Here is a 115,343-nt window from a genome sequence, read left to right as displayed (position 1 = left end):
TACTGTAGCAATGACTGCATCAATTCTTTTAATTAAATCTATATAAATACTTTTAGCATCATCATATTTTGGTGTCAGAATCTCATTAGGCTTAAAAGCTTCGGAATAAGGCACATCACCAAAAGTATTAACCAAGTTTTCCCAAATGAAAATCTCTTCAATTTCTAATGTTGCTAATTTGTTTGTACGAACATCATTAGTTTCCACTTCTGCTTTAAGATTTTCTTTTGCCTGTCTGATATTATTGATGCTATATACATACATCCTGTTAAAATGATTTCTAGGCTGATTTCTGGTTACCAAATCATACTGTGTTTCCTGAGGATATTGCCCTTCTGCCCATTGCTGAGTAAAAAAACGATAATTATTAAAATTCACACTAGGATTGTCCATATAATAAGAAGACTGGAATAATGCCGTAGCTAGTAAATTTTCTGAAGGTAAAATCGATGGATGCTTAGGATCTTCATTCAAAGAAGTCAGATCACTTTGACATGATACCAAACTTGCAGATATAAATATGCCAAATAAGGCAGTTTTTAATATATTTTTCATTGTTGATTTTTTAAAATTTAAATGTAACATTTACTCCAATATCTCTTGTTGTTGGCATAGATCCAATTGACCATCCATAAGAATTAATTCCTCCACCAATCATAGCCTCCGGATCAGCATATGGAAGATTTTTGTGAATGATCCATAAATTTCTACCTACAATAGATATTTTCGCATCATAAATTTTAGTTCCAGCCAATAAAGATTTAGGAAGCATATAACCAATGCTAGCCTCTCTTAGCTTAATAAAAGATCCATCATATACAAATTCTTTTGCCGGCTGGGTTTCATACCCATAGTTACTTCCAGTTGAAAACTGTGACAATGCTATATTATTAGGAGTTCCATCTGGCAAGACTCCAGGAAGTATAACATCCTTATCTCTGTAATCGCCAATAGCAGTTTCTTTATAAAGCCCTGTATCCATACCATAATACATATCCGTTGAGAAAATATCTCCACCTTTACGCATATCAATTAAGAAACTTAAAGAGAAGCCTTTATAGCTAAAGGTATTTCTAATGCCTCCAATCCAATCAGGAGTAGTATTACCTATAATTTGATTTGAATTAGTTTGATAAATTCCTGTGTCAGGATCAATAACTCTCTGTCCATTCAAATAGACATAATCACTTCCGATTAGAGTTCCCCAAGCTTCTCCTACTCTTGCATTCAGAGAAACTCCTCCCTGGAAGCTGTTCAGAAGAAGGTTCGTAATTCCAGGATATAGACTCACAACTTCGTTTTTATTTTTAGACCAGTTGGCATCAATATTCCATGTAAAATCTTTCGTTTTTATTGGCACCAATCCTAACTGAACTTCAAACCCTGTATTATCAATTCTCCCTGCATTAATAACTTTACCAGTATAGCCTGTTCCTGAAGAAACAGGAAGTGTGATAATCTGATCTATGGTTTTCGTTTTATAATAAGCAAAATCAACTGTTATTCTATCCTTTAGGAAATGTGCTTCTGTACCTACTTCAAATTCTTTAGACCTTTGAGGTTTTAGATCTGGATTGGCTTGATTCAAAATTGAACTATATATTCCTACACCTGATAAAATCCCCGCAGATCTATAATTATTTGTCAGCATATAAGGATCTGCAGTACCTCCTACTTCTGCGTAGTTTGCTCTTAATTTCCAGAAATTCATCCAACTCTTAGTATCTAAAATTTCCGACATGATTAGAGATCCAGTTACTGATGGATAGTTATATACATTATTACCAGCCGGCAGCGTTGAACTTTGGTCAACTCTCCATGTTCCATCTATATAAAACTTTTTGAAAAAATCAAATGATGCTGTGATATACCCTGAATTAGTTTGTGTGGTATACTCACTCTCATCTGATGCCAATGGAGCTTTTTTAGAATTTGATAGTGCATAAATTCCAGGAACAACTAATCCTCCTTCAGTTGAGCCATATACAGAATTAAAATAATTCCTTCTAATATTTCCACCTAAAACTCCTGAAACATTAATGTCATCAGTAATGTCAAATTTATAATTCACCATTAAATCATAATTTGTCTCAGTTCTCAGCACATCACGTCTTGCATAACCAGAAGATACGTCATTTCCTGATTGTCCAAAAGGCTGAGCTATAGATCCAACAGCTACTCTATTCTCTGCAAAAAGATTTGATCTGTCATAAGATACCTTACCTGTTACAGAAATATTATCTAATAAATCATAAGTTAATTGAGCATAGGTAAAATTTCTATGTCTTTTATCACTTGTATAATTTTGGTATGCTTGGAAGTATGGGTTATTCCAATATGCCGGAGCCCCATTAGAAGCAGACTTTCTGTTCCATGTAACATTCCCATAATTATTCGCTGCACTAGCAATACTAGGATTAACGTTAGCAAAATAAGCCCTTTCAAGATCCTTTACATCTACGTTAGTTTGCCACCATTGTCTGAAACCTGTAACTGTATTATCGCTATATCCAGTTATACTACGTCCTTTTGTATCCTGTAATGTCATTGTAGAATAGAAAGAAGAATGTAATTTAGAAGTCAGATCATAATTTACTTTTAGGGAAAAAGTATTTTTATTAATATGGGAGTTAGGCATAAGACCATCTGACATCATATTGTCATATGTAAAACTGATATTTTTACCCTTTTCACCCTTTTCTAATGTTACAGTATTCGTATATGTAGCAGGGTTATTAAAGAATTCAATCGGCCCATTTTTAGCTGCAACCCAAGGAGTAGCTTTGCCATAATTAGGAGATGTTGGATCAAAAGAATCCCATTGATATACCAACAAATTAGGGTCAAATTTTGGTCCCCAAGAAGCATCTGCTCCAAAATTGGCATTATTTAAGCCTCCAGGGCCTTTAGAACCAAATTTTTGAGAATATCCAGCTCCATATCTAGTCTGATATTCCGGAAATGTTGATTTATCAATAAAGCCAACATTTACTGAAGATGATAAAGTAACACCCCATGAACCATCATCTTTTCCTTTACCATTTTTAGTCGTGATAACAATAACACCATTTAGACCTCTTTCTCCATATAAAGCCGATGCTGCGGCACCCTTTAATACGTTAATTGATTCTATGTCTTCCTGATTAATATCAGATAAGGCGTTACCGTAATCAATTGATTTCTCTTGTGTATACGTATTATTAACTGGTGATCCATCAATTACAATCAATGGATTCCCTCCTCCTAATGTTTTAACACCCCTGATAAGCAAATTTGCTGATCCACCAAAGTTATTGTTGGTAGTAACATTAAGACCGGCTACCTTACCAGATAATTGAGCTCCAATGTTACCTGTGTTTGTTGTTCCATCAGAAAGAGCACTTGCTTTAATCTCCTGTGAGGCATATCCCAAAGATTTCTTTTCTCTCTTAATACCAAGAGCGGTTACGACCACGCCCTCGATCTCTTTTGTTTTAATAGTATCATTCTTTTGCTGGGCATTTGCAACAGCTATAGAAGAAGATAATACCAAAACAAGAAGACTTGCTGTTAGTTTCTTCATATCAAATTAATTTTGTACCCTACAAATTTGTAAAACTTTCTTAATACCACAAAGCAAAAATTAAAAAAAATATATTTATTTTAATTTTTTTAAATAAAAACAGCAAAGTAAGTATTAAAATTAGTTAAAAATTAAATATTTAACAAAAAGCAATTAATTAAACGTTAATTACCTTTAAGAAATAATAACAATCATTTAAATTGATATTATCTATAGTAATAAAAACCGAACAATTTGAATATCAATAGCTTGTAAAATATAAAAATAAAAACAACCTTTAACTTAACACTTATACTATGCTAAGCATATTTTTATATATACAGAAAAAATAGACCTAAAAATAAAAAAAACCGCCCGAAGGCGGTAAAATATATTAAAAATTTGTAAGATTAGTTTTGATTCCAAAAAGGTGTATATTGATTTTTACTAAATACAACATCACTAGCAATGTTTGGTACATTTGCTGAGTTTGTTGCAAATTCAGAATTAGGATAAACCAATCTATATGGTCTTCTTGATTTTACAGCATTTACAGCCAAAGGATTATAAGGAAGTTCTGTTCTGTTATACTCAATATACATTTCAGTAGGATTCACATTAGTAAGAGCCAACCATTTTTGAGTCATAATTGCTTCCATTTTTTGTGCATCAGTACCTACCCACCCTAAACCAGGCCTTGTAGAAATATTCGTAATATAGGTACCCATATTTACTGGGGTAACTCCTATCCAAAGACCTGAAGCAATAACCCCATCATTGAAGGCAGTCTGACCGCCAGTAAATAATGCAGGATATTTTAACGAAGCTTCTGCCAGCAATAGTTTTGCTTCAGCTAAAGACATAATAACTCCCCCTCTCGCATTAGATGCATTCAGAACACCTGTAACATTACTAACCGGAGTACCACCTGAAAAATTTCCAGCAGCAAGTTTTGACACATTTTGGTTATCCGTTGGAGCACCAGGCTGGCCCGAAGTTGCACCCTGCCTTACACCTTTTACTTGTCCTACACCATTATACGTTATACTAGTAAACAATCTAAATCTACGAGGATCGACAAGCCCATTAAATTTCTGATATTGTGGTGCAGAATTCCCTAAGTTATTACCATTTAAAGCAATCGCCAAGTGTTCTGAAGCTGTAATTACAATATGGTTCTGAACCTCGGTAGGAGTAGAATTATAATAATAATTAAAAGCAAATGGATTTAACTTATCATTATTGGCAGTAGAATAACCAGGTTTTTCAATCACATCAGAGCTTATTAGATCTGCTCCCATATGAGAACTAGCACTTAATGCAGCAAGATGTCCATCACGATAAGCAGCAAGATCACCTGTTACTTTTGACATTCTTAATAAAAATCTGAGTTTCAAAGTCTGAGCAAAAGCTTTCCACTTATCCATATCGCCACCAAAAACAATATCCTTTTCCGCCGGATTTACAGCATTATCTTCTTCTGCATCGATAAGAGCTACCGCTTCATCAAGATTACCAATAAGGGATTTATAAATATCTACATCCTTATCATATTTAGGAGCAAGGTTATTTTGTCCTTTAAATGCTTCTGTATAAGGGGCGTTACCGTAAAGATCAACGATATACTGCATATAGAAAGCTTTCATTACTTTCGCCATAGCAATATAATTATCTTGAGAATGATTACCGTTCGGATATCTTTCTATTACCACAAAGTTATTGACATTCTGATAGATATTATCCCAGATACCATCATAAAATTGGCTATTAACTGCTGATAAAGAAAATTCGTTTGGATACAAACCACCATAATGATATACATCTCCCGCCCAGGAGTTCATCATTAAATTACCAAACTGCATCATATCACCTGCCTGCGCTCTGTAAGACTGAGCGACAGCACCCGGAAAGATCAATTCTGGGGTTATATTCTCAGCGTGGATAGAATTGGGATCTTCATTAATATCCAGATAATTATTACAAGATGTTAATGATGCTACCACAATAAGTGATGAGATTATATATTTAATTTTATTCATTTTTAGAATTTTAGAAAGTTATGTTAAAGTTAAAACCAAAGTTTCTGGCTGTAGGATACTGGCTTACAGCTAAGCTTGCTCCTGTTTGCATTTCTGGGTCGCCGAAGTTTCTATTGTCTTTTGCATATACTACAAATGGATTTCTGGCATAAACACCAATGCTCATACTATTAATAAAAGTGCTTGCTAATACTGATTTCGGAATAGCATAGCTTAAGGCAATCTCTCTAATTTTTAAAGCAGTACCATCGATTACGAATTCTTCAGCAATATCACTTCCATAGTTGGTTGTAAAGTAGTTTACTGTACCTGCATAACTAGCATCATCCCCTACCGGCGTAGTATTTGGAACATACACAGGGTTAGAAGCTGTACCTGTATTCTGAACAGAATTAGGAATAATATAGCCGTTAGAACGGTTAAAATCAGCTTGTTTCTCCAAAGTACCAACATAAGACATAAGGTTTTTAGCTTCAGAAACAAAGCTGTTTCCAGTTCTGTAATCAGCCACTGCACTGATGGTAAATCCTTTAATTCTGATAGATGTACTGAAGGCTAGGATATAATCAGGATCCAATTTACCCAACACTTTATATTGGCTACTTACTACAGGAATACCAAGATCATCCACAATGATTCTTCCTTCCGGATCTCTCTGATATGCAGTTCCCATGATAGTGTTTGCACTTCCTCCTAAAACAGCATAAAGACCAGCAGGTATTCCCTGACCTGAAGCTCCTCTAGGCACACTTAAAGCACCGTTATCTAAACTTGTTACAATAGATTTATATTTTGAATATGAGCCTTTCAAATTCCATTCAAAATCTTTAGACTTAAACGGAGTTACACCCAATTCTAATTCAAAACCTCTGTTTCTCATAGATCCAGCGTTATCTAATACATTACTGAATCCTGTTGCATTTGACACACCACTATTGGTAATCAAACCATCTGTTTTAGTCTGGTAAACAGACCCATCAAAAGTAATTCTGTCTTTCAAGAAACCTAAACTCAGGTTAGCCTCTAGAGTATTGTTAAATTCTGGTTTAATATCCTGTGACACTGGCGTTCTATTGATAATATAAGATGAAAGGGTTCCGAATGGGAATCCTGTTGGGAAAGTTCCAATCTCATCCACAGCATAGGCATCGAGTACAGAGTTACCTGTTCTGGTAAAACCTCCACTTACTTTTGCATAAGTAAGAATATCTCCGTTTGATAAATTTTTAAAAGCTTTTGTCGGAATGAATGATACCCCAGCAGAATAATACGAATATCCATCATTTCTCAAAGGCCTTTTTGCTTCTCCTACTGCAGGTGTCTCATGAATACTTAACGCAGATGATTGTTCATATCTATAAGTTGCATTTAGGAAAAGGTAATCCTTATATCCTAAATCCAGGTTAGAAAACCATGCTACACTTCTCTTCCTCATTTTACCATTTTCAAGGTCATACCAAGGAGTAGCATTCAGTACATTCTGAATATTATACCATCCTGGAATTTGCAGATTTGTTCCACCAACCTGAGAATAATCTTCTTTTGTGTCCTGAATGTTATTACCTAAGTTAAATTTAAGATTTAAATCATCAGTTAAATCATAATTAAAATTTAACATCAAGTCTCCATAATATCTCCAGATTTTATTAACCGTCTTATTGTAAGCAGAAGTAATAGCTGTCGCACCATAATCAAGATAATTTGTACCATCATAAGCTGTACCTGTACCATTATATGTTTTGGCTTCGTTAGGTCCATATGCATCAGTATGAGTCTCAATTACATTAGATATTGTTGACATATTACCAGTATAGGTTAAACTGATATTTTTGTTAAACTCATATCCTAAAGATACAATACCATTAAAAGTAGTCGTATTATTATCATTACGTAAATGATCTCTTAACCAATATGGGCTACGGGCAAATGCTGTCCAGTGGCCATCCATTCCCCCTGCCTCATATGCTCTAACATCAATATTCGTTGGGGTCTGAATAAGCTGTCCGAAAAGGTTTCCACCAGTTTGAGAAGTATTTTGATCAATAAAATTAAAAGTAGCATCAATTCTTAATTTCCCAAGTTGCTTACCTCCTTTATAGAATACAGTATTCCTTTTCAGATTATCTCCCTTAATCATAAACTCATTTTCAACTCTGTTGAATGACAGGAAAGAATAAGAGTCTCTTCCTCCGACATTCATTGAAATCCCATTCTGAATCAAAACCCCATTTCTGAAGAATTTATCAGCATTGTTTTTTCTAGGTGCATATGGACTATAGATTAGACTACCATCAGCTTGTGGAAGACCAGCGATTAATGACTGACCTCCAATTTGAGGATCATTATAAGCAGGTCCCCAACTTCCGTTTTCATAAGGCACCCAGTTTGTTCCTCCATATTCAACATCACTGAATTCAGTTGGTTCACCTGTCCATCCCTGTCCGTAAAGCTGCTGACGGATAGGAGTTTTATAAATTGTGGATACATCTATAGAAGATGTTAGCGTAAACTGTATTTTTTCAGACTTAGACCCTTTTTTAGTAGTTACTACTATAACTCCATTACTTCCTTTTTCTCCATAAAGTGCAGACCCTTGCTGGCCTTTAATAACGTTTACACTTTCAACTACTTCAGGTGGTAACTGTTGAAAAATACTCAGTGTTGATATTGCACCATCTATAACAATCAATGCTTCATTATTACCTGAAATAGATCTCGGCCCTCTAATAGTTACCTTTGCTTGACTATTAACAGAGTTACTAGTTGTATTAATCTGTAGTCCTGGCACTTTACCTGTCAAAGCCTGAGCTGCATTAGGGTTCACTGCCTGATTGAGTTCTTTAGTATCAATAACTTTATTACTCGTAACAATTGCATCCTGTCTTTTTTTAAGACCGAGAGCACCCGTAACAACAACCTCACGGATATCAGTAACTTTTAAAGTATCACCTTGCGTATTTTGCGCACTCACTACTCCAAAGGAGGCAGTTAAAGCTATCGCTAAAATACTTGTAGTTAATTTCTTCATGTCTAAAATGATTATTTTTATTGCCTACAAATATGTGAAACTTTCTTAAAATCAGCAAGTAAAAATGTTAATTTCTCATAATCCACATAATTAAAACCAATAAAAATTAATTATAACACAAAAACAAACAATAAATAAGCATAAAATTTAAGAATCACAAAACATATATAACCTCGATGTAGATAATATATCACGGAATTATTCTTACTAAATAAGATCATAAAATACTTTCCTGTAAAATTTTATATTTTTGCAGTATACATACAATTCATGGAGCTAATAAAAAACTGGTCAAACCTTTACATCGAGGCAGGATGTGATGAAGTAGGAAGAGGATGTTTAAGTGGTCCGGTGGTAGCGGCAGCAGTAATTTTGGATGATGATTTTAAACAAAATCTGGTTAATGATTCAAAGAAATTAACGTTCAAAACCCGTATGGAACTGGATAGTTATATTAAAGATAATGTGAAAAACTACGCCATTGCAGAGCTTCCACCGTCCTTCATTGACGAACATAATATTCTCAATGCAAGCATCCATGCAATGCATCGTGCACTGGACAAACTAACGATAACTCCTGAACTTATTCTGGTAGACGGAAATAAATTTCATCCTTATAACTACATCCCTCATCAATGTATTATCAAGGGAGATTCTAAAGTATTATCGATTGCTGCAGCGTCTATTCTTGCCAAAAATTATAGGGATAAGTTAATGATTCAGCTTCATGAAGAACATCCTGAATATGGCTGGGACACCAATTTTGGCTATGCTACTAAAAAACATCAGGATGCGCTTATTAAACATGGACCGACCCGATATCACAGACAGTCTTTCAGACTGAAATATGATTAAAGTAACTGATTTTCAATTATTAAATTCTCATCCTCTGATTGAAAATTTAAAATCATTCTAAATAAATTACAGATAAAAAAAAGAGAAGCAACTGAACAATTGCTTCTCTTTTTTAACGTATTATTAAGAATTTATTTCTTTTTATTTCTTTGTTGTTCCTGAGCTTTTTGCTGCTCCTGAGCCTTCTCCATCATTTCTCTCATTCTCTTCTGGAATTTACCTTCTGCTTTCGGTTTTTCCTTATTAGACTGAATCTGGGCATGGATTTTCTTTTCATCCAGGATCAAATACTTGATAACAAGGATGATCAGGATGTTAATCGCATTCGATACAAAATAATACCATGAAAGACCTGAAGCCGAAGTATTAAGGAAGAACAGGAATGTAATAGGGAAGATATACATTAACACCTTCATATTTGGCATTCCTTCCTGCTGAGGCTGCTGCATATTTCCTGAAGTCATAACAGTATAGATTAAAATAACCACTGTACAGGCTAAAGCGAAAATACTTAAATGGTCTCCAAGGAAAGGAACTTTAAACGGAAGCTTGATCAAATCATCATACGCTGTCAAATCTTTGGCAAACCAGAACCCTTGACCTCTAAGATCAATAAAGTTCGGAAAGAAACGGAACAAAGCATAGAAGATAGGAATCTGAACTAATGCCGGTAAACATCCCGCCATCTGATTTACTCCTGCTTTTCTGTACACTTCCATCGTAGCCTGCTGCTTCTTCATCGGATCTGCATCCTTGAACTTCGCATTTACCTCGTCAATTTCCGGACGGATCACCTTCATCATTGCACTTAGTTTGTGCTGCTTATACATAATTGGCGACAGGATCAGCTTTACGATGATCGTCATTACAAAAATCACCCAACCTGCTGACAATCCCCACGCAGCAATAATACTGTATAACCACATGAAGAAATAACGGTTCATTGCCCCGATGAATGACCAGCCTAACGGAAGGATTTCATCAAAATTCTTATCGTAAGATTTAAGCAATGGCAAATCCAATGGCATAAAATACCATGTGAAATCCTGGTTCAGCTCACTTCCGGTCATTTGAACGAAACCTTCGTAATTGAATTTCTTCAGATACTCTCCTTCTTCAACATTCTCCTGATTACCTTTACTTTGTGTAAATCCGTTTTTAGCTTCAATGACTGAAGAGAAAAACTGCTGCTTTACACCAATCCAGTTAAGGGTTTCTTTTTCTTCCTCCATGGTAGTTCTTCCATCATAATCATAGTCTTTATAATTATTGAAGGCATAAGAAAATTCTGAGTGAGACTGTTCCTGAGCTCTACCTTTTTCAAGGTTTCTTACGTTATAATCCCAGATAAAATCTGCTTTGTTATCAGAAGTAATTTTAGAAAGCCCCTGAGTTCTTACTTTAAAATCAAGGGTATATTTTGGTAATAATGTGTAAATGAATTGAATGACAGCACCATTATAATCTGCAGTTAAGGTTACAGCATTTCCATTAACAGCTGGTGAGAAAACTAAATCTTTAGTATTAACGATTTTCCCTGTTTTATCTTTAAACTGAAAACCGTAGTTTGAGTTATTCTTAGTGATAAGATAAAGCGGCTGATCTGCATTATCTGTTTTGTGGTTGTAGGCTTTATATTTTAAAAGTTCTACTTTGGAAACCTGTCCTCCTAAGCTTGAAAATTCAAGTTTCAATTCATTATTCCCAAGACTTGCTGTCTGAATGGCGTTAGGAGTTACATTTGGATTGATATTGCTTGCCTGAGTTTGCTTTACGGCATTTTTTGCCTGTTCCGTTTTCTGCTCCTGAGCTTTCAACTCCGCTTCTTTCGTTTGTTTGTTCTGGAAATAGAACATAAAACCGAAGAGAACAAGGCATAAAACCGCGAAACTAATCATTTGCTTCTTATCGATTCCGTTGTTTTGTTGCATTTTATTTTATATTAAAATTTTAAATTTAAAATGTACATACTGGTGTACGTAATTTGAGCTGACAAAAATACTGTTTTTTTATCAAAACTCTATGCTTTACGTTGTTACTATATAATAAACTCAAGCTGAGAATAATCAGCCTGAGTTTATGGGTAGACGTTTATGATAAAATTTTACCTTATTTCTTTTCGCAAGCTTTGATGAAAGCTCTGAATAGCGGATGCGGTGTCGCTACCGTACTTTTATATTCCGGGTGATACTGAACCCCTACATAGAACGGGTGATCAGGAAGTTCCAGCGCTTCTACCAAACCTGTTTCAGGGTTGGTACCTGTAGCAAGGAAACCATTCTTTTCAAATTCCTGAAGATAATCACTGTTGAATTCATAACGGTGACGGTGTCTTTCAGAGATATTTTTGTTTCCGTAGATATCGTATAATTTAGAACCGTTTTTCAATGAGCACTTCCATGCCCCAAGACGCATTGTTCCTCCTTTATCTACTACATTTTTCTGTTCTTCCATCAAAGAAATTACAGGATCTGGAGTAGCGGTATCAAATTCCATAGAGTTGGCTTTGGTATGTCCTAAAACATTTCTTGCAAATTCAATCGTCATAATCTGCATTCCTAAACAGATTCCCAACATTGGAATTTTATTTTCTCTTGCATATTTTGCGGTAAGAACTTTCCCTTCAATTCCTCTGTCTCCAAAACCTGGAGCTACAAGGATACCATTCACACCTTTCAGTGTATCTTTGATATTTTCTTCCGTAATATCCCCACTATATACCCATCTTACTTTTACTTCAGTTTCAAGGTCAGCACCTGCATGTTTGAATGCTTCAGCAATAGAGATATAAGAATCCTGAAGGGAAACATATTTTCCAACCAATGCAATCTCAACAGTTTTCTTAGGGTTCTGGAATTTTTTAAGGAAACTCTTCCAGTCTTTAAGATCAGCATCTTTATCACTTTTCAGATCCAGCTCTTTCAAAACTACATCATCGAAATTTTGCTTCTGAAGATACATTGGAACTTCATAGATCGTTTCAAGATCTTTACATTCGATAACATTATCCAAAGGAACGTTACAGAACTGAGCCAATTTTGCTCTCTGATCTTTAGGAATTTTATGTTCCGTTCTGCATACCAAAACATCAGCCATAATTCCGCTTTCCATCAGCTGACGAACGGAGTGCTGGGATGGTTTTGTTTTCAATTCTCCACTTGAAGCCAGATAAGGCAATAAAGTAAGGTGAATCACCATAGAATTGCTCTCTCCCAATTCCCATTTCAACTGGCGAACAGTTTCAATGTAGGGTAAAGATTCAATATCCCCTACAGTTCCTCCGATCTCAGTAATGATGATATCGTAGTTCTGTTTTGAAAGAATTTTAATTCTACGTTTGATTTCGTTAGTAATATGAGGAATTACCTGAACTGTTTTTCCAAGGAAGTCTCCTTTTCTTTCTTTTTCAATTACAGTCTGGTAGATTTTTCCTGTAGTAACGTTGTTGTTTTGGGATGTAGGAGCATCAAGATAACGCTCGTAGTGGCCTAAATCCAGATCCGTCTCTGCACCATCTTCAGTCACATAACACTCTCCGTGCTCATAAGGATTCAAAGTTCCTGGGTCGATATTGATATAAGGATCTAATTTTTGGATCGTTACATTAAAGCCGCGTGATTTTAGTAGAAGTCCCAGAGAAGCAGAAACGATTCCCTTTCCCAAAGATGAAGTTACACCTCCTGTCACAAAGATGTACTTTGTATTCTTTTTACTCATTAGATTAGGTTTGTGCAAAGTTAGGGGAAAAAGAAATACAAAGCAATCTTTTACATTTTGAAAATGATAAAACACCCCTCAAACAACTATAAAACCAGATAAAATTTTTTATTAATATTAATCTAAACAAATGAAACAAAGCTGCAACCAAAAAGATTTTCGCCTATCAACAAAAAAGGTTTTCCATTTGAGCGGAAAACCTTTTTATATTTTATATTCTGAATATTATTGTTTAGTCAGTTCAAAGTAAGCTGTTACTTCAACATCTTTCGCGATTCCGGCTCCTGACGGATCATATTTGATTCCATAATCCAGGCGATTTACGGTAAATTTGGTCTGGATCCCCATAATCTCTTTTCCGTCCTTATTTTTTGTAATTCCTCCAAACGTAAGCTGAGCAGTGATTTCTTTTTCCACGCCCTTCATCGTCAGTTTCCCTTTTACGATGTAATTATTGTTCTTATCTTTTGTAACGGAAGAACTCTTAAATTCAATCGTAGGATATTTGGTAACTTCGAAAAACTCTTCGCTGATAAGATGTCTGTCTCTCATGTCCACTCCTGTATTAATGGAAGGGACACTGATAGAAAAGCTCAAATCGGCATTATCCAGATTAGCACCACCAGTGGCTGCTTTTCCGTCAAATTTATCAAACCTTCCCTGCACAAAACTGATTCCCATGTGCTTGATATTAAAATTGATTGATGAATGCATCTGGTCTACCTGCCAGCTTCCCTGTGCAAAAGCAACAATACTTACAAGCGTAAATACGAAAGATAAAAATACTTTTTTCATTGTAATGATATTTTACATTAATATATTTTAATTGAATAAAGCTAAGATATGAAAGATATTCCTATCACAGACGTATTAGTTTTTTTATATTAACCCCATTTACATTCTGAAAAAAAAATGCTTTTTTATAACTTCGCAGTATGTCAAAACTGAAAACAGCATATTTCTGTCAAAACTGCGGAACCCAGTACCCTCAATGGCTGGGGCAATGTAAAAACTGTGGAGAGTGGAATACATTAGTGGAAGAGGTTGTGGAAAAACCTTCTCACAAAACGCCTCCCTTTTCGAAAACCAAACAACATGTTATCAATATTGTTGAAGTGGAAACGAGCGAAGAGCCTAGAATAAAAACACCTTCCGAAGAGCTGAACCGTGTTTTAGGAGGCGGCATCGTTTTGGGTTCTGTAACTTTGATTGGCGGTGAACCGGGAATCGGGAAATCTACCCTTCTGCTTCAGCTTGCTTTAAAAATGAAGAAAAAAATCTTCTATGTTTCCGGGGAAGAAAGTGCGTCTCAGATCAAAATGAGAGCAGACAGGCTTACAGATATTCAGAATCCGAACTGTTTTCTTTTTACTGAAACTTCACTGGAAAAAATCCTTCATGAAGCCAAAAAACTGGAGCCGGATTTCATGATCATCGATTCTATACAGACCCTGCAGTCTCAATTGATAGAAAGTTCTCCGGGAACAGTATCCCAAATCCGGGAATGCTCCAATGAGATCATCAAATATGCTAAAGAAAATAATACTCCGGTATTTCTTGTAGGCCACATCACCAAAGACGGACAGATTGCCGGACCAAAGGTTCTTGAGCACATGGTGGATGTCGTTCTGAATTTTGATGGGGACCGAAATCACCTGTTCAGATTACTAAGAGCTAATAAAAACCGTTTCGGGTCCACTTCAGAAATCGGAATTTATGAAATGATATCACAGGGATTAAAAGAGATTAAAAACCCTTCGGAAATACTGATTACCAAGAAGTTTGAGGAACTTTCAGGGAACTCCGTTGCAGTAACTCTGGAAGGAAACCGACCGATGCTTCTTGAAATACAGGCATTGGTAAGTACCGCCGTTTATGGTACTCCTCAAAGAAGCAGCACCGGTTTTGATTCCAAAAGACTGAATATGCTTTTGGCCGTACTGGAAAAAAGAGCAGGTTTTCAATTGGGAGCAAAAGACGTCTTCCTGAATATTACCGGAGGAATAAAGACAGACGATCCGGCACTGGATCTGGCGGTGATCGCTTCTGTTCTTTCGTCTAATGAAGACATTGCGATTTCCGAACATTACTGTTTTGCCGGAGAAATTGGTCTGAGTGGAGAAATACGTCCGGTAGCCCAGATTGAACAGAGAATTACTGAAGCGGAAAAATTGGGTTATGAAAAAATATTTGTTTCCAACCTTAATAAAATCCCGAAAAGAAAATTTGGAATCAAGATTGAAGAAGTGAGTAAAATTGAGGATTTTCACGAGAGGCTTTTTTAGGGTGAATGGTCAATTTTGCTGCGCAAGTCAATCGTCAATTGGAATGAAGATAAAAAAATTCACAAGCAAAGCGGATTTACTATAGGTAAAATTGTGAATGGTCAATTCTGCTTAGCAAGTCAATCGTCAATTGGAATAAGGATAAAAAATTCACAAGCGAAGCGGATTCACTATAAGTAAAATTGTGAATGGTTAATTTTGCTTCGCAAGTCAATAGTCAATTAATATCACGATAAAAATTCACAAGCGAAGCGAATTCACTTTTCACCTTTCACTATCCACATTTAATTCATACCTTTAAATTATGAATTATCTGGCTCATTCTTTTCTTTCTTTTACCGACGGGCAGATCGTGGGGCAATTTCTCGAAGATTTCATCCGCAACAGAGATCGTTTTTCTTTCCCGAAGGAAATTCAGGACGGAATTACCCTGCACAGAGCGATTGATACATTTACAGATTCTCATCCTGCTATTCACGAAGCCAAAAAAGTATTTGCTCCTTTGGTAAGACTATACGCCGGTGCATTTGTGGATGTGTCAATGGACCATTTTGTAGCCAGAGATCTTTCCCTGAATTCCCTGGCAGAATGGAAAGCACATTCTCTTCATGTTTACAGTGTTTTGAATGCCCATGAACAGTGGCTCCCTGAAAATTTTAAAAAGATGCTGGTTAAAATGGAACAGGATGACTGGCTTTATAATTACCGTGAAGACTGGGGGATTAAATTCAGTATTCAGAATGTACTGAATAAAGCCAAATATCTGGATAAGAATATTCCTGTTTTTGAAGCTTTTTTAAAAAATAAAGATCATCTTCAGCAGTGTTATGACGATTTTTTTCCTGATCTTCTTGCTCATGCAAAAGGGATCAGCACATTACTCCAGCTGGAAAATTAATAAACTTTAAATTTGTCTTATTGTTTAAAACGCAAAGATTAAATTAAGTTTTGTTATTATTAAGTGAGCTAAGAAGGCGACAAAGCCGCTGAAAAAGCTGCATGGATTTGGTACCGCTTAGAAAAAATCAACAAAGTTGATTCCTCCTTTGCTTCCTCAAAAATATAATATTATACGCTGAAATCTTTGCGTGAAATTACAATATATATTCTTAGAACTGTTTATAGAGATAACGGTTGGGATAGGTAAGTTTTTCACTGTTTCTTTGCCCGTTTACAATGATATGAACAATATTGATCTGATCATCAAAAAGGTTATACAAAAAACTGACTGCTGTTTCTACTTTTTTCGGAGTGGCCACCGGTTCTGATTCAAGAAAGATATCTACAGATTCCTGATCTTCTTCATAACCAATATAATTTACTTTTAAAAATTTGTTATCAGCCTTTAACCTGAAATATTCTGAACAATATTTTTGCAGGGCATCATTCAGTTTCGCCTTATATTTTTGGTCATTAAAATGAAAAGCACCTCCATATTTTTTACCCAGGCCATTTTCCATATCATCAAGAAAGAATCTTCCGGTCACTTCAAAGGTTCTGGATTTTGAATTATAATTGATTTCAACAGATCCTACATGGTATGGATGAACCGCATCACTGCTCATAAAGCTCTGAGAAATAATCGTCATCAAAAAAAGAAATCCCAAAAAAAACTTACCCGACATGAATTTTATTTTACAGCAAATATAAAAAAAGCAGCAGTTATACAACCGCTGCTTTTGATTATAATGGATTGATGAATTTATTGTTTCATTACTTTTTTCGTAATTTTTGTGTTATCATCCAATGCAATGGTAAACAGATACATTCCTCTCACCAGTTCTGAAACATCAATTTTACCGGAATTTTTATCTACATTGACCGTTTTAACCAATTTTCCTGAAGCATCATAAATAGTTACTGCTCCTTTAGAATATCTGCCTAACGATACATTTACAAAATCTTTTGCAGGATTCGGGGTGATGTTCACTTCTGAATTTATTTTAACATCTGCTGTTCCCAATGTTGTTCCTGTTTTTACAAAATATCCGCCAAAACCTGTTGTCTGGAAGCTCACTTCCCAATATTGGTAAGTATCATTCCAGATAATATCTGCAATATTTGGGGTAATTATTGTGGCAGTTCCTCCAAAAGAAGCTACGGTACCTGTAGTACTTGTTCCTGTATATTTTTCGATAAGAAGATTTGCTTTATTTGCAACATCAGCAGGTGAAGTAGGCAATTTCACTGCATTGCTCAGATTATAGGCATCGAAATCACTCTGTTTGAAATATAAGGTTACTTTACCGGTTGCTGTGGTAGTGTTTGCATCCGAATTGATTTCATATCTTCTTGCCACATAGTTGGGCTGTGCATTATCAACCCACACTTTGGCTGTTACATTTCCTGTTACGGTACTGGCTGTTTCTTTTTCTATTCTTGAGATAAGCTGGCAGGAATTTGTAAAATAATTGTAACCATTTGTCACCGTACCGGCTTTCGTCTGGTTGGAAGTTGCCAAATTCTTTACTTCGGCAACATTTTCGTAGACCACCGCTCTCATTTTAAGATCAAATGTTCTTGAGGTCCAGGTAGTACCGTCTGTAGAAGTCTTAGATCTGTTATTCACTACTGCATTTTCAGCTTTCATGGCAATCCTTCCTCCTAGTCCGTTTACGACAATATAAAATTCTTTTCCGGTTACCATTTGAATATTCAGATCTGAAAGGTTCACATAATTCCAGGTAAATCTTTGAACGTTATTAAGCCATGAAGTAATGGTTTTAGTCGCTATAATATCTCCGGGGTTTCCATTGGCATCCACTTTTCTGATTTGAATATCAACCGGAATATCCGAAGGAAGAGAAGTACCTGTTAAGAATGAAAAACCGCCCAGTTTTCCTGTCAATGTCGGCGTATATCTTACTGCCAGGGCAATATTATCAAAGTAATAATTTGATTCTGTATTGGCGATAATATAAGGTTCATCGTATCCTACAGTTTCAAAATTAGATTTTACACATCCTAATTCATCCGTAACTGCTTTGTAAATATCTAATTTCCCATATCCCCATCTCATATTGGGAACAGTTCCTGTTGCCCCATCCATTCTTGCATTGGAAGTAAGACGTGCTTTCACCTGGGCTGCTGTTAATGAAGGATTGGCCTGAAGCAGTAAGCCGACAGCTCCTGCTACCCCCGGTGAAGACATACTTGTTCCCTGGTTTTTTACATAATAATTGGTTCCGGCAATGATATCTGTTGAGCCAGGAGCAGAATCGGCTGATCGGGAAGAAATCACGTTCTGTCCTGAGCCTGCAATATCCGGTTTCTGGACACCATCTACTCTTGGTCCCTGTGCACTGAATGAAGATATAGATTCTTGCGGAGTAAGTGTAAAGTAGCCGCTTGCTCCACTGTACCAACTGGCTCTTCCCATATAAGAAGCTACCGTGATGGCGTTGGAAGCATTCCCCGGTGATCCTACAATATATTCATTATCCCCGTTTTGTAAGGTGGTTTGCACTCCCTGACTATACAGCCAGCCGTGGGCTGTGATCTGCTGGGATCCGTTGTTGGTAATTTCCAATGAATAATTCCCCTGAACATTGGTGGTTCCGGAGGTTCTGGTCACTACCAACTGTACATATCTTTTATTGTTGTCGTTACTCCAATAGTTGTACATGGTTGCGGTAAGACCTCCTCCTAATATAGTATGAGCGGTGTTTGTACTGATATTCTGTGTATACTGCTGTCCGTCCGGAGTGGTTAATTTTGCAGTAACGGGAGTATTGTCATTGGCATACATAATGAATGAGAATACTGAAGCTGCGGAAGTGTTGCTTGCTACGGTAAAGTTATAGGTCTGTGCCGCACCGGCTGCAATATCTACTTTTCTGTGAAGATTAGCTCCGTAATCGTTTCCAGCTGAAATCACAACAACTCTTCCCGCTCCTGAAGTGGTAAAACTATTCACTGCTACTTCATGGCTGGAGGTTCCGTCGTGGGCACTACTCTGACCACCGATACTCATATTAACGACAATGGGCTTATTAAGAGCCGTTGCTACGTTCTTGAAATACGTTAAAGCATTAATGGTATTGGTTGTGGGAAAAGACCCGTTACCACCTTTTACAAAAACAATATCTGCATCAGATGAGAATCCCTTATGTCTTTTATCGGCAAAGGCTGCACCATTCCCGGCTGCTGTACCTGAAACGTGGGTTCCGTGACCATTAATATCATTTTCACGAACAAAACCTGTTGGTGTTCCGTCCAGTTCATCTTCAATCTGCGCTCGGGTATATTCTACACCAGTAGAAAACCCTACCGGGGCGGTTTCTCCCGCCTGTGCAGTTAATGTCTGATCCCAAATGGAAACAATTCTGCTTTTGGTCTGATCATTGGCCTTTCTGAAATCCGGATGTTTCCAGTCGATTCCGCTGTCATAAATTCCTACCAGAACACCTGTTCCGTTATAAGCGGTGTTATTGAAAACTCCATCCTGCAAAAGGCTTGCTCCGGACTGAGCTCTGCTCACATCATTATGAAGCTCATCAAATTCCGGCGCCATTACAGAGGTTACATAAGGAAGCTGCATCAGTCTTTCAATATCTTCAATGGTAACCAAAGCTGTGGAGAAAGCCGGCAGCTGGCTCTGAATAATAAAACCGTCTGCTTTCAGTTTTTCCGGTTCCTTGGTATAAATAATACATGAATACATGGTTTGTGCTCCCTTTGAAGTCACTACCAGATGCTTGTCAAGTTTCATATCAGGACGTTCCAAATCCCTAACAGATCTTCCATTGGCAATATTTTCCTTATTTTTCAATAAAATATCAAACCGGGAGTCCAGTTTTTGTACCTGTCCGTAAAATGCATAGGAATATAATCCTAAAAAGGCTGCTGCAGCATTTCTGAGAAGCTTCGCTCCTCCGGGTGAAATGTTTACATTTGTAGAAAATAATTTTTTAATATCCATAATTCATTTTTAAGCAATACAATTATACAATTTTTATTCAACATATCAATAAGCCAAGGTATTAACAACAATCAAGCTTAAAAATTAAACCAAACAATAAAATCAACCATATTTTAACAATATATTCAAAATATAAATTTTTTTTAACCAAAATGCAGGATTTTCTTTTTTATTTAAACCTTGGATGGGAACACATTATTTCACTGGATGCCCTTGATCATCAGCTTTTTGTTCTGGCTTTAATTGCTGTTTATTCTTACAGTGACTGGAAAAAAATTCTGATTCTTGTTACGGCATTCACCATTGGACATTCCATTACATTAGCACTGAGTATTCTGGATATTTTCAGAGTTCCTTCTGACTGGGTGGAATTTTTAATTCCTTTAACCATTGTTCTGACCTCTCTGGATAATATTATCATGAAAAACCAGAAACAAACTCTGATGCGGGCCAATTATTATCTTGCACTGATCTTCGGCCTTGTTCATGGGATGGGATTTGCCAACACCGCAAGAGTAATGATTGCCAAAAGCCAGAGTATAGCCTTACCTTTGCTTGGCTTCAATATCGGGCTGGAACTTGGCCAGATTGTAATTGTTTTTGCTATTTTGATCGTCCTTTTCATTCTGCTCAATCTTTTTAAAGTGAATAAAAAAGACTGGATTTTATTTGTCTCTTCCGGTGTATTTGCTTTATCCCTAAAAATGACTTTGGAAAGAATTCCTTTTTAAAATTTAAATATTCATATTAATTCAACAGGTAATTACTATATTTGATCATCAAAAAATTATTTCGGTTATGAAACTAAAAGTCATTACACTTTCACTTTCTGTATTTGCATATACAGGTTTCACCGCACAAAATATTCAGAATAACCCAGGCAGCAATCATGGCAACAAATTTGAGCAGCTGGGCACTATTCTGCCAACACCCAACATTTACAGAACGGCATCAGGAGCTCCCGGTCACGGATACTGGCAGAACAGGGCCGACTACAATATCACCGCTTATCTGGATGAGGATAAAAGAAATCTGAAAGGTTCAGAAACGGTGACTTATTACAACAATTCTCCTGATGATCTGGATTATATCTGGCTTCAACTTGATGAAAATGAACATTCCAGCATTAGAAATGCCGGGTATGATACTTCATCTGTTCTTCACCCTTCAACAACAGACCAGCAGCTTAAAGTAACGGAACTTCCTGTTAAGGATAACGGGTATGGTGTAAGTCTTGAGAAAGTGACTGATGCTTCGGGTAGTCCTTTGAAATATACAGTCAACAAGACTATGATGCGTATTGATCTGCCCAAGGTTTTGAAAAAGGGCGAGAAATTCGTTTTCAAAGTAGACTGGAACTATAATATTCCCAACAGAATCAAAATGGGCGGCCGGGGCGGTTATGAAAATTTCCCAGAAGACGGCAACGACCTGTATACCATGGCACAATGGTATCCGAGAATGTGTGTGTATAGTGATTTCCAGGGCTGGCAGAACCACCAGTTTACCGGAAGAGGTGAATTTGCGCTGGTTTTCGGAGACTTTAAAGTTTCAATGAATGTTCCTTCCGATCATATTGTTGGCGGAACCGGAGAGTGTAAAAATTATGATCAGGTATTAACGTCTGATCAGCTGTCAAGATACAGAAAAGCTGAAAATGCTTCTGAACCTATTGAAATTGTAACTTTGGATGAAGCTAAGAAGGCGGAAAAAAATCATTCAAAACAAAGAAAAACATGGGTTTTTGAAGCGAAGGATGTACGTGACTTTGCCTGGACTTCTTCCCGAAAATTTGTATGGGACGGAATGCGTGTAACCATTCCTGAAAACAATAATAAAGTAATGGCCATGAGCTTTTATCCAAAGGAATCTTACGGTCTTTACAGAAAGTTTTCCACAAAAGCGGTTGCTCATACCATTAAAACCTATTCGGAATTTACAATTCCTTATCCATACCCTGTAGCCCAATCTGTAGAAGCATCCAGCGGAATGGAATATCCGATGATCTGTTTCAACTTCGGAAGAACCGAAAAGGACGGAACCTATTCTGAAGGAACCAAAAACGGAATGATTGGGGTGATTATTCATGAAGTAGGGCACAACTTTTTCCCAATGATTATCAATTCTGATGAAAGACAGTGGGCATGGATGGATGAAGGTCTGAACACCTTTACAGAATACCTTACAGAAGAAAAATGGGATAATAAGTTTCCTTCCAAAAGAGGACCGGCATGGACCATCGTAGATTATATGAAACTGCCGAAAGATCAGCTGGAGCCTATCATGAGCAACTCTGAAAATATTGTTCAGTATGGACCGAACGCGTATTCAAAACCTGCTACAGGATTGAATATTCTTCGTGAAACAATTATGGGAAGAGAGCTTTTCGACAAAGCTTTTAAAACGTATGCCAAAAGATGGGCTTTCAAACACCCTGAACCTGCAGATTTATTCCGTACCATGGAAGATGCCAGCGGTGAAGACCTGGACTGGTTCTGGAGAGGATGGTTTTACGGTACAGACCCTGTAGATATCGCTATTGATAAAGTAACGGTAGCCGTTCCTAATCTTGAGAGTAATCCTAAAGCTGCTGCTGAAATAAAATATCAGGTAGAAAAACCATTGGTCAACAATTTTGAAGATCTTTCAAAAATCAGAAACAGAGAAGATAAGAATATTAAATTCTATGTAGACGGCGATAAGGATGTTCAGGATTTCTATTACAAATATGACAGAGGCCAGGAAAAGGTAGATAATAATAAGCAATATAGCATCAAAACCGAAGCTGGTCTTCCTTTAGATGCTAAGGATAAAGAGAAATTCAAAAATATTACAGGATATCAGATCGATTTTGTCAACAAGGGCGGATTGGTAATGCCTATCATTCTTGAGTTCACGTTTGAAGACGGTTCAAAAGTATATGATAAATCTGCTGCACAGATCTGGAGGCTGAATGAACAAAAAGTTTCCAAGACCTATTATTTTGATAAGAAAGTGAAATCTATTCAGCTTGATCCCATGAGAGAAACTGCTGATATTGATACCACCAATAATTTCTGGAGCAGCACCGGAACAGGTACTGAAACTTCTAAATTCCAGCTTTTCAAACAAAAACAGGAAGGCGGGAATGTAAGAGGAGGCTCAACCGGAAAGGTTAATCCAATGCAGGCTGCAGGAAAAAGTTAAAACCAGGAAGTTGTAAACTTTAACAAATACAGCACTACTTCGTATTAAAAGATGATAAGAATTATTCTTTTTTTAATATGAAGTAGTGTTTTTTTTGCTTAAATGTGCCTATCCAAAAGTTCAGGAATCAATTGAACTTCTATACAATACCAACACCTGTTTTCCGTCTATAAAAAAATATAACAACCTGACTTAAAAAGCTTTATATTTGAACAAATATCAACATCAATGTCAAAAACCTGATTGACAATAAATGTTCAGGGTTCAAAAAAACAAAATATTACTTATGAAAAATGCCAAATTACTAAGCAGAGATGCTCAGAAAACCATCAATGGCGGGCTTGCTGCCAGACTCGTATGCTGCGAACGCGACGACAACGGAAAATGTACTTTATGGATCGGACCGGGACAAAATTGTCCTTAATCTGTAACCTGATAACAATTAAAATAAAGCCGGAGTTTTCCGGCTTTTCCTTTTTATATTCTCAAGCTCCGGATTTCGGATAAAAAAACATTAATAACTGATAATCAAAATTTTATTATAAAAATAATCAGCAAAAATATATCACATTATAAGGAAAAACAGTATCTTTGATGTACTTCTTTTACACCAAATGTCAAAATCCTGATTGACTTTAAATGCTCAGGATGTACAAACCAAAATATTTTTAACTATGAAAAATGCCAAAGTATTAAGCAGAGATGCTCAGAAATCTATCAATGGCGGAGCTGCAGGACGTTTTTGCTGCGAGTACAATTACAAAGGACAATGTATCCTGTGGATCGGTCCGGGGCAGTATTGTCCGTAAACCCGTTACCTGATAACAATTGAAGATAAAGCCGGAAATTTCCGGCTTTACTTTTTTAACTTAAATGTTCTTTTATATTCTTTTTATAGGTTCTCCCCAAAGGAAGCTCATCACCATTTTTCAGAAAAACATGACTGGAATTATACGAATTAATATGTTCGGACAATACAATATAAGACTTATGGATCCGGATAAATCCCAAATGCTGAAATTTCTCTTCAAAATTGGACATTCTCTCCAGGATCATATATTTTTTCAAAGGCGTCACCAAAACAATATATTCACCGAATCCCTGTATCCACAGAATATCTTTAAGGAAAACCTTGTTCATCACATAATTGGATTTGAACATAATAAAGTCTTCCTGCTGCCGGCTGCCGGCCGAACTTTTAAACTGAACAAAATCCCTTGCTTTATGGACTGCTTTTTTAAAGGTATCAAAATCCACAGGCTTGATAAGGTAATGAACGACATCCAGCTCAAAGGCTTTCACGGCATACTTTGTTTCCAGGGTAAGAAAAATACACAACGGCGGATCAGGAAGCTGCTGCAAAAGCTCTACTCCATTGATTCCAGGCATATTGATATCAAAAACAACCAGATCTGCTTTATGGGTCTTCAGAAATGCAAGCGCTTCCTCCGGTTTCTGAAATGAAGCCAGCAGATCCACTCCTTCAAGCTGATCACAATATTGTTTTACAAGCTGTAATGCAGGATATTCATCATCTACATTAACGATAGTCAGGTTAGCCATTGATAATAATTGTTAAAGCAATTTTATACTGATCATTTTCTTTCGGGCCGGAATAAAATTCATACTGATCAGGATAAAATTTTTCCAATATATGAATAATGGCTTCATTTCCCAACCCGTGATAATCAGATTCAGCGACAAGAGTTCTATCTTTCCCGACAGAATTTATAATTTCAAAATACAGTTCAAAGCGCTCAATATGACAGAATAATTTTATAAAAGCGTGAGCATCTTCCCCTATTGCTGAATGTTTTAAAGCATTTTCAAATAATGTAAGAAGTATAGCGGACGGAATTTCAGCAATTTCAAATTCTTCCTGATCTTCAATATCCATGACAATATCCAGCTGATCATTATATTTAAGCTGATACAAAGCAGCAAGTGCCTTCAGGGAAGAAAATTCCTGAGAAACGGTTACTTTTTCTTTTCCGCTGTCATAAATAATATATTTCAAAAGCTTGCTCAACTGCAAAATAGAATCCGATGTCTTCTCCGAATGGGTAACACTGTTGGCATAGATATTATTGAGGGTATTCAGCAAAAAATGAGGGTTCAGTTTAGACTTCAGCAAATCAAGATAAAGCTGGTCTTTTTCTTCTCCAAGGCTGATCACATCCTGTTCTATTAAAAATTTGTCTTTGGTAATTCCCAAAAAAGAACCCACCAGAATGATGATTCCCTGTGAGATGTACACGTTATACAAAAACCCGACGTGATAGCCTTTTCCACTGAAATCCATCTGAAAAACGGCAGGTTCCCAAAGAATTCTGAAAAGACTGGACCCCAGAAAGAGGATCAAAGCATAGAGGATAAACTCCGGGTATTTATTGGACAAATAGAACCGGGGAACCAGATAATAGTACACCAGATAGTAAATTCCCACATTGAAAATGGTGTTCAAAATAATGCTTATTACCAACTGAGTTGAGTCCAGGAAGTAGTTTTCGGTGAAATAAGTCATCAAAATGAAGATAAAAAGGAAAAAAATGTGCTGAAACCTCAACAAAAATTTCCAACGGTATTTCATAAGGCTTTCCAGAATCTTACCACTAAATAAAATCCTGATAATCAATAATATAAAAATAAAATTAATGATTAAAAACATAGTCCATACCTTATTTTGAAACGCCTCAAATATAAATATCTTTTTGTCTCAAAATGCAGTTCGTTGAGAAAAACTGTCATTGATTGAAAAATTCCAGAGCCGCTCTTTCTAATAAATATATTTGAAAAAGTACAATATTAACCCAATATTATATGAAAATCAATATAAAATTAACCCTTATTTTATCATTATGCTTATTCAACGGACTTTATAGCCAGAGTAAAGATAATTACAATATGTGGTTTCAGTACCTGATGTCGGCAAAACTTACCGATAAAAGTACTTTAACTGCACTTACCCAGTACCGTTCCTTCGATCTGGCTTATGACACAAGACTTTTTCTGGTAAATGCTTATGTAGATTATGAAGTAGCTGAAAATATAAGACCTGCAGCAGGAGCTATGTTTCTGATCCTCGAATCTTACAATGCCGACGATTCTAAAAAGATAAGATATGAAAAAAGACCTTTCCAACAGGTAACTGCGGAGTATTTCATCGGCAGAACCTCCATCTCCAACCGTCTCAGAGTGGAAGAGCGTTTTCTCAGCAACCCCGATGAATTTGAGGTAAGACTCCGGTATCTGATCTCTGTCCGCATTCCTTTCAACAAAAAAGGAGAAAAAGAAAAACTCTACGGTATTCTTAAAAATGAAATAAGAATGAATATGGATAAAGCAGAACCTTTCGACAGCAATCGTATTACCGCAGGCCTTGGAATAAAAGTGGGTAAAAATTCTGCTCTGGAACTGGCCTTTATCAATCAGATGGAAACCGGAAAAACAAGCAATTACGGATTTATAGGCTTCAGAAACAGTTTTGACTGGAGAAAAAAGAAACAACAATAACCTCATTAATATTTATAGATAACTATGCTTACATTTCTTGGTTTTTTAATGATTTTCATCTTCATGATCCTGATCATGAACAAAAAGATGACCCCGCTTACGGCCTTGGTCATTGTGCCGGTAACTATAGCCCTTTTTGCAGGCTTTGGTCCTCAGTTGGGAGACATGATGAAAAACGGTGTCAAAGAAATAGCTCTGACCGGTGTTATGCTGATCTTTGCGATCCTTTATTTCAGTTTAATGATAGACACGGGACTTTTTGAACCGTTAGTGAATATAATTTTAAAAGCAGTTGGAGACAATCCCATCAAAACAACAATAGGAACTGCTGTTCTTACAGCATTGGTTTCATTGGATGGTGATGGCTCATCCACCTACTTAATTGTCGTGGCCGCTATGCTTCCGTTGTATAAAAAACAAGGGATGAATCCGCTGATTCTTACCTGTATTATTATGCTTGCCGGGCAGATTATGAATATTCTTCCCTGGGGAGGACCAACAGCAAGGGTAATGAGTTCCCTGAAACTTGGCCATACTGAAATATTTGTGCCTATGATTCCTATTATGGTTATAGGTATCCTGTGGGTTATATTTGTTGCCTATATTTTGGGCAGAAGGGAAAAAATACGAATTGCAAAACATGGTAAATTTACACGCTACAACAGCAATGATATTATTGGTGAAGCAGATCCTGCACTTCGCCGCCCGAAACTGATTCTGATCAATCTTGCTCTTACCATTACCCTTTTGGTAGTCATGATTCTTGATATTGTTCCTTTAGGGATTGCCTTTATGATTGCTTTCTGTATCGCTTCCATCATCAATTATCCCAAATTAAAGGACCAGCAGAAAATCATTTCCAAACATGCAGGAAATGCCCTATCAGTGGCCGGAATGATCTTTGGAGCCGGAATTTTTACAGGAATCCTGAACGGATCGGGTATTATGCAGGCAATGGGAAACAGTATGATAGAAATAGTTCCTAAGAGCTGGGGCGGTTATATGAATATTGTGACAGCCTTATTCAGTATACCGTTTACTTTTTTCCTATCCAATGATGCCTACTACTTTGGAATATTGCCTATTATCGTTGCTACCGGTCATCAATTGGGAATTTCACCGGAAATATTGGGAAGAGCAAGTCTTATCGGGCAGGGTTCTCACCTTCTCAGTCCATTGGTTCCGTCTACTTATCTGTTGGTATCGCTGGCGGGTGTGGAGTTTTCAGATCATTTGAAATATACATTAAAGTGGGCCTTAGGATCATCAGTCATCATGTTGCTGAGTGCATTGATTCTTGGTATTATATAAGGTTATATCTTTGAATTTCGTAATCTTATTATCTATAAAAAAGTGAATGATGAAAACTGTTAAGCAAAAAACATTTACAGACTCCTATTTAAGAAACCTTACCCTGTATGTTTTCACGGCTATTATCTGTGGCGCATTAACGGGTTATTATTTTCCGGAAGTCGGTAAACAGCTGGAAAAGGTAAGCAGTTACTTTTTTATGCTTCTTGAAGTGTTGATCATTCCTGTTATTTTCATTGCGGTGACCTATGGCGTAAGCTATATTTTCAGCACTAAAAATGCTTTTAAAATTGTAATCCAGATGGTTCTGTATTTTTTAATCATCACTTCCATAAGCATTGTATTGGGAATCGGGTCCGGTCTTCTCTTAAAGCCGGGAGCCAACACGGGAATTATTATTTCTTCGCACAAGGCACTTCCGGAAAGATTTTTAACAACGACCAACAACCCACTGCATATCAGCAACTATGTGCTTTTTCTTTTCATATCCATATCCGCGGGAGTCGTGATTGGTATTTCGAAGAAGAGAAATAACATCTTTAAAGCTTTAGACGCAGGAAGAAATCTGTTTTTCAGGCTCATCAAATATGTGTACCTGTTTCTACCAATAGTCATTTTCTGTAACATCGCTTATGGCATTTCGGTATATGGAATCAATACTTTGCTGCCCTTAAGTAAAATTGTGGCCACCGTATATCTTACCAGTGTATTTTTTATTTTCGGAATATTAGGGATTGTAACGGCTTACTTTAAAATTAATCTTTGGGATTTTTTAATCAGTATTAAAGAAGAAATTATTCTGGTAGTAGCCACTTCTTCTTCCAAGATGGCATTCCCCATGATTTTTGACAAAATGGAATCTCAGGGTTATGACCGGAAAATTCTTCGTCTTATTATTCCTCTCGGGTACAATTTTAATCTGGCGGGAGCCTGCATTTATCTTTCAATATCGTGTATTTTCCTCGTTCAGCTTTACAATATTTCCCTTACGCCAATGGATTATTTCTGGCTTTTTATCACGATTTCCATTGCTTCCAAAACAGCTTCGGGAGTACCGGGATCAGGTTTTCTTGCGCTGATGTTTACCCTAAGCAGGTTTGGAAAAATTCCCACCACAGATCTTGCATTGCTGTACAGTGTAGACCGCTTTATGAACGAAGCCAGATCTGTCACCAATTTCATCGGCATTTCAGTTTCCGCTGCCATTATTTCAAAACTTAATCAAAATTCTATTTCCTTAAAAAATGATGTTTCCTGATTTTACACACCTTCTCAATGACATATTAGAAAACCCTGCAAAATCGATAGCCATTATCGGCAATCTGATCCTTATCGAAAGCCTTCTCTCCGTAGACAATGCGGCCGTATTGGCAACCATCGTCATGGACCTGCCCGAAAATCAAAGAAAAAAAGCTCTGAAATACGGAATCCTTGGAGCTTATGTATTTCGCGGGCTTGCTCTTATTTTCGCCTCCGTACTCATTTCCGTGTGGTGGCTGAAACCACTGGGAGGATTATACCTGATCTATATTTCCTTTGACTGGTTTGTCAAAAAAATAAAAAACACAAATGATGAAGAAAATCCTGAGGAAAACCCCAACAAAGAATCCAGCTGGCTGTATAAAAATTCAATCGGGCTACTTGGGCAGTTCTGGGCAACGGTTGCTATTGTAGAAGTAATGGATCTTGCCTTTTCTATTGATAATGTTTTTGCTGCCGTAGCATTTTCAGATAATTTACTTCTGATTACATTGGGGGTTTTTATTGGAATTTTAGCGATGAGATTTATTGCACAGTGGTTTGTCCGTTTGATGCAGGTATTTCCTTTCCTGGAAACTGCAGCTTTTATTGTCATTGCTATTTTAGGAATTAAACTAAGTTTGTCACTATTTGAGCACTTCTACCCTGCTACGGTATTCGCTCAGTTTTTAGCCAGCCATACCATGGAAATTTTAGTTTCCGCCATTACCGTTCTGTTGTTTGTAGTACCGGTAGCAACCAGTTATCTTTTGGGATTTCCGGCCCGCAAAAAATAATTTTTCTGCCAAATTTTCACATTCGGAAATAAAAATCTGCCATTTCATCCATCAGCGTCTCATGGCATACATTTAGAGAATTACAACACAGAAATAATTAAAAAATTAAATATATTATGTCAGTAAACTTTAAACCATTGGCAGACAGAGTTCTGGTAGAGCCAATCGCAGCAGAAACTAAAACAGCTTCAGGAATCATTATCCCGGACACTGCAAAGGAAAAGCCGCAAGAAGGTACTGTAGTAGCAGTAGGTCCTGGTAAAAAAGACGAGCCTACAACGGTTCAGGTAGGTGACAAAGTACTTTATGGTAAATATTCAGGTTCTGAATTGAAGTTGGAAGGTAAAGATTATTTGATCGTAAGAGAAGCTGATTTATTGGGAATCATCGGGTAAGCTTCTTGCTATTGGCTTCTGGCAAATGGCTTTTTTTCTACATGAAAATTAATGTATGAGAGATTTTAAAAAGTTTGAAGTATGGCAATTAAGTCATCAGCTGACATTGAAAATTTATACTTCAACCAGAAGTTTTCCAAAAGAGGAAATTTTTGGACTCACCTCTCAAATCAGAAGATCATTTGCATCTATTGGATATAATATCTCAGAAGGAAGCGGCAGAAATTCAGATAAAGAATTTGCCAATTTCATCAATATTGCTCTGGGATCATCCAATGAAGCCGAAAACCAATTAATTCTCGCCAAAGATTTAGGATACATTCATGACAATGATTATCACAATCTTTTGGAAGAGTTGACAACATTAAAAAAGAAGCTTGTCACTTTGTGGAACAGGCTCAATGGAAATTAAAAATTAAAGTTAAACACGCGAATTGCAAAAGCTAAAAGCAAAAAGCAAGTCGCCAAAAGCTAAACAAACATGGCAAAAGAAATAAAATTCGATATTGAATCAAGAGACGCTCTAAAAAGAGGGGTTGATGCATTAGCAAATGCAGTAAAAGTAACTTTAGGTCCTAAAGGAAGAAACGTAGTAATCGAAAAATCTTTCGGTGCTCCACACGTAACTAAGGATGGTGTTTCTGTAGCAAAAGAAATCGAACTTGAAGATAAGGTAGAAAACATGGGAGCTCAGATGGTAAAAGAAGTAGCTTCCAAAACCAATGATATCGCAGGAGACGGTACTACTACCGCTACTGTATTGGCACAGGCTATCGTAAGAGAAGGTCTTAAGAACGTAGCGGCTGGTGCTAACCCTATGGATCTTAAAAGAGGGATCGACAAAGCGGTAACTGCTGTTGTTGAAAACCTTAAATCTCAATCTCAGGAGGTTGGAGATTCTTCAGAAAAAATCAAGCAGGTTGCTTCTATCTCTGCTAACAACGACGATACCATCGGTTCTCTAATCGCTGAAGCGTTCGGAAAAGTAGGTAAAGAAGGAGTAATCACTGTAGAAGAGGCTAAAGGTACTGATACAACCGTAGATGTTGTAGAAGGTATGCAGTTCGACAGAGGATACCAGTCACCTTACTTCGTGACGAATCCTGAGAAAATGTTAGCTGAACTTGAAAACCCATATATCCTTTTAGTAGAGAAGAAAATCTCTTCCATGAAAGAATTGTTACCTGTTCTTGAGCCAATTGCACAAGGTGGTAAGTCTCTATTAATCATCTCTGAAGAAGTTGAAGGGGAAGCTTTAGCTACTTTGGTAGTAAACAAATTAAGAGGTTCTCTTAAAATTGCTGCTGTAAAAGCCCCAGGATTCGGAGACAGAAGAAAAGCAATGTTAGAAGATATCGCGATCCTTACAGGTGGACAGGTGATCTCTGAAGAGCAAGGTTTCACAATGGAAAACATCTCTTTAGATATGCTTGGAACTGCTGAGAAAGTAACGATCGACAAAGACAACACAACGGTTGTAAACGGTGGTGGTGACGAAGCGAAAATCAAAGGAAGAGTAGCTCAGATCAAAGCTCAGATGGAAACTACAACTTCTGACTACGACAGAGAAAAACTTCAGGAAAGATTAGCTAAGTTAGCTGGTGGGGTTGCTGTTCTTTACGTAGGAGCTGCTTCTGAAGTAGAAATGAAAGAGAAAAAAGACAGAGTAGATGATGCACTTCACGCTACAAGAGCAGCTGTTGAAGAAGGTATCGTTGCCGGTGGTGGTGTTGCTTTAGTAAGAGCCATCTCTGCACTTGACAATCTTTCAGGATCTAACGCTGACGAAACTACAGGGATCAAAATCGTGAAAAGAGCGATCGAAGAGCCATTAAGACAAATCGTTGCCAACGCAGGTGGTGAAGGTTCTGTAATCGTTGCTAAAGTAGCAGAAGGATCAGGAGACTTCGGATACAACGCGAAAACTGACGAGTATGTTCACATGCTTGAAGCAGGAATCATTGACCCAACTAAAGTAACAAGAGTTGCCCTTGAAAATGCAGCTTCTGTATCTGGAATGCTTTTAACAACTGAATGTGTAATCACTGAAGTAAAGAGCGCTGAACCAGCTATGCCAATGGGTAGTGGAATGCCAGGAATGATGTAACAGCGTGTCGCTAAGACAATTAATATACTAACCGCTCTGCTTTTGTAGGGCGGTTTTTTTTGTGGAATATGGTTTCCCGTAATATAATAATACTTTAATAAATTAATTTAGATTATGAAATAAACAAAAGTTTAAAGTCTAAAGAATTGTGTAGATTTGAATAATAACCATGATTTATGAAAGAAAAAAAAACTGTTTATCAGTTAGAAGAAATTTTTACACCAAGTCAACCCGCAGATATAACATTTGTTGAAAGAAATGAAATAAATAGAAGACTTGACAGAGCTTTGAAAACTCCAGGGAAACAAATAATATTGTATGGCTATTCAGGCGTAGGTAAAACGACTCTCTTAGCTAACAAACTGAAAGAATCCGAATTAAAATATATCAAAACGAATTGTATTACAGGAATGACAATAAATGATATTATTTTGGATGCATTTAATCAACTAGATATCTATTACCCAGTAGAGAAAAGTAAAACTAAATCTAATGGTGGTGGTATTGATTTAAATCTATCATTCTGGATAATTAAAGCAGGTTTAAAAGATGAGAATAAATCTGAAACGAAGATTTCTCAAAAACGAGCTGTAGAACTTCCAATAACTCCTCAGAATTTAGCAAAATATATAGGAGCGAAGGAATTATGTTGGGTTATAGAAGATTTTCATAAGATTGAAGAGAGTCAGAAAACTCAAATGGCACAAATTATGAAAGTTTTCATGGATTCTTCTATAGAATATAAAAAATTAAAAATAATAGCTTTAGGTGCTGTCAACTCGGCACGTGAGGTAGTTCAATATGATCCTGAAATGCGAAATCGTATTGCAGAATTAGAAGTACCACTAATGGATATACCGAACTTAAAAAGAATCATTTCTAATGGAGAAAAGTACCTAAACATTGACTTTGATGATGCAATAAAAAATAGAATAAGTACATATTCAAGTGGCTTACCTGCTGTAACGCATAATTTATGCTTAATTATGTGTGAACTTAATAATATTAGAGAATCCCAAGCTATAAGAAAGAAAATACTATCAACATCTTTTAATGAGGCAATGGAAGAGTTTTTAGAAGAAAACTCGGATTCATTCAAAATTATTTATGAACATGCCACCAAAATAATTCACAAAAGAAAAAATGAAAATCCTCTTGATTTGTTACATGCAATTATACAAGTAAACAAAGAAAACTTCTCAATTTCGGAAATTAAAGAAATTATTCAAACAATTAATTCTTCATATATAGGAAATAATTTAAAAAAATATATAGATGAATTTTGCTCTCCAATCAGGTCTGAAATTCTAAGATTCAATGAAAACTCAAATAGATATTACTTTTCAAATCCTTTTATAAAAGCTTATATTCAATGCGTCTTGAAAAAAGATGTAAATGTTGATAATAATAGTTTTAAATCCGAAGACTTCAGAGAAGAATTTAAAAATATCCTTAAAATAGAACTTAGTTTAGCTAAAAAAGCATTTATACTAGATTTTGGAGATGAATTTGGAAATTTTGAAGATTTTTAAATAACTACCACACAATGATTGTATTAGTTTTATATATTCTAAGTTATTTACCTATATTAAAAATGTTACTAAAGCTTTAAATACAAAATTATTATGAAAACAAATTTATTAGAGTTCATTGAATACCATAAAATTGACAAAAGTGATATAATGGATGCAAAAGGTCTCAGTATTTCTGAGATAAAAGATGAAATGAAAATCAATGATATATTATTTGCTTATAATACTACACCTTGTGGAAATGCAGGTCATACTGTAAGAGATAGACATTCACATTGCATAGTTTGTAATACTGCACACATTGCTTTTATGAAAAGAACCAAAGCAACCGGCTATGTTTATATAGCTGGTAGTATTATAAAAAACTATATTAAAATAGGAATGACAACAGAAGATCCAATTAAAAGAATAGGAAAATTAAATTCTAGAAAAGTTGGAAATACTAATGATTGGATTGTTATAAAAGCTATTAAATGTGATCATGCAAATATGGTTGAAATTGATATTCAAAAAGCACTCCAGAAATATAAAGTTGAAGGGGAATATTATGGAGATGAATCTATTGAATCTGTAGAAATTTTTAGATGTAAATATAATAAAGCCTTAGAAACTGTTGAAAATTATTTCAGAGATAAACAGATTAATAAAAAAGAAGAGAAAACATATTTGTTTAATATTGAAAAATATAATAATTTCAGGAACATTGTAAATCCAAAATATTTATAATAAATCTAATTCCAAAAAGTTTCTAACGTTGCTCTAATAAATAAGCCACAATCGCTCAATATTTTGAACAGCTTATTTTTTAATAATCCGTAAATTTATACTTACAGATATTTATAATTATGTCAATCTTTGAATATGATCATTTTGATAGCCCATTAAAAGTTGGTGATAATAATCCTCATAGGCAAAAATGTGTTTTTTGTCAAAATGAATTAGAAGTATTTTTAATAGATGACTATTGGGATGTAAATTTAAAAGAAATTTATAGTTTTCATCAATTAGGAAAGAGCTGGTGTTATGAAGAAGGAATGGATGAAGAAATGTGGGAGCTTGATCTTTCTAAGTATTCGTGTGAAGCATACTTTCATCACTGTAATAAGTGTGGCTGGTGGAGAATATTAAAGGATGTGACTGTCAGTGCTAAAGTATCGCAGCTATGGCAATTTTTCTATGGTACTGCAGGCCTATTGAAAAGATTAGATTTACACAATATTGATGTTCCCATCAATGAAGTTTCAAAATATCTTCTAGCTAAATATGAAGCAAGATTTAGTCTACACCCAAAATTATTTGAAGATGTAACAGGACAAGTTTTTAAAAATCTCGGATATGATACAATTGTAACTGGTTATTCAAATGATGGAGGAATTGATGTCATTCTAGAAAAGGAAGGAAAGCAAATTGGTGTCCAAGTTAAGAGATACAAGAATAAAATAAAGGTTGATCAAATAAGAGAGTTAATAGGTGCTCTTTTTCTTTCTGGTATATCAAAAGGTATTTTTGTTACTACATCAGATTTTCAAAGTGGAGCAAGTAAAACAGTTAAAAAATCACATGATAGAGGTATGCCTATTGAACTTATAAACTCTAAAAGATTTTATGATATTTTAAAGTTAACTACTGAATCTAAAATTGACAAAGAAAATATTCGAAATAAACTTGAATCAGCTTTAAAAAATAAATTATATAGTTACAATTGGGAAAATCCTATGAATAGTATTTAAAAGGTTACACTTACCATCTAAAATACCCCCACTTCCCCATTTCCTATCCCCCAACTTTTACTTATATTTGTTTCTATAACGTACACAAATATGCAAAACAAAAAAATACATCAGGGGAGAAATATCAAGCGTTTTCGGGAGATGTTGGGCATCAAGCAGGAGGCTTTGGCTTTTGATCTTGGTGAGGACTGGAACCAGAAGAAGATTTCACTTTTGGAGCAGAAAGAAACCATTGAAGATCCTTTGCTGAAAAGGATTTCTGAGGTATTGAAAATTCCTGTGGAAGCTTTCCAGAATTTTGATGAGGAAGAAGCTGTAAATGTAATTGCCAATACTTTTGGCGATCACAGTATTGGATATCAGAAAAATGATAATCCTATTTTCAATCCTATTGAACAAGTGTTAAAACTACACGAAGAAAAAATTGCGCTGTACGAAAGAATGCTGAAAGAAAAAGATGAAATGATGGCCAAATTGGAGCAATTAATTCAGAAATAATAACAGCTCCTTCGCTTCAAAGTGTGATAATTAAACTGACAGAGAGGGATTTCATTTGCAAAACATCTAATATTTATGGAAAGTAATAATTCACGAAATACAAATTCAGGAGTTGATATAATTGGCTTAGGAAAAACAGCAGAAGCAATTCCGAAAGAAGTTTATGTTGAAGCAACAAGAGGTTTAATAAGTACCTTCAATGATATTGTATCGCCTTTGACTCAAACTACCAGTGGAATCGGAAGATATATTAGACAAAAGTTTGATAATATGGTTGAAGTTGAAAAAGCAATTGGAGCACTTACTTTACAAAATGCAATAGAGAAAGCAAAAAAACAGGGAGACCTCTGCACTCCAAAACACCTAAAAAGCTTCATTAATTCTTTTGAAGAAGCATCAAAAGAAACAGATGATACTTTACATAATATGTGGAAAAATATCATAGCAAGCCAAATAAGTGAAAGTGAATTTCATCCGAGATATGTTAATATTTTATCTAATTTAACTTCTAATGAAGCAAAATTACTTTTAAGCTTAAATACTATTCAAAATCTGGGAAAAGATTATAGCTCTTATTTGGGTTCTCCAAGGGATGGATTTATGCACTTTGTACTAAAAAACCATGAATTAAATTTACATAAATGGACATATTCTTGTAATGTTCTTTTAGAATTTGAATTAGCAAATGTTATGGCTCCTAACTCAGGGATTTATAATATTGAAGATAAAGTTACTATCTTGTATTTAACTAATTCAGGAAAAAGGTTTTTAGAAATTGTAAAAAATTAAATTTCCAATACTCTCGCTACTTAAAGTCTCTCGACTTGTACCAATAAAAAATAAATCCGAAGCATTCCGAGATCCGATCCGTAAAATCTCCCGACTTTGCGTAAAAAAGTAATAATCTAAAGTCAGGAGACTTCGGATAGCGAGGCACTTTATGATGAATTGGGAAAATACCAAGAAGCAAAAGTTTTATACGACAAAGTATATGAAAATACAGTAAATATACAGTATAGATTATATTCGGAAATGGATTTGAAAAAGATAGAATAATGATTACATGATTCAGAAATAAAAATTGGTCATAATTATCAAAACGACGAAAGGATTCTTGCAGCAACGGGGATATTCAGCAGCCTCTAAAAAAACAAAGAAACCCGAAGTCCAGACTTCGGGTTTCTTATACGTATATAATCTCCAATTACTCTGAATTTGGAAAATGTAAGGTATTCAGTATAAATGGGCATTTAAAGTGAATACTGGGCCATTTAATACTGCTGTAATAAATACTTTAAAATATCTGTAGTAGTTACAATACCTTTTAGGTCACCATTTTCTACCACCGGAACAGAATGAAAACTGTGTTCGGATAAAATCTCTGCCACTTCTTTTATGGTGGTCTCAGGATTTACAGTGAGAGGAGCTTTTGTCATCACCTGCGAAATAGTAAATACGTCGTATACCACTGCTGACACAGGAATATCTTCCGCATCATCCGATTGTTCTACATCCGCATAGCTGATTTTTAATAAATCACTATAACTTAATACGCCTAATAACTTTTGATTTTCTACAACCGGAATATGCCTGATTTTATTTTTTTTAAATAAATTTTCAGCCTCATACAATGATTGTGTAAGATTGAGTGTAATCAGGTCTTTAGTCATAATTTGGGAAATTGGAACTCTTTGTTTCATAGCATTTTTGTTTAGATTATTGTGAAGATTTACAATGAAAAACGAACCTTAAATCCCTTTTTCATACTCAAAGTTAGCGAAGAAACACCTGCCTCATCATACCATTGCAGCTGATATTTATCAATTTTCCCTGCTGTATGACATGTAAAATATCATGGGTTCATTTTGGGGAATTTTTAAAGATTTTTTTAAATTTAATACATAATTTTCAGGACTTTACCCCCAAAAAAACAATCGGTTCTTCGTATCCCGCTCCGCAAAGTCTCCCGACTTTGCGGAAAAAAATAAAGCACCTCTACCCTCTTCTATAAATCCTTCAGCCTTTATTACAGGTCCTCCAGCCACTTCATGAAGTATCTCCAGCCCCTTCCATAAGTCCTTACAGCCCCTTGGGTAAGGAGGTATCTCCCCTTCATAACGGCCTTTACCCCCTTATGCAACCCCCTATAACCACTTCATAAAGCCCCTCTCCCCCCTTCCATAAGTCCCTTTACCCCCTTGGATAAGGGGCTATACCCCCTTCATGAACCCCCTCTATCCCCTTAGGTAAGGGGGTAGCGAGACCTGACGAAATATAAAGTGTGATTGAAATCGACCATTTTTTAGAAAAATAACCTCATGCTTGTCTGAATAAAGTAATTTTAAAATTCTCTTCAACTTTTTCCTATCTTTAAACCATGATTATCCTATCAAAGTCCGGTACTAAAAATAAATCCGGACTTCAATAAAGAAAATCAGATAAAACAAACACACTAAACCTCATACCATTGAAAACAAAATTATTATTCCTTTCATTTTTGGGCTCACTGCTCGCCCATGCACAAACACTTCAATTTAAAACGCTCGCCAATATGTCTGCAGGAAGAGGAGCCCTATCCAGTGTCATTGTAGATGATAATATCTATGTGAGCAACGGATATCAGGAAAGCGGAGGTATGGCCAATTATATTGAAAAATACAATATTACAGACAACAAATGGAGTGTTCTCAATGCAACTATAAGTCCTAAAAAATTTGCTAATTCGGAGACGTATAATAATAAAATGTATATTTTTAACGGTTGGGGAAACAGCCATCTTGAAATTGTAGATCTTGAAACCCTGAAAGTAACAAAGGGTGCTGTGAACCGTTCGTATACAGGAAATGCAGGTTCTGCCATCCATAACGGGAAAATATATGTGTTCGGCGGAAGCGGACTCAACGGCGCTGCAACCACTGCATTTTCCAACAGATTCCAATATTATGATATTACTTCAGATACCTGGCATCCCTTACCGGATATGCCCACCGCCAGAGAAGCAAAGGGAAAAATTGTGAATGACAAATTGTATGTCATTGGCGGTTTCAACGGTACCTCATCCCGCCTGATCAATATCTACGACATCAATACCAATCGCTGGACCGATCAGATTACGATGCCAGCCGGGATATCAGGACATTCATTAGCGGTATCCGGTGATAAGATTTTCATTGCAGGAGGTTACAATAATCAGACGTTTCTGGCTTATTTCGATACAAAAACCAATAAATTCCATCAGCTGTCATCCAATATGATTCCCAGAAGACACGCTGCAACGGAAGTTTATAACAATAAATTATACATCATCGGCGGAAGTACAACGTCAGTAACCAAATCAGCTATTAAAAGTACACAAGCAGCTGATATTTCTGAAAGTGTCCTTTCTTCCAATACAGCCAATGAAGACCGTGAGACCACAACAAGAGTCTATACCAATGCATCCAGAGATGGTTTTATCATCAGCAATAAAAATAACAGCAATCAGTTTGAATTTACCGTCTACTCTTTAGATGGACAAGTGATCAACAGGGGCTTTGCCTATTATAACAGAAATATTGACTTATCCAAAGTACAGCGCGGAACTTATATCTTTAGCTTTAAAGATGAAAAAGGGGTTTTGCAGAAGATTAAAATTGTAAGATGATAGTAAGTGCTATTTATTAAATATTTGCATTAGCACCATAATCCATTAAAACAGCTTTGATGGATTTACAGGATTTGAAAACTAATAACCATACTATGAACGCTCAGGAACTTCAGACATTACTCACTGAAAGAGCTGAAAAATTTCATCTCAAAAATGAAGCATTTCACACGCTCCACAAAATACTCTCAGAAGATCCTGAAGAATTGACAGGAGGCTTTGCCCGCCACGAAATTACTTTTGTATTTGAGGGATACCAATATCTGATTGAACAGCAATACCGGGAACCTGTTATCCGGGCAAGAATAAGTCTTTGTGTGGAAAACGAAATCTATCTTAAAAACCTGGAGCCCATCGGATATTATGATCTTGAAATGAATTTTGATGGCGAAATAGTAGATGACTGGTTTGTTATCGAAAAGGAGAAATACCTGAAAGACATCGGAATCATATCCTATTTTCAGGAGATGAACAAAAAGATGCCTTCTCACTATTTAAAAGGAAATCATGGCGAATATGAATTTGTTTCCTATATATCCTTAGTTGGAACACTATTCATAAGCAAAGATTTTGAAGGCTCCGGAGTATTTGTCGACAGAGCAAACACTTATTTAAAAGATTATTCTTTACCTGATAAAGATTACTTAAAGGAATGCAGATATTTCCTGAAAATAATGAGCCGCTACCTGATAGAAAACAACCTGGTTTCTGAAGAATTGAAACAGAAATTAGACTTGAAACGTGAAAAATAAAGTCTCCATTTTTTATCCCTCCAACTTTCCCTTATATTTGTTTCAATAACGGTCTGATCAATGATGACGGCACAAACCAAACAAAAAATATGACAACAAAAGAAGATTTCTGGGACAGGAAAAAGAAATTAAATGATGATTTTTTCGCAATGAGTTCCCTGGCAAACCCAGCCACCAAAGAACAGATTACAAAGTATGAAGAAAGTACAGGTTTTACGTTCAGTGAAGATGTTAAGGATTTCCTGACAACATTTGGCTCCTTGCTTCTTGAAGTTAAAGAAGAAGTATGGAAACGACCCGAAGAATTTGATGTTCTTCCGGCCTGGAAATTCGGATACGCCTTTTTTGTATATGGCCTTTCACAGGATAAAGAAATGCCTTCATGGATGGGTTTTGAAGAGAAACATGCCGAAGCTCTTGAATATAAAGAAAAACCTTTAGGGCAGTTATTTTTCAAACGCAGCGGAAATCTGTACAGAGCTTATACCGACAACGGCATCATCAAAGTGGAGTACGACAAATATGACGAGGAAGATTACGATATATTTGAAGGAAATATTTATGATTTCCTGATAGAGGAAATTAACAAATTAGAAGAAGATTATCAAGAATATATCAACGAAGGAAAATCCTGATCTGAATATGAAAAAAGCATTTGAGTTTCTCACCCATTTAAAAGAAAATAACAACCGGGAATGGTTCGCAAAGCACAAATCTGAATATGATGCCATTGTAAAGGAAAATAAAGTTTTCTTCACTCAGATCTACAATGAACTTCAGGAGCATGATCAGCTTAAAGGAATGCATATTTTCAGGATTTATAATGACGTCCGTTTTTCCAAAAACAAAACACCCTATAAAACCAATTTCGGAGTGGGATATTCCCGTTCGAAGCCTATGCTGAGAGGCGGATATTATATTCAGCTGGAACCGGGTAACAGTTTTGTAGGTGGTGGATTCTGGGGACCGGAAGCCAAAGATTTGCTTCGCATCCGTAAAGAATTTGAAATCAGCAGCTCAGAAATTGAAAAAATCACCTCTGATAAGACTTTTATACAATATTTTGGAGAACTGAAAGGTGATGCTGTAAAAACGGCACCGCGGGGTTTTGATAAAAATCATCCGGCTATTGACCTGATCAGAAAAAAACAATTTCTGGTGATGCGGAAATTTACAGATAAGGAGGTTCTGTCAGACAGCTTTCAGAAAGAAGCCATCCTGACTTTGCTTGCCATGCGGCCTTTTTTTGATTATATGAGTGAAGTGCTGACAACGGATCTCAATGGAGAGCCTTTGTTCTAAAATCATTTATAATAGACTCTAATATCATCATTCATGAATAATATTTTTAGAGAATCAGCAGAACCTTTTATATTTTCAGCTATTCAGATTTATAATAGTACGGATGATTAAATTAATGAAATCCGTCAGCTCAATTTTAAAATTACTGTTTAACACAGATCACTTAATATGAAAAAGTTAATCATAGTTACGTGTTTGGTATTGGTACTGACTCTTTATAATTATCCTATTTTTGATGATAAAAAAATTACATTTGCTGTTATTTTTCTGTGCTTTGTTGTTCTTATATTTTCAGTAGCAAAACTGTATTATCCCGATGAGAAAGATTATGATCCATTTGAAAGGGAAATGGATAGACTGCATCAATATGACGGGATTTTTCAATACACAGAAAAAGGGTTTTATATTAAGGAAAAGACTAACTCTGAATTTATAAAATGGGATGAAATTATTTCAATATATTTTTTCAGTGTCCCAACTCCATTCAGTGATAGAAAACAATCCGGGCTTGAAATCATTACCGGTAATAAAAGCTATGAATTTGATTATACTATAACACCTGGAATCGTAAAATTAGAAGATCAGCTTTCATTGCATCTTCCAACCTGGGATATGGATTCTCCAACGGTCATAATTAATAATTTCGGGCTTGAGAAAACAAAGTTATATGAAAAAAACTTGCTCTAAAGTATAGATGATTATGCCAGTCACCATTAAAATAAAAAACAAGACCAATTGGCTATTGACCATTATATTAGGGTTAGGGTTACTCATACTCTCTTTTATTATTCTTATAATTATTCCTCTTATGAGCATACAGAGTGAAGGTTTTTCTTTTATTTACATTCTTTTTGTTACACCTTTTGCAGCATTTTTTATTGTATTTCTTTACTTCTGGCTATGGATCACCGAAAGCAAAGCCAGTCAAATAACAGATGAAATAAAAAAAAGTTGGTGTTAAATGAAAAAAACTGATCGGGCAAAGCATCGCATATGCATTTCAAAAATTAAAAGAAGGACCATTCAGCCTTATGATGTTTTTCAATGGACCAGCTTTTATGAAGATAATCAAACTTTTTTCAATGCATACCCAAACATTCCTATCCAATTAAAAGAAGAAGAATTGCTGATCTGTTCTACTATTATTGACTTAGATAATTACAGTATTCTGACGACTCAGAAATTGATCACATCAGAAAAAGGAGTTTTGGAATCCGGGCTCATTATACATGCAGAAAATGGATTGTATGGAAATTTTAAAGGACATGGAAATGAGAAGTTTACTTTTGGAAAAATCATTCTGGAAAATGGAAAAATCTTAAAATATTTTATTGAAACTGGAAAAGCGTCAATGGTTATGGTCAATGGTGTTAAAACTTTAATTCAAATTAAATAATCCTCTACTCTTCTTCAATAAAAACATTTTTATAACTCCATGTAATATTATCACACTCAAAAGTGTCTTATTTAAAAAAAATTACATGAAATCTATTCTCACCTGTATCGTTTTAATGTTTGCGATGCATCCTCTTTTTTCACAGAAATCCCAAAAACTGGAACAGTTATTTTCAACGTATGAAAAAGCAGGATTGTTCAGTGGTTCTGTTTTGATTGCCGAAAAAGGAAAAATTATTTTTGAAAATAGCTACGGCTACAGGAACGCACCCAGGAAGGAGAAAAATACCAATAACAGTCTTTATAGAGTTTTCTCCACCACAAAAATGTTCACAGCAACCGTTATTTTTCAGTTGGAAGAACAGGGAAAATTATCTCTGGATGACAAACTCTCCAAATATTATCCTGATTTTCCGAAGGGTGACAGCATTACTTTAGCTCATCTGCTTTCCCATACATCAGGAATTCAAAATCATACCAACTCTGAGGATACTGTAGATGAAGAAATATTTTTAAAATATATTTCTGCAAAACCCTTGAATTTTCCCCCGGGCAAAGACTGGGATTACTCCAATTCCGGATATTATATTCTGGGTTACATCATTAAAAAAGTAACAGGTTCAGATTATGATAAAGTGATAGAGAATAATATCCTGAAGCCCCTTACAATGAACCATAGCGGATTCAACTTCAACAGTGTTACGGATGAGAATAAAGCATTAGGTTATGAATTTCTATCCGATAATAAGTCTAATGAAGCATTACGTTTCAAAACTGACCATCCTTTTGGGGCAGGAGCCATGTATTCTACGGTAGAAGATCTTTTCAAGTTTAACGAAGCATTAAAGAATCACACCCTTCTGAAAAAGGAAACCACAGATAAAGCTTTTACTCCCTATCTCAAGGATCATTATGGATTAGGCTTCCAGATTTCGACTGTTTTTAACAAAAAACGGGTGGGGCATGATGGCGGCGGGCCTGGTTACAGAAGCAGATATCACAGAATTCCGGAGGATGATATTTGTGTGATTGTCATATCAAATTCAGAACTTTCACACACGGATTATATCTTTCCTCAAGTAGAAAAAATACTGTACAATAAACCATATAGCATTCCGGCCATTGCAAAAGTGAGTGCCGAGGATTTAAAAAAGCTGGATGGAGTTTATTCCACCGAAAATTCAAACTTTTACATCAGGAGTGCCGATGGAAAGCTGGTCTTTAAAGAAGGCAATTATCCAAGAAATGCCTTGCTTCCAAAAAGCAGGACCTCATTTCAATTGGATGAAAAATTTTCCTGTACTTTTAAACCGGATAAAAATGGAAAAATAGATACTGTTGTTATACATTTCTGGGACGGAACTGTGAAAACAGCTAAAAGGAAGGCCAATACTCTTACGTGGGGAATTATCGGAAACGCAACGCCGAACGGTTGGGAAGGAAAAGATATACCACTACAAACAGATCCTAAATATCCGAATATCTATTTTCTGAAAAATTATACGTTAAAAAAAGGTAATTTAAAATTCAGGGGTAATAATGACTGGGGGTACAGCCTTGGACTGAATAATGATAATCAAAGTATTGCCTTTGATGCCTATGACTTTCCCATTTCTGAAGATGGAATCTATGATATTGTCCTCGACATGACCGATGCTGTAAAACCACAATACAGCATTAAAAAATCAAATCCATAAAATTGACATTTATAAAGTAAATAATACTTGTTTTCAAACCGTTCTATTTAAGAATGGTTTTTTATTTTGGATATCCATTACTATTTTTTACTACTTTTATCTCACCCAAAATCAGAACACAAAATATAATCTATGCCTCATTTTATAATAGATTGCTCACAGGATATTCTTCTGCAGAGAACTCCCGATGAATTAATGGATGCTGTTTACGAAGCAGCAGACGCAACAGGACTATTTGCTCCCAACGACATCAAAGTAAGGCTTCAGCCTTATCAGTATTACAGACTAGGTACAGGTAAGAAAGACTTTTTACACGTATTCGGTTATATTATGCAGGGCCGTACGACAGATCAAAAAGCCGGTCTTTCAAAACAGATCAGCATCAGGCTTTCAGAATTGCTGCCTGATATTTCTTTTCTTTCTGTAAACATCAGTGATTTTGAAGCAGCGACCTACAGCAACAAAGCGCTCATCAATCCGGAGAATACAGATAACGACCGGCATTTCGGATTATAACATCAACTTTTAAACCTACTAAATAGTAATATTATGAGCTTAAAAACATTAGTCAGCAAAAGTGTACAGTACAACAACTGGGTAGTCAATAAATACATCGACTGGCTATCCACAAAGTCTGACGAACAGCTGAATCAGGAAACCATTTCCAGTTTTCCGACAATTTTAAAAACGTTACACCACATCTGGCAAACCCAGGAATATTGGTGGAGTCATATTTCTGAAAATGATGATTTTGATTTTGTAAAAACAGCAGAGACTACCAGCAAAGAAGATGTTTTCAATGCCATAAGAAATAATTCACAAATGCTGGCAGATTATGTAGAAAGCTTGTCTGAAGAAGATCTTACAAAAAATGTAAAGATAGAATCCCAATGGTTTCAGTGTGATTTTTCTAAATATGAATATATCCAGCACGCTATTCTTCACGGAACGTATCACAGAGGACAAATCGTAACGATGGGAAGAAACATAGGAATTACTGATGCTCCTATGACCGATTTTAATTTCTGGAATATTTATAAAGATCAGCAATAAAAGCCCTCTACTTTGTGGATAAGTCTGAAATAGAATTTCCGGACACCGATCGAATCCAATTAAAATATTGATTTTAAATATTTTAAACCAACAAGAGACAGTTATCCACATTTTCAACCATTTGTGGATAACTTTCTATAATTCCTTTTACCATTGTGGATAAACTATGGATAAGTTTTTAAGATATTTAAAATACCCCTTATAAATATCTATAAATCATTATTTTATAATGAATATAGTTTTTTAGGGATTTTCCACAATAGAAAATCTTGTGGATAAATTTTGTGGATAAAATTCCCCCCACTTTTTCAGCCTTACTCTTTTATTTATTCAAAGTAATAATTTAAATTTTATCTATTTATTCATAAATCTTTATGAATATTTTTTATAAATTGCATTAAAAACAAATCACCAAGCAAAGAAATAAATACCACAAAATATTTATATTCAATTAATTAAAAATATATTTATAAAAAAATACTATCAGAATAACAATGATTGACAATTGTTTTTTCTGATTCCTGAATAAAGCGGTTTAAGAATATAAACCATAATCAGCACAGATGATGTTTTACACAATGATGAAAAGTTATCCACAACCGAAAAAGTTTAATAACCCAATAATCCCTCATCCAGATGACAACAACCGACATCAAAAAAAACATCATTCCTTACCTTGGAGAAACAGCTCCTTATATTTCTATTCCTGAAAACACTATTTTCAACGGAAACATAATGGAAACTGAAATTTCCAATTATAACTTCACCAAAGAAAATTTTTCGAAACTCATCAAGGTATTATCTTCTCTGGGAAGCTGCAATTTATACAGACTTTTAAACACCAAATCCACAGAGCAGATTTATTTTATGGGTGAAAAGGTGAGAATAAGACAGCTTTCTTATAAAAAATCAGATTCAGCTTCTATTACCTGTGAAAGTTTTTTAGAATCCAAAAGAAAAGGAAAATCGTCACTTCTTATGAGAGACAACCATTCAGGAGAAGCGCTCTATTCTTTCGAGCTAGATTATCACATTATTGCTAAAGATACCTTTAAGTTGTTTTACAAAGATTATTTCAACGATGCCGCGGTAGAATATCATGACGAAAATCTTCCTGAAGGCGCCATAACTATAGAAGATGCGCATCGGTTTACAGTTTTGCTTAACCCTTTTACTCCCAATCAATGCAAAGGTCATTTTGAAAATTATCCTATTGTTCCTTCCGTTTTCATTATGAATTGTACATTAAGAGAAATTTTCAACTTCATGGGCAGTACAAATACTTATGAGGTAGACAACCTGGAGGGTTTTGCCAGCAAAGCTATGCCTACAGGAATAAAATACCGGATTGAGATATCCCATCAGAAGTTTTTAAAAGACCTCATCTTTTTCAAATGCGAAATAAAAGATCTCCTGGGAACACCTTATGCGATCATTATCGTCAACCTGAGATCAAAAGATAAAAAATAAATTCCGGAGTTATCATTTAATGCTGGCTTTTTTACATTCTGATCATCAGATTTCCGGCAGTCTTTTGTAAATTTGGTTTAAATATAATATACTTAATTACTCTTATTGAAATGGAAAAATACGCAATATCATCAGACGGTCAGAAAATTCATTATAAAGAATCCGGAAATGGAAATCCTGCGCTGATCTTCGTCCATGGATGGCTTGGCAATACCGAATGGTGGGAAAGCCAGAAAGAATATTTCAAAGACCAATATCATATTGTTTTGATGGATCTTGCCGGACACGGAAAATCAGATGCATCAAGACAGGAATGGACAAGCGAAAGATATGCTGATGATATTAAAGCAGTCGCTGATGCTGTTAACACGCAGGAAATAATTCTTGTAGGACATTCGATGTCCGGAGCTTATGTCCTGGAAGCTTCTTTAAAAATTCCTGAGGTAAAAGCCATCATTCTGATAGACACTCTAAAAAATCTGGACGAATCTTTTACCAGTGAACAGACTGAAGAAGTGCTTTCTCAGTACAGAAAGGATTTCAAACACACTGTAGAAAACTTTCTGCCGCAATTTTTATTTGCAGAAGGAACACCTCCTGCGGTAAGAGAAAGAGTACAGCATGAATTTCTTCAACATGAATCCGAACTGGCAATCAATGCTCTCCGGCCTCTATATGCAACAGATTTCAAAACGTTTGCAAAACAGATTCAAGTTCCCGTTATAGCCATTAATTCCGATGCTTCTCCGACTCACCTGGAAAACAACAGAAAATATTTGAAAAATTATGATTATGTAACCATTGAAGGTGTCGGACATTATCCTATGCTGGAGAAACCTGAAGAATTCAATACCATTTTGGATGGAGTCATCAAAAAATTAATCTAATATATACCCATGCAGAACACCAGAATTTTCACAACTGCTTTTGCCAGTGTTTATCCACATTACGTTCAAAAAGCTGAGAAAAAGGGACGTACCAGAGAAGAAGTGCATGAAATCATATTCTGGCTGACGGGATATGATGAAAGTGATCTGCAGAACATCCTTAACAACAAAACCGACTTTAAAACTTTCTTTGAACAGGCACCTCAACTCAATCCAAATGTTTCATTGATCAAAGGAGTCATCTGCGGATATCGTGTGGAAGAAATTGAAGATGAGCTCATGAGAAACATCCGGTACCTAGATAAACTGATTGATGAACTGGCCAAAGGAAAGAAGATGGAAAAAATACTAAGAACAGCCTGAAAATTTAATTTCAAAAAGAGTCACTGCTTAAATATAATTAAAAAGCTTCTCCAATTCAAAAAACTTCCCGAAATTAGCGGTCTGTGCGTTAAATACTATTAATGAAATAAAAATTTAATTACAACATACAGCAAAACTTAGTATAAGTTTTCTTCGGGGCAGGGTGAAATTCCCTACCGGCGGTTACAGTCCGCGACTCCTTTCTTCGGAAGGGACTGATCTGGTGAAATTCCGGAACCGACAGTTAAAGTCTGGATGGGAGAAGAAAATGAGATGACCTATAAGATTCCTTATGGACTCTTATTGCGTTATATTTCATTTCCATGTACCGAAGTGTATTTTAACTTTTAAAAGTAAAATAACATGGAAAAATTATTAGAACAATTCGGAGCAAACTCCAAAGAACGTGTAGAAAAAGCACTTCAGACATTACAGCAGGGAAAAGGTATTCTACTGGTAGATGATGAAAACCGCGAAAATGAGGGTGATATCATCTTTCCCGCCTCCACTATTACAGAACAGGATATGGCACTTCTGATCCGCGAATGCAGCGGTATCGTCTGCCTTTGTATTTCCGAGGAAAAAAGCCGCCACCTTAATCTTCGTCCGATGGTGGAAAACAACAATTCAAAAAACCAGACCGCATTCACGATTTCCATTGAGGCAAGAGAAGGGGTAGAATCGGGAGTTTCTGCCAAAGACCGTGTGACAACAATCAGAACTGCTGTAGCCGCAAATGCTCAGGCGGAACATATTGCAAGTCCGGGCCATGTTTTTCCTCTGATTGCAAGAAAAGATGGTGTATTCGAAAGACGCGGACATACCGAAGGCAGTGTAGATCTTGTAAAAATGGCCAATCTTGGTGAAGATGCCGTACTTTGTGAACTGACAAATGAAGACGGCTCCATGGCAAGACTTCCTGAAATTGTGGATTTTGCCATCAAAAAAGAAATGAGTGTCGTAACCATTGAAGATATTTATGCTTACCGTAAAATGGTAATAAGCAATTAAACCCAAGCATTTTTAACGCACAGACCGCCTGTTGATCCGATCAGCAGGCGTTTTTATTAAAAATATAATTAAAAAGAAAAAAAATTAACATTTGAATACTATTTTTTAATTATTTTTAACAAAAAAATTCTGACTATGAAAAAATCTCTACTCCTTTTACTAGGAGCATCTGCCATGATGTCTGCGCAGATCACGCTTACAAAAGCAGCCAATGACCCTATTTCCGGAAATATTGTTAATTACAACAACACAGCCGGCACCGTAAACAACTCTGCAACAGGTCCTAACGCAACATTTTCCAATGGAGGGCTTACGATGGGAGCAGCATCACAAACAACGTATTCAACTCCTAGTTCTACTGAAATAGCAACTTTCCCGGGTTCTACTCTTAAAATGGTAGACGGAGCAACAACCGTTTATTACAAAGCTTCAACTTCTAAACTGGAAATTACAGGAATTGTAAATACACAGGCCACATTAAACTTTAGTGTGGATAACGGTACTCATATTAACTATCCAACAACGTACGGACCGACACAGAACGACACCGCCAAAGGTACTTTTTCCTCATCTTCTGCCAGCGGATTATTCAGTGGTACAATGACTGCCATTGCTGATGCATATGGAACTTTAATTATAGGCAATCAAACATACAGCAATGTTCTTAGAGTAAAATTCACACAGAATTTCAATCTGTATTCATCTCTGGATGTTACTTATTCTAACCCTATCGGAGCAATAACCAATACAGCCTATTCTTATTACGATGCTTCTCACAGGTATGCCCTGCTTAATTCTACAAGCGGAAATATCAGCATTCCACTGTTGAGCATCAACCAGAATGTAAAAACTACATTTGCATTAAGTGAAACATTCCTGGGCGTAAACAATGCAGTAAAAAAAGAAAACTTAGTGGTTTATCCTAATCCTGCAGAGGATTTTATCGGTTTCAAAGGAAATACGGATAACTATTCCAAGGCTAGTATTTACAGCCTGGATGGTAAACTGGTTAAAACTTCAGATGTAAAATCCGGAAACATCCAGATTTCAGATCTTCCGCCAGCCTCTTATTTCATTCAGATCAGCGGAAAAAATGCTGCAGATACAAAGAACACAAAATTCATTAAGAAATAATAAAACAAAATCCCCGCTCCTACAAATGAGCGGGGATTTCTTATTAACATTCAAATTAGCATCTAAAAGGTAGCTGCAGGAGCCGTTTCATTATTAAGCTTTCGCTGAATTTCTGTCTTTTTCCCTTTCGAGAAATCATAACTCAGCCCTAATACAAACATGGATTTGTTGTTCATAATCTGTGTATGAACTTTATAATCTACGAGACTTTCCGGTAGGCTTTTCGTTTTATATTCCGAAGGCATTCCGATCCAGTACATTCCTGTAGAAAATGTCCAGTTTTTATGTTTATAGCTCACAAAAATATTATTCTGGTTTTCATTGGTATTCAGGAATGCTCCATTAAGGCTGTATACCGGAATATTGAACTGGTACTGAACGGAGAAAGCTTTATATTCTGAAGAAAGCGAAAAGTAATTTCCTAAATAATCATTTTTTATCAGAGCACCTTTACTAGTTCTTACTGTTTCAGAAGTTGGTGTGATTACAGCTTTTATGACCAAAAGAGTATTCCCGAAAGGTTTATAAGATCCTGTTAACTGAACTCCATATCTCTGAGCATTCTTCCCGTTTTCATAAGTCAGGGCATACCCATTCAATACATCATCGTGAACGTAGTACTGATTGATTACCCTGTTGGTATACCGGTAAAATAAGCCTGCGTTAAAATCAAAATACTTATTATTAAAAGAATAAGTCAGGTTATTAGAAAAAACCTGCTGAGATTGTAAAAAAGGATTTCCCCTCTGCACAATATTAGGAGCCAGCTGCACGACATTACTACTCAAAGCATTACTCCATGGACTTACCGGATTGTAACTTGCTGTAAAACGTAAGTTCTGGTTCCCTTTAAGCTGATAAGCTAAAATAACCTTGGGAGTAAAAGTCCATTCATCAAAAGTATTTTCTGCACTTTTATTGTGGATATTGGTAAGCCCTGCTCCGATACGATAACTGAATTGATCTGCTTTTCCTGCAAATTCAGTATAAAAATACTGTTCCAGATAAGTAACATTATATTGAGAGTACCCGGCAAGATTATTCAGATCATTGGAAATGGAAGACCTTGAAATCCGGTATCCGGACGAAAGTTTTCCAGCCGTGAAATCATGTATATGCGCAAGTTCCCCAACCAAACTCGTTTGCTTTGCTTTCAATACCATATCATTGTCATATACAGACAATCCTGAACCAACAATCCATTCTTTGGCCGTTTCTGTGGTATTGGTGGTGTAATGAGAACCTACTACATTAATACTCAACTCATCTTTTTCACCAATCTTTTTAGAATAATATAGATCCAGCTTAGGAATCACATAATCCGAGCCATTATTTTTAAACATATGGTGTTCTTCTTTCAGATAATCTTCGGTAAAGACGCTCTGTCCTGTTCCTTTCGAAAACCTGCTGAAAATATCCATATTCAGTTTAGCCTGAAAAGCATAGTCGTCGGGAACAAGTCTCGTATAGCGCAAAGCTATACTCTGGAAGGTATATCCAAAATGATCTTTGCGGTTTTCATCAGACCGGTAATGCTTCCCATTCAGCTGATAATCATAGATGCTGTTGACTCTTCTGTCATTATAATCCCTAAGATTCAGGGAATATTCCAGTCCGAAATTATTTTTCCCTTTTGTATAATTGGCGTAGGCAGAACCATTCACAAATCCGGTATTCAAAGCCGTAGATACATCGGCCCCGAAAACATACCCTGTTTCTGTGGATCTTGTCAGAATATTAACTACCGTATCTGCTCTCGTAGCCCATCTTGCTGGCGGAATATCATAATATTCTACTTTCACCACTTCACCGGGAGCAACACTTCGGATCTGCATATCTGTCGCTTCAATCCCGTTGATAAGAAATAGTGTCGTTCCACCTTTCGTACTGGTAATGGTATTTTCTACGGGATTCAGTTGTAACTCCGGAAGTGTGCTGAGTAAATCTTTTGCATAGCGTGCTCTGGCAAGCGCTTCTTTATCAAAAGTATAAACAGCTTTGTCTGCAAACTGTTTTTTACGCTGTGATTTCAGAATAACTTCCTGAATTTCTTTAGGGGTCCCTGCATCAGCCGTATCATTTTTCTTCTCCTGCGAAAACATAAAAGTACTGCAAAGAAAGAGGATGGTATATATAGTTTTTTTCATGTCTGAAGATGAATTATACTATTAGGACAATCAATTACCGATGAATATTACATTTATCACTTCAAACAGTTAAGGAATCGCATAATCTTTCCTCAAATTCGAATTATTATGTTAAATTCAGCCCGTTTTTTGCTGGTATTTTTTTACATCACAAAATATAGAGTCATGAAAAAAGCATTCATAGTAATTCCGTGCTTCCTGTTTTCGGTCCTGGGAGCTCAGGAAATTCAGAACAGCCCTGCAGAGAAAATGAATATCATCAAGACCAATGTCACGGCTTATGCATTCAGAAATATCAATCTGTCTTATGAAAGAGCTATCAACCAATGGTTTTCTGTGAATCTCGGTTTCGGCACAATGCCTGAAGGAAAAGTACCTTTTATCAATGCTTTTCTGAAAGATGAAGATGAAAAAAGATTCCAGAATCTTAGAGTAAAAGCAACCAATTTCACCATTGAACCAAGATTTTATATCGGTAAAGGCTATGGAAAAGGGTTTTATTTTGCTCCTTATTACCGCTACTCAAGTGTTACTTCCAATACTTTTGATTTTTATTATGATTATAAAGGTCCGAACGGAGTTACTTATCCAATTCCGCTTAAAGGACAGGGAGACACCAAAGGAAACAGCGGTGGGTTAATGGTTGGTGTACAATTCTTTTTGACCAGAAGCCAGAATCTCGTCCTTGATTTCTGGATCGCTGGAGCCCATTACGGAAGCGGAAAAGGTGATTTCACGATGACTTCAGATTATGTATTAACCCCTGATATGCAGGCTCAGCTTAAAAAGGAAATTGAAAATCTGGACATTCCATTTGTTAAGTATACCGTAGAAACCAATGCCAATGGTGCCAGAATAAAAGTAGACGGGCCGTGGGCAGGCTTCAGAAGCGGACTTTCCATTGGATACAGATTTTAAATGATCGTTCTTATAGAGTATTCAACCGTTCTTTTTAGGAACGGTTTATTTTTTTCTGAATTTTGTATCTTGGATGTCATTATAAAAAAACTTTCTGGAAACAACATCTATGGACTCAACCTCAATCACCACAGGTCAAAGAATCAAGGCTATTATTGGCGGATCTATCGGTAATCTCGTCGAATGGTATGACTGGTATGCTTACGCCGCCTTCGCCATTTATTTCTCCCATTCATTTTTTCCTGATTCTGATCTGAATGCCCAATTGATGAATACCGCAGGGATTTTTGCCGTAGGTTTTCTTATGCGCCCTATCGGCGGGTGGATGTTCGGAAGCATTGCAGATAAGATCGGAAGGAAAAAAGCAATGACGCTCTCCGTCCTGTTGATGTCTTTTGGATCTCTGCTGATTGCCCTTACTCCCACTTATCAGTCTATTGGTATTCTGGCCCCTTTATTACTTTTACTGGCAAGATTGCTTCAGGGGTTAAGTGTGGGTGGTGAATATGGAGTTTCCGCCACTTACCTCAGCGAAATGGCCACCCGGGACAGACGGGGATTTTATTCAAGTTTTCAATATGTCACTTTGATTGGCGGACAGCTTATAGCTTTAGGTATCCAGCTTATTTTACAAAAGTTATTACTCACTGAGGCCCAGCTTGAAGAATGGGGATGGAGAATTCCTTTTGTAATTGGAGCATTGCTTTCTATTATTGCCTTATATCTTAGAGCTAATCTTCATGAAACGGAAGCTTTTGAGAATAAAAAGGAAGTCAGCGAAAAGAAAAAAGGAACGGTAAAAGAGCTTATGAAACATCCAAAAGCTTTGCTTACCGTTGTGGGACTGACTTTAGGAGGAACGCTGGCGTTTTATACCTACACCACTTATATGCAAAAATTCCTGGTAAATACCGTGCATCTTACCAAGGAAGAATCTACATTAGTCTCCTTTGTTTCACTCTTTATATTTGCATGTCTCCAGCCTGTATTTGGAGGATTATCAGATAAAATCGGAAGAAGGCCGCTTCTTTTAGGTTTTGGTATTCTGGGAACTTTGTGTACTGTTCCGCTCCTTACGGCATTAAGTACCACTACTTCAATATGGGGTGCATTTTTCCTGATTATGGCAGCTTTAATTATTGTAAGCGGCTACACTTCCATCAATGCAGTAGTAAAAGCAGAACTTTTCCCATCTGAAATCAGGGCACTTGGTGTAGGCCTGCCCTATGCAGTAACGGTTGCTGTATTTGGCGGAACAGCAGAATATATTGCGCTTTGGTTTAAAAAAATAGGGTCTGAAGAATATTTTTATTGGTATATAACAGGCTGTATTCTTTTTTCTCTGGTTGTTTATACCGGAATGAAAGACACCCAAAAAACTTCTACACTGGATAAAGATTAAATTATAAAAAACATGCGCCACAGATTTTCTGCGGCGTATGTTCTATTTTTAATGATAGGCCTGTTTAAATTTTTCAATCATATGATCCAGATTATGACGCTGGACATAGATACTTTTTACCTCTTCATACCTCGGCGATTTGTAGAAAACCTCATGGAAATCCATACTGCCGTTTCCTACTTTTACAACTTTCTGTACTTCGATATTCAACTTTCTTAATTCGTCTTTGAAGACTTTAAATTCATCTTGTATACTACTACTGCTCATTAATATTTTTAGTTTTTTAGTTAAAAATTCCATTCACCCCTTACAATATGAGGGGTTACTTCTCAAATTCTGAATAAAGTTAGTAAATTTATCAACACAAAGTAACACTTTGATAATATTTTATTATTTTTTTTATAAATAGTAGATCTATATTATCCAATTGGTACATATTTCGTATTTTTAACCTCACAGAAAATTGTAACAACCTTATACAAACCATGAGTATCAAAGCATTTTTCACTTTATTCTTTCTAACACTGCTGACTTTTCTGCATGCTCAGAAAATGGAATTCAAAGCACCGGATTATGCTGCTATTCAAAAAAATATTGAGGATAAAAATTCAGAATTCTATTATCCAAAGCTTTTAAAAAGATTAAAGCAGAACGATACGCTCCTTACCAGCAATCAGTACCGTCATCTTTATTTCGGATATACATTTCAAAAAGAATATCAACCTTATAAAATAGGAAAGAAAGCTGAGGAAGTAGCCAAATATTACCGTGGCGAAGGTATTTCACAAAAAGATCTTTCAAAGGGAATCAAGTTGTTCCTGGGTGCATTGGAGGAAAATCCACTGGATTTGCGGGCTATGAATTATCTCGCTTACTTGTATCATTTAAATAAAGATGATGCTACCGCCGAAAAAATTGCAGGAAATTTTCACGGATTATTAAATGCCATTCTTACTTCCGGCGATGGCCTCACATGTGAAACAGGTTTTCATGTGATTTCTGTAACAGATGAATATGTCCTTTTAAACAGATTTCAAATGGAAACCAAATCTCAAAGTCTGAAGGGAAAATGCGATTATCAGGAGTTTGAAAAGGACCAATATAAAGTTCCCGGGTTTTATTTTGACATCAGCAGGTTCTATGGAAAAATATTGGATTAATCATTCCGAATAAATACTTATCAATTTAATATTATTGAAACATTTAACAAAAAATAGCTAAAATAAATTCATATGATTTTGCCCTGAACAAAAGGGTTGAGAAGGAGGAGAAATATTTTTTTTCAAAAAAAATTAAATAGTGTGTAACATTTTTTAAAGGTTCGTCTCTAAAAGGCAAATAAACTTTAAAACTTTAGAAATCATGAAAAAATTTACATTCCTTTTAATCGTCATGTTATTTTTTTTAGCAGTATGCAATATATTCGGTCAGCAAAAAGTCTATCCGTTTGAAGTAAAGAAAACAGGAAAAGGAAATCAGGCATTAATTTTCATTCCTGGATTTGCCTCTTCAGGTGACGTCTGGAATGATACCACCGTAAAGTTTGAAAAAGATTTCACCTGCTATACTTTAACAATGGCTGGCTTTGCCGGAACAAAACCTCAGACAGATGCCAGTTTTAAAGACTGGGAAAGAGGAATTGCCGCTTATATCAAAGACAATAAAATTGAGAAACCCATTCTTATCGGGCACAGTATGGGAGGCGGTCTTGCTCTGGCCATAGCGGCAGATTATCCAGAGCTTGCAGGTAAAATTATCATCGTAGACACGCTTCCCTGCCTGGCAGCACTATCTGATCCCAGTTTTACATCGAAAGAAAATAATGACTGTTCGCCTGCGATTGCTCAATTGACAGCGATGAACGATGAGCAGTTCCGGAAAATGCAGGCACAGGCTATGCCACGTCTTCTGGCTGATACTTCTATGCAGGAAACGGTAATCAACTGGAGTATGAAATCGGACCGAAAAACATTTGCTAAAATGTACTGTGATTTTTACAATACCGATCTCAGAGAGAAAATAAAAAACATCCAATGTCCTTCTCTTATTCTTCTGGAATCTTATTTTGTCACTCTAAAGCCAACGATTGAAAACCAGTACAAAAATTTAAAAAATGCCAATATGCAGTATGCTTCAAAAGGTTTGCATTTTATCATGTACGATGATAAGGATTGGTATTTTAATCAGCTTACTCACTTTTTATCTGCGAAATAATGGTTTTTGAAGAGATATATGAACTCTACTGGCAAAGGATATTCCGTTTATGTATGGGATATGTGAATGATGCCGAACTTGCTCAGGATCTTGCCCAGGAAACCTTTATCATCGTCTGGCAGCAGCTTCCGAAATTCAGGAATGAATCCAGTATAGGGACATGGATTTTCAGAATAGCATCCAATAACTGCCTCCGGCAGATTGAAAAGGAAAAGAAATTCAGCAAAACCGATCTGCCCATCAATCTGGAAGAGAAAAAACAGGAATCTATAGAACCTCAGATCCAGATGCTCTACCAGTTTATTTCGGAACTGCCTGAAACGGACAGAATTATTATTTCATTGGAACTGGAAGAGGTGAAACAGGCTGAGATAGCCCATATCGTAGGACTTTCTGAATCCAATATAAGGGTAAAGATTCACAGAATAAAAGAAAAATTAACGCAAAAGTTTAAAGAAAATGGATTCTAATATAGATTTTAAAAATATATGGAAGCAGCAGTCTTCCGGTAAACCTGATCTGGATGCGCTTCTCGGTAAGCTGAAAAAATTCAGAAACCAGAACCTGCGCAGACTGATCTTTGCTAATATTGGATTAATCGCTACCTCCTTATTGATTCTTTTTATCTGGTACCGTTACCAGCCTGAAATGATCACTACAAAAATAGGGATTGTACTTGTCGTGCTGGGAATGGTTATTTTTCTTCTTGCCTACAACAAAATGTTTATGGTATTTTACAAGATTGATCAGACTCAGTCGAACAACGAGTATCTCCAGAGTTTATATGCAGTAAAGAGTAAGCAGAAATTCATGCAGACCACCATACTTAACTTATATTTTGTCATGCTCTTTCTGGGAATATGCCTGTATATGTACGAATATACTTCAAGAATGACCCTTAGCTCAGGTATTCTCGCCTATGCTTTAACATCTGTCTGGATTGCTTTCAACTGGTTTTATCTGAGACCGCGAACAATAAAGAAACAGCAAGGCAAACTTGACGAATTAATTAATAAATTTGAAGAGATCAATAATCAATTAAAAGAATCATGATATCTTCTGACAACAAAAATCACTGGGAAAACGTATATGAAACCAAAAATCCGGATCAGGTAAGCTGGACCCAGAAAAAACCTCAGACTTCCCTTGATTTTATACATTCTTCCGGATTGGGAAAAGAGGCCAGCATCATAGACATCGGTGGTGGAGACAGCAACCTTGTTGATTTTCTTTTGGAGGAAGGTTATAAAAATATTACAGTTCTTGATATTTCTGCCAAAGCTTTGGAAAAGGCACAGAAACGACTTGGAGCAGCAGCAGACAAAGTAAAATGGATCACTAGCGACATTATGGCTTTAGAACATATGGAAACCTATGATATCTGGCATGACAGAGCAGCCTTTCATTTTCTGACCACCCCGGAACAGGTTTCAAAATATATCGGTATTGCAGAAAAGAATGTGAATAACTTTATGATCCTCGGAACTTTTTCTAAAAACGGTCCTACGAAATGCAGTGGATTGGATATTCAGCAGTATGATGAAGAATCATTATCCGAAAAATTTAAAGAAAGCTTTGAAAAAATAAAATGTATTACTGAAGATCATATCACTCCCTTTGATACAGTTCAGAATTTTGTATTCTGCAGTTTTAAAAAGCAGTAAACAATTGATTAATAAAAAAAGAGAGTTGGTAATGACTCTCTTTTGCTTATTTAAACTTTGAAATAGTTTTTCTGTACTTTATGCTTCTTTTTCTTATTCCTGTTCCACTTCATGTCGAAGCTGAGCTTTATAAAGCGTGGCATAATATCCGTTCTTATCCAGAAGTTCAAGGTGCTTCCCTTCTTCTACGATTTTACCATGCTCCATCACAATGATCTTGTCTGCTTTCTCAATGGTGGAAAGTCTGTGGGCAATAATAATGGAGGTTCTGTTTTTTGTAATTTTCTCTGTAGCTCTCTGAATCAGCTTTTCACTTTCATGATCAATGGAAGAGGTAGCTTCATCCAGAATTAAAATTTTCGGATCCGATAAATAAGCTCTCAGGAAAGACAGCAACTGTCTCTGACCTAAAGAGATTGAAGAGCCTCTTTCGCTCACTACATAATCATATCCACCGGGAAGCTGTTCAATAAACTGATCTACTTCAATTTCTCTGGCACCTGCTTTTATTTTATCCAGTGTGATACTATCATCCCCGAAGGCAAGGTTTTCAAAAATACTTCCATGGAAAAGGAATACATCCTGCAGAACAACTCCGATATGACTTCTCAGATTGTACAATTCATAATCCTTTAAATCCACATCATCAATGAGGATATTTCCGGAGTTGATATCATATAATCTTGTAATCAGACTAATGATAGTAGACTTTCCGGCACCTGTTGCTCCTACAATCGCTACGGTTTCTCCCGGATTTACTTTAAAGTCAATTCCTTTCAGTACTTCCTGCTTTTCATCATATGCAAAGTGTACTTTCCGGAATTCAATTTTTCCTGCAAAGTGATCTTTCTTCACGGTTCCGTTATTCGGCATCGAATTTTCCTCATCCATTAATCCCAGTACTCTTTCTGCTCCTACAATTCCTCGCTGGATATTATTAAAGCGGTCTGCAATCTGTCTCAAAGGACGGATCAGCATTGAAATATACTGGATAAATGCAATCACGACTCCCGCACTGATGGTAATATAACCTCCATAGAAAAGAATAAATCCTATGAATAATGAAGAAATAAGTTCCACCACAGGGAAAAACAGTGAGAAAATAAATACGGTTCTCAGCAATGCTCCTTTCAGGGTAATATTGATATCATCAAATTTCTTAAACTCAGATTCCTGTCTGTTGAATACCTGAATAATAGACATTCCTGCCAGTCTTTCCTGAACAAAAGAGTTTTGATTGGCTGTCCAGTTTCTCTCATCCCCGAAAGCTTTTTTCAGCCTTTTCTGGAAGAATCTTGTAATAACCACCATTAAAGGCAATATTGCCAGGGTAATATAACTCAAGTGAACATTAGTACTGAACATCATCACCAATACAAACAGAATTCTCAGGATATCTCCAAATACCATCAGGAAACCATCTGTATATACCGTCGCAATGGTTTCCACATCACCTACGGCACGGGTCACCAGCTGCCCGATCGGGGTTTTATCAAAAAATGAAGTCTTGAAATAAATCAGTTTAGCATACAAACGCTCTCTGATATCCCTGATGACATTCTGTGAGATAAAATTTGAAAAATAAACCAGGAAAAAGTTTAAAACCGTTTCAGCAAACACCAATCCCACAAGGATATAGATATGTTTCATCATCAAAGCCTTATCATGAAGCTTTGTAATATCATTATCCACCACCTGCATAGTGAGATAAGGCCTGTAAGTGGAAACGATGGAAAGGAATATGGAAATGATAAGGGTAAGGATGAACCAAGAACGAAATTTCATTCCGATAAAGAACAGCCTCTTTATAATTCCCCAGGTATCTTGTTTTTTCATTGTACGAATCGAAAGAAAGAATTAAAATATTCTATGCAAAAATAAGACATTATAACCGGACTGCCTTTACAACTTTTGCAAATCGTCATAGAAAATGTCAGATACTTACCATTTACAATATGAATAGATTAAGTATTCCTTTGTATTCAATCCGCTACATATTCTGCTTTGTTTCTTGGTTTCTGACTGCTGAAATAGAAATGATATGACACTTACTGATCAATAGCCTTCCCTATCTCTTCAATTTCGATGGTCTTTGCCGGTCTTTCTTTGATAAATTTATTTTCAAGGAATTTATAAACTCCCCAAACCGCAACAATAGAGATGAGCCAACCTACGATATTCACTGCTGAAAATCCTGTATAATTGACATTTTCTGCGGATTCAGGATCTGTTAATCCCATATATATACCATAACAGAAGCCTAACAAAAGCTGAGTTCCCAGATAAATACCGATAGCCAGAACACCATACTGCCACTTTGTTTTTCCAAACCTTTCTGCTAATTGTGCATAATACCGGTAAGCGCCGATAAGAATAAAAATTGATAACATGATTATTATTTTGTTTTTAAGTTTTTATTTAAAATTCATATCCCACATCTACAAGATACAACCCGTGTCCCGGTGCCGAAGTTCCTGCAGCGTTACGGTTTTTGTCTTCAATCACTTTACGGAGATCTTCAGGTTTCAGTTTTCCGGTTCCTATTTCTACCATCGTTCCGACAATCGCGCGAACCATATTTCTTAAAAAGCGATTCGCAGAAACTGTAAATTTAAGTTCAGTTCCGTTCTGTTCCCATTCTGCTTTGTAGATTTTACAGATATTGGTTTTGTTGTCGGTTTTTAATTTGGCAAAACTGGTGAAATCTTCATATTCAAAAAGAATTTTACAGGCTTCATTCATGGCATTAATATCCAGTGATCTTTTCCAGTGCTGCCATGCAGATTCCTGTGTGAAGGGATTTTTTTCCAGGGAGATATAATATTCGTAGGTTCTGTACGTCGCATCAAAACGGGCGTGAAAATCATCTTTTACCGGAAAAATCCTTTTAATGGAAATATCGGGCGGAAGAAAACTGTTCAGCCTTCTTGTAAGCTGATCATCCAACTCTTTTTCCGTGTCAAAATGGGCAAATATTTTTTTGGCATGAACGCCTGTATCCGTTCTTCCTGCTCCTGTAGTTTTTATCTCTTCGCGCAAAATGGTAGACAGCGCTTTTTCCAGTTCTTCCTGTACAGAAATAGCATCCGGCTGTATCTGGTAGCCGAAATAATTCTTTCCGTTGTAAGAAAATTCAATAAAGTATCTCAATGTATTGTAATAACTCCACAAAAATACTTTAATTTAACGAAATATTTGTTGAAAAGTCTTCGAGAATATTACATCAATGCTTATGAAAATTCCTATTTTTGCAATCGTATGAAAAGATGGTACCTTTATCCTTTTTCCCTTGGTTATCATTTGGTAACGGGTATCCGGAACACAATGTATGATCTGGGAGTTTTTAAGTCGACGAAATTCAAAACACCGATAATCAATGTCGGGAATCTTTCTGTGGGCGGAAGCGGAAAGTCACCAATGGTGATGTATCTTGCTCAGTTCCTGTCCAAACATTACAGAACCGGAGTGCTTTCACGGGGTTACGGAAGGCTTACAAAAGGCTATGAAGTAACCAATTACGACAGCAACTACAAAATGGTGGGTGATGAAGCGATGCAGCTTTTTGAACGTTTTAAAAACCGTTTTGTCATTGCCGTTTCCGAAGAACGTGTTCCCGGTGCCAAAAAGGTGATCGATGATATGGACCTTGAAGTTCTTGTACTTGATGATGCAATGCAGCACAGAGCCATCAAGGCCGGATTCAATATTCTGATGACCGATTTCAGTGATCCTTTTTTCAAGGATTATCTTCTTCCTGCTGGGGATCTGAGAGAATCAAGAGCCGGATATAAAAGGGCCGACATTATTATGGTCAGCAAATGTCCTGACGAACTGACAGAGGAAACAAAAAGGTATTATATTTCAAGAATACGGCCTTCTTACGGACAGAAAGTATTCTTTTCATCCATCGGTTATGACGAAAATGTATACGGAAAAGATAAAATGCTTCCGGATAACAACCTGAATTATTATGATATTTTGCTGATCACCGGAATTGCGAATCCTAAACCGCTTCTGGAACATCTGGCAAAATTCTCAAAAAGGGTAAAACATTTAAAATTCAGAGATCATCATAATTTCACGGATGATGATATTAAAAAAATCCTTGCCGAGTATAAAAAATTAGGAGAATATAAACTGATATTAACCACAGAGAAAGACTATGTGCGTCTGAAAACTTTTGACTATCTTAGAGAAATTGTTTACTACTGGCCTATCAATGTACTGATTGATAAGAAAGAAGAATTCAATCAAATCATCTTAGATTATGTTAGAAAAAATTAAAGAAACTGCAGATTTCATTAAAAATATCATTCAGGGAACCCCTGATTTTGCAGTGGTTTTAGGATCCGGACTGGGGAAATTACAAAATGAAGTAGAACAGATCCATGTTTTAGAGTACAAAGACATTCCGCATTTTCCACAAACTACAGTGGCCGGACATACCGGAAAACTGATTTATGGACTTCTGGAAGGGAAAAAAGTACTGATGATGAGCGGACGTTTCCATTATTATGAAGGACATTCGATGGAAACCGTAACATTCCCGGTGAGAGTTTTCAATCTGCTGGGTATTCAAAATCTTATTCTTTCCAATGCCTGTGGCGGTGTAAACCCGGCTTACAGCGTTGCAGATATTGTCATCCTGAAAGATCATATCAACATGATGCCCGAACATCCTTTACGGGGAAAAAATATCGATGAGCTCGGACCTCGTTTTGTAGATATGAGCGAACCTTACAACAAAAAAATGATTGCCACAGCGGAACAGGCAGCTGCCGATCATCATATTAAAATTCATCAGGGAGTTTATGTAGCACTACAAGGACCAACTTTTGAAACCCCGGCCGAATATGGAATGATCAAAGCCATTGGTGGCGATATGGTAGGAATGAGCACCGTTCCCGAAGTTATAGTTGCCAGACATATGGGAATGGATGTTTTCTGTATTTCCGTGATTACAGACCTTGGCGGACCGGATGTCGCTTTTGCCGTTTCCCACGAAGAAGTTTTGAATGCTGCCAATAAAGCAATGCCCAATGTAATTGCCGTTGTCAAAGGCCTGATTAAAAACTATCAGTAAAATAACCTAATACTACAACTGAAGATGTAACATTCCCATCCTCCGGAGGAGTGGCAAAAATTCAAAGAATTTTGACGGGGTGGTTTTCACACTCCCACTCTCCCATCCCATAGAATCCATCAATATTATAAATTTTTCCTAATTCACCAGAAATCAGTTTCAGATTCCAATTCATTGTTTAGATTTGTACCTATGAAATTGTACGAAATGAAAAAGCTGATATTAATTTTTATGATGGGTATTTTTGGAATAAGTTATTCACAAAAAGTACCTGCTGTCCTTAAAACAGGATTTTCAAAAGAAGCTTTACAGCAGAAGCTGGAAGATGAAGAAGGGAAAACCGTTACCATACAACAGATTCTGGATCAGCATAAAGGGAAAGTTTTGGTCATTGATTTTTGGGCAGGATGGTGCAGAGACTGCTTAAATGCGCTGCCAAAAGCGAAGGAATTAGAAGAACATAATAAGAATATTGATTTTGTATTTCTGTCATTAGACCGTTCAAAAGAAGGGTTTGAAAAAAGTATGGAAAGATTTGATATGAAAAACAAAGAAAATTATTGGTTTTCCACAGGCTGGAAAAATGATTTCAATAATTATGTAGATCTTAACTGGATCCCAAGATATATGGTGATTGATCAGAAATCTTCCATTGCAAAATACTATGCAATATCTCCTGAAGATCCTGAACTTCAGCAAACGATCGACAAACTTTTACAATAGTTATCATTAACTTTAACAACATAAAAAACTCATTGGAAATTTTAATTTTCAATGAGTTTTAAAATTTTATTTATATAACACCATGATTACAAGAGAAGCCACAGAACAGGATTTAGAAATCCTTTTAAAATTTGAACAGGGAGTTGTTACTGCCGAAAGACCTTTCAACAGTACATTGATTGAAGGAGAGATTCATTATTATGATTTAAAACATTTAATACAATCTCCGCAAGCAACCGTAATTGTTGCTGAAGAGGATAATGAAATTATTGCTTCAGGATATGCCCTGATCAAAAAAGCAGAGAAAGATTATTATCAGTTTAAAGAATATGCTTATCTGGGCTTTATGTACGTAAAACCTGAGCACAGAGGAAAAGGAATCAATAAAGTGATTACCGATGAACTCGTTTCCTGGTCAAAATCAAGGGGAATAAGCGAGGTAAGACTGGACGTATATGCTCAGAATGAATCTGCCATAAAAGCGTATGAAAAGGCAGGTTTTGAACCTCATCTTCTTACCATGAGACTGAAGGAGTAAAATGCAGGAAGCTGGAAGATTGAAGCTGGAAGTAGTTTATGCGCTAAGAATAGCCTGTGATTTTTTTTAATTAATTTTCAATAAACAGGTCATCAATTTCTATATCGTCCTCATTAACTTCCAGCCTCCCGCTTCACACTTCCATCATATAAAAAATTTACTGTCAATAAATTTATGAAAAGGCAGGTTTTGAACCTCATCTTCTCACCATGAGACTGAAGGAGTAAAATGCAGGAAGCTGGAAGATTGAAGCTGGAAGTAGTTTATGCACTAAGAATAGCCTGTGATTTTTTTTAATTAATTTTCAATAAACAGGTCATCAATTTCTATATCGTCCTCATTAACTTCCAGCCTCCCGCTTCAAACTTCCATCATATAAAAAATTTACCGTCAATAAAGGAATCCATATCTTTGTATATGGATTTTTCTTTGCCTCTTCGTAAAATTATTCATGTGGATATGGATGCATTCTATGCTTCTGTAGAACAGCATGATAATCCTACCTTAAAAGGCAAGCCAATAGCAGTAGGAGGACAGCATCGTGGCGTTGTCGCTGCCGCAAGCTATGAAGCCAGAAAATATGGTGTCCGTTCTGCCATGCCCAGTAAAACAGCCAAAGAAAAATGCCCTCAGCTTATTTTTGTTCCTCCCCGCTTTGCCCGATATAAAGAAATCTCGAAAAAGATCCGGGAAATTTTTTACGAGTATACCGATCTGGTAGAGCCACTGTCTTTGGATGAAGCCTATCTGGATGTCACCGAAAATAAAAAAGGAATGGAATCTGCCAACCTCATCGCCAAAGAAATCCGCCAGAAAATTTTTGAACAGACCGGATTAACAGCTTCTGCAGGAATTTCAGTGAATAAGTTTCTGGCTAAAGTTGCTTCTGACATCAATAAACCTAATGGCCAGAAAACCATTCATCCTGATAAAATGGAACAATTCCTGGAAGAATTGCCCGTAGAAAAATTTTATGGGGTTGGAAAGGTTACGGCTAACAAAATGTTTAGTTTAGGAATTTATAAAGGAAAAGATTTAAAAAAGAGATCACTTGAAGATCTGATAAGGCTTTTTGGAAAATCCGGCCAGCATTATTATAATGTGGTTCGCGGAATTCATACATCCGAAGTGAAACCTCACCGGATTCAGAAAAGTGTAGCCGTAGAAAGAACTTTTTTTGAGGATCTTCTTGACGAGCAGCAAATCAATGAAAAGCTGGAGAGCCTGGCTGAAGAAATTCATCAGAGACTACAGAAAAATAATATTCTCGGAAGAACTTTAACATTAAAAATAAAATATAAAGATTTCTCTCTTTTTACAAGAAGTATTACGAAAGAAGATTATTTCTCGTCACCGGAACAATACTACAACACCGGAAAAAAACTCTGGGAGCTTCGCCCTTTTGATAAAGCTGTCCGGCTGCTCGGATTGTCTCTTTCCCACCTGAATACGGAAGAAAAGAAACAGGTTTCTGTTCAACTAAAAATCCCGTTTGAGGAATTTGAAAATGAATAGGTCATATTTTTTTGCTATCTTGTATCAATCAAATCAGCAAATTTATGAACCCAACCATGATTCAGTTTTTTCACTGGTATTCTGAAGGAGACGGAAAGTTGTGGAAAGAAGCCGAAAAACAGGCAAAATATCTGGCAAAACTTGGAATTACTTCTGTATGGTTCCCTCCAGCCTATAAAGGAACAAACGGCGGCTACTCGATTGGTTATGATGCCTATGATCTGTATGATCTCGGAGAATTTGACCAGAAGGGAACTATTCCTACCAAATACGGCACTAAAAACGATTATATAAAAGCTATCAAAGCCTTAAAGAAACAAAATATACAAGTCATTGTAGATATTGTTCTGGGACATAAAGCCGGAGGTGATGAGCTGGAAAAATTTAAAGTCGTAAAAGTAGATGAGGAAAACAGGGAAAAAGTGATTTCCGATGTCATCGAAATAGAATCTTATACGAAATTTACCTTTCCCGGAAGAGGAAAAAAATATTCTGACTTTGAATGGAACTTCACCTGCTTCAGCGGTGTGGATTATGCCGAGGGTATGGACTCTCATATCTTTAAAATCCAATCCGAATATGGAAATGACTGGGAGGAAATGATTGATGATGAAAAAGGAAATTATGATTACCTGATGTATAATGACATTGAGCACCGGAATCCTTTTGTACGGGAAGAACTCAACAATTGGGCAAAGTGGTATTTTGACCAGACAGATTTTGACGGCGTGAGGCTGGATGCTTTAAAGCACATTTCATTTGATTTCTACAAAGAATGGCTCACTCTGCTCCGCTCCAATTCCGGGAAAAACATTTTTGCTGTAGGTGAATATTGGGCTCCCGGATATCTTCATTTGCTTCAAAAGTATATTGAAGTGACGGAAGGCTGCATGAGTCTTTTTGACAGCTCTCTGCAGAATAATTTTCATAATGCTTCAAAGGAAGGCGGCTCCTATGACCTGCGTAAAATTTTTGATGAAACTCTTACCCAGGCAGATCCGATGCATTCTGTAAGCCTGGTAGCCAATCATGATACCCAGCCGCTGCAGGATCTTGAGGCTCCGGTAGATTCGTGGTTCAAGCCTCTTGCCTATGCTTTGATATTATTAAGAAAAGATGGCTATCCATGTGTATTTTATCCTGATTTGTATGGTGCCCATTATATCGATAAAGACTCGGGTGGTCATGACCAGGAGATATTCATGCCGAAAGTAGATGGTATTGAAGAATTATTAAAAGCAAGAAAAGATCATGCATATGGTGATCAGCATGATTATTTTGAGGATGCCAACTGTCTCGGCTGGGTTCGTACAGGAGATGAAAAACATAGTGGATGTGCAGTCGTTTTAAGTAATAAAGATGCTTACAATAAGCCTATGGAAGTAGGAAAACTTTATGCCGGAAAGAAGTTTAAAGACCTGCTGAAAAGATTCGAAGAAAAAGTAATTATTGATGAAAACGGATGGGGAAATTTCCCTGTTCCCGCAGGAAATGTGAGTGTTTGGATTCCTGAGTGAAATTAATTTAACCAGAAACCCTTGTCAAGGTTGAGAACCTTGACAAGGGTCTTTAAGATTTAGCAGTAAATATATCTGCAATTCCAAACATCTATAGCCCATTCACAACAATACCCTTCTTCGTTGGAAGTACAGCATACTCTGTCTCTGTTGATATCTCCGGCTTTTAAACTCTTTAATTCCTGACGGTTCAATTTTCTTACTTTGAAGTCTCTGTTCGTTTTCATAATTATTATTTTTTATGGTTTAGATAATAAATATACATTAAAAATTATAATTATGAATAAACATTCAACACTAACTACTTAATTTAAAACATAATTCATAAAAAAAACAAACATTGAAAACACGATAACCACCCCGTCAAAAATTCTTTGAATTTTCGCCACCCCTCCGGAGGAGGGGAATTTACGTCTTCAATTGAATATCGGTTAAGTTGAGAGGTCCTGGTAAGTTGATGTATGGTTACATCTTTTGAAGTTCCAGGATTTCCGGTCTTTCTGAGGTATCAGCAATTTTTCCGGTTCTGGCAAATTCTGCCCAAAGTGCCCGTAATTTTACCCCATTCTCATAAATACGGCTCCAGGGAATATCTTTCAGCAGTTCGGAAGATTTCCAGGCTGCTTCGTTACCAAAAATTAAAGGAAGGTCAATACAGTGCGGTGCCCCGATATGATTATCTTTTAGCTTTGAATGAATTCTAAACAGGTAAACATTTCCACCTGCATTTGCCAGATTTTCCGCAAACTGTCTTGCCGGATTTCCGTAGATAAGCGCAGTCGTTTTTTCAACTGTTTTATCCATGAGTTTTAAACCCAACCCTTTTCCGAAATATTTATTTAAAGCCTCTGAAGTTTTAAGATAAAAAGCAGTTTCATCATTATTTAAGCCAATCAGAACATCATATTTCTGAGCATTTTTTTTCCACATTTCTACCGATTCCTCTTCCGCGCACAAAGGAAAATATCCGTATTGAGTGCCAAAAGGCATCGCTGCTTTCAAACCATATTTTATTACAGAGGGTACCAATACTTTATATTCATCCATCATTTTTAAAACATCGGTTTCATCTTTCAATATTTCTGTTTTTTTCAGAAATTCCGCCGACATTTTCTGTCTTTTATGACGTAATCCCAGGGGAGCACTTTGAATAATCACACGCTGGAATAAGCCTTCCACACCTTCCGAAATCATTAAATGAGCAATAGCATCGCCTCCTGAAGACTGTCCGAGTAGGGTAATATTATTTTCATCGCCTCCCAGATCAGCTATATTGTTTTTAATCCACTTTAGTGCTTCGATGATATCCAACAGTCCTAAATTGGCAGGTCTTTTTTCATCTCCCCCTAAAAAACCGAACAATCCTAAACGATATGAAACGGTAACTACAATCAGATGCTGTTCTTTTACCCATTCGGCTGGATCGGCTGTAGCCAGATCTCCACAACCTATTTCATGGGAGCCTCCATGGATCCAGACAACAACAGGGAGTTTTTCATTTTCAGATATAATTTGCGGCCGGGTTATGGAAAGATACTGGGTAGATTCATCTGCTTCAAAACTTTCAACAGGTGTCGCTCCGATCATTTTTTCCACAAGCGGACTTAAAGCCTGCGGGCAGACCGGAGTTTTTTCCGGAGAAATAATAATTGAAGATAATGAGGCTCCTACGGCGACTGGTTTTTTAAATCTTTCAGAATGTGCATAACGGATACTTCTGGCTCTGATAATTCCATTTTCTTTTAAGGCTAAAATTTTTCCGAAACGAGTCTCGAAAATAGTGGTATTCTGCTGATTGGGTGTCATCTTTACAAATGTGAAAACTTTTCTCTTTAAATTTAATTATTTAAACACAAATTTCACAAATGAGTACACAAATATTCACAAACCATTATTGTGTTATTTGTGAAAAAAATTAGTGTTATTCGTGTTGAAAAACTAGTTCAGGGTTTTATATTCGCTGGGTGAAATTCCTACTTTGGTTTTGAACAGCCTTGTAAAATGCTGTGGATATTTAAATCCTAAATCATAAGAAATTTCACTGATTGTTTTTGCCTGATCCAGAATCTGTTCTTTGGCAATATCAATTAACTTATTGTGGATAAATTCCTGTGCGGAAATTCCCAGTTCTTTTTTGATCAGATCTCCAAAATAATTGGCAGACAGATTCAGTTTTTCTGCAAAATAATTGACCATTGGAAAACCTATATTTTTGGGATTTTCAGATTTTAAATAATCGTCCACCAGATTTTCAAATTTACCTATGACACCCTGATTGATATGATCTCTTGTAATGAATTGCCGGTCGTAAAAACGCATGCAGTAGTTCAGAAAGAGTTCAATATTATTAACAATTAAAGATTTACTATGCTTATCAATAGCCTGTTCCAGCTCCAGTTTAATATTTTTAAAGCAATCCAGCACCACTTCTCTTTCTTTTTCTGAAAGATGAAGCGCTTCATGCACATCATAAGAGAAGAAGGAATAGTCTTTCATATTCTTCCCTAAGTTGGTTCCTTTAATTAAATCCGGATGAAAGATAAGGGCAAAACCTGCAGGCTGGATAAACCTGTCATTATTATAAATTCCATATGTCTGTCCGGGAGCAATAAAAACTAAAGTTCCTTCCTGATAATCATAGCTGTGTTTCCCATACTGCATATCTCCGCACATTACATCTTTCAGAAAAACGGTATAAAACCCGAATTTTCTTTGGTGCTGGCAGATAGGATCGGATTTGGAAAAATCAATAATACTCACCAGCGGATGCAGGGTTTCATGATTGGCCATTTTATTGTATTCCGAAACACTGTTGTAGATTTCAACCTCCTGATTTTCCATGAAGTATATTTTTATTACTATTCAAAATTACCACTTTCATTTGTAACTGAAATAGTGCCTGTAAAATTGGTAAGTAATTCGGTAATCTGTATAAGTTTTGTTTACAGGAAAGTTTCGACTTTTGTACCGTTATAGAAACTTTTAATACGAATATTCCTCAAAAAAGGAAAAGCTTTTCCGGATTAGTTCTCTTAAGGAACAGTATAAGTTCATATTGAATATTAAATTTTTAACCCTAAATAAACTAAATATAAAAATGAGTACAATCACAGTAAAAGCTTATGGTGCAGAGTCTACCACAGCAGATCTGAAAGAAATGAATATTGAAAGAAGAGAAGTCACCTCAAAAGATGTAGAGATTGAAATCCTATACTGCGGGGTATGCCACTCTGACCTTCATACAGCCAGAAATGACTGGGGCGGATCTTTATATCCTGTAGTTCCGGGACATGAAATTGTAGGAAGAATTATCAAAGTAGGAAGTGAGGTTTCCAAATTTAAAGCGGGAGATCTGGCGGCAGTAGGATGCATGGTGGATTCATGCGGACATTGCGACAGTTGTCAGCACGATCTGGAGCAATATTGCCAGAATGGATTTACAGGGACTTATAACGGAAAAGATAAGCACCTTGGAGGTCATACTTTTGGAGGATATTCTCAAAAAGTAGTTGTTGATGAACATTTTGTTTTAAGTGTCCCTGAAAATTTAGATCTGGCAGCAGTAGCACCCCTTCTGTGCGCAGGAATTACCACATGGTCACCGTTAAGACACTGGAATGCAGGTCCGGGTTCAAAAGTAGCCGTTGTAGGATTAGGCGGTTTAGGACATATGGCTATTAAATTAGCAAAAGGATTAGGAGCGGAAGTTACTTTATTCTCAAGAACTCCGGGAAAAACGGATGATGCGAAACAGCTTGGAGCAGATCACGTAGTAATCTCTACGGATGATTCTCAAATGGATGCTGTAAAAGGTAAATTTGACCTTATCATTGATACGGTACCTTACGAACACGATATCAATCCTTATATGCAGACTCTTTCTCTGAACGGAACTCTGGTTCTCGTAGGATTCGTAGGTGAATTCCAGGAAACGCAGGTAAGTACAAGACCTATGATCTTCCAACGTCGTTCTGTAGCAGGATCTTTAATCGGAGGTATTGCAGAAACCCAGGAACTGTTAGATTTCTGCGGAAAGCATAATATTGTATCTGATATTGAACTGATTAAAATGCAGGATATCAACAACGCATATGAAAGAATGCTTAAAAGCGACGTAAAATACCGTTTCGTCATTGATATGCAGTCTTTGTAATTATTCTATAAAATATTAACAGAAACAGGCGCTTCGTATTGAAGAGCCTGTTTTTATTTTTTCAGGTTTTGGCTGAAAGCATTCTGATCCTGATTCGTTATATATCTGTTTCCTTCAGCACATTTATTATCATTTCTTTCCATATCCTGAAAAGCCCAGGCTGCCATGGCATCAATAACAGGAGCCAGTTCATTACCTGCTTCGCTCAGTTTATAGGTAACATGTGGTGGTATTACCGGTTTGGCTGTCCTGATAATCAATCCGTCTGTTTCCAGCTGCTTCAGATGTTGGATAAGCATTTTTTCCGTTACTGCCGGAATTGCTTTTTTTAATTCGCTGTATCTCTTTTCTCCTGTGGAAAGATTAAACAGGATAATGGGTTTCCAAAATCCTCCGATTCTTTCCATAACATACATTACAGGACAATCCTGTACCGTCTTTCTGTTTTCCTGGATAGTTGAACTTTCTTTGATGGCTGTCATAGTTACATACTTTAGGGTAAGTACTTGTATAAAAGTAAGTACAAATATAACTTTGTTCTCAGAAATAAAAAAATATTCACATATGAAAATTGTAATCACAGGATCACTAGGAAATGTAGCTAAGCCATTAGCCCAAAAGTTAATTGCAGAAGGGCACGATATTATAGTAGTAAGCAGCAGCGAGGCAAGAAAACAGGATATTGAATCTATGGGAGCAGCGCCAGCCATAGGATCTATCACAGACGTTAACTTTTTAACTCAGGCTTTTGAAGGGGCTGATGCTGTTTTTGTAATGACCCCTCCGGCTATCAGTCCGGGTAATATTGTGGAAAACACAACCAATGTAGGAAAAAACTATGCTGAAGCATTAAAAAATGCCCATGTGAAAAGAGCAGTAATGCTAAGCAGCGTAGGAGCAGAATCTCCGGTAGAAAACGGCCCTATCGCCGGTCTTCACAATATTGAAAAAATATATAATGAAGCAGAGAACACCTCTTTTACTTTTTTAAGAGCCGGATACTTTTATAATAACTTTTTCAATGATATTCCTTTGATTCAAAATGCAGGAATCATTGGAGCAAATTATCCTGCAAGTATTGAAGTACCAGTTGTACATCCAACTGATATTGCGAAAGCTGCTGCCGAAGAACTGGTAAAGGACGGAAATACCAATACTATCAGATATATTGTAAGCGATATAAGAAAAGCATCTGATTTTGCTAAAGTTTTGGGTTCTGCTGTTAATAAGCCGGAACTTCCATGGGTAGAGTTCTCTGATGAAGATTCTTTAAACGGAATGCTGCAGGCAGGATTACCTGAAGATATGGCTAATTTGTACGTTGAAATGGGAAGAGGCATAAGAACCGGTGTTGTACAGAAGGACTATATTGATCACGGTTCTCCTGTTACAGGAAGTGTTAAATTGGAAGATTTTGCAAAGGAGTTTGCTTCTCAATTTTAATTTCTTTTGTCTTGAAACAAAAGAAACAAATGTTGAAGACTGGAATTAAAATGCTAAAAATAATTTTTGTTCTCTAAAAATTCTAAACTCGCGCGGATTCACTATTAATTTAGTATCGAATTTAATTCCCGCGCTTCAAACAGTAGAATTTTCTTAACGTTCACAAAACTTATTTTTTTAACGCTTTTAATTCCTAAGTCAATTTATAAAACAAGATTCGGCGCACCTTTGGTGCGCCGAATCTTGTTTTTTTACTATTATATTTTAATCCTTAAGAATTATTTCTTCTCTTTCAGGGCTTCTTTTAAAACTTTCAGTTTCCCGTCAATAGGCTGATCAATTTTTAATCCTAAAACCTCAGCTACCAATGGATAAACATTGATGTTCGCAAATTCGCTGATCACCATATTGTTTTTAAATTCCGGTCCCCAGGCAAAGAAAACCGCTTTCATTTCCGGTACCACTTTAGGGTTATAGCCGTGTTTTCCAACAGATGTTTTCTTACCTTTCTCCAGAAATATTTTTGGGGCTTTAGGAATCAGAAGAATCTGTCCTATTCTGTTGTACTGGTCGTCTCTTGTGGCAAAGTGAAGGTATCTGGGAAGTTTTTTATCAAGATATACTTTGTAATCATCCGTTTTATTAGCCTTCAGTTCTTTGTAAACTGCTTTTACCTCATCCGGATTTTTAACATAAATTCTCAACAAAGTCTGGGAATTATAAAAATCAAATCTGTTTTTATCAAAAAGAAGAGCAGGAATTTCCAAAGGTGTACCGCCGTCTACTTTAATCATCCCGTGATCGGAAACAAAAACAAAGTTGACATTTTTTAATCCTAAGCCATTTACTTTCTGAACAAGATCACCAATAGCCTGATCTATGAGATGAACAGCTGTTTCCGTTTCTTTGGTATCAGGACCAAAATGATGCCCGCTTCCATCTACTTCCGGGAAGTACAATGAAATAAAATGAGGTCTTTTATCTTCCGGTAATTTCAGCCAGTTGACTACTTTTTCTACTTTTTCTGAAGGGGTAAATTTTTCGTGATAAGGATAATAATAAGTAGGTCGCATTCCTCCTGCATCGCTGGCAGATCCTACCCACATTAAAGAGGCTGACACCATTCCCTGTTTTTCAGCAAGCCCCCAAAGCGGAATTCCTCCATACCAGCTCCCGTCCTCAGCATTTTTCTTATTGCTCATCGCATATCCTTCTTTTCTCTTATAATCATAGAAAAAATTATCAATCAGGCCATGATGGGAAGGATAAAGCCCGGTGATAAGACTCCAGTGGTTGGGGAAAGTAATGCTTGGATAGCTTGGAATCATTGCTTCAGCCTTTACACCGCCATTAGCAAGTTTTAAAAGATTTTCAGCATTATATTTCTGAGCATAATCATAACGGAAACCATCCGTTGATATCATGATCACATAAGGTTTCGACTGTGCTTCAGTACTGTTTTGTCTTCCTGGTATCACAACCTGGGCAGTATCAATATTGGCCTGCTGGGCAAAAGCCGTAAAGGAAATAAGCAGCAGTAAAAAATGGATTCCTCGCTTCATTATTTTAAAATTTTCGGCAAAGTTACATCCTATCCTTCTCCCTGAAAAGTTTAAGAGATTAAAAGTATATTAAAACCTCTTATTTTGTTTGAATCAAAATTAATCGCTGTTAAATAGACCTTTTCATTTCAAATTGTGACAGCCAGTTGTTCAGTCCTATTTTTTCGCTAAGAAACTTACCTGTACTTTCTGAAGAATCATCCACATTGTTTAACGCTATAGCCTGTCCGTTATTTTTTTCTCTGATAGCATTAAAGAGCTTTGTACCAATTCCCTTATTTCTGTAATTCCTATCTACAGCAAACTGATATACTTTTTTCGATGCAGGACCATAAACAATGTATCCGACGAGCTTTTCCCCTTCATAAGCCCCTAAAGTCACATAATTTTCAGGCATCGGTTCCAATACGAAAACAGATCCCTGCCATGAAGGTTCAATATCCCAGAATGAACATAACAACTCCCATTGAAATTCTTTCAAATCCTTAATGGAAACCTCAGTATTTTCTTTTCCCTGCTGAATATTTCCGTTGAAGCAAAGTAATCTTCGTACAATCGTAAATCCCAGATTTTCATAGGCTCTGATGGCAGGCTGATTCCCTTCAATCACTTCAAGCAGTAAGGTATTGGCATTTCTATCCTTTAAAACAGGAATGATAAAATCATACATTTTTCTCACTAATCCCTTGCCTCTGCTTTCCGGAACTACTCCTGTACCGCCATTGTAAATAATTTTCTCCCCGTTTTCAATTTTTTCAGACTGAAGGATAAAGCCAACCAGTTTCCCCTCTTCAAATGCTCCGGCAGATAAACTCAGATCTAATTTTTCTGCTGCAATTTTTGAAACAAGCACTTCTTTCGTCAGGTGAAAAGGAACAACATAATCAGAAAATGAGTAATTGAATACGGATAAAAGCTCATCTATTGTGATATCAGCTAAGGTTTTGAATTCCATAGGATCGTAAAAATTATAAGGTCAAAAAATTTTCCTTTATTAAGAATCAGGATACATACAAATATAAGAATTTTAAAGCAATCACCCTGAAATTGGGACTTTAAGAAAAAATGATACCCCTGAAAAATCAGAGGTATCTGTTTAAAAAATATTGAGGTGTGTTTTTTCTGAAAAATTATTCTTTGATCAGTTTTTCATAAGATGTACTTCCATCTTTAAGCTGAATTTCAAGATAGTAACTTCCTGATTTCAGATTTTCAATACTGATGCTTTCTCCATCCGGTTTTATTGACAATACTTTTCTGCCTGTTGCTTCGTAGATATCAACGGATTTTATTTTGTCAGAATTTTTGAAATTAACGGTTGATTTTGCCGGATTAGGATATAGATTTACCTTTTTGCTATCAGCTGTAATTTCATTGGTAGATAAAGTGGCAGCTGTCATCGTCAATGTTGCATATCCTCTTCCTGCATCATGGTATCCTAAAGAAGTTCCTCCACTTTTACGGGCATAGAAGATATTGATTGTTCCAGCCGCATTGGCAATGGCAAAATCTCCTGTTCCACCTGTAAGTGACCTTGTTGCTACTACAGTTCTTGTAGATCCGGATACGGTGTTCGAAGTTTCTGTCCAGTCCTGAGATGCATCGGCCGAAGGTGCATTAGGAACATTACTGAACGAATAGTCTCTATTGGCAGAAGAGTTATAAATAAATCCGTCTGATCCAGCAGCCATGCCGGTAGTTCCAAAACCTATTCCCATCATAGAGTTGCTGTCACCTGTTACCGTAATCGTTACTCCTGAAGGAGTTGTATCTAATTTCACCGTCATGGAAGTTGCCGGTAAGTTTACCGTTCCTGACGAAAACTGTGCCAATGCGAAATTAGCAAGAAGTACGCTTAGCGCTAGTAGAGTTTTTTTCATATCAATTTTTTAAAAGATTAATAATTTCCTTGTTATTGGTTTGTAATGCATATTCGAAAGGGGTCATTCCCATTGAATCTTTCTTTGTTTTATCTGCTTTATATTTCAGCAGCTGTTCTACCAGATCTTTATTTCCGGATTTTACAGCCCAGAATAAAGGGGTGTATCCTGTTTCATCTGCAATATTGGGATCTGCTTTTTTCTTAAGCAGATGTTCTACAAGGTCTTTGTTGTATTTAATCGCAAGACCTGCCAATGCCGTTCCTTCACGGCTTTTGTAATTGACATCTTTTACATTTTCAATCAGAAAATCGGCAACGTCTGTATTTCCTCTGTAACAGGCCAGAATAAGGGGTGAAAATCCGTGTTCATTGGTCTGATTAATCACATCCGGATTTTGCTTCATCAACTCCTGTACTTCAGTTACAGTCCCATTTCTTGCAATATCAAATATTGATTTCGCTTTTTCCTGAGCAGATACTACTGAACTCAGGAACAGTCCTAATATTAAGATGAAATGTCTCATTGTTTTATCATTACATAGTTGTATTCAATATTGACATTTTCAGCCACTTTCTTGGTAACCATTTTGGGAATAGTCACTTTATAATCTACAGGTCTTGCTACAAAACCTCCCTGCATATAGATTTTACCGTCTTTGGCATATAAAGTGGCAGCAGAGGTAACGGCTTTATCTACTCCATGAAAGTTTAATGTTCCCTGCACCGTATATTTCTGAGGACTTGTGGTAAGCTTTGTTTTATCAAAGTTGACAATCTTTCCTTTGAAAGTGGTTTTCGGATATTTTGCAGATTCAGCATAGCTTTCATTGAAATGCTCTTCCATTAATTTTGTTTTAAAATGAAAGTTTTTGACATTTGAAACTGACGCCATTTCACCATTGTCTGCATTGAGAATGACAACATTGTTGTCATCCTGAGCAAAAATATCATCAAACAGTGGTACCGAAGCTTCAAAAGTTACTTTCCCTGTTTTGGAGCTATATTTTTGTGCTGAAGCGTACCCTGCAGAAAGAAGTAATACGCTTAATAATGCTAATTTTTTCATATCATTTTTTTAATTTTCATGTAATCCGTCAGCTTTCCATTTGATAAACATATTGATTTGAGCTGCGGACATAGATCCTCCCTTTGGCATTTTCTCCGGATCACCATTAGGTCTCTGGATACGATCCAGAATTCCGTCAATATTATTTTTTACCTGATCATATGTAACTAAAGGTTTAAAACTTCCTGCAGAATGACAGCCTGCGCAGCTGTTATCCATAATGGGTTTTACATCTGCTGTATATTTTACAGATGCCGTTATCGGTGTGTTATCAGAAATCTCTTCATACGTTCTGCTGTCACAAGCCGTCAGTATGATTGCTGACGACAATATCAATAAGGATGTTAGCTTTTTCATATTAAAAAACTCTATAAAGATTAAACCCAAAGAAAATATGTCCCTTTCCCCATGCTCCTGTGGCATTGGTAAGATATCCGATATCTGAATTTATCTGGGAGTTTGTGAGTAAAAGCTGGAACACGTGTCCTCCTGTTTCTATATCTACGCCCAATGATAAAGGGTTTTTATAAAAACTGTGATCGTCAAAATTCACAAAGTATTCTGCATTTAAAGAAACTCTTTTTGAGATTTTATAGCGTCCTCCCAAACCTGCCAGAAACTGATTTTTGTTTTCAATGGTCGGTTCGTAAAGGTTTTTATGAACAAAGGAAGGTGTAAGCTGTACTGAAAGCTTATCACTGAATCTTCTTGAGATCAATGCCTGGGTAAGATAAGAAAGCCTGTCACTGAATGTAAGGTGTGGATAAGTATCTTTATCCAGTTCAGTATTAGCCCCCATTACATTATACCCCACAATATCCACCGGAAAGTTTTCACTTTGTTTTACCAGCCTGTACTTCACTGCTCCTTCAAAGGTTTTCATATTTGTTTCTCTGGACAGGCTTACCGAAACAGCATCTGAAATACCATAGATAGCACCTAATTTGGTTGAGGCATTATCCAGTCCGAAGAAATCTTTAAATCCTGCACTTATGTCACCAAATCTGTGGGCAACAATCATGTACCATTCTTTTTTGGCGGCTAGTTTCGTAGATTGTCCTGTTACAATCTGAAGGGCCTTGAAGGCCGGTTGTGAGGTTTCTGTATTGGTTTTAACAGTGTCAATATCTTTCAGCAGATCTTCCTGTGCAAAGACAAGACCTGAAGAAAACATTGACAAAAATAAGAGAGTTTTTGTCATATACAATTTGAATTAAATTATGATACAACAAACTTATTGAGTTCTCAATTCAAAAATAGGTGATAAAAGTCACCAGTCAAATTGTTTTTATCAATGACAGAAATAAACTTTTCAAACAATTGAAATTAGACTATCCTAACATTTTCATTTACAGGAACTTTTATTCCTTCTTTAGTCTGAACAATTTCACCTTCGCTTTCAATTTTTTTCAGAACTCTGCTCACAACTTCTCTGGAAGTCCCCAAACTGTTGGCAATTTCACGATGGGTGATCTTAATAGGATTGTTTCCCTTGGACGAAATCTGTTGTTTGATATAATTGAGAACCCTTTTATCCAGTTTATGGAAAACAGCATCATTCACCATATTCATAACTTCTGAAAATCTTCGGTCATATTCATGGTAAAAGAGCTTATTGATTTCCGGAAATCTGATAAGCCATTCGTGCATGATAGAAACGGGAATAAGAATCGCTTCCGAATCTTCTTCTGCGATGGCATATACCCTGCTGATATAATCTGTCAGAATGGATGAAAAGGTCATGAGACAGCTATCTTTCGGTTTGATGTAATAGTAGATCAGTTCTCTTCCATCATTAAGGGTAAAGACTTTGATAGAGCCTTTTATGAGGAAAGGAACAAATTTATTCTTCTGCCCTTCTCTTATGATCTCTGTTTTTGCTTTTATATCAACAGTAACAGCATGTTTTTCAAGCTCCGATAAAAATTCGGCCCCCAAAAAGCCAAATTTACTTACAGCGAACGAGTTATCAATCATATCTTATATTTTCTGCTTTTTCTTAAACAAAGATATAAAATTGATGTATGCTTACTATATATTTTAAGCTTATTAAAGAAAATTAACAATTAAAAAAAACAAAATATGAATTTCATTGATGTTTATAATCCAATATAAAAAACCACAGTCATGAACTGTGGCATTTTATTTTGCTGTAAAAAGGTATTCATGAAATATAAAAAGTATATTTTAAAATCTGTATTTCACATTGAATCCGTAAAAGAAATAGGCTTTTCCAGGTCCCGGATTGAGATCTGTAGGGACTGTGTAGTTACTTCCTTTATCTGAATCACTGATATTATTTCCTAAGAATAAAAATGTGTAATTAATCTGGCTGGTAAGATTATTACCCAGCACATACAGGTCCAGATCCAGTTTATTGAATGACTTTTTAAACCCTAATTTTGAATTAAGTAATCCGAAACCTTTTACCAGATTCGAATTGTTAAAATCAGAATAAACATTTCCAAGATAATTATAGGTATTTACCAGATAAAATCCAGGTTTAGTAAAGATATCCAATCCTACAGCGTACTTATTTCTGGGAACTCCTACCACAGTTTTATGGTCATATACCATTAATTTCCCTACAGTCTTCCCTGTAACAGGGTCTTGATATTTGGGATCATAGATTGAAAAATCTTTATATTTTGTATCGTAATAAGAAAGATTTACAAAAGGAACAATTCTCTCAATAAATGAGTTCTCGGTTCTGTACTGATATCCTACACTCAACTCAAGGCCTGTATTTTTCTGACTTCCGGTATTAGCCCAGTACGTTTGTCCACTTGTATTACCTGGTAAAAGCAGCTGTGTAAGTTTATCGGAATAGTCGATTCTGAATACTGAAATACGGTAATCCAGTTTTGTATTCAGTAAAAGGCCATGTACACTGAAGTCAAACATTTTTGCACGCTCAGGCTTTAAATCATCATTTACAGTGTTGGTAGCAGTTATGAACGAAGAAGCTGCGGTAGGAGCATTATATCCTTCACTATAGCTTAGATTAAAGATCTGGTGTTTCCATTCTTTTTGTAATGCAATGTGAGGTGTATAAGCCATGTCATACTTTTTATTAAATGACTGATCTTTGTGTCCGGGAACTAAATCTGGTAAGGCATAAAGATCCTTCCTGTCATAATTGGTTCTGTTGGCACTAAGTCCCGCAAGCAAAGTAAGCCCCCAGGGCTTATATGTCAGATAATCGATCACAAAATAGGTGGATTGATTATTATTATATTTAAAGTAAGATGCTCCGGACATTCCTGTCGTCTGCAGTGGATTTGTTTCTGAGCCTGTAAAACGATAACTTGAAGTAGTGGAAACAGAATTTTGTATTTCTGCGCCAAAGTCCAGCTTATTTTCAAAATCTTTAAACCCGTTCTTTAATGTAAAAGTGGAACGCAGCCCTACATTCGGGGAACTCGTCATTCCGTATGCTCCGGCAGAAACACTTTCTGTATTTGCGTTATAATAAAACAGAGTGGTATAGTTTTTTAAATTTGAAGTAAGGCTTACGGTATTACTCAATCCTACTCTTGTTGATTTTATTTTTGTTCCTGCATTTTTTCTGATATAAGCAGCATTTCCGTTATCGATTCCTGCATAGTAATCATCGTATGAGATCTGTCCTGAAGTGTGCTCGTACGAATAAGCCTGACTTGCAAGGAAACTTAACTGATCTTTTTTGCTTAATTTCACTGTACCATTGACATTGAAAAAGTTTTTTAATCCGCTTCCATTTGGTCTGTAACCGTCAGTTTCAAGATGTCCGTATGCAGCATTTACGGAGTAGTTTTCATCTGCAACATTCAACTGTGTTCTGGACTGAAAGGTTTTAAAAGCACCCAACATTACCTCTTCCGAAGCTGAAATTCCTTTTGTAAAATCCGGTCTTGTATAAAAACGGACCGCTCCGCCTGTTCCCCCTCCATACATCGTAGCTGCCGGACCTTTAATAACTTCTACATTATTCACATAAGCAAAATCCATATCATCCAGAACAGTGATTCCTTCTGCTGTAGTTAATGGTATATTATTCCAGTATGCTTTCACTCCCCAGTTGTTGAATTTCTGATCATTTCCATATCCCCGGACGACAAGTCTCTGCCCACCAAAGTTGGTTCTTTTATCTACCTGCAGTCCCGCCATGGTGGACAAAGTCTGATCTATTGCTGCCGGATTATTTCTGTTAAGGTCTTCTTCGGAAAGAGTTTCTACTGACTGCCCATGTCTTTTAAATTCCGCACGTTCCTGTTTTATTTTTTTTCTTCCCAGGATATTAACTTCATCAATTGTCCCCTCCTGATTTTGTTGAGCATGCGCTATAATGCAGCCTAACGCCGCTGCCATGCATATATATTTTTTCATTATTCAAAATTTGTGTTACCATTAATATACTATTCATATCTGTTTTGATGGATACACATTTCAGGAGGAGGAGGAATAATGGATATATAGGATGTATTTGCTGATGGAAAATTATAGTCCGGGAGTATTCTGAAATCTGAATGATCAGAAATATCGTCTTCTCTACGAGAAATAACCGCTAAAAAAAGAGAGGTTTTACATTTATTTTTATGATGCGGAGGGAAGTCAATATGCTTGTGCCTATCTATATTTTGTACAGCCAGTTTTTTTGAAAGATCAACCAGGGAATTGATGATCATATCTTTTTTATCCCTATAACAGAAAATTTTTTTTTCTCCATTAATGATCCGTATTTGGATGATATCATAAGAATATCCGTTAAGAATAAACTCGTTCTTTTCTTTCCACTGCACATTTGCAATATCTGCTTCTGTAAAGCACACGGTTTCTGAATGCTTGAATTTATTCCTGGTAATATTATATTGTGTTTTCTTATACAACTCTTTTTTCAGAATAGTCATACCGGAATATATCATATTATTGAACAATACGATAACAGAAAGGCACAATACAATAGAAAATAGTTTTTTGTACAAAGAATTAAGTATTAAGGAGCAGGTTCACCGGAAAAATTAACTGTTGCAAATTTTGAAATGTTTATTCTGTGCAGCGTTTGGGAACCTTGTACATTGTATTCTATCCAATTGTCTTTTGGATTTATTTTTTGGGAAACAGGATTTTCATCAGGTTTTCCTGCCTGCACCTGATCAGCCATTTTGGTTTCCTCTTCGTTTTTATACTGAAGATTGCCTCTTACTATAATTGTATTTCCAGCATTATCCTGACTAAACGGAATAGTATTTCCTTCTGCTCTCAGCGTTTTTACCGTAACTATACTGTTATTATTTTTCTTTACTTTAACGGTATACATGATCCCCTTTACTCCTGATCTTCCTCCTGTCCATTCTGTTTTCTCAGCAGAGATGACTGATATTGCCTTATCCTGATATAAAGAGGACACCGGCATCCCGCAGGAAGCCAGCATCCAAAACACAGTTAAATATAATTGATTATTCATTTTAGTCATTATCACCTCCTTTAGGTCCCAATACCAGGAAGTTACCACTATATACAACTTCACCTTTATATTCAGCTTTCAGTATATAATTTCCAGATAACATTTTTTGTCCGAACTCTTCATCAGATTTTACATTTTTCTTACTATACACCAGCCTTCCCGATGCATCCACAATACTTATATCCACGCTGGTGTATTTAGCTGTATCAAATCTCAAATGGGAAATTCCTTTTGAAGGATTCGGATATATAATGTTCATATTCTTTTTAGATTTGGTCTCTGTGGTTGATAATGGAGTCAGCGTATTCTGCGTTGTCCAGGCTCCTCTTCCATAGGTAGAAACCAATACTGTTTTGGTAGCAGGTCTGTAATCCAGATTAGTAATTCTCACATTCCCTATATTTCCAGTTACTGAAGACCATTCAGGAGTTAAATCCAGGAAATTAGTAGTTCCCCAAACTCCCATTTCTGTTCCTACTAGTACTTCATTGGGATTGTCTGGATTTCTGAGTACAGTTCTTATCGGCATATCAGGAAGGTTTCCTTCTTTATTCTGCCAGGTTGTTCCTCCATCTGTAGAATAGAAAACGCTGGTGAGGTTATAATTGGAAAGTGTCACTATAATCTCATTTTCATTTGCTCCAAACTCGATATCAGAAATAGTTCCTGCTATTGGTGATGTTAACAAAGTTGCTGTGTATGCTGTGGTATTTGCATTTGCTATTTTAAAGATTCTCCCCAGATTGGTTCCTACAAAAAGTGTGGTGGAAGCAGTTGTATAAGGAGACACTTTCATCCACGATATCTGCTCTCCGGATTGTGCTGTTCCTACAGTAACAACATCATTAGTGAATGATGTGGCAGTAGCAGAAAGTCCGCTTGTTCTGAAAAGCGTAAGTCCGAAACGGTAAGAATAGAAGGTATCATTTTTTCTATCCAAAGCAATTTCATTGACAAAATGTCCTAAATTTGCATTGGTACCGGCTATAAGACTATATGCATTGTTAGTCAATAAATAATGATTGTTATAAGTATAGCTCGAAATTTCATATGTGTCCAGATCATCGTACTCTGTGTACATACCATCTCCCCCTGTAGCAGCAAACTTGGAAAGAAAGTTATTGGATTGTGGCGCACCATAAAGCCACCATGAACCATTATCCTGAGCCCCGGCCAATAATTCTTCATCTACCGGAGTTTTTGTCGGGTTAAGCAATGCTGTGTAGAACTGTGTTACATTATACCTGGTATTTCTTGCAACAAAGCCATCTACAGTCCCAATATTGGTTTTATTGGCAGCATAGTAGACTCCTCCATCATTTCCAAAAAGCATTTGGCCGGTTGCGTAATTATTATAAGGATTGAATATGATTGCATGCTGGTCAGCATGAACTGTAGAAACCTGCAAAGCGGCCATATTGTTATTATTGGACCATTTTGAAATCTGACTCCATGTACCTCCTCCGTTCGTGGATTTGTACAGATCAACACCTCCGATATACACTGTATTATCATCCTGAGGATCTGCTGCAATCACAAGATCATAAAAAGATTGTCCCCGGGTGAAATCATTAGCAGGAATACTCGTGTCTGTAGGCGCAGGTAATGTCAAAACAGGCGCTGTATCATTGGTGGCCTGCCATGTTACCCCTCCGTCAGCAGAACGTGCAATTCTGATTGGTTCTGTAGTAGTAGAGCTTCCCTGCATAAAAGCATACACTTTATTAGCATTTGTTTTGGAAAGGCAAAAATTAACTCTTGCTCCTGCATTTCCGACATTGTATACCTGATTAAAAGTATTTCCGTCTGCAGATTTAAAAATTCTTCCTCCTGAGTTTATACTAGAATATCTTGAAGATCTGGTAGAGACCCAAACCGAATTATCAGCTCCGATTTCTATTTGCTGAATAGAATATCCTGTTGTACTGGTTGTATTTGTTGTTGTATCTAAAGCCAGTAAACTGGTATTTTTTGTAAATGTAGCACCGCCATCAGTAGATTTGTACAATCCTGCCTGATTTAATCCCTGAAATGTACCACTAGAATAATTACCACTTACCCCGGCATAAACCTCTGAAACCCCAGCATTATTTCTAACTTTAATATCATTAATATAAAAGTTTCCATTTCCTATTCCATTCGAATAGGTTGCCGGTATTGTAAATATCTGTGTCCATGTAGTACCTCCATCTGCTGATTTCCAGATTCCGGATCCTTTAGCATCACCCGTTTCACATTCCCCTGTACCAACATAAAATACCTGCGGATTGTTTGGATCGTAAGTAATACATGAAACCGAAGTATTGGCCCAGAATGTACTGAGTGGCTTCCATTCATTTGTACTTACAGAAGGATCCTGATTTACCCAAAGACCTCCTGAAATACCTCCTGCAAAGACTCTTTTGCCGGTAGTATCATTAGGGTCATACATAATAGCCCTTGTTCGTCCTCCTACATCATAAGGTCCTCTTTCAATCCAGGGTTCGTTAATAATTTTTCCAGTGGAAGAATGAGGATTACTGGAAATAAATGACATAGGTTTTTCAGAACGATATTTACCTGACAAGATATCATGATTTATTTTTACCAGCTTCCCAAAATAAGTTCTTCCTGTAACCGGATCCATTGTTCTTTTGTAATCTTCCTCATAATATTCATTGGGAGGTATTCCAGCTGCCCTGGCAGCTTTATGTTGCTGTTTAAGGTTCTTATTGTACTGGGCATACAATTTCTGTAAATGTTTTTGATTATTATTGAGCGTATTTTGCTGTGCATTAGTAAAAGTGCAGAATAATACCGCTGCGATAGGATAGATTTTCAGTTTCATTTGTTTTTTTTCAAATATATTAAAAATAAATATCAAATATTCAATAAAAATAAAAATATATTATGAATACAAATAAAAAACTACCATAAACATATCAAATACCTATTTGAGCGTTTTTTGTTTTTTAATTAAAATGCTTATTTTTTTTAATTAAAAAACAAAAAGCCCCGGATAAATCCGGGGCAATTATATGATTACAAAAGAAATCTTACGCTTGAACGTTGTTTCCTCCTAATACGAAAGGCTCAACTTCTTTGATTTCTCCGAACTGCTGCTCGTAGTTAGCGATGTTCTGTTGAAGAGCATTTAATACTCTTTTAGCGTGAAGTGGAGCAAGAATTACTCTTGATCTTACTTTAGCCTGCTGAACACCTGGCATCAACTGAATAAAGTCTACTACAAATTCAGATGGAGAGTGGTTTACCAATGCAAGGTTAGCATAGATACCAGCCGCTACCATTTCGTTTAATTCGATGTTGATGTTTCCGTCTTGTGGATTTTGATTGTTGTCCATTGTTATAAATTATGTTTTTAAAATTCGAAATTTGAGATTGTGAAAATATAAAAATAATTTCAAATCCCAAATTTCAAATCATTAATTTTAGTTAAGGTCTTCGAATTCTTTCTTAGAACCAACAATAACGTTCTGATATTCTTTAAGACCTGTACCTGCAGGGATTCTGTGACCTACAATTACATTTTCTTTAAGACCGTTAAGATCGTCTATCTTACCAGCAACTGCTGCTTCGTTAAGAACTTTAGTTGTTTCCTGGAATGATGCTGCAGACATGAATGACTTAGTTTGAAGGGCAGCTCTTGTAATACCTTGCAGTACCGGAGTTGCCGTAGCAGGAAGAGCTTCTCTTACTTCTACCAATGCTAAATCTTCACGCTTCAACTTAGAGTTTTCGTCTCTTAATTCTCTTGCAGTAATCATCTGACCTGGCTTGAATTCTTTAGAATCACCAGCATCTACTACTACTTTAAGACCGAATACTCTGTTGTTTTCTTCCAGGAAGTCATACTTATGTTCAAGAGCTCCTTCAAGGAATTGAGTATCACCTCCATCTACGATAGATACTTTCGTCATCATCTGTCTTACGATAATTTCGAAGTGCTTGTCGTCGATTTTTACCCCCTGTAGACGGTAAACTTCCTGAATTTCGTTTACTAAGTATTCCTGAACGGCCGTTGGACCTTTAATTCTTAAGATATCTTCCGGTGTGATAGAACCGTCAGAAAGTGGAGAACCTGCTCTTACGAAGTCATTCTCCTGAACAAGAATCTGGTTAGAAAGTTTTACCAGGTAAATTTTTCTTTCTCCAGTTTTAGCCTCAACAATAAGTTCACGGTTACCTCTCTTGATTTTTCCGTAAGAAACTACCCCGTCGATTTCAGTAACAACCGCTGGGTTTGAAGGGTTTCTTGCTTCGAATAATTCGGTAACTCTCGGAAGACCTCCGGTGATATCCCCTGCTTTTGCAGATTTTCTTGGGATTTTGATTAAGACTTTACCAGCCTTAATTTTTTCACCATCGTTAACCATTAAGTGGGCTCCTACCGGTAAGTTGTAAGCTTTTTGCTCAACTCCTTTAGAGTCTACCACCTTAAGGGTAGGTACGGCTTTCTTATTTCTGGATTCAGAGATTACTTTCTCTTCAAATCCTGTTTGTTCGTCAATTTCAAGCTGGAATGAAATACCCTGGATGATATCCTCGTATTCAACCTTACCTGAAGTTTCAGCAATGATAACCGCGTTATACGGATCCCATCTACAGATTGTATCTCCTTTCTTCACTTTATCACCTGGTTTTACAGATAATATAGATCCGTAAGGTACGTTAGCTACCATTAATGGAGTTCTTGACTCATTATCAGCAACTAATCTGAATTCTGTTGAACGGGAAACCACAACCTCAGCTGTATTACCGTTTTCATCTTCTGAAGTAATGGTTCTTACTTCATCCATTTCTACGATACCATCTCTTCTTGCAACGATAGATGGGTTTTCTGATACGTTTCCTGCAGTACCCCCCTGGTGGAAGGTTCTCAACGTAAGCTGAGTACCTGGTTCCCCAATGGATTGTGCTGCAATTACACCTACCGCTTCACCCATGTGGATCACTTTACCTGTTGCCAAGTTTCTACCGTAACATTTCGCACAGATACCTTTCTTAGCTTCACAAGTTAATGGTGAACGAACCTCCACAGCTTCTAATCCTGCTTCTTCGATTCTCTTCGCCAAAGATTCAATGATCACCTGATCTGCACTTGCAATAAGCTCGTCAGTTTCAGGATCGTAAATATTATGAAGAGATACTCTACCTAAGATTCTTTCAGAGATTCTTTCAACGATCTCGTCATTTTTCTTAAGTGCAGTAACTTCTGTACCTCTTAGAGTTCCACAGTCGTCTTCTGTAACGATAACGTCCTGTGCAACGTCTACCAATCTTCTCGTTAAGTAACCGGCATCGGCTGTCTTAAGAGCGGTATCCGCAAGACCCTTACGGGCACCGTGGGTAGAGATAAAGTACTCTAGAATCGAAAGACCTTCCTTAAAGTTGGCAAGGATCGGGTTTTCGATGATCTCCGCTCCGGTAGAACCGGCTTTCTGCGGTTTTGCCATCAAACCTCTCATCCCTGATAACTGACGGATCTGTTCTTTAGAACCCCTCGCTCCAGAGTCAAGCATCATGTATACAGAGTTGAAACCACCTTGGTCAGTTTTCATTCTGCTCATGATCATTTCAGTTAATCCGGCGTTGGTATTTGTCCAAACGTCGATTACCTGGTTATAACGTTCTGTATCGGTAATCAGACCCATGTTATAGTTGGCTCTAATTTCGTCTACAGTTTCGATTGATTGTGCAATCATCTGCTTTTTCTCAACAGGAACTACGATATCCCCAAGTGAGAAAGAAAGACCTCCTTTGAATGCGTTTGAATACCCTAGGTCTTTCATTGCATCAAGGAACTTCACAGTTGTAGGGAAATCTGTATCAGCAAGGATCTTACCGATAACATTTCTCAATGATTTTTTCGTAAGAAGTTCATTGATATATCCTACCTGCTTAGGTACAATCTGGTTGAACAGGATTCTACCTACAGAAGTTTCGATCAATCTTGTAACGATTTCTCCGTTTTCTTTGATAGGTAGTCTACATCTTACTTTAGCATTTAAAGATACTCTTCCTTCAGCATAAGCAATTTCCGCTTCTTCAGGAGAATAGAATGCAAGACCTTCTCCTTTTACTTTCATCGTCTCTGTAGAGCTTAATTCTTTAGTCATGAAATAAAGACCAAGAACCATGTCCTGAGATGGTACTGTAATTGGAGAACCGTTTGCAGGGTTCAAGATGTTTTGAGAACCTAACATCAATAACTGAGCTTCAAGGATCGCTTCTGGTCCTAGTGGCAAGTGTACCGCCATCTGGTCACCATCGAAATCGGCGTTGAAGGCCGTAGTTACTAACGGGTGCAGCTGGATTGCCTTACCTTCGATCATCTTAGGTTGGAAAGCCTGAATACCCAGTCTGTGAAGCGTAGGTGCTCTGTTCAATAGAACAGGGTGACCTTTCATCACGTTTTCAAGGATATCATAAACTACCGGCTCTTTTCTGTCGATAATTCTCTTTGCAGATTTTACTGTTTTTACAATTCCTCTTTCAATCAGTTTTCTGATGATGAACGGTTTGTAAAGTTCAGCTGCCATATCTTTAGGAATACCACATTCGTGAAGCTGTAAGTTTGGACCTACAACAATTACCGAACGCGCAGAGTAGTCAACCCTTTTCCCTAGTAAGTTCTGACGGAAACGACCTTGCTTACCTTTCAATGAATCAGAAAGTGATTTCAATGGTCTGTTTGATTCAGATTTTACTGCAGAAGATTTTCTCGTGTTATCGAATAATGAATCTACAGATTCCTGAAGCATACGCTTCTCGTTTCTCAAGATTACTTCAGGAGCTTTGATCTCCAATAATCTCTTCAAACGGTTATTTCTGATGATAACTCTTCTGTAAAGGTCATTCAGGTCAGAAGTTGCGAAACGTCCTCCATCCAATGGAACCAATGGTCTTAGTTCTGGCGGGATAACAGGAAGCACACGCATGATCATCCACTCTGGTCTGTTGATCATTCTTGTATTAGCACCTCTTAATGCTTCTACAACGTTCAATCTCTTAAGAGCTTCTGTTCTTCTTTGTTTTGAACCTTCGTTGTGAGCTTTGTGTCTCAAGTCGAAAGACAATGCATCAAGATCGATTCTTTTTAAAAGATCTTCCACAGCTTCAGCACCCATTCTGGCGATGAATTTGTTTGGATCAGAATCATCAAGATACTGGTTTTCTACAGGAAGAGTTTCCATGATATCAAGGTACTCTTCTTCTGTAAGGAATTCCATATTTTCAAAATCAGAACCATCTAATTTTTTAGCAATACCCTGCTGGATCACCACATATCTTTCGTAGTAGATGATCATATCTAATTTCTTAGAAGGAATTCCTAAAAGGTATCCGATTTTGTTTGGTAATGAACGGAAATACCAGATGTGTGCAATTGGAACTACAAGGTTGATGTGCCCGATTCTCTCTCTTCTTACTTTTTTCTCAGTAACTTCTACTCCACAACGGTCACAAACGATCCCTTTGTAACGAATTCTCTTGTATTTACCACAAGCACATTCGTAATCCTTTACAGGACCAAAGATTTTCTCACAGAATAGCCCGTCTCTTTCAGGCTTGTGAGTTCTGTAGTTAATAGTTTCCGGTTTTAAAACCTCCCCTCTTGAGTCTTGTAAAATAGACTCCGGTGAAGCTAAACCGATGGTTATTTTATTAAATCTACTTGATTTATTTTTATTTGACATTTTTTGTTATTTGAGATTTGACATTTGAAATTTGAGATTAATGAATCTCTAAAAATTTTATTTTAATTTTTGTTTGAAATCTGCGTACAGAATTTCAAATTTCAAATAAATTAATTTCAAATGGAATTTATTCCTCAAGTCTTACGTCTAATCCAAGACCTTGTAACTCGTGAAGTAATACGTTGAATGATTCCGGAATACCTGGTTCAGGCATAGATTCACCTTTTGCAATTGCTTCATAAGTTTTTGCTCTACCAATCACGTCATCCGACTTCACAGTAAGGATCTCTCTCAGGATGTTAGATGCACCGAATGCTTCAAGTGCCCAAACCTCCATCTCTCCGAATCTCTGACCTCCGAACTGAGCTTTACCTCCTAACGGCTGCTGAGTAATCAATGAGTAAGGACCGATAGAACGTGCGTGCATTTTGTCATCAACCATGTGTCCTAATTTCAGCATGTAAATAACCCCTACAGTCGCAGCCTGAGTAAATCTTTCTCCGGTACCACCATCATAAAGGTAAGTGTGACCGAATTTAGGAAGACCTGCTTTGTCTGTATATTCAGTAATCTGATCAAGAGTTGCTCCATCGAAGATTGGTGTAGCGAACTTCATACCCAGCTTCTGACCAGCCCATCCAAGAACTGTTTCATAGATCTGACCGATGTTCATACGGGAAGGTACCCCAAGTGGATTCAATACGATATCTACCGGTGTTCCGTCTTCCAGGAATGGCATATCTTCTTCACGAACGATTCTTGAAACGATACCTTTGTTACCGTGACGTCCTGCCATTTTATCTCCTACATTCAGTTTACGTTTCTTAGCGATGTAAACTTTAGCCAGCTTCATGATACCTGCAGGAAGTTCATCTCCGATTGAAATAGCAAATTTCTCACGGTTTTTAACTCCTTGAATGTCGTTATATTTGATTTTGTAATTGTGAATCAATTGTTTGATCAATTCATTCTTGTCAGCGTCTACTGTCCAGTCTGAACCGCTAACGTTTACATAATCTTCAACTGAAGTTAATAACTTGTGAGTGAATTTCACACCTTTACCGATGATTTCTTCGTCAAGGTCGTTTTGTACCCCCTGAGAAGTTTTACCGCTTACCAGTGTATTTAATTTTTCAATTAACGTATTTCTCAACTCGTCAAACTTAGCCTTGTAAGTGTTTTCAATTTCTTCAAGTTTAAGTTTTTCTTCAGTTCTTTTCTTTTTGTCTTTGATGTTTCTTGAGAACAATTTCTTGTTGATAACAACACCTCTTAATGATGAGTCAGCTTTCAGTGAAGCATCCTTCACATCACCAGCTTTATCACCGAAGATTGCTCTAAGAAGTTTTTCTTCAGGAGTCGGGTCAGATTCACCTTTTGGAGTAATTTTACCAATCATGATATCTCCAGGCTTCACTTCAGCACCGATTCTGATCATACCGTTCTCGTCAAGATCTTTCGTAGCTTCTTCAGATACGTTTGGAATATCTGCCGTAAGCTCTTCCATACCTAATTTAGTATCACGAACTTCAAGAGAATATTCATCTACGTGGATTGAAGTAAACCAGTCTTCACGTACAACTTTTTCGTTGATTACGATTGCATCCTCGAAGTTGTAACCTTTCCAAGGCATGAACGCTACCACTAAGTTTCTACCAAGAGCCAATTCTCCTTTTTCAGTAGCATACCCGTCGCAAAGTACCTGTCCTTTTTCCACTACATCACCTACTCTTACGTTTGGTCTTAGGGTAATGGTTGTACTCTGGTTCGTTTTTCTGAACTTAGTAAGGTTGTATGTTTTAGTAGCAGACTCGAATTGTACTAAATCTTCGTCTTCGCTTCTTTCATATTTAATAACGATTCTGTCAGCATCTACGTACTGTACTGTACCTGTACCTTCAGCGTTAATTAAGATTCTTGAATCTCTTGCAACTTGCTGCTCAAGCCCTGTACCAACGATTGGAGCCTGTGGCTTCAATAGAGGAACGGCCTGACGCATCATGTTGGATCCCATCAATGCACGGTTCGCATCATCATGCTCCAGGAATGGAATTAATGAAGCGGAAATACCGGAAATCTGGTTTGGTGCTACGTCGATAAGGTCTACCTGGCTAGGTTCTACTACCGGATAGTCACCATCCAATCTTGCAATGATTCTGTCTGTTTCAAATTCACCGTTGTCGCTCAATTCAACGTTTGCCTGAGCAATTACTTTAGATTCTTCATCTTCCGCATTTAAGTAGATAGGATCTGCGTTAAGCTCAATCTTACCGCCTTCTACTTTTCTATATGGAGTTTCGATGAAACCTAGTCTGTTGATTTTAGCATAAATACCTAAAGATGAAATCAAACCGATGTTTGGTCCTTCCGGAGTTTCAATCGGACAGATTCTTCCGTAGTGAGTATGGTGAACGTCTCGAACCTCGAAACCTGCTCTTTCTCTTGATAAACCACCAGGCCCTAGTGCAGATAATCTTCTCTTGTGAGTGATCTCTGATAGAGGGTTGGTTTGGTCCATAAACTGAGAAAGCTGGTTGGTACCAAAGAACGAGTTGATTACTGATGTTAATGTCTTTGCATTGACAAGGTCAAGCGGAGTAAAGATTTCGTTATCTCTAACGTTCATTCTTTCCTTGATTGTTCTTGCAATTCTTGAAAGACCTACCCCGAACTGTCCAGCCAACTGCTCACCAACAGTTTTAATTCTTCTGTTTGATAAGTGGTCAATATCATCAACCTCCGCTTTAGAGTTGACAAGCTCGATTAAGTGTCTTACAATAGCAATGATATCTTCTTTTGTAAGAACCTCAGTTGTAGTTGGAATGTTAAGACCTAGCTTTTTGTTCAATCTGTAACGTCCAACTTCACCTAATGAATATCTCTGCTCAGAGAAGAATAATTTTTCAATGATTCCTCTTGCCGTTTCCTCATCTGGCGGATCTGCGTTTCTTAACTGACGATAAATATACTCTACCGCTTCTTTTTCAGAGTTAGTAGGGTCTTTTTGTAATGTATTCTGGATGATAGAGAATTCGTTGCTGTTTTCTTTGTGAATCAGGATTGATTTCACACCCGCATCAAGAATAAGATCTAAATGTTCTTTTTCTAGAATAGTTTCTCTATCCAGGATGATTTCGTTTCTTTCAATAGAAACTACCTCACCTGTATCTTCGTCTACGAAATCTTCGAACCAGGTGTTCAGTACTCTCGCAGCCAATGTTCTCCCTTCTACTTTTTTAAGGGCAGCTTTAGAAACTTTCACTTCTTCAGCTAGGTCGAAGATCTGAAGGATATCCTTATCAGATTCATAGCCGATTGCTCTTAATAAAGTTGTTAATGGTAATTTTTTCTTACGGTCGATATACGCGTACATTACGCTGTTGATATCAGTTGTAAATTCCATCCAAGATCCTTTGAAAGGGATAATTCTTGAATAGTAAAGTTTGGTTCCGTTTGCGTGGTAAGTTTGTCCGAAGAATACACCTGGTGAACGGTGAAGCTGCGTAACAATAACTCTTTCAGCACCATTGATGATAAAAGAACCACTTGGTGTCATATAAGGAACCGGACCTAAGTATACGTCCTGAACCACAGTCTGGAAATCTTCATGTTCCGGGTCAGTACAATACAGTTTAAGTCTTGCTTTTAGAGGAACTGAATAAGTAAGTCCTCTTTCCACACACTCATCGATTGAATAACGTGGAGAATCTACCAGATAGTCTAAGAATTCTAATACGAATTGGTTTCTTGAATCCGTAATTGGGAAATTCTCTTGGAAAGTCTTGTAAAGAGCTTCTGTCTTTCTGGCTTCAGGAAGTGTATCAAGCTGGAAAAATTCTCTGAAAGATTCAATTTGGATATCCAAAAAGTCCGGAGTGATGATTTTTCCTTTCGCTGATGAGAAATTAATTCTCGGATTTCCTTGAGTTGTTGATTTTGTTTTACTCATAAAACTTTTAAGAAAGGGTTAAAAAATATTTTGATTCATTAAAAAATATCAGAAAAGAACAAGAAACAAGATAAAAGTAAAAGGTAAAAGTGTTTTTGGCGCTCACAAAGGACCTTAGATCTTTTAAACTTCCTACCGGGTTCTTTCTAACTGCAACACTGGTATATCTTTTCACAGCGTAATGCAAAATATTTTTATTACTTTTGAGGCTGTATTACCGCAGTATTTATATACACGAAATCCCTTCCACGTTTACACAGTGAAAGAGTTGATTTTCAGTATTTTATAAATTTACATACAATTTTTCGCGCCAAAAGAAGGGCAAAGATACAAAAAGTTATCCACAAAAACAAATAAATCATCTCATTTTAAGACTCTTAAAAACGAGAGAGGCTGCCCAAATATGAGCACCCCCTCCACAACACAAGCTAATCTTATGATTATTTCACAATAACCTTATAAGATTTTATTTTTGAGGTCTCCGTGATTGAACAAATACAAATACCTACCTGAGCGATTTCCTGGAAACTTACAGATCATTAGTAGAGCGATGGTTAATAATTTGTTTTTCATTTCTTATGCTATTTGATGTTTTTTATAAATGTATTTTTTGAAAGGACAATTCTATTCTCATCTAATTTATAAACACCACCACAAAGGCGCGTATACTTATAAGATGCTACAGGATTATGAATACCATCCATTCTATTGGGCAGTAGATTTACTACTTCTAAGGAAAGGTATTTCAGGATTATTGTTTTAAAAAAAGAAAAATTATCCCGGAAACTTTTATTATATAACAAATAGCTTTCTTTTTGACCGGCAGAACCTTTATACAAACCTGTCCAACGGTGATTTGTTTCAGTATGCAAACAATCGGAAACACCAGCAAAGCAAACCCACAGATAATTGTTAACAACTGTACAATATGGCAAGCCAAGCTTTGCCTTTATTACAGATATTATCTTCGTGTCTAGTTTTCCTATAGCCGTCAAAATCTTTAGAAGCGTAATCTTATGACCAAAGAAAAGAAAGTTATTTCTATCCAATTATTGTGTTTTTTTCAATACAAATATAATATTTTTTCAATTAAACCAATCATTAACTAATAAAAATTCACATAAAATAATTAAACACAATAATAAACGTAAAAAATTACATCAGTTACCACAAAATATGCAATCATAAAAAAATATATCCGCATTAGTAATAACAATATTATATTACTATTAAAAATTAAAAGACACATTTACAAAAGCTTACATACAAAAAAGCCCGGGCATTTGCCCGGGCTTCTTTATTTATATACAATTGAAATTATTTCAATTCTACTTCAGCACCAGCTTCTTCTAATTGCTTCTTAAGAGCTTCAGCTTCGTCTTTAGAAACACCTTGCTTAATTGCAGCAGGAGCTCCGTCTACGATATCTTTAGCTTCTTTAAGACCAGCACCAGTTAAATCTTTTACTAATTTAACGATAGCTAATTTAGAAGCACCTGCAGACTTAAGAATTACATCGAATTCAGTCTTTTCTTCAGCAGCATCACCTGCACCACCTGCAGCAACAACTACAGCAGCAGCAGCTGGCTCAATTCCGTACTCATCCTTAAGGATAGCAGCTAATTCGTTTACGTCTTTTACAGTTAGGTTTACTAGCGTTTCAGCTAAATTTTTTAAATCTGACATTGTTGTAATGTTTTTGTTGATTATTTATTTAATTTTTTGAGTGTAATTATTCAGCAGCTGGCGTTTCGTCAGTGCTTTCTGCAGCAGCTTCAGGAGCTTCAGCAGGAGTTTCTTCTACCGCAGGAGCAGCTTCTTCAGCTTTAGCTTCTACAGTTTCAGGTTTGTTTTGAAGAGCAGAAACAACTCTCTGGATTGGAGACTGAAGTAATCCGATGATTTCACCGATCATTTCTTCTCTAGACTTGATGTTAGCCAACATGTCCAGGTTGTTGTCACCAACGTAGAAAGTTTCTTGAACAAAAGCAGACTTTAAAGCTGGCTTTTCTTCTTTCTTTCTGAATCCTTGGATCAATTTCGCAGGAGCGTTTGCTGTTTCAGCAATCATTAACGCTGAGTTTCCTTTGAAAGATGGGAACATTTCAGAGTAATCAACTCCTTCAATCTGCTCCATTGCTTTTTGTAAAAGTGTATTTTTTACCACTTTCACTTTGATATTTTGTTTGAAAGCCTGTCTTCTGAAATCTGAAGATTTACCAGCGTTCAAACCTTCTAAATCTGCTACGTATACTACTTTTGCATCCTGAAGCAAATCTTTGATCTCTTGTATTGCTACAACTTTTTGGTCTTTTGTCATTGTCTTAAGGATTATTATTAGTTAACAGATTTAGTATCAATTGCAATACCTGGGCTCATTGTAGAAGATAAATAGATGCTCTTCACATAAGTCCCTTTAGCAGCAGTTGGTTTCATTTTGATCAATGTCTGGATTAATTCCTGAGCATTTTCTTTGATCTTGGCAGCATCAAAAGACACTTTACCAATACCAGCATGGATAATACCATACTTGTCTACTTTGAAATCAATTTTACCTGCTTTTACTTCAGTTACTGCTTTACCAATTTCCATTGTTACAGTTCCTGATTTAGGGTTTGGCATTAAACCTCTTGGACCTAATACTCTACCTAATGGACCTAATTTACCCATTACAGCTGGCATTGTAACGATAACGTCAACATCTGTCCAACCTTCTTTGATTTTTTGTAAATATTCGTCAAGACCTACATAGTCAGCACCAGCAGCTTTAGCTTCTGCTTCTTTATCTGGAGTTACAAGAGCTAATACTTTAACATCTTTACCAGTACCGTGAGGAAGAGATACAACACCTCTTACCATTTGGTTTGCTTTTCTAGGGTCTACTCCTAATCTTACAGCGATATCTACAGAAGCATCAAACTTTGTAGTGTTCACTTCTTTTACAAGAGCTGAACCTTCTTCAAGGTTATAGATTCTTCCTTTTTCTACTTTGCTTAAAGCTTCCTTTTGCTTTTTAGTTAATTTTGCCATTTCTTTAAGTTTTAAGCGTTAGTTGGTTTAGTTCCTGTTACTCTTAATCCCATAGATCTGGCAGTACCTGCAACCATAGAAAGAGCAGAGTCCATTGTAAAACAGTTAAGATCCGCCATTTTATCTTCAGCGATTTTCTTTACCTGTTCCCAAGTTACAGAACCTACTTTGTTTCTGTTTGGTTCACCAGAACCTCCCTTGATCTTAGCTGCATCCATTAGCTGGATTGCTGCAGGTGGAGTTTTAATAACGAATTCAAAAGATTTGTCTTCGTATACTGTAATTACTACAGGTAAAACTTGCCCTGGCTTATCTTGGGTTCTTCCGTTAAATTGCTTACAAAACTCCATGATGTTCACACCTGCAGAACCCAATGCTGGACCTACTGGTGGAGAAGGGTTAGCTGCGCCACCTTTCACCTGAAGCTTTACCATTTTAAAGACTTTCTTAGCCATTGTTTGTTTTTTAAATTTGAATAATTAATGAGTTTGGAAGCATTTATTATTCAGTAGGTTATGCACTCACATAACAATAAACCTACTTTTTGGACTGCAAAAGTATAAAATATTTTTGAAATAGCAAACGGAAATTGCTGATTTTTAAAAGTTTTAGGAAAAATAAATCAAGCCCATTAATGTATCCTTGAAAATACAGCTACAAAAAACAAAAACGGTTATTTGCATTTAATAACCGTTTTTTAAAATATTTTTAAAAGGAAAGACTGATTAAAAACCTGAAGGTTTATTAATTGTTTTTGTGGAACCGTCATTCCCTCCAAGATCATCATTGATATCGTTTATATTTTGCTTTTCAATTAATCTTTTGTAAGCCATCAGATAAAGATCAACGGTAAAGTTGTTATAGGTTCTTGATGGTGGAGCTGTATTGGTGGCAATCATTCGGCTATCCGTAAATCTTGCTCTGATGTGCCATGTTCCGTTACTTTTGAAAGCTACGACATCAGGTGATCCCTGTTTATTATCATTCACACCGTTGTCGCCATAATCAAGCATTACACTGGTATTTCCACCGTCCAGCTTGAAGGAATAATTGTGGAGGATAACCAAAAAGTTGTTGGCATCAATTTTAGTATCATAATCTGTAATTCCTGTTCCAGGTACGCCGGTAAGGGTAAGTTTAAGATAATTGAACAGCCCGCTGCTTTCCAAAGCCGGATCATACAATTGTAAGGCATTCTGCGAAGTGGCTAAAAAGCTTCCTCCTGTCATCGTAGGTTCTCCCGGATTTCTTAAATATAAGGAATTCGTATATGTTTTTCCATTAACATCAAGTGTTTCTGAGGGATTAGCAGTGTTGATCCCTACTTTTCCTTTCTGGGCGTGTAAAAACATCCCAAGACATAGGATTATTGTGATATAAATTTTTCTTTCCATAGTTTTTTATTGAAGGCCCAGTGGCGTATTAGTTGATACTCCCGAATATCCCGGTGAAGCAGATGCTGAAACAGAACCGTTAAAAGTTCCCCAGTCTTTCACTAAGGATTTTTCAAAGACATTTAAGGTAAGTGTCCAGGTTCCATTGATGGAAGAAACAGTTCCTGCTCCTTTAAAAGCTAAATTAATAGCATGGTACTGTTTACCGCCGCTGGTCACCTGTGTAATTTCAGTTGAGTAAGAACCATACGATTTTGGGGTCGTACTTGTGTTCGCTGCTGAAACCGCTCCTGTAAAAACAGCACCTGTAATGGCCACCACATATTTACTTGCATCTAATCCTGTATTGAGATTCACAACTTCATCCTGTCTTACATTTTTCAATACAACATTATACATATTTACAGGGGCTACATTACGGAGCGATATATCCAGCAGCTTCACCTTACCTACCGGTGAAGTATCTTTTGACCGGGTAAGAAGAAGATAGTTTCCGCTTGCCTTTGTATTTTCAGTATCTATTAAATAAGATTCTACTAATGTTTCCCCTTCAACATCAAGAGTTCCTTTGGGTGTTTTAGTATTTATTCCTACTTGTGCATTTATGTTTAAAGCGGCAAAACCCGTAAAGAGTATCGCAATAATTTTTTTCATAATTTATGTTTTTATTGAATTAATGGAGCTGTCGCCGAACCAGTAGCTGACCCATTAAGGTTTTGTGTTGAATTAAAATCTTTCGCGTACGACCTGTCAAACACCAGTAAGTTGAGTGTCCAGACTCCTGTAGGTAAAGAATTATCCGGGGCAAATCCATGATAATCTGCCTTAAGCTTCCATGTTCCTCCTGAAGAGTAAGCAAAGATCTGTGGCATTGGGGTAAGCCAGTCTCCGGAATAAGTTCTTGTAGGCTGTGTAAAACCAAAAGACGAGATCACCACCAAAAATTTGCTGGAATTGATCTTGGTGTCAAATTGATTTACCCAATCTTTGTCATTGGGATCGCAGGTAATTTTGAATTGAACAAGGTTAATAGGAGCCGGTGAATTAGGTACAAAAGAATCATTGTACGCTGTAATTTTGTTGTCCGGCGCCGGAGATTTGATAATGAAAGTGTAATTCTCATCCGCTTTCAGTTTTTCCAGGGGTTGTTTAAAAACAATTCCTGATGTCTTCATTGTACCGTTTACGGTAAGCTCTTTTTCTGGTGTCACAGTATTGATACCAACCTGCGCACTCATGAACACTGATGTGCTCACCAGAGTGATCATCGAAATAATTTTTGTCATTGAGTTATGTGTTTATAAAGCTTATGCTCTTGGGTGACTGATCTTAATTCTATTCTTATTTAAAACATAGAATGCCCATACCTCTGTAACCAGTGTATGAAATAAAAAGAATAAAATTTGTGGATTAGCTAACAGCTTGGTTGCAAGAAGTATGCCATATGAAAGTGAATTAAGGAACTAAAAGGAACCTGATCTGTAAAAAACAAATAAAATTCACGTAATGGTGATAATTTAATTAAAGTAAACTACTTTATAGAAGTAGTCAGCAGACTTATGAAATTTGAATATCAACATAATAGTTTTAACAAACTTAAAAAAACTCTAGTTAGAGTGAAAAAAATATAAAGATTCAATTTCAATATTTCATTATGAATTAATAGAGCTGCATTATTATTTTACCGAAAATAACTGGGAAGCTATTGCCGCAGACTATTGTTAAAATATATTGAAATGGTATCAACGAAAAAAGACTGCTTTAAAAGCAGTCTTTTTATATTTATAAGTAATGTATTATACTTTTTCTACTTGCATGTAGCTCAGTTCCATTGGAGTTTTTCTACCGAAGATCAATACAGAAACTTCAATTTTCTTTTTGTCTTCAAGAATCTTCTCAACTGTACCATTGAATCCGTTGAAAGGTCCGTCGATTACTTTAACGTTTTCACCTACTACATAAGGAATTTCAACATCGCTTGCAAATTCTGAAAGTTCATCCATTCTTCCAAGCATTCTGTTTACCTCTGATTTTCTCATTGGGACAGGATCACCTCCTTTTGTTAAACTTAAGAAAGAAATAACTCCCGGGATATTTTTAATAACGTGAGGAATCTCTCCCATCAGGTCAGCTTCAATCATCAAGTAGCCAGGATAGTAAGGTCTCTCTTTAGGAACTTTTTTACCGTTTCTAATCTGGATTACCTTTTCCATAGGAATAACCACTTGAGTAACGTACTGCTCAAACCCTAAACGTTTGATTTCTGTCTCAATATAGTTTTTCACTTTATTTTCCTGTCCGCTGATTGCTTTCAGCACATACCATTTCAATTCGCTCATTATGGAAAATACTTAATTATTAATTGAACAAGTTGATTAGCATTCCTATTATGTTGCTGATTGCTTTTGAAAACAATTCATCAACTCCAAAGGTAAATAAAGCCAGAATAACTGTCGCAATAGTCACTACAATTGTAGAAGACTGAAGGTCAGCCCATTTTGGCCATTCAACTTTATGTCTGAATTCGTTATAAGAACCTTTTAAAAAATCGACAAATGAACTCATAATTTATATTTGCACGGGCACAAGGATTCGAACCCTGATCAACGGTTTTGGAGACCGGTATCCTACCATTGGACGATGCCCGTAGTTAAAAAAAGCTCCGTAAAGAGTGTTCCTTACGGAAGCTTTTTTATATTGTTTTAGATGTGGATTAGTCGATGATTTCAGTTACCTGACCTGCACCTACTGTTCTACCACCTTCTCTGATCGCGAATCTAAGACCCTCGTTAAGAGCGATTGGCTGAAGTAATTCAACAGTGATTGTTAAGTTATCACCAGGCATTACCATTTCTACACCTTCTGGTAAGAAGATCTCACCTGTAACGTCAGTAGTTCTTACGTAGAACTGAGGACGGTACTTGTTGTGGAATGGAGTGTGACGTCCACCTTCTTCTTTAGAAAGGATATAAACCTCAGCTTTGAATTTTTTGTGTGGCTTAACTGAATCTTTCTTAGCGATAACCATACCTCTCTTGATGTCAGTTTTTTCAATACCTCTCAACAATAGACCTACGTTATCACCAGCTTCACCTCTGTCTAGGATTTTTCTGAACATCTCAACCCCTGTAATAGTAGAAGTTAATTTTTCATCACCCATACCTACGATATCAACTGGATCACCAGTGTTGATAACACCAGCCTCGATTCTACCAGTTGCTACAGTACCTCTACCTGTAATAGAGAATACGTCTTCGATTGGCATTAAGAATGCTTTATCCTGATCTCTAACAGGCTGCTCGATCCAAGTATCAACTGCATCCATTAATTCTTCAACAGTCTTAACCCACTTCTCGTCTCCGTTAAGAGCTCCAAGAGCAGATCCCTGGATTACTGGAGAGTTATCTCCGTCATATTCGTAAGTAGATAATAAATCTCTAAGTTCAAGTTCAACAAGCTCTAAAAGCTCAGCATCATCCACCATGTCAACTTTGTTCATGAAAACAACGATTCTTGGTACGTTTACCTGACGGCAAAGTAGGATGTGCTCTCTAGTTTGAGGCATTGGCCCATCAGTTGCAGCACATACTAAGATAGCTCCATCCATCTGAGCAGCACCAGTTACCATGTTCTTAACATAGTCGGCGTGACCTGGACAGTCAACGTGTGCATAGTGTCTGTTTTCAGTTTCGTACTCGATGTGAGCTGTATTAATAGTGATACCTCTTTCTTTTTCTTCTGGAGCAGAGTCAATAGAAGAGAAATCTTTTTTCTCAGCAAGACCCTTGTTAGCTAATACACTACTGATAGCTGCAGTAAGTGTAGTTTTACCATGGTCAACGTGACCAATAGTACCAATGTTCAAGTGTGGTTTGTTACGATTAAACGTTTCCTTTGCCATGATTTAAAATTATTTATTTATTGTTTTTCAAATTTTCGGTGTGCAAATATAATGAATTTTTAAATACCAAAAACTTTTTATTAAAAAAACTTTCAATATTATCATCCAGTGAAGGACAAACCTTATATTTCAACGTATTGAGACTGCAAATTTACACATTTTTCCGAATAGAAAAAATCCTTAGAAACGTTTTATTAAAATTATAAACTATCTTACTAATTATGAATACAATATATTGACAAAAAATAAGATAATTATATCTATCCTACATCCAATATTTATTCTTTCTCGTACATATTAAAACAACAAATAAAATTAATATTATGAGAAAACTATTACACATGTATGTAGCCCTGTTTGCTTTTATGGCATTATCTTCATGCGATAATTCGGACGAAAACAATATGCCTGAAAACATGAATCCCCAGGGGCCGGATCTTATGGTATATGGAATAACAGCAATGAACGAACTTGTTTATTTTAATGCCAATAATCCCAAAACTTTTACCTCAAAAACAACTGTAACAGGTGTTACCTCAGGAGAGAAACTGCTAAGTATAGATTTCAGACCTGCCACAGGGGAATTGTATGCATTATCAAATGCCAGCAAATTATATATCATCAATACGTCTAACGCTTCAGCAAGAGTTGTAAGCTCAACAGCGTTTACACCGATGATCTCCGGCACAATAGCTTCAATTGATTTCAATCCTACGGTTGACAGGATTCGTATGGTAAGTAATACCGGACAAAATCTACGCCTGCATCCTGAAAGCGGAGCTGTTGCCGCCACCGATGTCAATATTAACGGAACAGTCAATTATTCCGTAACCGGATTAGCCTATACCAACAGTAAAGCTGGTGCTGCCTCCACCGTTTTATATGATATTGATCCGGCTTTGGGGAAATTATACAAACAGGATCCTCCCAACAACGGAACTTTAGTAGAAGTCGGAAATCTTGGTACAACTTTTACAGGACAGTCTGCTTTTGATATTAAATATGATAACAGTACTGCTTTATTAGCTCTCAATGATAAATTACATGTTCTGGATCTGAATAACGGAAAAGCAACTTCTATAGGAACTCTTCAGCAGGCAGTCATTGATATTGCTATTCCTACAGAACCGGTAGCTTACGCTATTGACAATTCAAATAACCTTCAAATCTTCAATCCCAATAATCCTGTACCTGTTTCAAAAACCATAGCAGGACTGCAAAGTGGTGAAAATATTTTAGGAATAGATTTCCGTCCTGCCAACGGGCAATTGTATGCTTTGGGAAGCTCAAGCAGAATTTACACTATTAATTTAGGAACAGGTGCTGCTACCGCTGTGGGTGCTTCTCCTTTTCCAACCTTACTTTCCGGAACTGATTTCGGGTTTGACTTTAATCCAACCGTAGACAGGATAAGAGTAGTAAGTAATACAGGACAAAACCTGAGACTCAATCCTAATGACGGAACAATAGCGGCCACTGATCTCACACTCAATCCCGGAAGCCCTACGATAAGCGCTGCAGCATACACCAACAACTTCGCAGGAGCCACATCCACTATCTTATTTGTCATTGATCATAATACAGACAAATTGTATCAGCAAAACCCACCGAACAACGGAACTTTAGTAGAAACAGGTTCTTTAGGAATCAATATTACCAGTGCTAATGGATTTGATATTGGAAGTATGAGCCAAAAAGCCTATTTAATGGCTTCAGTAGGTTCTTCTACCAAAATTTACTCTATTAACACGGCAACAGGAGCTGCTGCTTCTGTTTCTGATTATCCGAATCCTGTAAAAGCTTTTACACTAGGATTAGGATTTTAAACTCATCATATTTTATTTCAATAATGAGAAGCGCGGAAAACAAAGTTTTCCGCGCTTCTGACTAATATAAATGAAAGATAAAATCAAATTTGGCTGAGCTTTTTTGTTCTGTTGAAAATCCAGAAAATAATCGGGAAAATAAGCAGGGTAAGCACTGTAGCTGTAATCAGTCCTCCGATAATGACAATCGCGAGAGGCTTCTGAGACTCCGATCCGATTCCTGTAGACAAGGCAGCCGGCATAAGCCCGATGGAAGCCATCAATGCTGTCATAATCACAGGTCTTGTCCTGGATTTCACTCCATTTAATATGGCGGTATCGATATCCATTCCGTCTTTAACATTCTGATGGAATTCTGTAATAAGGATTACCCCGTTCTGGATACAAATTCCCAGGAGAGCAATCATTCCTACTCCTGCAGAGATTCCAAAATTGATTCCGGTAACGTGTAAAGCGATGATTCCTCCAATCAAAGCAAAAGGTACGTTCGCTAATACCAGAAGAGAATCTTTCATATTGCCGAACAGAATAAACAAGAGGAAGAAAATCATCAGAATACTCACCGGCACTACCTGCGCCAGCCTGTGTGAGGCACGCTGTTGGTTTTCAAACTGACCTGTCCATCCTATTGAATAACCTTCTGGAAGTTCAATCGTTTCTACTTTTTTCTGTGCATCCGCAATCGTACTTCCCAAATCCCGGTCACGGATTGAAAATTTAACCCCGATGTATCGCTTGATATTGTCTCTGTAAATAAATGCGGCTCCGTTATCTTTAACAATGGTGCTTATTTCTTTTAAAGGAATCTTTGCTCCATCCTGTGTAGGAACCATCAAAGCAGCAATGTCATTTTCATTGGTTCTGTATTCCTGAGAATACCGAAGACGGATCGGGAATTTTCTCTCCCCATCAAACATTTCAGAGGCAGTTTTTCCACCAAATGCCATCTCCAGCACAGCCTGCGCATCTGCGGGCATCACTCCATAAGCGGCCATTTTATCTCTGTCCAAAACCACGCTGACTTCCGGCTGGCCGATATTTTTAATAATTCCCGGATCCTTTACGCCTTGCACATCTTTAATTTTAAGCAAAACTTCGTGGGCTAATTTGTCAAGGGTTTCCAGGTTGTCACCATAGATTTTGATTCCGTTTTCAGCTTTAAAACCAGCTACTGCTTCTGCTACATTATCGGAAATCGGCTGGGAGTAGTTGAACGTAATTCCCTGATAACTTCTGAGTTTTTTGTCTATTTCATTGATCAGTTCATCATAAGTAATTTTACGCTTCCATTCTTCTCTTGGCTTAAGATTTACCGCAAACTGTACAAATCCGAATCCGTTGGGATCGGTTCCATCATTACTTCTTCCCGTCTGGGCAAGCACATCTGTTACTTCGGAAAAGCTCATAATGTCCTTCTTTAAAAGATCAGCTGTTTTCAGAGATTCTTTTAATGAGGAGCTCATCGGCATTTCGGCTGTGATCCACAATGAACCTTCATTCAACTGAGGCAGGAACTCTGTTCCAAGGAATTTACCCGAAAACAAAGTAACAGCCAGAAAGGAAATCGCTACAATCATGCTCATCTTCTTATGCCTGAACGTTAAATTAAAGCCTTTCAAAACGATTCTGTCCCAGAAGTTCACAAACGGATTGTTTTTTTCTCTTACATTTTTATTTAAAAGGATATGCGAAAGAACAGGAACGAGAGTTAATGTAAATATCAATGCTCCCATTAATGCAAACCCTAATGTAAATGCCAGAGGAGAAAACATTTTTCCCTCTACTTTCTGGAATGAGAAAATAGGAATCAAGGAAGTAATGATGATTAATTTTGAAAAGAAGATGGCTTTTCCCAATCCTGTTCCGGTTTGCTTAATCCATCCTCCTTTGGCGAGTTTATTAAACTTCTCCGTCCCGTACTTATGCGCTTTATGATCCAGCATTACGAAAAGGCCTTCCACCATGACGACGGCCCCGTCTATGATAATCCCGAAGTCTACTGCTCCCAAAGAAAGCAGGTTCGCACTCATCCCTGCCAGCTTTAAACATAAAAAGGCAAACAATAAGGATAATGGGATAATGATGGAAACAATCAGCGTGGTTCTCCAGTCTGCCATAAAAATTAAAACAATTACCGTTACCAGTACAATCCCTTCAATAAGGTTATGCATTACGGTATGAGTGGTAAAATCCATCAGATTGTCACGATCGTAGAAAGTCACCATTTTAACATCTTTCGGAAGTACTTTTTCGTTAAGTTCTTTAATTTTAGCCTTCACCCCTACTAAAACCTCTCTCGGGTTCTCCCCTTTTCTCATCACAACAATTCCTTCCACCGTATCGTCATGATGATTAAGAGCGGCCTGCCCTACTCTGGGCATGGAACTTTCGTGAACTTCTGCAACATTTTTTACCAAAACAGGGTTTCCACTGTCATTCTGAATAGTAATATTTCCAATATCCGCTACAGATTTTACCAAACCGATACCTCTTACCACATAAGCCTGACCATTTTTTTCAATGACATCTCCTCCTACGTTCAGGTTACTTTTGGTGACAGCATCATATACCTGAAGCGGCGTAAGGTTGTATTTATCCAATGCCCTCGGATCGATACTCAGTTCAAAAACTTTATCCTGTCCTCCGAAAACATTGATATCTGCAACGCCGGGAACTCCTCTTAAAGCACGGTCTATTACCCAATTCTGCAGGGTAAGCAGCGCTCGGGAATCTTTGGTTTTACTTTCCAGCGTATATCTGAAAATTTCACCGGTTGGCCCGTAGGGTGGCTGTACTTCAGGGTCTACCTCATCAGGAAGGCTAATGGTTCTTAACTGGTTATTGACCTGATTTCTGGCAAAAGTATCGTCCACCCCGTCGTCAAACAGAATTTTAACAATAGAAAGTCCAAACATGGTGGTACTTCTCACACTTGTTTTCTTTTGAACCGGGCTCATCGCCAATTCAATGGGAGTAGTAACAAAACGTTCCACTTCTTCTGCACTACGCCCATTCCATTGGGTAATGATGACAATCTGGGTATTGGTTACATCCGGAAAAGCTTCAATAGGCATGTTTTTGAAACTTATAAAACCGGAGATGGCTAAAATCGCTACCCAGATAAAGGTAAATGCTTTATTTTTTAATGAAAAAGCAATTATATTTTTTATGAATTTATTCATGATAGATACATTGGTGACCTAAAAAAGCCGTTAAAGAAAATGTCAGTATTCTTAATGGTTTAATAAGACTAGCTGTTCAGTGAACGGTAGATCAGCAGCTGGTTATTGGTAATTACTTCTTCTCCTTCTTTCAGACCGTCTGCAATATAGGTGACATCACCAACCTGCTTTAATACTTTGATTTCCCTGATCTTCACATCTGTCCTGGATTTAAAAATCACTACGAAGCTTTTATTATCATCAAAAATCACTGCTTTGGAGGGAACGGTAAGTGTAGAGTTACTTTCCAGGCTTGAAACTTTTATCGTGGCTTTACTGTCCGGAATCAAAAGTCCGTCGGCATTATCTAATACAACTCTTGCCTGCATGGCATTGGTCTGCGGGTCAATAATCTTGAAAATTTTATCAATTTTCCCATCAAAAACTTTGTCCGGATAAGATAGAGTAGATACCTGGGCTTTCATTCCAAGACTGATTTTATCAATATCAGATTCATTGACATTCATAATGGCCCATACATTGGTGGTGTTGGCCACATCAAAAATATTATCACTTCTGTCACTTCTCAGCTGCATATCTTTATTGATACTTTTCTGAACAATATAACCGCTGATAGGTGCTACCACACTGTATATATTTCCGGTTTTCACATTATAAACCGTACTTACCGCAGCAGCTCTCTGTAACTGATCTTCGGCTTTTTGCAACTGGCTTTTAGCTTCCAGAACATCTCTTTCGGTATTCAGTTTTCCTTCATAGAGTTCTTTCGCGACACGAAGGTTATTTTTCGCCACTACCAGATCTGTTTTTGCATCACTTACATCCTTCTGAATTTCTGCAAGCTCAGTACTTCTGATGGTGGCTAAAACCTGTCCTTTTTTTACATAGTCGCCCAATTCTACATTGACGCTCATCACATTTCCTCCAACTAATGGGTAAACATCTATGTAACTGTTTTTGTCTGCGGAGATTTTTCCGTAAAAACTGTATTCGTCTTCTATATTTCTTTTTTCAACCTTTGCCAGGGAAATAGAGTTCAGCATTGTATTGCTGAGTTCAAATCCTTTTTTGGTGTGAATATTTTTCTCTTCCTCTTTTTTTGAACAGGTTATTAATGAAAGAACCATCAATACGGGAATAATATATGTTTTCATGATTTTAATAGAAGATTTTCGTTTGTACTAGTTGATTAAGCTGTTCTGCAGACTGCATGATCTCATTTTTCATATCATAGATCTGAAGGGCTGTTTCCCTGTAGCTGTCCATAAAGTCTGTGAATTCAATCAGGTTAACATTTCCTTTTCTGAAATTGTTCAGCATTCCGTTATATACAAGCTCCATATTCTGAAGATCTGTCGTTTTCACATCCTGCAGCTGATCATATTGTGCTTTCCAGGTTTTGTAGGCAGACTGGACTTTGGTTTCCAGAGTCAGCTTTTGAAAGTCTGCATTTTTCTGGTTCTGTTGAATCGCATAGTTTGCTTTTATCACATTCCCCTGGTTGGCTTTCCATAAAGGCAAAGGAATTCCCAGCGTCAGATTAGCTTCGTTATTAAAAGTTCCTCCCGCCTGATCCCATGCAGCTCCTACCGTAACATCAGGGACATTCAGTGATTTCTGCCATTGTGCATACAGCTTACTGTTATCAATAAGCTTCAGATTATACCGGTAATCGGCATTATTTTCCAGGGCTTTACCTTTCAACTCATCTTCATTACCGAAAGGCTGTGCTGCCAAAGCTTCTTTAGCTTCGGTTTCAGACATCGTTGGCTCTATTTCTTCCGAAACTCCTGTCAGAACTTTTAGATTCTGTTCAAAATCAAGAATATTTTTATTGATCTCCAGCTTATCATGATTGAGTTGGATCACTATGCTCTGTAATCTGACAGCATCTTTAAGAGAAACGTTTCCTTTGGAAGACTGTACACGGTAAGCATCTAAGAGATCATTCATATATCCCAGCTGCCTGTTGGTGTTTTCCAGTTTTAGTTTTTCATAATAAAGATTGAAATAAGCAGAACGAAGCTGATATCGTAAATCTACCAGCAATTGGGAAAACTGAAGCTGGGCAAGTTCTTTATTGGACCTGGCAAAAGCAATTTCATTTTTCTTTTTGCCACCCATATAAATCAATTGAGTAATACCTGCTCCCTTAGAATGTCCTACATCAAAAAACTTTTTGTCCTGCGGATTGTAAGCATTGAACTGTCCGCTTAATTGAGGTAATTCCCAGATTTTAGCCTGCAGAATATCCGCATCAGCCATATTGATATTGTACTGTTCGGCGAGCAGCTGGAGGTTGTTCTTCTGAAACGCTTCTTCGCATTCCAAAAGAGACATCTGCTGTTGTGCCGCCATGAATGAGGAAACGGCGAGGCACAGCACTGCAATTCTGTTCATTATTTTTATTTTTAAATTACAAAATTGCTTTGATGCGATTAAAAGAAACTTAAATGACGCTTAAAAAAATATTAAAATAGGCTTGATCAGGCCGTTTATCCAATAAATTACCGGATAAAACAAGTGAATTTTTCTCTAACGATTGAATTTTTATAAAAAAAATCAATCGTAGGTTTAACAAAAAAAACAACTGTTTTATATCAGTTGTTTTTCATTTATTTTTTAAAACTTAGGGTAAACTTATTGATGAAATCTGCTGGTGAAGAATATACAATATCTGCATCATGATATTCCAGAATCCTTTTGACAATTCTAAGACCTAATCCTGACCCCGCTATATTCTGTGCATTGTTTCCTCTCGTGAAAGCTTCAAACAGTTTAGCCTGCTCATCTACAGAAATAGTATTACCATGAGAAATAACTTCGATGGAAAGATTATCATTGGTTTCAGTAATCAGGACCTTCACCTCCGTATTGTCCGAATACACAGCAGCATTTTTAAACAGGTTGATAAAGACAATCACCAATAATGACTGAATTCCCTTGATGGTTAAAAATGCATTTTCAAAACTATTTTCATTGATCAGAAAATCCAGTTTAAGCTGTGGATAACTTTTCTCTACAGCTTCAAAAGCTTCAAAAATAACTTCATCAATTCTTACTTCCTCATAAATACTCTGAATATTTTCTTTATCAAATTTGGTCAGCAATAAAAGCGAGTTGGTCAGATCGGACAGTTGATATACATCTCTCTGGATTTGCTTTAAAGATGATAATGTTTCCGGAGAATGTTCTTCAAACTTAATCAGGTTTTCCAGCTGAAAGGCCATTCTTGTTATTGGGGTTCTGATCTCATGCGAAGCACTGGCCGTAAAATCTTTTTGGGACTGAAATACATCATCCAGCCTTCCAATCATTGTATTAAAGGATTTTGCCAGAACGCTTACTTCATCATTGGATTGCTCTACCGGAATCTGCGTGGTGAGTTTATGAGCCGTAACTTCAGAAATTTCTTTGTTCAGATCTTCCAAAGGACGGAGGAACTTTTCCACAAAATAATAGCTGAAGAAACCAATAAGCATAGTACTCATCACATACGCTGTGATCAAAAGATATTTAAGATAACCCAATTTGGATTTTCCATTGGTATCAAAGGCACTTGTAAGGATATAGTAATTTTCACCGTTGATATTCCTGAGCGCAGCGTAGATTTCCGGGACGGTTTTTTCCGTATAGATAATCTTCTTTTTATCCAGCTCTTTAAGCATGGCGCTGTCCCAGATGACATTCCGGTCTTTAATCGTACTGTAGATGAGTTCTTTTTTTTCGTTGAAAATTAAAATCTTTTCATTCAAAAGGATATTATCTGAATTTTCATTGAAAAAAACAGGTGCTTCTTCTTCAAAGTCTTTGGATTTTGAAATGAAATGGGAAGTAAATTCAAGCCTCTGCCTGAATCTTTCTTTAAATTCATCTCTTCTGAAATCATTAAAAGATAAATAAATGACCGCCATCACCATTCCAAATAATAATGAAAAGGCAATACTTATCGTTAAAGCGATCTTTCTTTTTAAAGACATTTATAATGGACTTAGGTAGTATCCGAAACCTGAACGGGTGTGGATCAGTTTTATTTTAAAATCTTTATCAATCTTTTTCCTCAGAAAATTGATATAAACTTCTACGGTATTGGTATTCGTATTAAAATTGTGTTCCCATACATGTTCTGTAATCTGTTGTTTGGAAACCGTTCTTCCCTGCGCTTCCGCAAGATAAACCAACAGTTGGAATTCTTTTAATGTAAGTGTTATTTCATTTCCTCCACGATAGACTTTCTGTTCTGTTTTATTGATAATAAGATCGTCAACTCTTAGAATATCCTGATCTGCATTATCAGAAGGTGCCTTTCTTCTCAACAGCGAATTGATTCTTAGCAGAAGTTCTTCAAACTGAAAAGGTTTTACCAGATAATCATCGGCCAGTCTTGTGAAAGCATCTTTTTTATCAGAGATATCTCCATAAGCAGAGATGATAATGATGGGTGTATTTTTGTCAAAAGAGCGGATCGTCTGGCAGACATCAAGTCCATTTATCTTAGGAACATTAATATCGAGTAAATATAGATCATAACTACTGTTTTTTATCTGGCGGAGAAAAGTTTCCCCGTCATAGATTTTATCACAGTTAAAATTATTTGATTCTAAAAATCTGCACAGTTCTGCAGACAGAATGAGATCATCTTCCAGTAAAAGAATATTCATCAAAAATTTATTTTACACGAATTTAACGAAAATTTTATGATTGTGATTGTAAACCTAAAGTAAAATTCATGACCTATCCTCATTTGATCTTTAAAAATTTCCGGTGAAAATATTTAGATGGAGCAATTGAGTATTTTATCTAATCAGGTGTTTAACGATAATATCTCTGTAAGAACAAAATTGATTATTTTTATTTTCTAATCTAAAATTAGGGCATAAAAAAATCCCGAAGAAATTCGGGAAAATCGAGAGCCAACTACGGGACTTGAACCCGTGACCTCTTCCTTACCAAGGAAGCACTCTACCGCTGAGCTAAGTCGGCATCAACTAAAAAAATCACACTAATTAGCGTGATTTTCGTTGAGCGGAAGACGGGGGTCGAACCCGCGACATTCAGCTTGGAAGGCTGACGCTCTACCAACTGAGCTACTTCCGCAATTTTGTTTCCAAAATTATTGGTAAACGCTGTGCAAAACTAAGAAAACTTATTTAATCTTGCAAGTTTTTTATAATATAAAATGTGGGGAGAGCAGGATTCGAACCTACGAAGCCGAAGCAACTGAGTTACAGTCAGTCCCATTTAGCCACTCTGGAATCTCCCCAGATATTTTATATTAAAATGGAGCCTCCAGAGGGATTCGAACCCACGACCCCGAGATTACAAATCACGTGCTCTGGCCAACTGAGCTATGGAGGCATTTTAATAAAGGACTGAAACTGATCGAGAAACTCTACTCTACACATTCCAGTGTTAAAAAATCACTCTTAATAGTGTGATTTTATTGAGCGGAAGACGGGGGTCGAACCCGCGACATTCAGCTTGGAAGGCTGACGCTCTACCAACTGAGCTACTTCCGCAATTTTGTTTCCAAAACTATTGGTAAACGCTGTGCAAAACTAAGAAAACTTATTTAATCTTGCAAGTTTTTTTTATAAAAATATAAAGTGGGGAGAGCAGGATTCGAACCTACGAAGCCGAAGCAACTGAGTTACAGTCAGTCCCATTTAGCCACTCTGGAATCTCCCCAAAAG

At 36.7% G+C, this 115,343-nt stretch carries 101 protein-coding genes, 7 tRNA genes and 1 riboswitch (1 of these 109 running past the window's edge); of the genes, 49 read left to right on the top strand and 59 right to left on the bottom strand.

Annotation, left to right across the window (positions count from 1 at the left end):
- From LIV57_RS14890 to LIV57_RS14875, 4 genes are all read right to left on the bottom strand, one after another.
- A protein-coding gene (locus tag LIV57_RS14890; protein WP_227943275.1) for a SusD/RagB family nutrient-binding outer membrane lipoprotein crosses the window boundary here: on the bottom strand, positions 1 to 555 show its 5' portion. The gene continues 873 nt to the left of window position 1, outside the view; only the first 555 of its 1,428 coding nucleotides appear in the window; its start codon is at positions 553 to 555; its stop codon lies off the left edge, out of view.
- Between the two features lie 10 nt (positions 556 to 565).
- Positions 566 to 3,562, bottom strand: a complete 2,997-nt coding sequence (locus tag LIV57_RS14885; protein WP_227943274.1) for a SusC/RagA family TonB-linked outer membrane protein — start codon at positions 3,560 to 3,562, stop codon at positions 566 to 568.
- Positions 3,563 to 3,951: 389 nt separating this feature from the next.
- The gene (locus tag LIV57_RS14880) at positions 3,952 to 5,580 is read right to left on the bottom strand and encodes a SusD/RagB family nutrient-binding outer membrane lipoprotein (RefSeq protein WP_227943273.1); all 1,629 of its coding nucleotides are present in this window, start codon (positions 5,578 to 5,580) and stop codon (positions 3,952 to 3,954) included.
- Between the two features lie 10 nt (positions 5,581 to 5,590).
- Positions 5,591 to 8,551: a SusC/RagA family TonB-linked outer membrane protein gene (locus tag LIV57_RS14875; protein WP_227943272.1), complete on the bottom strand. Its 2,961-nt coding sequence runs from the start codon at positions 8,549 to 8,551 to the stop codon at positions 5,591 to 5,593.
- Between the two features lie 327 nt (positions 8,552 to 8,878).
- Here LIV57_RS14875 and LIV57_RS14870 point away from each other — a divergent pair, with 327 nt between their 5' ends.
- Positions 8,879 to 9,463 carry a ribonuclease HII gene (locus LIV57_RS14870; RefSeq protein WP_227943271.1) on the top strand — a complete coding sequence of 195 codons (585 nt, stop codon included), beginning with the start codon at positions 8,879 to 8,881 and terminating at the stop codon, positions 9,461 to 9,463.
- A 131-nt stretch (positions 9,464 to 9,594) separates the two neighbouring features.
- Here LIV57_RS14870 and yidC read toward each other — a convergent pair whose 3' ends face one another.
- The 3 genes from yidC to LIV57_RS14855 all read right to left on the bottom strand — a co-directional run bounded on the left by yidC (position 9,595) and on the right by LIV57_RS14855 (position 13,975).
- The gene (gene yidC, locus LIV57_RS14865; protein WP_227943270.1) at positions 9,595 to 11,394 is read right to left on the bottom strand and encodes a membrane protein insertase YidC; all 1,800 of its coding nucleotides are present in this window, start codon (positions 11,392 to 11,394) and stop codon (positions 9,595 to 9,597) included.
- Positions 11,395 to 11,572: 178 nt separating this feature from the next.
- The gene (locus LIV57_RS14860) at positions 11,573 to 13,180 is read right to left on the bottom strand and encodes a CTP synthase (RefSeq protein ID WP_110008139.1); all 1,608 of its coding nucleotides are present in this window, start codon (positions 13,178 to 13,180) and stop codon (positions 11,573 to 11,575) included.
- Between the two features lie 225 nt (positions 13,181 to 13,405).
- The gene (locus LIV57_RS14855) at positions 13,406 to 13,975 is read right to left on the bottom strand and encodes a YceI family protein (protein ID WP_227943269.1); all 570 of its coding nucleotides are present in this window, start codon (positions 13,973 to 13,975) and stop codon (positions 13,406 to 13,408) included.
- A gap of 140 nt (positions 13,976 to 14,115) precedes the next feature.
- On the opposite strand from LIV57_RS14855, the gene radA reads away from it, so the two are divergent.
- Together radA and LIV57_RS14845 are read left to right on the top strand one after the other, a co-directional pair.
- On the top strand, positions 14,116 to 15,465 hold the full coding sequence (gene radA, locus LIV57_RS14850; RefSeq protein WP_227943268.1) for a DNA repair protein RadA: 1,350 nt from the start codon (positions 14,116 to 14,118) through the stop codon (positions 15,463 to 15,465).
- A gap of 304 nt (positions 15,466 to 15,769) precedes the next feature.
- On the top strand, positions 15,770 to 16,363 hold the full coding sequence (locus tag LIV57_RS14845) for an ACP phosphodiesterase (protein ID WP_110008142.1): 594 nt from the start codon (positions 15,770 to 15,772) through the stop codon (positions 16,361 to 16,363).
- 211 nt (positions 16,364 to 16,574) lie between these two features.
- On the opposite strand, the gene LIV57_RS14840 is transcribed toward LIV57_RS14845, so the two are convergent.
- Entirely contained in the window at positions 16,575 to 17,090 is a 516-nt protein-coding gene (locus LIV57_RS14840) for a DUF6702 family protein (RefSeq protein ID WP_227943267.1), read from the bottom strand.
- A gap of 77 nt (positions 17,091 to 17,167) precedes the next feature.
- Positions 17,168 to 20,386: a S8/S53 family peptidase gene (locus LIV57_RS14835; protein WP_227943266.1), complete on the bottom strand. Its 3,219-nt coding sequence runs from the start codon at positions 20,384 to 20,386 to the stop codon at positions 17,168 to 17,170.
- 152 nt (positions 20,387 to 20,538) lie between these two features.
- Between LIV57_RS14835 and LIV57_RS14830 the strand changes: the two genes are divergently transcribed.
- The 4 genes from LIV57_RS14830 to LIV57_RS22920 all read left to right on the top strand — a co-directional run bounded on the left by LIV57_RS14830 (position 20,539) and on the right by LIV57_RS22920 (position 24,381).
- Positions 20,539 to 21,117 (top strand): HupE/UreJ family protein, encoded by a 579-nt coding sequence (locus LIV57_RS14830; RefSeq protein ID WP_227943265.1) that lies wholly within the window; start codon positions 20,539 to 20,541, stop codon positions 21,115 to 21,117.
- Between the two features lie 67 nt (positions 21,118 to 21,184).
- Positions 21,185 to 23,572, top strand: a complete 2,388-nt coding sequence (locus LIV57_RS14825) for a M1 family metallopeptidase (protein ID WP_227943264.1) — start codon at positions 21,185 to 21,187, stop codon at positions 23,570 to 23,572.
- 286 nt (positions 23,573 to 23,858) lie between these two features.
- On the top strand, positions 23,859 to 23,996 hold the full coding sequence (locus tag LIV57_RS14820) for a hypothetical protein (protein WP_167348788.1): 138 nt from the start codon (positions 23,859 to 23,861) through the stop codon (positions 23,994 to 23,996).
- Between the two features lie 250 nt (positions 23,997 to 24,246).
- The gene (locus tag LIV57_RS22920; protein WP_262484577.1) at positions 24,247 to 24,381 is read left to right on the top strand and encodes a hypothetical protein; all 135 of its coding nucleotides are present in this window, start codon (positions 24,247 to 24,249) and stop codon (positions 24,379 to 24,381) included.
- A 55-nt stretch (positions 24,382 to 24,436) separates the two neighbouring features.
- On the opposite strand, the gene LIV57_RS14815 is transcribed toward LIV57_RS22920, so the two are convergent.
- Both LIV57_RS14815 and LIV57_RS14810 read right to left on the bottom strand, forming a co-directional pair.
- On the bottom strand, positions 24,437 to 25,135 hold the full coding sequence (locus LIV57_RS14815; protein WP_227943263.1) for a LytR/AlgR family response regulator transcription factor: 699 nt from the start codon (positions 25,133 to 25,135) through the stop codon (positions 24,437 to 24,439).
- Positions 25,128 to 26,096, bottom strand: a complete 969-nt coding sequence (locus LIV57_RS14810; protein WP_227943262.1) for a sensor histidine kinase — start codon at positions 26,094 to 26,096, stop codon at positions 25,128 to 25,130. The genes LIV57_RS14815 and LIV57_RS14810 overlap by 8 nt, the downstream gene beginning before the upstream one ends.
- Before the next feature lie 296 nt (positions 26,097 to 26,392).
- On the opposite strand from LIV57_RS14810, the gene LIV57_RS14805 reads away from it, so the two are divergent.
- The 12 genes from LIV57_RS14805 to LIV57_RS14750 all read left to right on the top strand — a co-directional run bounded on the left by LIV57_RS14805 (position 26,393) and on the right by LIV57_RS14750 (position 37,483).
- Positions 26,393 to 27,085 (top strand): DUF2490 domain-containing protein, encoded by a 693-nt coding sequence (locus LIV57_RS14805; RefSeq protein ID WP_227943261.1) that lies wholly within the window; start codon positions 26,393 to 26,395, stop codon positions 27,083 to 27,085.
- A 24-nt stretch (positions 27,086 to 27,109) separates the two neighbouring features.
- The gene (locus LIV57_RS14800; RefSeq protein ID WP_227943259.1) at positions 27,110 to 28,396 is read left to right on the top strand and encodes a CitMHS family transporter; all 1,287 of its coding nucleotides are present in this window, start codon (positions 27,110 to 27,112) and stop codon (positions 28,394 to 28,396) included.
- 46 nt (positions 28,397 to 28,442) lie between these two features.
- Positions 28,443 to 29,654, top strand: coding sequence for a cation:dicarboxylate symporter family transporter (locus LIV57_RS14795; RefSeq protein WP_227943257.1), 1,212 nt, complete (start codon positions 28,443 to 28,445; stop codon positions 29,652 to 29,654).
- The gene (locus LIV57_RS14790) at positions 29,641 to 30,432 is read left to right on the top strand and encodes a TerC family protein (RefSeq protein ID WP_227943255.1); all 792 of its coding nucleotides are present in this window, start codon (positions 29,641 to 29,643) and stop codon (positions 30,430 to 30,432) included. The genes LIV57_RS14795 and LIV57_RS14790 overlap by 14 nt, the downstream gene beginning before the upstream one ends.
- A 116-nt stretch (positions 30,433 to 30,548) precedes the next feature.
- Positions 30,549 to 30,827, top strand: coding sequence for a co-chaperone GroES (groES, locus tag LIV57_RS14785; protein WP_002976538.1), 279 nt, complete (start codon positions 30,549 to 30,551; stop codon positions 30,825 to 30,827).
- A 55-nt stretch (positions 30,828 to 30,882) separates the two neighbouring features.
- The gene (locus LIV57_RS14780) at positions 30,883 to 31,239 is read left to right on the top strand and encodes a four helix bundle protein (protein ID WP_227943253.1); all 357 of its coding nucleotides are present in this window, start codon (positions 30,883 to 30,885) and stop codon (positions 31,237 to 31,239) included.
- A gap of 69 nt (positions 31,240 to 31,308) precedes the next feature.
- Positions 31,309 to 32,934 (top strand): chaperonin GroEL, encoded by a 1,626-nt coding sequence (gene groL, locus LIV57_RS14775; protein WP_227943252.1) that lies wholly within the window; start codon positions 31,309 to 31,311, stop codon positions 32,932 to 32,934.
- Between the two features lie 176 nt (positions 32,935 to 33,110).
- Positions 33,111 to 34,466, top strand: a complete 1,356-nt coding sequence (locus tag LIV57_RS14770) for a EutP/PduV family microcompartment system protein (protein ID WP_227943251.1) — start codon at positions 33,111 to 33,113, stop codon at positions 34,464 to 34,466.
- A 93-nt stretch (positions 34,467 to 34,559) separates the two neighbouring features.
- Positions 34,560 to 35,192 (top strand): GIY-YIG nuclease family protein, encoded by a 633-nt coding sequence (locus LIV57_RS14765; RefSeq protein ID WP_227943250.1) that lies wholly within the window; start codon positions 34,560 to 34,562, stop codon positions 35,190 to 35,192.
- A gap of 119 nt (positions 35,193 to 35,311) precedes the next feature.
- Positions 35,312 to 36,196, top strand: coding sequence for a restriction endonuclease (locus tag LIV57_RS14760; RefSeq protein ID WP_227943249.1), 885 nt, complete (start codon positions 35,312 to 35,314; stop codon positions 36,194 to 36,196).
- Positions 36,197 to 36,286: 90 nt separating this feature from the next.
- On the top strand, positions 36,287 to 36,694 hold the full coding sequence (locus tag LIV57_RS14755; RefSeq protein WP_227943248.1) for a helix-turn-helix transcriptional regulator: 408 nt from the start codon (positions 36,287 to 36,289) through the stop codon (positions 36,692 to 36,694).
- Between the two features lie 75 nt (positions 36,695 to 36,769).
- Entirely contained in the window at positions 36,770 to 37,483 is a 714-nt protein-coding gene (locus LIV57_RS14750; protein WP_227943247.1) for an Abi-alpha family protein, read from the top strand.
- Between the two features lie 482 nt (positions 37,484 to 37,965).
- Here the strand turns inward: LIV57_RS14750 and LIV57_RS14745 are convergent, their stop codons facing one another.
- A complete protein-coding gene (locus tag LIV57_RS14745) occupies positions 37,966 to 38,394 on the bottom strand; it encodes a CBS domain-containing protein (RefSeq protein ID WP_227943246.1) in 429 nt (142 codons plus the stop codon).
- A 767-nt stretch (positions 38,395 to 39,161) separates the two neighbouring features.
- Here LIV57_RS14745 and LIV57_RS14740 point away from each other — a divergent pair.
- The 14 genes from LIV57_RS14740 to LIV57_RS14675 all read left to right on the top strand — a co-directional run bounded on the left by LIV57_RS14740 (position 39,162) and on the right by LIV57_RS14675 (position 51,401).
- Positions 39,162 to 40,337 carry a T9SS C-terminal target domain-containing protein gene (locus LIV57_RS14740; protein ID WP_227943244.1) on the top strand — a complete coding sequence of 392 codons (1,176 nt, stop codon included), beginning with the start codon at positions 39,162 to 39,164 and terminating at the stop codon, positions 40,335 to 40,337.
- A gap of 59 nt (positions 40,338 to 40,396) precedes the next feature.
- Positions 40,397 to 41,089, top strand: a complete 693-nt coding sequence (locus LIV57_RS14735; protein WP_227943243.1) for a hypothetical protein — start codon at positions 40,397 to 40,399, stop codon at positions 41,087 to 41,089.
- Positions 41,090 to 41,178: 89 nt separating this feature from the next.
- A complete protein-coding gene (locus LIV57_RS14730; protein ID WP_227943241.1) occupies positions 41,179 to 41,724 on the top strand; it encodes a hypothetical protein in 546 nt (181 codons plus the stop codon).
- A gap of 7 nt (positions 41,725 to 41,731) precedes the next feature.
- Positions 41,732 to 42,391: a DUF2461 domain-containing protein gene (locus tag LIV57_RS14725; RefSeq protein ID WP_227943239.1), complete on the top strand. Its 660-nt coding sequence runs from the start codon at positions 41,732 to 41,734 to the stop codon at positions 42,389 to 42,391.
- Between the two features lie 168 nt (positions 42,392 to 42,559).
- Positions 42,560 to 43,078, top strand: a complete 519-nt coding sequence (locus LIV57_RS14720) for a hypothetical protein (protein ID WP_227943237.1) — start codon at positions 42,560 to 42,562, stop codon at positions 43,076 to 43,078.
- Between the two features lie 274 nt (positions 43,079 to 43,352).
- Entirely contained in the window at positions 43,353 to 43,787 is a 435-nt protein-coding gene (locus LIV57_RS14715; protein ID WP_227943235.1) for a hypothetical protein, read from the top strand.
- 85 nt (positions 43,788 to 43,872) lie between these two features.
- The gene (locus tag LIV57_RS14710; protein ID WP_227943234.1) at positions 43,873 to 45,483 is read left to right on the top strand and encodes a serine hydrolase; all 1,611 of its coding nucleotides are present in this window, start codon (positions 43,873 to 43,875) and stop codon (positions 45,481 to 45,483) included.
- Positions 45,484 to 45,615: 132 nt separating this feature from the next.
- Positions 45,616 to 45,999 carry a 5-carboxymethyl-2-hydroxymuconate Delta-isomerase gene (locus tag LIV57_RS14705; RefSeq protein ID WP_227943232.1) on the top strand — a complete coding sequence of 128 codons (384 nt, stop codon included), beginning with the start codon at positions 45,616 to 45,618 and terminating at the stop codon, positions 45,997 to 45,999.
- A 33-nt stretch (positions 46,000 to 46,032) separates the two neighbouring features.
- A complete protein-coding gene (locus LIV57_RS14700) occupies positions 46,033 to 46,536 on the top strand; it encodes a DinB family protein (RefSeq protein ID WP_227943230.1) in 504 nt (167 codons plus the stop codon).
- 636 nt (positions 46,537 to 47,172) lie between these two features.
- Positions 47,173 to 48,006 (top strand): hypothetical protein, encoded by an 834-nt coding sequence (locus LIV57_RS14695; protein WP_227943228.1) that lies wholly within the window; start codon positions 47,173 to 47,175, stop codon positions 48,004 to 48,006.
- 110 nt (positions 48,007 to 48,116) lie between these two features.
- On the top strand, positions 48,117 to 48,893 hold the full coding sequence (locus tag LIV57_RS14690) for an alpha/beta fold hydrolase (protein WP_227943227.1): 777 nt from the start codon (positions 48,117 to 48,119) through the stop codon (positions 48,891 to 48,893).
- A gap of 9 nt (positions 48,894 to 48,902) precedes the next feature.
- Complete coding sequence (locus LIV57_RS14685) at positions 48,903 to 49,256, top strand: DUF2200 domain-containing protein (protein ID WP_227943225.1); 354 nt, start codon at positions 48,903 to 48,905, stop codon at positions 49,254 to 49,256.
- A gap of 145 nt (positions 49,257 to 49,401) precedes the next feature.
- A riboswitch (FMN riboswitch) is annotated at positions 49,402 to 49,527 on the top strand.
- A gap of 92 nt (positions 49,528 to 49,619) precedes the next feature.
- Entirely contained in the window at positions 49,620 to 50,267 is a 648-nt protein-coding gene (gene ribB / locus LIV57_RS14680) for a 3,4-dihydroxy-2-butanone-4-phosphate synthase (RefSeq protein WP_202841403.1), read from the top strand.
- Positions 50,268 to 50,402: 135 nt separating this feature from the next.
- Positions 50,403 to 51,401 (top strand): T9SS type A sorting domain-containing protein, encoded by a 999-nt coding sequence (locus LIV57_RS14675; protein WP_227943223.1) that lies wholly within the window; start codon positions 50,403 to 50,405, stop codon positions 51,399 to 51,401.
- Between the two features lie 62 nt (positions 51,402 to 51,463).
- Here the strand turns inward: LIV57_RS14675 and LIV57_RS14670 are convergent, their stop codons facing one another.
- Positions 51,464 to 53,548: an outer membrane beta-barrel protein gene (locus tag LIV57_RS14670; RefSeq protein WP_227943222.1), complete on the bottom strand. Its 2,085-nt coding sequence runs from the start codon at positions 53,546 to 53,548 to the stop codon at positions 51,464 to 51,466.
- A 165-nt stretch (positions 53,549 to 53,713) separates the two neighbouring features.
- Here LIV57_RS14670 and LIV57_RS14665 point away from each other — a divergent pair, with 165 nt between their 5' ends.
- Both LIV57_RS14665 and LIV57_RS14660 read left to right on the top strand, forming a co-directional pair.
- Positions 53,714 to 54,466, top strand: coding sequence for a DUF3575 domain-containing protein (locus tag LIV57_RS14665; protein WP_227943221.1), 753 nt, complete (start codon positions 53,714 to 53,716; stop codon positions 54,464 to 54,466).
- 109 nt (positions 54,467 to 54,575) lie between these two features.
- A complete protein-coding gene (locus LIV57_RS14660; protein WP_227943220.1) occupies positions 54,576 to 55,868 on the top strand; it encodes an MFS transporter in 1,293 nt (430 codons plus the stop codon).
- A gap of 48 nt (positions 55,869 to 55,916) precedes the next feature.
- On the opposite strand, the gene LIV57_RS14655 is transcribed toward LIV57_RS14660, so the two are convergent.
- Positions 55,917 to 56,135: a hypothetical protein gene (locus LIV57_RS14655; RefSeq protein ID WP_110008184.1), complete on the bottom strand. Its 219-nt coding sequence runs from the start codon at positions 56,133 to 56,135 to the stop codon at positions 55,917 to 55,919.
- Between the two features lie 218 nt (positions 56,136 to 56,353).
- Here LIV57_RS14655 and LIV57_RS14650 point away from each other — a divergent pair, with 218 nt between their 5' ends.
- The 5 genes from LIV57_RS14650 (at position 56,354) to LIV57_RS14630 (ending at position 59,746) form a co-directional block, all read left to right on the top strand.
- Positions 56,354 to 57,028, top strand: a complete 675-nt coding sequence (locus LIV57_RS14650) for a DUF4919 domain-containing protein (protein WP_227943218.1) — start codon at positions 56,354 to 56,356, stop codon at positions 57,026 to 57,028.
- Between the two features lie 202 nt (positions 57,029 to 57,230).
- Positions 57,231 to 58,082: an alpha/beta fold hydrolase gene (locus LIV57_RS14645; RefSeq protein ID WP_227943216.1), complete on the top strand. Its 852-nt coding sequence runs from the start codon at positions 57,231 to 57,233 to the stop codon at positions 58,080 to 58,082.
- On the top strand, positions 58,082 to 58,552 hold the full coding sequence (locus tag LIV57_RS14640; protein WP_110008187.1) for an RNA polymerase sigma factor: 471 nt from the start codon (positions 58,082 to 58,084) through the stop codon (positions 58,550 to 58,552). The genes LIV57_RS14645 and LIV57_RS14640 overlap by 1 nt, the downstream gene beginning before the upstream one ends.
- Positions 58,542 to 59,135, top strand: coding sequence for a hypothetical protein (locus tag LIV57_RS14635; protein WP_227943215.1), 594 nt, complete (start codon positions 58,542 to 58,544; stop codon positions 59,133 to 59,135). The genes LIV57_RS14640 and LIV57_RS14635 overlap by 11 nt, the downstream gene beginning before the upstream one ends.
- The gene (locus LIV57_RS14630; protein ID WP_227943212.1) at positions 59,132 to 59,746 is read left to right on the top strand and encodes a class I SAM-dependent methyltransferase; all 615 of its coding nucleotides are present in this window, start codon (positions 59,132 to 59,134) and stop codon (positions 59,744 to 59,746) included. Before LIV57_RS14635 ends, LIV57_RS14630 begins: the two co-directional genes overlap by 4 nt.
- A gap of 93 nt (positions 59,747 to 59,839) precedes the next feature.
- Here the strand turns inward: LIV57_RS14630 and LIV57_RS14625 are convergent, their stop codons facing one another.
- The 3 genes from LIV57_RS14625 to truA form a co-directional block, all read right to left on the bottom strand.
- Entirely contained in the window at positions 59,840 to 61,582 is a 1,743-nt protein-coding gene (locus LIV57_RS14625) for an ABC transporter ATP-binding protein (RefSeq protein WP_227943210.1), read from the bottom strand.
- Positions 61,583 to 61,794: 212 nt separating this feature from the next.
- Positions 61,795 to 62,136, bottom strand: a complete 342-nt coding sequence (locus tag LIV57_RS14620; RefSeq protein ID WP_227943208.1) for a hypothetical protein — start codon at positions 62,134 to 62,136, stop codon at positions 61,795 to 61,797.
- 28 nt (positions 62,137 to 62,164) lie between these two features.
- On the bottom strand, positions 62,165 to 62,896 hold the full coding sequence (gene truA, locus LIV57_RS14615; protein ID WP_227943207.1) for a tRNA pseudouridine(38-40) synthase TruA: 732 nt from the start codon (positions 62,894 to 62,896) through the stop codon (positions 62,165 to 62,167).
- A gap of 108 nt (positions 62,897 to 63,004) precedes the next feature.
- On the opposite strand from truA, the gene lpxK reads away from it, so the two are divergent.
- From lpxK to LIV57_RS14585, 6 genes are all read left to right on the top strand, one after another.
- Complete coding sequence (gene lpxK, locus LIV57_RS14610; RefSeq protein ID WP_110008196.1) at positions 63,005 to 64,030, top strand: tetraacyldisaccharide 4'-kinase; 1,026 nt, start codon at positions 63,005 to 63,007, stop codon at positions 64,028 to 64,030.
- Entirely contained in the window at positions 64,014 to 64,829 is an 816-nt protein-coding gene (locus LIV57_RS14605; protein WP_227943205.1) for a purine-nucleoside phosphorylase, read from the top strand. Before lpxK ends, LIV57_RS14605 begins: the two co-directional genes overlap by 17 nt.
- Before the next feature lie 207 nt (positions 64,830 to 65,036).
- Complete coding sequence (locus LIV57_RS14600; RefSeq protein WP_227943204.1) at positions 65,037 to 65,552, top strand: TlpA family protein disulfide reductase; 516 nt, start codon at positions 65,037 to 65,039, stop codon at positions 65,550 to 65,552.
- A gap of 82 nt (positions 65,553 to 65,634) precedes the next feature.
- Positions 65,635 to 66,090, top strand: a complete 456-nt coding sequence (locus LIV57_RS14595) for a GNAT family N-acetyltransferase (protein ID WP_227943203.1) — start codon at positions 65,635 to 65,637, stop codon at positions 66,088 to 66,090.
- 417 nt (positions 66,091 to 66,507) lie between these two features.
- Positions 66,508 to 67,605, top strand: coding sequence for a DNA polymerase IV (gene dinB, locus LIV57_RS14590; protein WP_227943201.1), 1,098 nt, complete (start codon positions 66,508 to 66,510; stop codon positions 67,603 to 67,605).
- Positions 67,606 to 67,649: 44 nt separating this feature from the next.
- Positions 67,650 to 69,122: an alpha-amylase gene (locus LIV57_RS14585; RefSeq protein ID WP_227943199.1), complete on the top strand. Its 1,473-nt coding sequence runs from the start codon at positions 67,650 to 67,652 to the stop codon at positions 69,120 to 69,122.
- Positions 69,123 to 69,181: 59 nt separating this feature from the next.
- Here the strand turns inward: LIV57_RS14585 and LIV57_RS14580 are convergent, their stop codons facing one another.
- The 3 genes from LIV57_RS14580 to LIV57_RS14570 form a co-directional block, all read right to left on the bottom strand.
- A complete protein-coding gene (locus LIV57_RS14580; RefSeq protein ID WP_171006304.1) occupies positions 69,182 to 69,349 on the bottom strand; it encodes a hypothetical protein in 168 nt (55 codons plus the stop codon).
- Between the two features lie 238 nt (positions 69,350 to 69,587).
- Positions 69,588 to 70,928: a carboxylesterase family protein gene (locus LIV57_RS14575; protein ID WP_227943197.1), complete on the bottom strand. Its 1,341-nt coding sequence runs from the start codon at positions 70,926 to 70,928 to the stop codon at positions 69,588 to 69,590.
- A 132-nt stretch (positions 70,929 to 71,060) separates the two neighbouring features.
- Positions 71,061 to 71,963, bottom strand: coding sequence for a helix-turn-helix domain-containing protein (locus tag LIV57_RS14570; protein ID WP_227943194.1), 903 nt, complete (start codon positions 71,961 to 71,963; stop codon positions 71,061 to 71,063).
- 256 nt (positions 71,964 to 72,219) lie between these two features.
- Here LIV57_RS14570 and LIV57_RS14565 point away from each other — a divergent pair, with 256 nt between their 5' ends.
- Positions 72,220 to 73,275: an NAD(P)-dependent alcohol dehydrogenase gene (locus tag LIV57_RS14565; protein WP_227943193.1), complete on the top strand. Its 1,056-nt coding sequence runs from the start codon at positions 72,220 to 72,222 to the stop codon at positions 73,273 to 73,275.
- A gap of 53 nt (positions 73,276 to 73,328) precedes the next feature.
- Here the strand turns inward: LIV57_RS14565 and LIV57_RS14560 are convergent, their stop codons facing one another.
- Positions 73,329 to 73,757 (bottom strand): winged helix-turn-helix transcriptional regulator, encoded by a 429-nt coding sequence (locus LIV57_RS14560; protein ID WP_227943191.1) that lies wholly within the window; start codon positions 73,755 to 73,757, stop codon positions 73,329 to 73,331.
- Between the two features lie 82 nt (positions 73,758 to 73,839).
- Between LIV57_RS14560 and LIV57_RS14555 the strand changes: the two genes are divergently transcribed.
- A complete protein-coding gene (locus LIV57_RS14555; protein ID WP_227943189.1) occupies positions 73,840 to 74,718 on the top strand; it encodes an NAD(P)H-binding protein in 879 nt (292 codons plus the stop codon).
- Positions 74,719 to 74,996: 278 nt separating this feature from the next.
- Here LIV57_RS14555 and LIV57_RS14550 read toward each other — a convergent pair whose 3' ends face one another.
- From LIV57_RS14550 to tuf, 27 genes are all read right to left on the bottom strand, one after another.
- The gene (locus LIV57_RS14550; RefSeq protein ID WP_227943187.1) at positions 74,997 to 76,280 is read right to left on the bottom strand and encodes an ectonucleotide pyrophosphatase/phosphodiesterase; all 1,284 of its coding nucleotides are present in this window, start codon (positions 76,278 to 76,280) and stop codon (positions 74,997 to 74,999) included.
- Between the two features lie 109 nt (positions 76,281 to 76,389).
- Positions 76,390 to 77,235, bottom strand: coding sequence for a GNAT family N-acetyltransferase (locus LIV57_RS14545; RefSeq protein ID WP_227943185.1), 846 nt, complete (start codon positions 77,233 to 77,235; stop codon positions 76,390 to 76,392).
- 175 nt (positions 77,236 to 77,410) lie between these two features.
- Positions 77,411 to 78,160 carry a DOMON domain-containing protein gene (locus tag LIV57_RS14540; protein ID WP_202841448.1) on the bottom strand — a complete coding sequence of 250 codons (750 nt, stop codon included), beginning with the start codon at positions 78,158 to 78,160 and terminating at the stop codon, positions 77,411 to 77,413.
- A 1-nt stretch (position 78,161) separates the two neighbouring features.
- Positions 78,162 to 78,686 (bottom strand): ankyrin repeat domain-containing protein, encoded by a 525-nt coding sequence (locus LIV57_RS14535; protein WP_062675833.1) that lies wholly within the window; start codon positions 78,684 to 78,686, stop codon positions 78,162 to 78,164.
- A complete protein-coding gene (locus LIV57_RS14530) occupies positions 78,683 to 79,228 on the bottom strand; it encodes a YceI family protein (RefSeq protein WP_062675921.1) in 546 nt (181 codons plus the stop codon). Before LIV57_RS14530 ends, LIV57_RS14535 begins: the two co-directional genes overlap by 4 nt.
- A 9-nt stretch (positions 79,229 to 79,237) precedes the next feature.
- Entirely contained in the window at positions 79,238 to 79,585 is a 348-nt protein-coding gene (locus LIV57_RS14525; RefSeq protein ID WP_227943184.1) for a hypothetical protein, read from the bottom strand.
- Between the two features lies 1 nt (position 79,586).
- A complete protein-coding gene (locus LIV57_RS14520) occupies positions 79,587 to 80,429 on the bottom strand; it encodes a DUF5777 family beta-barrel protein (RefSeq protein ID WP_120232794.1) in 843 nt (280 codons plus the stop codon).
- 125 nt (positions 80,430 to 80,554) lie between these two features.
- A complete protein-coding gene (locus tag LIV57_RS14515) occupies positions 80,555 to 81,205 on the bottom strand; it encodes a Crp/Fnr family transcriptional regulator (protein ID WP_227943182.1) in 651 nt (216 codons plus the stop codon).
- A 210-nt stretch (positions 81,206 to 81,415) separates the two neighbouring features.
- The gene (locus tag LIV57_RS14510) at positions 81,416 to 83,596 is read right to left on the bottom strand and encodes a TonB-dependent receptor (protein ID WP_227943181.1); all 2,181 of its coding nucleotides are present in this window, start codon (positions 83,594 to 83,596) and stop codon (positions 81,416 to 81,418) included.
- 29 nt (positions 83,597 to 83,625) lie between these two features.
- Positions 83,626 to 84,117 carry a hypothetical protein gene (locus LIV57_RS14505; RefSeq protein ID WP_227943180.1) on the bottom strand — a complete coding sequence of 164 codons (492 nt, stop codon included), beginning with the start codon at positions 84,115 to 84,117 and terminating at the stop codon, positions 83,626 to 83,628.
- Between the two features lie 86 nt (positions 84,118 to 84,203).
- Complete coding sequence (locus LIV57_RS14500) at positions 84,204 to 84,674, bottom strand: hypothetical protein (protein WP_227943178.1); 471 nt, start codon at positions 84,672 to 84,674, stop codon at positions 84,204 to 84,206.
- A 1-nt stretch (position 84,675) separates the two neighbouring features.
- Complete coding sequence (locus LIV57_RS14495; RefSeq protein ID WP_227943176.1) at positions 84,676 to 87,501, bottom strand: T9SS type A sorting domain-containing protein; 2,826 nt, start codon at positions 87,499 to 87,501, stop codon at positions 84,676 to 84,678.
- 208 nt (positions 87,502 to 87,709) lie between these two features.
- Positions 87,710 to 88,015, bottom strand: coding sequence for a DUF3467 domain-containing protein (locus tag LIV57_RS14490; RefSeq protein WP_002976436.1), 306 nt, complete (start codon positions 88,013 to 88,015; stop codon positions 87,710 to 87,712).
- An 87-nt stretch (positions 88,016 to 88,102) separates the two neighbouring features.
- Entirely contained in the window at positions 88,103 to 92,368 is a 4,266-nt protein-coding gene (gene rpoC / locus LIV57_RS14485) for a DNA-directed RNA polymerase subunit beta' (protein ID WP_227943174.1), read from the bottom strand.
- Positions 92,369 to 92,495: 127 nt separating this feature from the next.
- Positions 92,496 to 96,317 carry a DNA-directed RNA polymerase subunit beta gene (gene rpoB / locus LIV57_RS14480; protein ID WP_137905183.1) on the bottom strand — a complete coding sequence of 1,274 codons (3,822 nt, stop codon included), beginning with the start codon at positions 96,315 to 96,317 and terminating at the stop codon, positions 92,496 to 92,498.
- 581 nt (positions 96,318 to 96,898) lie between these two features.
- Complete coding sequence (locus tag LIV57_RS14475) at positions 96,899 to 97,366, bottom strand: hypothetical protein (protein WP_227943172.1); 468 nt, start codon at positions 97,364 to 97,366, stop codon at positions 96,899 to 96,901.
- A 268-nt stretch (positions 97,367 to 97,634) separates the two neighbouring features.
- Positions 97,635 to 98,003 (bottom strand): 50S ribosomal protein L7/L12, encoded by a 369-nt coding sequence (rplL, locus tag LIV57_RS14470; protein WP_062675820.1) that lies wholly within the window; start codon positions 98,001 to 98,003, stop codon positions 97,635 to 97,637.
- A gap of 46 nt (positions 98,004 to 98,049) precedes the next feature.
- Positions 98,050 to 98,637, bottom strand: a complete 588-nt coding sequence (rplJ, locus tag LIV57_RS14465; protein WP_110008215.1) for a 50S ribosomal protein L10 — start codon at positions 98,635 to 98,637, stop codon at positions 98,050 to 98,052.
- Between the two features lie 17 nt (positions 98,638 to 98,654).
- Positions 98,655 to 99,347: a 50S ribosomal protein L1 gene (gene rplA, locus LIV57_RS14460; protein WP_002976422.1), complete on the bottom strand. Its 693-nt coding sequence runs from the start codon at positions 99,345 to 99,347 to the stop codon at positions 98,655 to 98,657.
- Positions 99,348 to 99,358: 11 nt separating this feature from the next.
- Positions 99,359 to 99,802 (bottom strand): 50S ribosomal protein L11, encoded by a 444-nt coding sequence (gene rplK / locus LIV57_RS14455; RefSeq protein WP_047435399.1) that lies wholly within the window; start codon positions 99,800 to 99,802, stop codon positions 99,359 to 99,361.
- Between the two features lie 270 nt (positions 99,803 to 100,072).
- Positions 100,073 to 100,741 (bottom strand): hypothetical protein, encoded by a 669-nt coding sequence (locus tag LIV57_RS14450; protein WP_227943171.1) that lies wholly within the window; start codon positions 100,739 to 100,741, stop codon positions 100,073 to 100,075.
- A gap of 6 nt (positions 100,742 to 100,747) precedes the next feature.
- A complete protein-coding gene (locus LIV57_RS14445) occupies positions 100,748 to 101,395 on the bottom strand; it encodes a hypothetical protein (RefSeq protein WP_227943168.1) in 648 nt (215 codons plus the stop codon).
- Positions 101,396 to 101,406: 11 nt separating this feature from the next.
- Positions 101,407 to 102,027, bottom strand: coding sequence for a hypothetical protein (locus LIV57_RS14440; RefSeq protein ID WP_227943166.1), 621 nt, complete (start codon positions 102,025 to 102,027; stop codon positions 101,407 to 101,409).
- 510 nt (positions 102,028 to 102,537) lie between these two features.
- A complete protein-coding gene (gene nusG, locus LIV57_RS14435; protein ID WP_002976412.1) occupies positions 102,538 to 103,080 on the bottom strand; it encodes a transcription termination/antitermination protein NusG in 543 nt (180 codons plus the stop codon).
- 19 nt (positions 103,081 to 103,099) lie between these two features.
- Complete coding sequence (gene secE, locus LIV57_RS14430; RefSeq protein ID WP_002976410.1) at positions 103,100 to 103,306, bottom strand: preprotein translocase subunit SecE; 207 nt, start codon at positions 103,304 to 103,306, stop codon at positions 103,100 to 103,102.
- Between the two features lie 12 nt (positions 103,307 to 103,318).
- Positions 103,319 to 103,389: transfer RNA gene (locus LIV57_RS14425), tRNA-Trp, on the bottom strand.
- Between the two features lie 65 nt (positions 103,390 to 103,454).
- On the bottom strand, positions 103,455 to 104,642 hold the full coding sequence (tuf, locus tag LIV57_RS14420; protein ID WP_110008219.1) for an elongation factor Tu: 1,188 nt from the start codon (positions 104,640 to 104,642) through the stop codon (positions 103,455 to 103,457).
- Positions 104,643 to 104,965: 323 nt separating this feature from the next.
- Here tuf and LIV57_RS14415 point away from each other — a divergent pair, with 323 nt between their 5' ends.
- Positions 104,966 to 106,468, top strand: coding sequence for a DUF4394 domain-containing protein (locus LIV57_RS14415; protein WP_227943164.1), 1,503 nt, complete (start codon positions 104,966 to 104,968; stop codon positions 106,466 to 106,468).
- 83 nt (positions 106,469 to 106,551) lie between these two features.
- Here LIV57_RS14415 and LIV57_RS14410 read toward each other — a convergent pair whose 3' ends face one another.
- The 11 genes from LIV57_RS14410 to LIV57_RS14360 form a co-directional block, all read right to left on the bottom strand.
- Complete coding sequence (locus LIV57_RS14410; RefSeq protein WP_227943162.1) at positions 106,552 to 109,650, bottom strand: efflux RND transporter permease subunit; 3,099 nt, start codon at positions 109,648 to 109,650, stop codon at positions 106,552 to 106,554.
- A gap of 68 nt (positions 109,651 to 109,718) precedes the next feature.
- Positions 109,719 to 110,804 carry an efflux RND transporter periplasmic adaptor subunit gene (locus tag LIV57_RS14405; protein WP_227943160.1) on the bottom strand — a complete coding sequence of 362 codons (1,086 nt, stop codon included), beginning with the start codon at positions 110,802 to 110,804 and terminating at the stop codon, positions 109,719 to 109,721.
- Between the two features lie 4 nt (positions 110,805 to 110,808).
- Positions 110,809 to 112,050, bottom strand: a complete 1,242-nt coding sequence (locus tag LIV57_RS14400; protein WP_227943158.1) for a TolC family protein — start codon at positions 112,048 to 112,050, stop codon at positions 110,809 to 110,811.
- 215 nt (positions 112,051 to 112,265) lie between these two features.
- Positions 112,266 to 113,630: an ATP-binding protein gene (locus tag LIV57_RS14395; RefSeq protein WP_227943156.1), complete on the bottom strand. Its 1,365-nt coding sequence runs from the start codon at positions 113,628 to 113,630 to the stop codon at positions 112,266 to 112,268.
- Positions 113,631 to 114,311: a response regulator transcription factor gene (locus tag LIV57_RS14390; protein ID WP_110008227.1), complete on the bottom strand. Its 681-nt coding sequence runs from the start codon at positions 114,309 to 114,311 to the stop codon at positions 113,631 to 113,633.
- Positions 114,312 to 114,561: 250 nt separating this feature from the next.
- Positions 114,562 to 114,633: transfer RNA gene (locus LIV57_RS14385), tRNA-Thr, on the bottom strand.
- A gap of 41 nt (positions 114,634 to 114,674) precedes the next feature.
- Positions 114,675 to 114,747, bottom strand: a tRNA-Gly gene (locus tag LIV57_RS14380).
- A gap of 85 nt (positions 114,748 to 114,832) precedes the next feature.
- Positions 114,833 to 114,913 (bottom strand) — tRNA-Tyr (locus LIV57_RS14375).
- A gap of 18 nt (positions 114,914 to 114,931) precedes the next feature.
- Positions 114,932 to 115,008: transfer RNA gene (locus LIV57_RS14370), tRNA-Thr, on the bottom strand.
- 88 nt (positions 115,009 to 115,096) lie between these two features.
- A tRNA-Gly gene (locus LIV57_RS14365) sits at positions 115,097 to 115,169 on the bottom strand.
- 88 nt (positions 115,170 to 115,257) lie between these two features.
- Positions 115,258 to 115,338: transfer RNA gene (locus LIV57_RS14360), tRNA-Tyr, on the bottom strand.
- Between the last annotated feature and the right edge of the window lie 5 nt (positions 115,339 to 115,343).

This window comes from Chryseobacterium sp. X308, from assembly GCF_020733145.1.
In the GTDB taxonomy this organism is placed as follows: Bacteria; Bacteroidota; Bacteroidia; order Flavobacteriales; family Weeksellaceae; genus Chryseobacterium; species Chryseobacterium cupriresistens.
Note: the sequence above shows the minus strand (reverse complement) of the source record. Positions and strands in the feature narration are given on the sequence as shown.

Coding starts and splice junctions, on each gene's coding strand:
- groES (WP_002976538.1), top strand. CDS start 30,549: ATGTCAGTAAACTTTAAACCATTGGCAGACAGAGTTCTGGTAGAGCCA.
- LIV57_RS14650 (WP_227943218.1), top strand. CDS start 56,354: ATGAGTATCAAAGCATTTTTCACTTTATTCTTTCTAACACTGCTGACT.
- LIV57_RS14640 (WP_110008187.1), top strand. CDS start 58,082: ATGGTTTTTGAAGAGATATATGAACTCTACTGGCAAAGGATATTCCGT.
- yidC (WP_227943270.1), bottom strand. CDS start 11,394: ATGCAACAAAACAACGGAATCGATAAGAAGCAAATGATTAGTTTCGCG.
- LIV57_RS14840 (WP_227943267.1), bottom strand. CDS start 17,090: ATGTCGGGTAAGTTTTTTTTGGGATTTCTTTTTTTGATGACGATTATT.
- LIV57_RS14770 (WP_227943251.1), top strand. CDS start 33,111: ATGAAAGAAAAAAAAACTGTTTATCAGTTAGAAGAAATTTTTACACCA.
- LIV57_RS14550 (WP_227943187.1), bottom strand. CDS start 76,280: ATGAAGCGAGGAATCCATTTTTTACTGCTGCTTATTTCCTTTACGGCT.
- LIV57_RS14595 (WP_227943203.1), top strand. CDS start 65,635: ATGATTACAAGAGAAGCCACAGAACAGGATTTAGAAATCCTTTTAAAA.
- LIV57_RS14510 (WP_227943181.1), bottom strand. CDS start 83,596: ATGAAAAAATATATATGCATGGCAGCGGCGTTAGGCTGCATTATAGCG.
- LIV57_RS14500 (WP_227943178.1), bottom strand. CDS start 84,674: ATGAATAATCAATTATATTTAACTGTGTTTTGGATGCTGGCTTCCTGC.
- LIV57_RS14765 (WP_227943250.1), top strand. CDS start 34,560: ATGAAAACAAATTTATTAGAGTTCATTGAATACCATAAAATTGACAAA.
- LIV57_RS14390 (WP_110008227.1), bottom strand. CDS start 114,311: ATGAATATTCTTTTACTGGAAGATGATCTCATTCTGTCTGCAGAACTG.
- LIV57_RS14805 (WP_227943261.1), top strand. CDS start 26,393: ATGAAAATCAATATAAAATTAACCCTTATTTTATCATTATGCTTATTC.
- LIV57_RS14580 (WP_171006304.1), bottom strand. CDS start 69,349: ATGAAAACGAACAGAGACTTCAAAGTAAGAAAATTGAACCGTCAGGAA.
- rpoC (WP_227943174.1), bottom strand. CDS start 92,368: ATGTCAAATAAAAATAAATCAAGTAGATTTAATAAAATAACCATCGGT.
- LIV57_RS14790 (WP_227943255.1), top strand. CDS start 29,641: ATGATGTTTCCTGATTTTACACACCTTCTCAATGACATATTAGAAAAC.
- LIV57_RS14725 (WP_227943239.1), top strand. CDS start 41,732: ATGAAAAAAGCATTTGAGTTTCTCACCCATTTAAAAGAAAATAACAAC.
- LIV57_RS14565 (WP_227943193.1), top strand. CDS start 72,220: ATGAGTACAATCACAGTAAAAGCTTATGGTGCAGAGTCTACCACAGCA.
- LIV57_RS14855 (WP_227943269.1), bottom strand. CDS start 13,975: ATGAAAAAAGTATTTTTATCTTTCGTATTTACGCTTGTAAGTATTGTT.
- LIV57_RS14570 (WP_227943194.1), bottom strand. CDS start 71,963: ATGGAAAATCAGGAGGTTGAAATCTACAACAGTGTTTCGGAATACAAT.
- LIV57_RS14825 (WP_227943264.1), top strand. CDS start 21,185: ATGAAACTAAAAGTCATTACACTTTCACTTTCTGTATTTGCATATACA.
- LIV57_RS14490 (WP_002976436.1), bottom strand. CDS start 88,015: ATGGACAACAATCAAAATCCACAAGACGGAAACATCAACATCGAATTA.
- LIV57_RS14450 (WP_227943171.1), bottom strand. CDS start 100,741: ATGGAAAGAAAAATTTATATCACAATAATCCTATGTCTTGGGATGTTT.
- LIV57_RS14625 (WP_227943210.1), bottom strand. CDS start 61,582: ATGAAAAAACAAGATACCTGGGGAATTATAAAGAGGCTGTTCTTTATC.
- radA (WP_227943268.1), top strand. CDS start 14,116: ATGTCAAAACTGAAAACAGCATATTTCTGTCAAAACTGCGGAACCCAG.
- LIV57_RS14695 (WP_227943228.1), top strand. CDS start 47,173: ATGACAACAACCGACATCAAAAAAAACATCATTCCTTACCTTGGAGAA.
- LIV57_RS14885 (WP_227943274.1), bottom strand. CDS start 3,562: ATGAAGAAACTAACAGCAAGTCTTCTTGTTTTGGTATTATCTTCTTCT.
- LIV57_RS14780 (WP_227943253.1), top strand. CDS start 30,883: ATGAGAGATTTTAAAAAGTTTGAAGTATGGCAATTAAGTCATCAGCTG.
- LIV57_RS14525 (WP_227943184.1), bottom strand. CDS start 79,585: ATGAAAAAGCTAACATCCTTATTGATATTGTCGTCAGCAATCATACTG.
- secE (WP_002976410.1), bottom strand. CDS start 103,306: ATGAGTTCATTTGTCGATTTTTTAAAAGGTTCTTATAACGAATTCAGA.
- LIV57_RS14605 (WP_227943205.1), top strand. CDS start 64,014: ATGTTAGAAAAAATTAAAGAAACTGCAGATTTCATTAAAAATATCATT.
- LIV57_RS14760 (WP_227943249.1), top strand. CDS start 35,312: ATGTCAATCTTTGAATATGATCATTTTGATAGCCCATTAAAAGTTGGT.
- LIV57_RS14645 (WP_227943216.1), top strand. CDS start 57,231: ATGAAAAAATTTACATTCCTTTTAATCGTCATGTTATTTTTTTTAGCA.
- LIV57_RS14405 (WP_227943160.1), bottom strand. CDS start 110,804: ATGAAAACATATATTATTCCCGTATTGATGGTTCTTTCATTAATAACC.
- LIV57_RS14575 (WP_227943197.1), bottom strand. CDS start 70,928: ATGACACCCAATCAGCAGAATACCACTATTTTCGAGACTCGTTTCGGA.
- LIV57_RS14710 (WP_227943234.1), top strand. CDS start 43,873: ATGAAATCTATTCTCACCTGTATCGTTTTAATGTTTGCGATGCATCCT.
- LIV57_RS14735 (WP_227943243.1), top strand. CDS start 40,397: ATGGATTTACAGGATTTGAAAACTAATAACCATACTATGAACGCTCAG.
- LIV57_RS14720 (WP_227943237.1), top strand. CDS start 42,560: ATGAAAAAGTTAATCATAGTTACGTGTTTGGTATTGGTACTGACTCTT.
- LIV57_RS14620 (WP_227943208.1), bottom strand. CDS start 62,136: ATGTTATCAATTTTTATTCTTATCGGCGCTTACCGGTATTATGCACAA.
- rplA (WP_002976422.1), bottom strand. CDS start 99,347: ATGGCAAAATTAACTAAAAAGCAAAAGGAAGCTTTAAGCAAAGTAGAA.
- LIV57_RS14830 (WP_227943265.1), top strand. CDS start 20,539: ATGCAGGATTTTCTTTTTTATTTAAACCTTGGATGGGAACACATTATT.
- LIV57_RS14815 (WP_227943263.1), bottom strand. CDS start 25,135: ATGGCTAACCTGACTATCGTTAATGTAGATGATGAATATCCTGCATTA.
- rplL (WP_062675820.1), bottom strand. CDS start 98,003: ATGTCAGATTTAAAAAATTTAGCTGAAACGCTAGTAAACCTAACTGTA.
- LIV57_RS14745 (WP_227943246.1), bottom strand. CDS start 38,394: ATGAAACAAAGAGTTCCAATTTCCCAAATTATGACTAAAGACCTGATT.
- LIV57_RS14440 (WP_227943166.1), bottom strand. CDS start 102,027: ATGACAAAAATTATTTCGATGATCACTCTGGTGAGCACATCAGTGTTC.
- LIV57_RS14555 (WP_227943189.1), top strand. CDS start 73,840: ATGAAAATTGTAATCACAGGATCACTAGGAAATGTAGCTAAGCCATTA.
- LIV57_RS14665 (WP_227943221.1), top strand. CDS start 53,714: ATGAAAAAAGCATTCATAGTAATTCCGTGCTTCCTGTTTTCGGTCCTG.
- LIV57_RS14810 (WP_227943262.1), bottom strand. CDS start 26,096: ATGACTTATTTCACCGAAAACTACTTCCTGGACTCAACTCAGTTGGTA.
- LIV57_RS14845 (WP_110008142.1), top strand. CDS start 15,770: ATGAATTATCTGGCTCATTCTTTTCTTTCTTTTACCGACGGGCAGATC.
- LIV57_RS14675 (WP_227943223.1), top strand. CDS start 50,403: ATGAAAAAATCTCTACTCCTTTTACTAGGAGCATCTGCCATGATGTCT.
- LIV57_RS14505 (WP_227943180.1), bottom strand. CDS start 84,117: ATGACTATTCTGAAAAAAGAGTTGTATAAGAAAACACAATATAATATT.
- LIV57_RS22920 (WP_262484577.1), top strand. CDS start 24,247: ATGAAAAATGCCAAAGTATTAAGCAGAGATGCTCAGAAATCTATCAAT.
- LIV57_RS14530 (WP_062675921.1), bottom strand. CDS start 79,228: ATGAAAAAATTAGCATTATTAAGCGTATTACTTCTTTCTGCAGGGTAC.
- LIV57_RS14800 (WP_227943259.1), top strand. CDS start 27,110: ATGCTTACATTTCTTGGTTTTTTAATGATTTTCATCTTCATGATCCTG.
- LIV57_RS14520 (WP_120232794.1), bottom strand. CDS start 80,429: ATGACAAAAACTCTCTTATTTTTGTCAATGTTTTCTTCAGGTCTTGTC.
- LIV57_RS14655 (WP_110008184.1), bottom strand. CDS start 56,135: ATGAGCAGTAGTAGTATACAAGATGAATTTAAAGTCTTCAAAGACGAA.
- LIV57_RS14730 (WP_227943241.1), top strand. CDS start 41,179: ATGACAACAAAAGAAGATTTCTGGGACAGGAAAAAGAAATTAAATGAT.
- LIV57_RS14415 (WP_227943164.1), top strand. CDS start 104,966: ATGAGAAAACTATTACACATGTATGTAGCCCTGTTTGCTTTTATGGCA.
- LIV57_RS14820 (WP_167348788.1), top strand. CDS start 23,859: ATGAAAAATGCCAAATTACTAAGCAGAGATGCTCAGAAAACCATCAAT.
- LIV57_RS14410 (WP_227943162.1), bottom strand. CDS start 109,650: ATGAATAAATTCATAAAAAATATAATTGCTTTTTCATTAAAAAATAAA.
- LIV57_RS14535 (WP_062675833.1), bottom strand. CDS start 78,686: ATGAGACATTTCATCTTAATATTAGGACTGTTCCTGAGTTCAGTAGTA.
- ribB (WP_202841403.1), top strand. CDS start 49,620: ATGGAAAAATTATTAGAACAATTCGGAGCAAACTCCAAAGAACGTGTA.
- LIV57_RS14585 (WP_227943199.1), top strand. CDS start 67,650: ATGAACCCAACCATGATTCAGTTTTTTCACTGGTATTCTGAAGGAGAC.
- LIV57_RS14630 (WP_227943212.1), top strand. CDS start 59,132: ATGATATCTTCTGACAACAAAAATCACTGGGAAAACGTATATGAAACC.
- nusG (WP_002976412.1), bottom strand. CDS start 103,080: ATGAGCGAATTGAAATGGTATGTGCTGAAAGCAATCAGCGGACAGGAA.
- LIV57_RS14685 (WP_227943225.1), top strand. CDS start 48,903: ATGCAGAACACCAGAATTTTCACAACTGCTTTTGCCAGTGTTTATCCA.
- LIV57_RS14495 (WP_227943176.1), bottom strand. CDS start 87,501: ATGAAACTGAAAATCTATCCTATCGCAGCGGTATTATTCTGCACTTTT.
- LIV57_RS14750 (WP_227943247.1), top strand. CDS start 36,770: ATGGAAAGTAATAATTCACGAAATACAAATTCAGGAGTTGATATAATT.
- groL (WP_227943252.1), top strand. CDS start 31,309: ATGGCAAAAGAAATAAAATTCGATATTGAATCAAGAGACGCTCTAAAA.
- LIV57_RS14670 (WP_227943222.1), bottom strand. CDS start 53,548: ATGAAAAAAACTATATATACCATCCTCTTTCTTTGCAGTACTTTTATG.
- LIV57_RS14755 (WP_227943248.1), top strand. CDS start 36,287: ATGCAAAACAAAAAAATACATCAGGGGAGAAATATCAAGCGTTTTCGG.
- LIV57_RS14545 (WP_227943185.1), bottom strand. CDS start 77,235: ATGGAATTCAAAACCTTAGCTGATATCACAATAGATGAGCTTTTATCC.
- LIV57_RS14860 (WP_110008139.1), bottom strand. CDS start 13,180: ATGAGTAAAAAGAATACAAAGTACATCTTTGTGACAGGAGGTGTAACT.
- LIV57_RS14795 (WP_227943257.1), top strand. CDS start 28,443: ATGATGAAAACTGTTAAGCAAAAAACATTTACAGACTCCTATTTAAGA.
- dinB (WP_227943201.1), top strand. CDS start 66,508: ATGGATTTTTCTTTGCCTCTTCGTAAAATTATTCATGTGGATATGGAT.
- rplK (WP_047435399.1), bottom strand. CDS start 99,802: ATGGCTAAGAAAGTCTTTAAAATGGTAAAGCTTCAGGTGAAAGGTGGC.
- LIV57_RS14560 (WP_227943191.1), bottom strand. CDS start 73,757: ATGACAGCCATCAAAGAAAGTTCAACTATCCAGGAAAACAGAAAGACG.
- LIV57_RS14445 (WP_227943168.1), bottom strand. CDS start 101,395: ATGAAAAAAATTATTGCGATACTCTTTACGGGTTTTGCCGCTTTAAAC.
- LIV57_RS14705 (WP_227943232.1), top strand. CDS start 45,616: ATGCCTCATTTTATAATAGATTGCTCACAGGATATTCTTCTGCAGAGA.
- rplJ (WP_110008215.1), bottom strand. CDS start 98,637: ATGACAAAAGACCAAAAAGTTGTAGCAATACAAGAGATCAAAGATTTG.
- lpxK (WP_110008196.1), top strand. CDS start 63,005: ATGAAAAGATGGTACCTTTATCCTTTTTCCCTTGGTTATCATTTGGTA.
- LIV57_RS14515 (WP_227943182.1), bottom strand. CDS start 81,205: ATGATTGATAACTCGTTCGCTGTAAGTAAATTTGGCTTTTTGGGGGCC.
- LIV57_RS14870 (WP_227943271.1), top strand. CDS start 8,879: ATGGAGCTAATAAAAAACTGGTCAAACCTTTACATCGAGGCAGGATGT.
- LIV57_RS14400 (WP_227943158.1), bottom strand. CDS start 112,050: ATGAACAGAATTGCAGTGCTGTGCCTCGCCGTTTCCTCATTCATGGCG.
- LIV57_RS14700 (WP_227943230.1), top strand. CDS start 46,033: ATGAGCTTAAAAACATTAGTCAGCAAAAGTGTACAGTACAACAACTGG.
- LIV57_RS14880 (WP_227943273.1), bottom strand. CDS start 5,580: ATGAATAAAATTAAATATATAATCTCATCACTTATTGTGGTAGCATCA.
- LIV57_RS14715 (WP_227943235.1), top strand. CDS start 43,353: ATGAAAAAAACTGATCGGGCAAAGCATCGCATATGCATTTCAAAAATT.
- LIV57_RS14690 (WP_227943227.1), top strand. CDS start 48,117: ATGGAAAAATACGCAATATCATCAGACGGTCAGAAAATTCATTATAAA.
- LIV57_RS14660 (WP_227943220.1), top strand. CDS start 54,576: ATGGACTCAACCTCAATCACCACAGGTCAAAGAATCAAGGCTATTATT.
- LIV57_RS14395 (WP_227943156.1), bottom strand. CDS start 113,630: ATGTCTTTAAAAAGAAAGATCGCTTTAACGATAAGTATTGCCTTTTCA.
- LIV57_RS14835 (WP_227943266.1), bottom strand. CDS start 20,386: ATGGATATTAAAAAATTATTTTCTACAAATGTAAACATTTCACCCGGA.
- LIV57_RS14540 (WP_202841448.1), bottom strand. CDS start 78,160: ATGAAAAAAACTCTACTAGCGCTAAGCGTACTTCTTGCTAATTTCGCA.
- rpoB (WP_137905183.1), bottom strand. CDS start 96,317: ATGAGTAAAACAAAATCAACAACTCAAGGAAATCCGAGAATTAATTTC.
- tuf (WP_110008219.1), bottom strand. CDS start 104,642: ATGGCAAAGGAAACGTTTAATCGTAACAAACCACACTTGAACATTGGT.
- LIV57_RS14600 (WP_227943204.1), top strand. CDS start 65,037: ATGAAAAAGCTGATATTAATTTTTATGATGGGTATTTTTGGAATAAGT.
- LIV57_RS14635 (WP_227943215.1), top strand. CDS start 58,542: ATGGATTCTAATATAGATTTTAAAAATATATGGAAGCAGCAGTCTTCC.